The 113,215-nt window shown below is 66.5% G+C and carries 103 protein-coding genes, 2 tRNA genes and 2 pseudogenes (1 of these 107 cut by a window edge); 52 read left to right on the forward strand and 55 right to left on the reverse strand.

The features are described 5' to 3' along the window. Positions 1–452 precede the first annotated feature (452 nt). From PVT71_RS17680 to PVT71_RS17700, 5 genes and pseudogenes are all read left to right on the forward strand, one after another. Positions 453–1,641 (forward strand): annotated as a pseudogene (locus PVT71_RS17680) (IS3 family transposase). A gap of 297 nt (positions 1,642–1,938) precedes the next feature. Then, on the forward strand, positions 1,939–3,027 hold the full coding sequence (locus tag PVT71_RS17685; RefSeq protein ID WP_353475380.1) for an extracellular solute-binding protein: 1,089 nt from the start codon (positions 1,939–1,941) through the stop codon (positions 3,025–3,027). A gap of 21 nt (positions 3,028–3,048) precedes the next feature. Further along, the gene (locus PVT71_RS17690) at positions 3,049–3,903 is read left to right on the forward strand and encodes an ABC transporter permease (RefSeq protein WP_353475381.1); all 855 of its coding nucleotides are present in this window, start codon (positions 3,049–3,051) and stop codon (positions 3,901–3,903) included. A 3-nt stretch (positions 3,904–3,906) separates the two neighbouring features. Next, positions 3,907–4,749 carry an ABC transporter permease gene (locus PVT71_RS17695; RefSeq protein ID WP_353475382.1) on the forward strand — a complete coding sequence of 281 codons (843 nt, stop codon included), beginning with the start codon at positions 3,907–3,909 and terminating at the stop codon, positions 4,747–4,749. 12 nt (positions 4,750–4,761) lie between these two features. Beyond that, positions 4,762–5,802 (forward strand): ABC transporter ATP-binding protein, encoded by a 1,041-nt coding sequence (locus PVT71_RS17700; protein WP_353475383.1) that lies wholly within the window; start codon positions 4,762–4,764, stop codon positions 5,800–5,802. 86 nt (positions 5,803–5,888) lie between these two features. Here PVT71_RS17700 and speB read toward each other — a convergent pair whose 3' ends face one another. Beyond that, positions 5,889–6,962 (reverse strand): agmatinase, encoded by a 1,074-nt coding sequence (gene speB / locus PVT71_RS17705; RefSeq protein WP_353475384.1) that lies wholly within the window; start codon positions 6,960–6,962, stop codon positions 5,889–5,891. Between the two features lie 109 nt (positions 6,963–7,071). Between speB and PVT71_RS17710 the strand changes: the two genes are divergently transcribed. Then, entirely contained in the window at positions 7,072–7,989 is a 918-nt protein-coding gene (locus PVT71_RS17710) for a LysR family transcriptional regulator (RefSeq protein WP_353475385.1), read from the forward strand. Positions 7,990–8,869: 880 nt separating this feature from the next. Here the strand turns inward: PVT71_RS17710 and PVT71_RS17715 are convergent. Together PVT71_RS17715 and PVT71_RS17720 are read right to left on the reverse strand one after the other, a co-directional pair. Next, complete coding sequence (locus PVT71_RS17715; RefSeq protein WP_353475386.1) at positions 8,870–10,306, reverse strand: DUF6880 family protein; 1,437 nt, start codon at positions 10,304–10,306, stop codon at positions 8,870–8,872. Positions 10,307–10,471: 165 nt separating this feature from the next. Further along, on the reverse strand, positions 10,472–10,783 hold the full coding sequence (locus tag PVT71_RS17720; RefSeq protein ID WP_353475387.1) for an ETC complex I subunit: 312 nt from the start codon (positions 10,781–10,783) through the stop codon (positions 10,472–10,474). Positions 10,784–11,015: 232 nt separating this feature from the next. Here PVT71_RS17720 and uvrB point away from each other — a divergent pair, with 232 nt between their 5' ends. Beyond that, positions 11,016–13,214, forward strand: coding sequence for an excinuclease ABC subunit UvrB (uvrB, locus tag PVT71_RS17725; protein ID WP_353475388.1), 2,199 nt, complete (start codon positions 11,016–11,018; stop codon positions 13,212–13,214). A 75-nt stretch (positions 13,215–13,289) separates the two neighbouring features. Here the strand turns inward: uvrB and PVT71_RS17730 are convergent, their stop codons facing one another. Both PVT71_RS17730 and PVT71_RS17735 read right to left on the reverse strand, forming a co-directional pair. Then, complete coding sequence (locus PVT71_RS17730) at positions 13,290–13,583, reverse strand: hypothetical protein (RefSeq protein WP_353475389.1); 294 nt, start codon at positions 13,581–13,583, stop codon at positions 13,290–13,292. Between the two features lie 140 nt (positions 13,584–13,723). Continuing rightward, positions 13,724–13,990, reverse strand: a complete 267-nt coding sequence (locus PVT71_RS17735) for an I78 family peptidase inhibitor (protein WP_353475390.1) — start codon at positions 13,988–13,990, stop codon at positions 13,724–13,726. 119 nt (positions 13,991–14,109) lie between these two features. Between PVT71_RS17735 and PVT71_RS17740 the strand changes: the two genes are divergently transcribed. Continuing rightward, entirely contained in the window at positions 14,110–14,520 is a 411-nt protein-coding gene (locus PVT71_RS17740) for an excinuclease ABC subunit B (RefSeq protein WP_353475392.1), read from the forward strand. A 34-nt stretch (positions 14,521–14,554) separates the two neighbouring features. Here the strand turns inward: PVT71_RS17740 and PVT71_RS17745 are convergent, their stop codons facing one another. The 3 genes from PVT71_RS17745 to PVT71_RS17755 form a co-directional block, all read right to left on the reverse strand. Next, positions 14,555–15,091, reverse strand: a complete 537-nt coding sequence (locus PVT71_RS17745) for a DUF308 domain-containing protein (RefSeq protein ID WP_353475393.1) — start codon at positions 15,089–15,091, stop codon at positions 14,555–14,557. Positions 15,092–15,179: 88 nt separating this feature from the next. Further along, positions 15,180–16,271 (reverse strand): AI-2E family transporter, encoded by a 1,092-nt coding sequence (locus PVT71_RS17750; protein ID WP_353475559.1) that lies wholly within the window; start codon positions 16,269–16,271, stop codon positions 15,180–15,182. 75 nt (positions 16,272–16,346) lie between these two features. Next, positions 16,347–17,873, reverse strand: coding sequence for a phospholipase D family protein (locus PVT71_RS17755; RefSeq protein WP_353475394.1), 1,527 nt, complete (start codon positions 17,871–17,873; stop codon positions 16,347–16,349). 407 nt (positions 17,874–18,280) lie between these two features. Here PVT71_RS17755 and PVT71_RS17760 point away from each other — a divergent pair. Continuing rightward, positions 18,281–18,358 (forward strand) — tRNA-Arg (locus tag PVT71_RS17760). 79 nt (positions 18,359–18,437) lie between these two features. On the opposite strand, the gene PVT71_RS17765 is transcribed toward PVT71_RS17760, so the two are convergent. After that, positions 18,438–19,178, reverse strand: coding sequence for a GntR family transcriptional regulator (locus PVT71_RS17765; protein ID WP_353475395.1), 741 nt, complete (start codon positions 19,176–19,178; stop codon positions 18,438–18,440). A gap of 181 nt (positions 19,179–19,359) precedes the next feature. Here PVT71_RS17765 and PVT71_RS17770 point away from each other — a divergent pair, with 181 nt between their 5' ends. The 5 genes from PVT71_RS17770 (at position 19,360) to PVT71_RS17790 (ending at position 25,973) form a co-directional block, all read left to right on the forward strand. Continuing rightward, the gene (locus PVT71_RS17770) at positions 19,360–20,604 is read left to right on the forward strand and encodes an ABC transporter substrate-binding protein (RefSeq protein WP_353475396.1); all 1,245 of its coding nucleotides are present in this window, start codon (positions 19,360–19,362) and stop codon (positions 20,602–20,604) included. Between the two features lie 71 nt (positions 20,605–20,675). Beyond that, positions 20,676–21,551, forward strand: a complete 876-nt coding sequence (locus tag PVT71_RS17775; protein WP_353475397.1) for a branched-chain amino acid ABC transporter permease — start codon at positions 20,676–20,678, stop codon at positions 21,549–21,551. 14 nt (positions 21,552–21,565) lie between these two features. Further along, a complete protein-coding gene (locus PVT71_RS17780) occupies positions 21,566–24,082 on the forward strand; it encodes a branched-chain amino acid ABC transporter ATP-binding protein/permease (RefSeq protein WP_353475399.1) in 2,517 nt (838 codons plus the stop codon). A gap of 13 nt (positions 24,083–24,095) precedes the next feature. Next, positions 24,096–25,028 carry a 3-hydroxyacyl-CoA dehydrogenase gene (locus PVT71_RS17785; protein WP_353475400.1) on the forward strand — a complete coding sequence of 311 codons (933 nt, stop codon included), beginning with the start codon at positions 24,096–24,098 and terminating at the stop codon, positions 25,026–25,028. Positions 25,029–25,043: 15 nt separating this feature from the next. Then, positions 25,044–25,973, forward strand: coding sequence for a 3-keto-5-aminohexanoate cleavage protein (locus tag PVT71_RS17790; protein ID WP_353475401.1), 930 nt, complete (start codon positions 25,044–25,046; stop codon positions 25,971–25,973). 25 nt (positions 25,974–25,998) lie between these two features. Here PVT71_RS17790 and chrA read toward each other — a convergent pair whose 3' ends face one another. After that, complete coding sequence (gene chrA, locus PVT71_RS17795) at positions 25,999–27,393, reverse strand: chromate efflux transporter (protein WP_353475402.1); 1,395 nt, start codon at positions 27,391–27,393, stop codon at positions 25,999–26,001. After that, positions 27,390–28,226, reverse strand: coding sequence for a sulfurtransferase/chromate resistance protein (locus tag PVT71_RS17800; RefSeq protein WP_353475403.1), 837 nt, complete (start codon positions 28,224–28,226; stop codon positions 27,390–27,392). The genes chrA and PVT71_RS17800 overlap by 4 nt, the downstream gene beginning before the upstream one ends. Positions 28,227–28,429: 203 nt before the next feature. Here PVT71_RS17800 and PVT71_RS17805 point away from each other — a divergent pair, with 203 nt between their 5' ends. Next, positions 28,430–29,404: a calcium/sodium antiporter gene (locus tag PVT71_RS17805; RefSeq protein WP_353475404.1), complete on the forward strand. Its 975-nt coding sequence runs from the start codon at positions 28,430–28,432 to the stop codon at positions 29,402–29,404. Positions 29,405–29,412: 8 nt separating this feature from the next. Here the strand turns inward: PVT71_RS17805 and PVT71_RS17810 are convergent, their stop codons facing one another. From PVT71_RS17810 to PVT71_RS17830, 5 genes are all read right to left on the reverse strand, one after another. Next, a complete protein-coding gene (locus PVT71_RS17810) occupies positions 29,413–31,191 on the reverse strand; it encodes an SLC13 family permease (RefSeq protein WP_353475405.1) in 1,779 nt (592 codons plus the stop codon). Between the two features lie 194 nt (positions 31,192–31,385). Continuing rightward, positions 31,386–32,306, reverse strand: coding sequence for an ABC transporter permease (locus PVT71_RS17815; RefSeq protein ID WP_353475406.1), 921 nt, complete (start codon positions 32,304–32,306; stop codon positions 31,386–31,388). Beyond that, positions 32,303–33,364, reverse strand: a complete 1,062-nt coding sequence (locus tag PVT71_RS17820; RefSeq protein WP_353475407.1) for a hypothetical protein — start codon at positions 33,362–33,364, stop codon at positions 32,303–32,305. The genes PVT71_RS17815 and PVT71_RS17820 overlap by 4 nt, the downstream gene beginning before the upstream one ends. Next, on the reverse strand, positions 33,357–34,916 hold the full coding sequence (locus PVT71_RS17825) for an ATP-binding cassette domain-containing protein (RefSeq protein WP_353475408.1): 1,560 nt from the start codon (positions 34,914–34,916) through the stop codon (positions 33,357–33,359). The genes PVT71_RS17820 and PVT71_RS17825 overlap by 8 nt, the downstream gene beginning before the upstream one ends. Further along, on the reverse strand, positions 34,913–36,004 hold the full coding sequence (locus PVT71_RS17830) for a BMP family ABC transporter substrate-binding protein (RefSeq protein WP_353475409.1): 1,092 nt from the start codon (positions 36,002–36,004) through the stop codon (positions 34,913–34,915). Before PVT71_RS17830 ends, PVT71_RS17825 begins: the two co-directional genes overlap by 4 nt. 190 nt (positions 36,005–36,194) lie before the next feature. On the opposite strand from PVT71_RS17830, the gene PVT71_RS17835 reads away from it, so the two are divergent. From PVT71_RS17835 to PVT71_RS17850, 4 genes are all read left to right on the forward strand, one after another. Further along, entirely contained in the window at positions 36,195–37,154 is a 960-nt protein-coding gene (locus tag PVT71_RS17835; RefSeq protein WP_353475411.1) for a LysR substrate-binding domain-containing protein, read from the forward strand. Continuing rightward, positions 37,151–38,203: a 2-oxoglutarate and iron-dependent oxygenase domain-containing protein gene (locus PVT71_RS17840; RefSeq protein ID WP_353475412.1), complete on the forward strand. Its 1,053-nt coding sequence runs from the start codon at positions 37,151–37,153 to the stop codon at positions 38,201–38,203. The genes PVT71_RS17835 and PVT71_RS17840 overlap by 4 nt, the downstream gene beginning before the upstream one ends. A 219-nt stretch (positions 38,204–38,422) precedes the next feature. Beyond that, a complete protein-coding gene (locus PVT71_RS17845) occupies positions 38,423–39,184 on the forward strand; it encodes a glycosyltransferase family 25 protein (protein WP_353475413.1) in 762 nt (253 codons plus the stop codon). Next, the gene (locus PVT71_RS17850) at positions 39,184–39,987 is read left to right on the forward strand and encodes a hypothetical protein (protein WP_353475414.1); all 804 of its coding nucleotides are present in this window, start codon (positions 39,184–39,186) and stop codon (positions 39,985–39,987) included. The genes PVT71_RS17845 and PVT71_RS17850 overlap by 1 nt, the downstream gene beginning before the upstream one ends. A 9-nt stretch (positions 39,988–39,996) precedes the next feature. On the opposite strand, the gene PVT71_RS17855 is transcribed toward PVT71_RS17850, so the two are convergent. The 10 genes from PVT71_RS17855 to PVT71_RS17900 all read right to left on the reverse strand — a co-directional run bounded on the left by PVT71_RS17855 (position 39,997) and on the right by PVT71_RS17900 (position 48,482). Beyond that, positions 39,997–40,797 (reverse strand): SDR family NAD(P)-dependent oxidoreductase, encoded by an 801-nt coding sequence (locus PVT71_RS17855; RefSeq protein ID WP_353475415.1) that lies wholly within the window; start codon positions 40,795–40,797, stop codon positions 39,997–39,999. Continuing rightward, positions 40,794–41,672: an amidohydrolase family protein gene (locus PVT71_RS17860; RefSeq protein WP_353475416.1), complete on the reverse strand. Its 879-nt coding sequence runs from the start codon at positions 41,670–41,672 to the stop codon at positions 40,794–40,796. The genes PVT71_RS17855 and PVT71_RS17860 overlap by 4 nt, the downstream gene beginning before the upstream one ends. Next, a complete protein-coding gene (locus PVT71_RS17865) occupies positions 41,669–42,232 on the reverse strand; it encodes a carboxymuconolactone decarboxylase family protein (RefSeq protein WP_353475417.1) in 564 nt (187 codons plus the stop codon). Before PVT71_RS17865 ends, PVT71_RS17860 begins: the two co-directional genes overlap by 4 nt. Then, positions 42,229–42,885, reverse strand: a complete 657-nt coding sequence (locus PVT71_RS17870; RefSeq protein ID WP_353475418.1) for a glutathione S-transferase N-terminal domain-containing protein — start codon at positions 42,883–42,885, stop codon at positions 42,229–42,231. Before PVT71_RS17870 ends, PVT71_RS17865 begins: the two co-directional genes overlap by 4 nt. Beyond that, complete coding sequence (locus PVT71_RS17875; RefSeq protein WP_353475419.1) at positions 42,882–44,192, reverse strand: TRAP transporter large permease; 1,311 nt, start codon at positions 44,190–44,192, stop codon at positions 42,882–42,884. Before PVT71_RS17875 ends, PVT71_RS17870 begins: the two co-directional genes overlap by 4 nt. Further along, a complete protein-coding gene (locus PVT71_RS17880) occupies positions 44,189–44,710 on the reverse strand; it encodes a TRAP transporter small permease subunit (RefSeq protein WP_353475420.1) in 522 nt (173 codons plus the stop codon). The genes PVT71_RS17875 and PVT71_RS17880 overlap by 4 nt, the downstream gene beginning before the upstream one ends. A gap of 70 nt (positions 44,711–44,780) precedes the next feature. Beyond that, positions 44,781–45,812, reverse strand: a complete 1,032-nt coding sequence (locus PVT71_RS17885) for a C4-dicarboxylate TRAP transporter substrate-binding protein (RefSeq protein ID WP_353475421.1) — start codon at positions 45,810–45,812, stop codon at positions 44,781–44,783. Positions 45,813–45,926: 114 nt separating this feature from the next. Further along, positions 45,927–46,868: a LysR family transcriptional regulator gene (locus PVT71_RS17890; protein WP_353475422.1), complete on the reverse strand. Its 942-nt coding sequence runs from the start codon at positions 46,866–46,868 to the stop codon at positions 45,927–45,929. Positions 46,869–46,885: 17 nt separating this feature from the next. After that, a complete protein-coding gene (locus tag PVT71_RS17895; RefSeq protein WP_353475423.1) occupies positions 46,886–47,131 on the reverse strand; it encodes a hypothetical protein in 246 nt (81 codons plus the stop codon). A 79-nt stretch (positions 47,132–47,210) separates the two neighbouring features. Then, entirely contained in the window at positions 47,211–48,482 is a 1,272-nt protein-coding gene (locus tag PVT71_RS17900) for an FAD-dependent oxidoreductase (protein ID WP_353475424.1), read from the reverse strand. 256 nt (positions 48,483–48,738) lie between these two features. Between PVT71_RS17900 and PVT71_RS17905 the strand changes: the two genes are divergently transcribed. The 10 genes from PVT71_RS17905 (at position 48,739) to argE (ending at position 61,494) form a co-directional block, all read left to right on the forward strand. Further along, on the forward strand, positions 48,739–50,007 hold the full coding sequence (locus PVT71_RS17905; protein WP_353475425.1) for an NAD(P)/FAD-dependent oxidoreductase: 1,269 nt from the start codon (positions 48,739–48,741) through the stop codon (positions 50,005–50,007). A 107-nt stretch (positions 50,008–50,114) separates the two neighbouring features. Then, the gene (locus PVT71_RS17910) at positions 50,115–51,596 is read left to right on the forward strand and encodes an aldehyde dehydrogenase (RefSeq protein WP_353475426.1); all 1,482 of its coding nucleotides are present in this window, start codon (positions 50,115–50,117) and stop codon (positions 51,594–51,596) included. A gap of 66 nt (positions 51,597–51,662) precedes the next feature. Next, positions 51,663–52,604, forward strand: a complete 942-nt coding sequence (locus PVT71_RS17915) for a LysR family transcriptional regulator (RefSeq protein WP_353475427.1) — start codon at positions 51,663–51,665, stop codon at positions 52,602–52,604. A gap of 172 nt (positions 52,605–52,776) precedes the next feature. Beyond that, entirely contained in the window at positions 52,777–54,840 is a 2,064-nt protein-coding gene (locus tag PVT71_RS17920) for an FAD-dependent oxidoreductase (RefSeq protein ID WP_353475428.1), read from the forward strand. Positions 54,841–54,899: 59 nt separating this feature from the next. After that, positions 54,900–55,973, forward strand: a complete 1,074-nt coding sequence (locus PVT71_RS17925; protein ID WP_353475429.1) for an ABC transporter ATP-binding protein — start codon at positions 54,900–54,902, stop codon at positions 55,971–55,973. After that, the gene (locus PVT71_RS17930) at positions 55,970–56,833 is read left to right on the forward strand and encodes an ABC transporter permease (RefSeq protein ID WP_353475430.1); all 864 of its coding nucleotides are present in this window, start codon (positions 55,970–55,972) and stop codon (positions 56,831–56,833) included. Before PVT71_RS17925 ends, PVT71_RS17930 begins: the two co-directional genes overlap by 4 nt. Further along, positions 56,830–57,630, forward strand: a complete 801-nt coding sequence (locus PVT71_RS17935; RefSeq protein WP_353475431.1) for an ABC transporter permease — start codon at positions 56,830–56,832, stop codon at positions 57,628–57,630. The genes PVT71_RS17930 and PVT71_RS17935 overlap by 4 nt, the downstream gene beginning before the upstream one ends. Before the next feature lie 28 nt (positions 57,631–57,658). Continuing rightward, a complete protein-coding gene (locus PVT71_RS17940; protein WP_353475433.1) occupies positions 57,659–58,678 on the forward strand; it encodes an extracellular solute-binding protein in 1,020 nt (339 codons plus the stop codon). Between the two features lie 66 nt (positions 58,679–58,744). Then, a complete protein-coding gene (locus PVT71_RS17945; protein ID WP_353475434.1) occupies positions 58,745–60,391 on the forward strand; it encodes an amidohydrolase in 1,647 nt (548 codons plus the stop codon). After that, positions 60,391–61,494, forward strand: coding sequence for an acetylornithine deacetylase (argE, locus tag PVT71_RS17950; protein ID WP_353475435.1), 1,104 nt, complete (start codon positions 60,391–60,393; stop codon positions 61,492–61,494). Before PVT71_RS17945 ends, argE begins: the two co-directional genes overlap by 1 nt. A gap of 63 nt (positions 61,495–61,557) precedes the next feature. On the opposite strand, the gene PVT71_RS17955 is transcribed toward argE, so the two are convergent. From PVT71_RS17955 to PVT71_RS17980, 6 genes are all read right to left on the reverse strand, one after another. After that, positions 61,558–62,223 carry a glutathione S-transferase family protein gene (locus tag PVT71_RS17955; protein ID WP_353475436.1) on the reverse strand — a complete coding sequence of 222 codons (666 nt, stop codon included), beginning with the start codon at positions 62,221–62,223 and terminating at the stop codon, positions 61,558–61,560. 199 nt (positions 62,224–62,422) lie between these two features. Beyond that, positions 62,423–63,487, reverse strand: a complete 1,065-nt coding sequence (locus tag PVT71_RS17960; protein WP_353475437.1) for a linear amide C-N hydrolase — start codon at positions 63,485–63,487, stop codon at positions 62,423–62,425. A gap of 136 nt (positions 63,488–63,623) precedes the next feature. Then, positions 63,624–64,373: a monofunctional biosynthetic peptidoglycan transglycosylase gene (gene mtgA, locus PVT71_RS17965; protein WP_353475438.1), complete on the reverse strand. Its 750-nt coding sequence runs from the start codon at positions 64,371–64,373 to the stop codon at positions 63,624–63,626. Positions 64,374–64,487: 114 nt separating this feature from the next. Next, a complete protein-coding gene (gltB, locus tag PVT71_RS17970) occupies positions 64,488–69,029 on the reverse strand; it encodes a glutamate synthase large subunit (RefSeq protein ID WP_353475439.1) in 4,542 nt (1,513 codons plus the stop codon). Between the two features lie 136 nt (positions 69,030–69,165). After that, entirely contained in the window at positions 69,166–69,603 is a 438-nt protein-coding gene (locus PVT71_RS17975; RefSeq protein ID WP_353475440.1) for a GFA family protein, read from the reverse strand. Positions 69,604–69,722: 119 nt separating this feature from the next. After that, entirely contained in the window at positions 69,723–71,162 is a 1,440-nt protein-coding gene (locus tag PVT71_RS17980) for an NAD(P)-dependent oxidoreductase (RefSeq protein ID WP_353475441.1), read from the reverse strand. 226 nt (positions 71,163–71,388) lie between these two features. Here PVT71_RS17980 and PVT71_RS17985 point away from each other — a divergent pair, with 226 nt between their 5' ends. After that, the gene (locus PVT71_RS17985) at positions 71,389–72,210 is read left to right on the forward strand and encodes an undecaprenyl-diphosphate phosphatase (RefSeq protein ID WP_353475442.1); all 822 of its coding nucleotides are present in this window, start codon (positions 71,389–71,391) and stop codon (positions 72,208–72,210) included. Positions 72,211–72,460: 250 nt separating this feature from the next. On the opposite strand, the gene rlmH is transcribed toward PVT71_RS17985, so the two are convergent. Then, a complete protein-coding gene (rlmH, locus tag PVT71_RS17990) occupies positions 72,461–72,931 on the reverse strand; it encodes a 23S rRNA (pseudouridine(1915)-N(3))-methyltransferase RlmH (protein ID WP_353475443.1) in 471 nt (156 codons plus the stop codon). A gap of 13 nt (positions 72,932–72,944) precedes the next feature. Next, positions 72,945–73,316, reverse strand: a complete 372-nt coding sequence (gene rsfS / locus PVT71_RS17995; RefSeq protein ID WP_353475444.1) for a ribosome silencing factor — start codon at positions 73,314–73,316, stop codon at positions 72,945–72,947. 421 nt (positions 73,317–73,737) lie between these two features. Here rsfS and PVT71_RS18000 point away from each other — a divergent pair, with 421 nt between their 5' ends. Beyond that, positions 73,738–74,082: an antibiotic biosynthesis monooxygenase gene (locus PVT71_RS18000; protein ID WP_353475445.1), complete on the forward strand. Its 345-nt coding sequence runs from the start codon at positions 73,738–73,740 to the stop codon at positions 74,080–74,082. A gap of 52 nt (positions 74,083–74,134) precedes the next feature. Here the strand turns inward: PVT71_RS18000 and PVT71_RS18005 are convergent, their stop codons facing one another. The 3 genes from PVT71_RS18005 to smpB all read right to left on the reverse strand — a co-directional run bounded on the left by PVT71_RS18005 (position 74,135) and on the right by smpB (position 76,752). Then, on the reverse strand, positions 74,135–75,319 hold the full coding sequence (locus tag PVT71_RS18005) for an amino acid aminotransferase (protein WP_353475447.1): 1,185 nt from the start codon (positions 75,317–75,319) through the stop codon (positions 74,135–74,137). Further along, positions 75,319–76,176 (reverse strand): 3-mercaptopyruvate sulfurtransferase, encoded by an 858-nt coding sequence (sseA, locus tag PVT71_RS18010; RefSeq protein WP_353475448.1) that lies wholly within the window; start codon positions 76,174–76,176, stop codon positions 75,319–75,321. The genes PVT71_RS18005 and sseA overlap by 1 nt, the downstream gene beginning before the upstream one ends. 102 nt (positions 76,177–76,278) lie before the next feature. Next, a complete protein-coding gene (gene smpB / locus PVT71_RS18015; protein ID WP_353475449.1) occupies positions 76,279–76,752 on the reverse strand; it encodes an SsrA-binding protein SmpB in 474 nt (157 codons plus the stop codon). 332 nt (positions 76,753–77,084) lie between these two features. Between smpB and puuE the strand changes: the two genes are divergently transcribed. The 4 genes from puuE (at position 77,085) to PVT71_RS18035 (ending at position 81,293) form a co-directional block, all read left to right on the forward strand. Continuing rightward, positions 77,085–78,497: an allantoinase PuuE gene (gene puuE, locus PVT71_RS18020; protein WP_353475560.1), complete on the forward strand. Its 1,413-nt coding sequence runs from the start codon at positions 77,085–77,087 to the stop codon at positions 78,495–78,497. A gap of 5 nt (positions 78,498–78,502) precedes the next feature. Continuing rightward, complete coding sequence (locus PVT71_RS18025) at positions 78,503–79,345, forward strand: bifunctional allantoicase/(S)-ureidoglycine aminohydrolase (protein WP_353475450.1); 843 nt, start codon at positions 78,503–78,505, stop codon at positions 79,343–79,345. Then, a complete protein-coding gene (locus PVT71_RS18030; RefSeq protein ID WP_353475452.1) occupies positions 79,342–79,839 on the forward strand; it encodes an ureidoglycolate lyase in 498 nt (165 codons plus the stop codon). The genes PVT71_RS18025 and PVT71_RS18030 overlap by 4 nt, the downstream gene beginning before the upstream one ends. Before the next feature lie 86 nt (positions 79,840–79,925). Further along, positions 79,926–81,293 (forward strand): nucleobase:cation symporter-2 family protein, encoded by a 1,368-nt coding sequence (locus tag PVT71_RS18035; RefSeq protein WP_353475453.1) that lies wholly within the window; start codon positions 79,926–79,928, stop codon positions 81,291–81,293. 25 nt (positions 81,294–81,318) lie between these two features. Here PVT71_RS18035 and PVT71_RS18040 read toward each other — a convergent pair whose 3' ends face one another. Further along, complete coding sequence (locus PVT71_RS18040; protein ID WP_353475454.1) at positions 81,319–81,930, reverse strand: hypothetical protein; 612 nt, start codon at positions 81,928–81,930, stop codon at positions 81,319–81,321. A gap of 171 nt (positions 81,931–82,101) precedes the next feature. Between PVT71_RS18040 and PVT71_RS18045 the strand changes: the two genes are divergently transcribed. The 3 genes from PVT71_RS18045 (at position 82,102) to PVT71_RS18055 (ending at position 83,927) form a co-directional block, all read left to right on the forward strand. Continuing rightward, complete coding sequence (locus PVT71_RS18045) at positions 82,102–82,392, forward strand: hypothetical protein (RefSeq protein WP_353475456.1); 291 nt, start codon at positions 82,102–82,104, stop codon at positions 82,390–82,392. Beyond that, positions 82,364–83,065 carry a hypothetical protein gene (locus tag PVT71_RS18050; protein ID WP_353475458.1) on the forward strand — a complete coding sequence of 234 codons (702 nt, stop codon included), beginning with the start codon at positions 82,364–82,366 and terminating at the stop codon, positions 83,063–83,065. The genes PVT71_RS18045 and PVT71_RS18050 overlap by 29 nt, the downstream gene beginning before the upstream one ends. Before the next feature lie 367 nt (positions 83,066–83,432). Continuing rightward, positions 83,433–83,927, forward strand: a complete 495-nt coding sequence (locus PVT71_RS18055; protein WP_353475459.1) for a hypothetical protein — start codon at positions 83,433–83,435, stop codon at positions 83,925–83,927. A 27-nt stretch (positions 83,928–83,954) separates the two neighbouring features. On the opposite strand, the gene PVT71_RS18060 is transcribed toward PVT71_RS18055, so the two are convergent. From PVT71_RS18060 to PVT71_RS18105, 10 genes and pseudogenes are all read right to left on the reverse strand, one after another. Continuing rightward, complete coding sequence (locus PVT71_RS18060) at positions 83,955–85,190, reverse strand: lytic murein transglycosylase (RefSeq protein WP_353475460.1); 1,236 nt, start codon at positions 85,188–85,190, stop codon at positions 83,955–83,957. A 106-nt stretch (positions 85,191–85,296) separates the two neighbouring features. Beyond that, the gene (locus PVT71_RS18065) at positions 85,297–85,899 is read right to left on the reverse strand and encodes an SCO family protein (protein WP_353475461.1); all 603 of its coding nucleotides are present in this window, start codon (positions 85,897–85,899) and stop codon (positions 85,297–85,299) included. An 11-nt stretch (positions 85,900–85,910) separates the two neighbouring features. After that, complete coding sequence (locus PVT71_RS18070) at positions 85,911–86,465, reverse strand: copper chaperone PCu(A)C (protein ID WP_353475462.1); 555 nt, start codon at positions 86,463–86,465, stop codon at positions 85,911–85,913. A gap of 114 nt (positions 86,466–86,579) precedes the next feature. Next, positions 86,580–86,933 carry a hypothetical protein gene (locus PVT71_RS18075; RefSeq protein WP_353475463.1) on the reverse strand — a complete coding sequence of 118 codons (354 nt, stop codon included), beginning with the start codon at positions 86,931–86,933 and terminating at the stop codon, positions 86,580–86,582. A gap of 80 nt (positions 86,934–87,013) precedes the next feature. Next, entirely contained in the window at positions 87,014–87,802 is a 789-nt protein-coding gene (locus tag PVT71_RS18080; RefSeq protein ID WP_353475464.1) for an aldolase, read from the reverse strand. A gap of 84 nt (positions 87,803–87,886) precedes the next feature. Continuing rightward, positions 87,887–88,654: a pyrimidine utilization protein D gene (rutD, locus tag PVT71_RS18085; RefSeq protein WP_353475465.1), complete on the reverse strand. Its 768-nt coding sequence runs from the start codon at positions 88,652–88,654 to the stop codon at positions 87,887–87,889. Next, positions 88,654–89,037: a pyrimidine utilization protein C gene (gene rutC, locus PVT71_RS18090; RefSeq protein ID WP_353475467.1), complete on the reverse strand. Its 384-nt coding sequence runs from the start codon at positions 89,035–89,037 to the stop codon at positions 88,654–88,656. Before rutC ends, rutD begins: the two co-directional genes overlap by 1 nt. Beyond that, positions 89,030–89,725 carry an isochorismatase family protein gene (locus tag PVT71_RS18095; protein ID WP_353475469.1) on the reverse strand — a complete coding sequence of 232 codons (696 nt, stop codon included), beginning with the start codon at positions 89,723–89,725 and terminating at the stop codon, positions 89,030–89,032. The genes rutC and PVT71_RS18095 overlap by 8 nt, the downstream gene beginning before the upstream one ends. Before the next feature lie 8 nt (positions 89,726–89,733). After that, positions 89,734–90,819, reverse strand: a complete 1,086-nt coding sequence (gene rutA / locus PVT71_RS18100) for a pyrimidine utilization protein A (protein ID WP_353475470.1) — start codon at positions 90,817–90,819, stop codon at positions 89,734–89,736. Between the two features lie 604 nt (positions 90,820–91,423). After that, a pseudogene (locus tag PVT71_RS18105) lies at positions 91,424–91,696 on the reverse strand (transposase); the annotation flags it as partial. Between PVT71_RS18105 and PVT71_RS18110 the strand changes: the two are divergent. From PVT71_RS18110 to PVT71_RS18130, 5 genes are all read left to right on the forward strand, one after another. Beyond that, positions 91,646–91,897, forward strand: coding sequence for a hypothetical protein (locus PVT71_RS18110; protein ID WP_353475574.1), 252 nt, complete (start codon positions 91,646–91,648; stop codon positions 91,895–91,897). The pseudogene PVT71_RS18105 and the gene PVT71_RS18110 sit on opposite strands and share 51 nt — an antisense overlap. Positions 91,898–92,291: 394 nt before the next feature. Then, positions 92,292–93,893, forward strand: coding sequence for an ATP-binding protein (locus PVT71_RS18115; protein WP_353475471.1), 1,602 nt, complete (start codon positions 92,292–92,294; stop codon positions 93,891–93,893). Continuing rightward, positions 93,890–96,640, forward strand: coding sequence for a Z1 domain-containing protein (locus tag PVT71_RS18120; RefSeq protein ID WP_353475473.1), 2,751 nt, complete (start codon positions 93,890–93,892; stop codon positions 96,638–96,640). Before PVT71_RS18115 ends, PVT71_RS18120 begins: the two co-directional genes overlap by 4 nt. Continuing rightward, positions 96,612–97,589 (forward strand): PD-(D/E)XK motif protein, encoded by a 978-nt coding sequence (locus PVT71_RS18125; protein WP_353475474.1) that lies wholly within the window; start codon positions 96,612–96,614, stop codon positions 97,587–97,589. The genes PVT71_RS18120 and PVT71_RS18125 overlap by 29 nt, the downstream gene beginning before the upstream one ends. Next, on the forward strand, positions 97,582–99,687 hold the full coding sequence (locus PVT71_RS18130) for an AIPR family protein (RefSeq protein ID WP_353475476.1): 2,106 nt from the start codon (positions 97,582–97,584) through the stop codon (positions 99,685–99,687). Before PVT71_RS18125 ends, PVT71_RS18130 begins: the two co-directional genes overlap by 8 nt. A 2-nt stretch (positions 99,688–99,689) precedes the next feature. Here the strand turns inward: PVT71_RS18130 and PVT71_RS18135 are convergent, their stop codons facing one another. Further along, on the reverse strand, positions 99,690–101,090 hold the full coding sequence (locus tag PVT71_RS18135) for a DNA cytosine methyltransferase (RefSeq protein ID WP_353475477.1): 1,401 nt from the start codon (positions 101,088–101,090) through the stop codon (positions 99,690–99,692). A 179-nt stretch (positions 101,091–101,269) separates the two neighbouring features. On the opposite strand from PVT71_RS18135, the gene vsr reads away from it, so the two are divergent. Beyond that, positions 101,270–101,848, forward strand: a complete 579-nt coding sequence (gene vsr / locus PVT71_RS18140) for a DNA mismatch endonuclease Vsr (RefSeq protein ID WP_353475478.1) — start codon at positions 101,270–101,272, stop codon at positions 101,846–101,848. On the opposite strand, the gene PVT71_RS18145 is transcribed toward vsr, so the two are convergent. Continuing rightward, entirely contained in the window at positions 101,830–102,177 is a 348-nt protein-coding gene (locus tag PVT71_RS18145; RefSeq protein WP_353475480.1) for a hypothetical protein, read from the reverse strand. The genes vsr and PVT71_RS18145 overlap by 19 nt on opposite strands. On the opposite strand from PVT71_RS18145, the gene PVT71_RS18150 reads away from it, so the two are divergent. Then, positions 102,176–103,396, forward strand: a complete 1,221-nt coding sequence (locus PVT71_RS18150) for a MobA/MobL family protein (protein WP_353475481.1) — start codon at positions 102,176–102,178, stop codon at positions 103,394–103,396. The genes PVT71_RS18145 and PVT71_RS18150 overlap by 2 nt on opposite strands. A 468-nt stretch (positions 103,397–103,864) precedes the next feature. On the opposite strand, the gene PVT71_RS18155 is transcribed toward PVT71_RS18150, so the two are convergent. After that, positions 103,865–104,440: a hypothetical protein gene (locus tag PVT71_RS18155; RefSeq protein ID WP_353475483.1), complete on the reverse strand. Its 576-nt coding sequence runs from the start codon at positions 104,438–104,440 to the stop codon at positions 103,865–103,867. A 182-nt stretch (positions 104,441–104,622) separates the two neighbouring features. Continuing rightward, a complete protein-coding gene (locus PVT71_RS18160; protein WP_353475484.1) occupies positions 104,623–104,937 on the reverse strand; it encodes a hypothetical protein in 315 nt (104 codons plus the stop codon). A gap of 538 nt (positions 104,938–105,475) precedes the next feature. Between PVT71_RS18160 and PVT71_RS18165 the strand changes: the two genes are divergently transcribed. The 4 genes from PVT71_RS18165 to PVT71_RS18180 all read left to right on the forward strand — a co-directional run bounded on the left by PVT71_RS18165 (position 105,476) and on the right by PVT71_RS18180 (position 108,817). Further along, positions 105,476–106,786 (forward strand): hypothetical protein, encoded by a 1,311-nt coding sequence (locus PVT71_RS18165; protein ID WP_353475486.1) that lies wholly within the window; start codon positions 105,476–105,478, stop codon positions 106,784–106,786. A gap of 73 nt (positions 106,787–106,859) precedes the next feature. Further along, entirely contained in the window at positions 106,860–107,405 is a 546-nt protein-coding gene (locus PVT71_RS18170; RefSeq protein ID WP_353475487.1) for a hypothetical protein, read from the forward strand. Further along, complete coding sequence (locus PVT71_RS18175) at positions 107,402–107,836, forward strand: hypothetical protein (protein ID WP_353475488.1); 435 nt, start codon at positions 107,402–107,404, stop codon at positions 107,834–107,836. Before PVT71_RS18170 ends, PVT71_RS18175 begins: the two co-directional genes overlap by 4 nt. Positions 107,837–108,286: 450 nt before the next feature. Beyond that, positions 108,287–108,817: a hypothetical protein gene (locus PVT71_RS18180; RefSeq protein ID WP_353475489.1), complete on the forward strand. Its 531-nt coding sequence runs from the start codon at positions 108,287–108,289 to the stop codon at positions 108,815–108,817. Here the strand turns inward: PVT71_RS18180 and PVT71_RS18185 are convergent. Then, a protein-coding gene (locus tag PVT71_RS18185; RefSeq protein WP_353475490.1) for an IS3 family transposase occupies positions 108,756–109,864 on the reverse strand; the annotation gives its coding sequence in 2 pieces (ribosomal slippage) (positions 108,756–109,615 and positions 109,615–109,864; 1,110 coding nt in all). The two genes, PVT71_RS18180 and PVT71_RS18185, sit on opposite strands and share 62 nt — an antisense overlap. A gap of 103 nt (positions 109,865–109,967) precedes the next feature. On the opposite strand from PVT71_RS18185, the gene PVT71_RS18190 reads away from it, so the two are divergent. Together PVT71_RS18190 and PVT71_RS18195 are read left to right on the forward strand one after the other, a co-directional pair. Then, a complete protein-coding gene (locus PVT71_RS18190) occupies positions 109,968–110,663 on the forward strand; it encodes a tyrosine-type recombinase/integrase (RefSeq protein ID WP_353475491.1) in 696 nt (231 codons plus the stop codon). Beyond that, complete coding sequence (locus PVT71_RS18195; RefSeq protein ID WP_353475492.1) at positions 110,660–111,004, forward strand: hypothetical protein; 345 nt, start codon at positions 110,660–110,662, stop codon at positions 111,002–111,004. The genes PVT71_RS18190 and PVT71_RS18195 overlap by 4 nt, the downstream gene beginning before the upstream one ends. 181 nt (positions 111,005–111,185) lie before the next feature. On the opposite strand, the gene PVT71_RS18200 is transcribed toward PVT71_RS18195, so the two are convergent. Then, positions 111,186–111,259, reverse strand: a tRNA-Cys gene (locus PVT71_RS18200). A gap of 547 nt (positions 111,260–111,806) precedes the next feature. Between PVT71_RS18200 and PVT71_RS18205 the strand changes: the two genes are divergently transcribed. After that, complete coding sequence (locus PVT71_RS18205) at positions 111,807–112,220, forward strand: hypothetical protein (RefSeq protein WP_353475493.1); 414 nt, start codon at positions 111,807–111,809, stop codon at positions 112,218–112,220. Positions 112,221–112,779: 559 nt separating this feature from the next. On the opposite strand, the gene PVT71_RS18210 is transcribed toward PVT71_RS18205, so the two are convergent. Then, positions 112,780–113,215, reverse strand: partial view of an SUMF1/EgtB/PvdO family nonheme iron enzyme gene (locus PVT71_RS18210; protein WP_353475494.1) — the final stretch only. Its footprint extends 1,691 nt past the window's final position; the window shows 436 of its 2,127 coding nt (coding positions 1,692–2,127); the start codon falls outside the window, past its right edge; the stop codon is at positions 112,780–112,782.

Raw genomic sequence — 113,215 nt, forward strand, 5'->3', positions numbered from 1 at the left:
TAGAAGTGGAAGGCGCGGACATGGCGGCCAAGCGCCGGTGATCCGCTCGGAGGGCGGCCAACTCTCCCGGCTGCGACGAGCGCTTCCATTCGGAGGGCGGCCCTCCAAGGAACTGGACGCCGAAAATGCGAAGGGCGCCCAGTGGGCGCCCTTCGTGTAGATCGCGGGAAAAACTCAGGTGTCTCTTACACCCTCTGTAGAACTACTTTGAGTTTTTCCCAAGTCGAGAAATCTGCCAGAAAATCCACGCAATATCAAAAGCCTGAAAGTTTTCCTGAAAAGCGGCAAGCTGAGATTTTCCCGTGTGAAGGCTAAGTTCTTCCCGAAAATGCGCGTTTCCAGGGTCTGCACATGAAAAAAGGGCCCGCGAAGCGGACCCTTGATGACTGACCTGCTCCCCTGAAAAGTCCGCGGTTTGAGGTTAGCCTGTTCTCGAAACGAGGAGACAGACGATGCGGAAAAGCCGTTTCAGAAAAGAGCAGATCATTGGCATCCTGAAGGAGCACCAAGCCGGGATAGGCGCCAAGGAGCTCTGCCGGAAGCACGGCGTCAGCGATGGCACGTTCTACAAGTGGCGCTCGAAGTATGGGGGCATGGAAGTGTCGGAGGCCAAACGGCTGAAGGCGCTTGAGGCCGAGAACGCGAAGCTGAAGAGTTGGAGGGATCAGCAAAGGCCCCAGTGGGGCGTTTGCCCCGAACAACGCTCGCGGAGCAGATGCTCGATGTCGCCACGCTCAAGGAGATGCTGGGAAAAAACTTCTGAAGCCCGGTGCAAGGCGGCGAGCTGTGGACTGGGCCATGCAAGAGAAGAACTACAACCAGCGGCGGGCTTGTGCATTGGCCGGGATCGACCCGCGTGTCTATCGGCGTGGATCAACCAGGCCTGCAGACATCAAGTTGCGAGAGAGGTTGAAGGAGCTGTCCGGCGAACGGCGTCGCTTCGGCTATCGAAGGCTGCACCTGCTTCTTGGCCGCGAAGGCTGGCAGGTGAACTGGAAGAAGCTCTATCGGATCTACCGTGAAGAAGGCCTGACAGTGCGCAAGCGCGGCGGTCGCAAGCGCGCGATCGGAACGAGGGCGCCGATGGCGATCCCGCAGGGGCCGAACCAGCGATGGTCCCTGGACTTCGTCTCGGACAGCCTGTCGGATGGGCGCCGGTTCCGTGTGCTGTGCGTCATCGACGACTACAGCCGGGAATGCCTGGCAACGGTCGTGGACACCTCGCTGTCTGGGCTGCGCGTTGGCCGTGAGCTCGACAGCATCGCTCGGGTGCGCGGCTATCCATGCATGGTGGTCAGCGAGCGAGCCTTGTCCGCCATTGGTCCGAGGACAATGGCGAGCGGCACGGAGCTGACCTCGAACGCCATCCTCAAATGGCGGGAGGAGCGCCGGGTCGAATGGCACTACAACGCTCCGGGAAAACCGATGCAGAACGGCTTCGTCGAGAGCTTCAATGGACGGCTGGGTGACGAATGCCTCAATGAGCACCTGTTCGCCAATCTGCGCCACGCCCGCGACCCGATCGACGCGTGGCGCGACGACCACAACCATCACCGCCCCCACACGAGCCTCGACGCGCTCACTCCGTGGGAGTATCACCAACGGTCAGTAGAGGACCAAACCCTGAACAGAGCGAACTAAAGAACGCGGACTCTATGGGGAGCAGGTCATATGCAAAGCGCGCAAACCATGGCGCCCTCAAGGTGCCTGACGGATACAGGTACGAGAGCTTTCGACCTGCCACGAAGACACATCGATGTTGCCGAAGGAGCGCCCCCACCGCATAGGGGCTCTCAGCGGAAAGCGGCTTTTTCAGCCGACTATTAACATGCAGAAAAATGCAACTAATCTTCCTCTCTTTGCCATTTATCGCACGATCAATTTGCGGAGGAGTGGGCGCAATAAGCCACTAGGCAAAACCAACCGGGAGTTCTGGACGTGACCTACGCATTGACGAGACGCAGCCTTCTGAAGACCAGCGCCGGGGCCGCCGCAGCCCTAGCCGCGCCTTCGATCCTGTCGGCCGGAGATATGAAATTTGCGGGCAAGGAAGTGCGGCTGCTCACCTGGTCCGACAATACCGGCCTCGCGGTGCTTGAAAACATCGCCAAACCGTTCGAGGAGTTGACCGGGGCGAAGGTGATCGCAGATCGAACCGGCTCCACCTCCGAGATGGTCGCGAAGCTGCGCGCCGCGGGCGACAAACCGCAATATGACATCATCACCCTTGCTGGTGTCGGTGCGGTTGAACTGGCCGGCGACGGGCTCTTGTCGCAGCCCGATCTGGATCAACTGCCGAACCTTGCCGATGTCGATCCGCGCTTCCGCACCGGGGCGGATGGCCACGGCATCGGGTATCTCTTGTGGACCGGCGGGCTGATCTACAACACCAAGACCTTCAAGGAGCCGCCGAAGTCCTACGCAGAGATGTGGGAGGCCGCGCATTCCGGCCGCCTGTTCCTGCCGCCGGCGACATGGACGGACGCGCTGGACACCATCTTTGCGACTGGCAAGCTGCTTGGCGGTGACGGCTCCAATGCTGAGGCTGCCTTTGCCAAGCTCGCGGATTTGCGCCAGAACCTGCTGACCTTTGGCGAGAACCCGGCGCAACTCTCCGAACTGTTCCGCTCTGATGCACTGGACATCGGTGGTGTCTACGCTCCGGCCTTCTTCGCCGACGAGCTGGCCAATCCGGAGAAATCCAACATGGGCGCGACCTATGATGTGGAGGAAGGCTTCTTTGCCGATCTGATGTACACGATCATGCCGAAGGCCAAGCCCGGTGCGGATGATGTGGTCCATGCCTTCATGAACTTCACGCTCGACCCCAAAGTGCAGGGCGTGATGGCGGAGGCCGTGCTGAACGGGCCGATCAACCAAAAAGCCGAAATGAGCGAGGCCGCCAAGGCGAGCCCCTTCATCGTGAAGCCCGAACAGCTCAACGAAAAGGCGATCGTGCACGACAAGACCTTCATCGCGGACGTGCGAGAGCAGTGGATCACCCAATATCAGCAAACGCTGTCCTGATCCCGAAGGCAGAGACCTGACGTGTCCTCCACAACACTAACCCAAAAGCAGGCGCTGGCATTCGCGGTGCCTGCTTTTATCGCCTTGCTGCCCTTCCTGGTGGCTTGCCTCTACATCTTGCGCTTTTCGCTTTCTGCCGAGAAAGGTGTCATCGAGGGCTTCTCGTTGCAGGCGTACGGCGACCTGATGACGCCATTTTTTGGTCGCTCCGTCTGGCTCACGCTCAGGCTCGCCCTGGTCGCCAGCGTCGTCGTGATGATCCTCGCCGTGCCGCTGGCCTTTCTCTTGACCAGCCTTCGCAGCACCGTTGCGCGGCGGGTTCTGACGGTGACCATACTGCTGCCGATGATCCTGAACCTTCTGGTGCAGGCCTATGGCTGGATCTTGCTGTTGGGCCCATCCGGCGCGCTCAATACGGTACTGAAGTCGCTGGGGCTGATCGACCGACCGCTGTTTCTGCTGTTCAACGAAACTGGGGTACTGCTGGGCCTGATCCAGACCTCGCTGCCCTTGGCCGTGTTCCCGATTGTCGGCGCGGTGCGCGCCGTGTCGCCCGAATACCTGGAGGCAGCCAGCTCGCTCGGGGCCAACCATTGGCGCATCCTGCGCGATGTGACGCTGCCGCTGCTGCGACCTGCGCTGGTTGGGGCTGCCTCCATAGTCTTTGCCTTCAATGCCAGCGCCTTTGCCATTCCGCTGCTCCTGGGCGGGCGACGGGTGCAGATGATGGGGGTGGCGATCCGCGACATGATCTCGCCGCTGTTCAACTGGTCCGGAGCCGCGGCGGCCGGAACCATCCTGATCTTGCTTACCGTTCTGGTGCTGCTCGTTTCGGCCTGGCTGGTGCGGATCACCTCACAGAAAGCCAGAGGCTAGACCATGCGTGTCGCTCTTTTGCCCACCGAAGCCGGGGGCAGCTACCGTTTGACCATCCTCGCCCTTGCGACCATCGGCCTGCTGGTCTCTGCCCTGCCGGTGCTGGTGGTGGCGACCATGTCCTTTTCCGCCTCCGACACCTCGGGTTTTCCGCCGGAGAGCTATTCCCTGCGTTGGTACGGGGACGTGGTGCGCATGTTCCTCGAAGAGGACACTTCCAGCGCTCAGTCAGTCGTGGATTCGACCCTGACCAGCCTGCTCATCGCGCTGATCGTGATGGTGATCTCCACCGTCGTGAGCGTTCCCCTCGCCTATGCCTTGGCTCGGGGCGAACGCCGTGTGCGCGCTGGCATGGAACTGCTGTTCACCCTGCCTCTGGTCTTTCCCCTGGTGATGCTCGGCATTGCCTTTCTGCTGATTGCCGAGAGCCTCTCGCTCGATCTTGGCCTCTGGCGCATCGCCATCCCGCATGTCGTGCTGGTCTTGCCCTTTGTGCTACGCAACTGCCTCAGCGCGATGAATGGCATCAGCGTCGAGATTGAAGAGGCCGCCATTTCGCTTGGCGCCCCGCCGCTGCGGGCGATCTGGGATGTGGTGGTGCCGTTGATGCGGGCAGGCATCCTCGCCGGGCTGATCTTCGCACTCATCATCAGCTTCAACGAATTCACAATCACCTTCTTCATGTACACGATCGACGTCAGCACGCTGCCGATCTGGATGTACAGCCGCACCGTGTCTTCGCTGGATCCTTCCACCCTGGCCCTGTCGGTCTTCATCATTGTCGCCGATGTGCTGCTGATCGTGCTTGTGGACAAGCTGATCGCGGGCAAAGGCAATCTCTTCTGAAGGAGCGTCGTCATGAGCGATACCCACCTCCACATCGAAAGCGTCTCCAAGTCCTTCGGCACGGTCGAGGCGCTGAAAGACGTGCACCTGAAGGTGCAGCGCGGCGCCTTTGTCTGCCTTCTGGGGCCTTCGGGCTGCGGCAAGACCACGCTCCTGCGCATCATCGCCGGGTTTGAACGGCCCAGCAGTGGCCGCCTGCTGCTGGACGGCAGCGACATCACCCAACTGGCCCCGCATCGGCGCGGGTTCGGCATGGTGTTCCAGTCGCTTGCACTCTTCCCGCAAATGTCCGTCGCCGAGAACATCGCCTACGGTCTCAAGCTGCGCAAAGCCTCGCGCAGCGAGCAAAAGGACCGGGTCGAAGAGCTGCTGAACGTGATCGAACTGCCGCATATCGCCGACCGTCCGGTCTCGGCCCTTTCCGGTGGGCAGCGCCAGCGGGTGGCGATTGCTCGGGCGCTGGCGATCCGGCCGAAACTGTTCCTGCTCGACGAACCCCTGTCGGCGCTGGATGCGAAACTGCGCGACAACATGCAGATCGAGCTTCGCCGCCTCCAACAGCGCTTTGGCGTGACCACCGTGCTGGTGACCCACGACCAGACCGAAGCGATGATGCTCGCCGACGAGCTCGTGGTGCTGAGCCACGGCGTCGTGCAACAAGCTGCCAGCCCCTCCGAGGTGTACCGCCACCCCGCAACGCCGTTTGTTGCGGATTTCATCGGGTCCGCCAACCTGCTTCCCGCGACCGTCACCCAGAGCCACACGCTGGCCTTGCTGGGTATTGATACCGGCCTCTCGATGTCGAACCGGTCCGGCGGTGCATTGCGCGCCGCCGTGCGATCCGAGGCAATCTCGCTCACGCGGGTATCTGGCGATGCCGGCACCGGCACCGTGACCTTTGCCCGCGATCTCGGCCCTGTGACCGAATGGCTCGTTCAGGCGCAAGGCCATGAAATCCGGGTGCGCGGAACCTCGCATGCGGCGGCACCGCAAACCGGCGACCAGGTGGCGCTGCAGTTTGATCCCGAACGGATTTCGGTCTTCGCAGAGTGATCCCTGGCAGATATGTCGGGCCGCCTCCCGGCAGCCCGACATTGCGCGCGCGGTACGGATCCCTCCGTCCGCGCGCCTATTTCGCCTCAGGCCTGCTCAAGCGCTGTCACGTCGCATCCTACCGATGGCAGGGCGGGCGAGAATTGCATAAGGCTCAGGATCTCGAAGAGCATCTGGGCGCCATTCTGCGCCGTGTTGGTCGTCGGATCATAGGCCGGGGCAACTTCTACCACATCCCCCCCGATGAAGTTCACGCCTTTGAAGCCCCGGATCAGCTTCATCGCCTCGCGGGTGCTGAGCCCGCCAACCTCCGGCGTGCCGGTGCCGGGGGCGAAGGCCGGATCAAGGCTGTCGATGTCGAAGGACAGATAGGTCGGGCCCGTCCCTACGATGTCGCGGGCGGTGGCGATGATCTCGGGCAGGCGCTCCTCAGTGATGTCTCGCGCTTCGATCACTGTCATCCCCGACAAGGTCGAGAATTCCCAGATGTACCCAGCCGCGCCGCGGATGCCGATCTGGATGCACCGGTCGGGGTCCAGCACCCCATCCAGAACCGCGTTGCGAAACGGACCGCCATGGTGGAACTTCTCGCCCTCGTATGCGCCGCCCGTGTCACAATGGGCGTCGATATGGATCATGCCGACTGGCCGATCCCGCCCGAGAACCCGCAGGATGGGATGAGTGATCGAATGGTCACCCCCCACCGCCAGCGGAATCACGTTCTGGGTCACGATCTGTGTCACGAAGGCTTCGATGTCCGCATGGCTCTGGCTCAGGTCAAATCGACTGCGAAAGGGCACATCGCCGATATCGGCCACGGCCATCTGATGGAGCGGTGCGGTCTCCAGCGCGTCGTTATACGGGCCAACGCGTTCGATGGACCGCAAGGCCCGCGGGCCAAAGCGCGATCCGTTGCGATTGGTGACGCCGAGATCCATCGGCACGCCAAACAGAGCCACCTGCGTGTCGGCCAGATCGTAGGCCTGTCGCTGCGGCGCATCCAGCAGGGTCGGAACGCCGGAATAGGGCGCCGGACGCCGCCCGCCTTCTGAGAAGATCAGATCCGCAATCCGTTGATATTTCTCGGTAAAAATCGTTCCGCCATCCGCCGCACCAAATTGCGCGCGCAGGCGCTCCAGTTTTTCTACTCGGTTTGTCACAGCTGCACTCCTTGCCTAAAACACAACTTTTCCGCGCCGTCGTTTGTTCGTAAAAGGAGATAAGTAAACAACTTAACTTGCGGAAATCTGCAAGGAACGGGAGCATCTCATGGCTCGCAGGAAGAGCGTCTTTTCCGGCAATGTGACCGAAGCCGATCTTAAACTGATGCGGGTGTTCAAGACGGTGATCGCCTGTTCCGGCCTTTCGGCGGCGCAAGCGGAGTTGGGGGTCGGCGCGTCCACGGTTTCCCGGCAGATCTCCGACCTCGAAACCCGCTTGGGCGTACGCCTGTGCCACCGGGGCCGTGGTGGTTTCTCCCTGACCCAACAGGGCCGCATTGCCGAGGCGCATATCGATCGCCTGCTGTCGGCCGCAGAGGAGTTCGCCACCAATATCGCTGAGCTCAACAAGAGCCTGACCGGTCAAATCAACATCGGCATGATCGACTATACCGTGATCGACCCGCGCAACCCGCTTGTCGCGGCGATCCGCGACTTTCGCCAGATCGCCCCCGCCGTCAATGTCAGCTTGATGACCGGGACCCCGGCCGAGGTCGAGCGCGGCGTTATCGACGGCAGCCTGCACATCGGCATCGTGCCGGACTATCAACGCCACCCGAGCCTGACCTACGAAAACCTCTATAGCGAAGAGGTCGGTCTATATTGTGGCGGTAATCACCCCATATCCCTGCGCTTGCGGAACGGCGACGGTGTGTCCCGCGCGGATGTGGTGAAACACTCTCTCGTACACCGAGGCTATTTCGAGAGTGATCGATTGCGGCAACTGAAGAAGCCCTTCCCGGTGGGCACGATTGCCTATCAAACCGAAGCGGTGATGGCGCTGGTGGGTTTCGGGCTCTATCTCGGGTTCTTCCCCTCCCATTGCACCCAGACCACACAGTTCGAGTTCCAAGAGGTGCTGCCGGAGGAGTTCGGCTTCTCGACGCCCATCATGGCAATCTGGCGATCCGACAGGCACCAATCCCAGATCCTGCAGGAGTTCCTTGACCTCATCGTATCGGGCTAGGGTCTAGACGCCACTTCTGCGCGCTTGCGGTAGGGAAAACAGAGGCCCAATCAAGCGCAACCACGCTCTCGAGCAGGTGCCGGAAGAGATCGATGTCAAAGGACCCACCTCCGATCACTTGTGGGAAGCTGCAAGCAGGGTCGGACGCATAGCTTTTCCCCGTCACGTGAGGTCTCTGACAAGCCGGTCGCTGATCCAAGCTGAGAATAATCCGGTAGAGGTCCACCGCCGGATCGGGAACGGCCGTGGTGTTTCTTGTTCCTAATGCTTCGAACAACCGAAATATCCGCAGCGCTGACCTCCGCCCCCGCCGAGGCTCGCAACCGCAGCGAACGGCAGCTTCGAATGGCAGCGCTGCAGCATGCTGAGATGGTGCCGAAGGTCGGGTCAGGGCCGGAAGTGCCGGACATGCTAGTAGTGACGCCCCCAGGCGGAACGACAACTACCTGCGGATAATTTTGAAAAGGTTTCTGGTCGGGCGAGACCAAGCATATCAGCAGAACAACCTCCTGCGAAGCCCCTCCTGAGCAAATGTGGTTTGCCAAGGGGCGGTCTGCGGGAACAATATTCCAAGATTTCGAGCCACTTTTTGGTTCGCAGAGTTTTTCAACACAATCTGCGCAAAGGTTTCATTCTAGGAATACTTCTTTAGGGTCGAACAAGGCTCTGGTCAGTGGGGTGTCGGCCTCGAGCAACTGGCAGTCTTGAACTCAGTGCCGTCGCGCATCGCCGCGGCGATAGCGCTGGATGCCCGGCAAGCCTTAAAGCCGCGGACAGTCGATCCTAGCCAGGAGCGCTCGAAATGGCAGCTCTCCGCACGCAGATCGAATACTCAGGCATGACTAGGAGCTGCTGTCGACCACGTCATGACCCGCGGGGGTTACCCTTCCCGCAGACGCTCCCAGAAGGCCGATTTCCTCGCATGGGCTTTGCGCAGCGCTTCAAGATAGTCCGCGTGCGACAGATGCATGCCATAATCGAGGATCTCGGCATCCGCGGCAGCACAGTCCATCAAGTGCCGGGCGGCGTGGCCGTAGCGTCCGGAGCGGGCTTTACCCAGCGCGAAGTCGATCATCGCGCCCCACAGCAGCACGGCGGCGAGCGGATGAGTCTGGGCGAGGGCGTCGGCGAGCGGGGTGAGAGTCTCATACACGTCGCCGTCGATCTCCTCGCTGTGGGCCTCGATCAATTCAGCCGCTAGCGGCAGGTCGGGGGCCTGCAGGCAGTAGGCCAGCGCCTTCTCGACGGGTTTGTAGGCGAGGACGATCCGGCGCGCCGCGTCCTCGGCCTCGATGTCCTCGAAGTCGGGCAGCAGCTTGAGGTGGCGGCGCAGCGCCTCGGGGCAGAGGCGGCGCTCGAAGCGGTGCCAGAGCGCGGCCCGCAGGTCGTCCTTGCGGTCGAGCGCCTCGAGGCAGGCGAAATGCGCCTCGTCCAGTTCGGGCGTGTCGAACCACGGATCACCGCTTTCTCCGCGCAGGGCGGCCTCGATCAGGCGCAGCGCGTCCTCGGGGCGGCCCGCCGCCAGCAGCCGGGTCGCGGCGGAGGGGGCGATCGTCGAGTAGGTCAGCTGCTCGGCGGTGTATTGCGCGAGCCAGCTGTCAACGTCGCCCTCGGCATCGGCCACGTCCTGCAAGATCATCTCCGCCGTACGGTTGCGACCGGCGAGGGCGCGCTCGGTGCAGGCATCGCGGTCGGAAATGAAGTCGTAGCGGGCGAGGTCGGCGCCCGTCAGCGGCGCTTCGCAGGCCGCTTCGGCCAGCGCCTTGAGGCGGGACAGGCCGGTGCCACCGAGCGCCTCGGCCAGTGCAGGTACGGCGTGGTCGAAGGCTCCATAGCCTTCGCCCGAGATCGCCTCGAACACGGTATCGGCAAGCGCCACAGGATCCTTGTCCAGCCTCGGCGCAAGCCGTGCGATCGCCGCCATCACCTCGCGCATGACATCGCCGATGGTGCCCCAGCTGTCGTCGGTACGCTCGTGGATGCCGGCGGCGAGCTGCAGTTGCGCCCAGAGAAGGTCGAAGGCCGCGTCTGGGGCATCTGGCGCAATGTGGGTCTCGATTTGCGTCGTCAGCTCCGCCAGTTCCTGCGCCATCTTCTTCTGCGCCTTGCGGGAAATGTAGCTGCGACCGCGGCGGATCGAGGCGAAGCGTTTGCGCACGTCGGCGGTGATCGCTTCTGGCCCCAGATCGGCGGAAAGCGCCATGCGCACCCGCCGCTGGCGTGCCGCGTCACCCTTCACCGCCTCGAGCAGCAGGTCGGCCAGCGTATCGGCGCCCAGTTCAAGGAGGTTCTTCTTGTTCAGCGCCTTGCCTGCCATCGGGAACCTCCTCGTATGCAATAGCCTTGCGCCGGATCATGCGCCCAGCCACGCGCTTTGCAAGCATGCGCTAGATATGGAAAGGGCGCCCAGTGGGCGCCCTACATGTAGTTCCCGGGAAAAACTTAGCCTTCCATGGAAAAAACTCAGGTGTCTCTTACACCCTCAGTGGGTCCACGCCCCGCGCCGGTCCACTGCGAAGTTTTCGGCGTAGCCGCGGGCGCGCAGGTTGGGCTTGCGCTTGTTGGGCTCGTTCACCTGCGCCTCGATGCCGTTCTCGGCGGCATAGGCCAGCGCGGCCTCCTTGCTGTCGAAGGTCAGGCGCACCTGGCTCTGCGTGTCCGACGACGAGGTCCAGCCCATCAGCGGGTCAACCTCGCGCGGCGAGGCGAGGAAGAACTCGAGGATCCAGTTCCTCGTTTTCGCTTGTCCCGAAGACATGGCCGTCTTGGCCGGCTGGTAAATCCGTGCGCGCATGGAATCCCTCCTGACGTTCTCTGGCGTTATCTTGAATTTATGATGGCGGGGCAAGAGATCGCGGTGCGGCAGTGTGGCAAATCTTCGCGAACCCTTGCGTCTTGCTCATAGAAGAGGAACATTCCGTGAAAATGCCACGCCTCCCGACCCGAGTCCCGATCCGCCCGGCACCCGGATCCCCTTGAAAACGCCCTGCCGCGCGACACGTCTTCCAGGCGCCCGGAGATCACCCATGCCCTATGCCCATTCCGACAAATCGACCCCGATGATGCACGCCCCTGCCCCGGATGTCCGGACGCGGGAAAAGCTCGAGGGCGGCATCAGCTTCCGCATGCAGACCGAGTTCTCGCCCGCGGGCGACCAGCCGACGGCGATTGCCGAGCTGGCGCAGGGGGTGCGGGACGGCGAGCGCAGCCAGGTGCTGCTGGGCGCCACCGGCACCGGCAAGACCTTCACCATGGCCAAGATCATCGAGGAGACGCAGCGCCCGGCGATCATCCTCGCGCCCAACAAGACGCTGGCGGCGCAGCTCTACGGCGAGTTCAAGGGCTTCTTCCCGGACAACGCGGTCGAGTATTTCGTGTCCTACTACGACTATTACCAGCCCGAGGCCTACGTGCCGCGCTCGGACACCTATATCGAGAAGGAATCCCAGATCAACGAGCAGATCGACCGGATGCGCCACTCGGCCACCCGCGCGCTGCTCGAGCGCGACGACGTGATCATCGTCGCCTCGGTCTCCTGCATCTACGGCATCGGCTCGGTCGAGACCTACGGCGCGATGACCCAGGATCTGCATGTCGGCAGCGAGTACGACCAGCGCAAGATCATTGCCGACCTCGTGGCGCAGCAGTACCGGCGCAACGATGCTGGCTTCTCGCGCGGGGCGTTCCGGGTGCGGGGGGACAGTCTCGAGGTCTGGCCCGCGCACCTCGAGGACCGGGCGTGGAAGCTGTCGTTCTTCGGCGAGGAACTGGAGAGCATCACCGAGTTCGACCCGCTCACCGGCGAGAAGACCGGCAGCTTCGAGCGGATCCGCGTCTATGCCAACTCGCACTACGTGACGCCCAAGCCGACGATGCAGCAGGCGGTCATCCAGATAAAGAAGGAGCTGCGCCAGCGGCTCGACCAGCTCGTCGCCGAGGGCAAGCTGCTGGAGGCGCAGCGGCTCGAGCAGCGCACCAATTTCGACATCGAGATGCTGGAGGCCACCGGGGTCTGCAACGGCATCGAGAACTACTCGCGCTACCTCACGGGGCGCGCACCGGGCGAGCCGCCGCCCACGCTGTTCGAGTTCATCCCCGACCACGCCATCGTCTTCGCCGACGAGAGCCACGTCTCGGTCCCGCAGATCGGCGCCATGTACAAGGGCGACTACCGGCGCAAGTTCACCCTCGCCGAGCACGGCTTCCGCCTGCCCTCCTGCATGGACAACCGCCCGCTCAAGTTCGAGGAATGGGACGCGATGCGCCCGCAGTCGGTCTTCGTCTCCGCGACCCCGGCGAACTGGGAGCTGGAGCAGGCGGGCGGCGTCTTTGCCGAGCAGGTGATCCGCCCGACCGGCCTGCTGGACCCGATGGTCGAGATCCGCCCGGTGAAGACGCAGGTGGACGATCTTCTCGACGAGATCCGCAAGGTCGCCGCGAACGGCTACCGCACGCTCTGCACCGTGCTGACCAAGCGCATGGCAGAGGACCTGACCGAGTACCTGCACGAGCAGGGCATCAAGGTGCGCTACATGCACTCAGACATCGATACCATCGAACGGATCGAGATCCTGCGCGACCTGCGGCTCGGCGCCTTCGACGTGCTGGTGGGCATCAACCTGCTGCGCGAGGGGCTCGACATTCCCGAATGCGGGCTGGTGGCCATCCTCGACGCTGACAAGGAAGGCTTCCTGCGCTCCGAGACCTCGCTGATCCAGACCATCGGCCGCGCCGCGCGCAACGCCGACGGGCGGGTGATCATGTATGCCGACCGGGTCACCGGCTCGATGGAGCGGGCGCTGGCCGAGACCGAGCGGCGGCGCGAGAAGCAGATGGCCTACAACGTTGAGCACGGCATCACCCCGGCGACGGTGAAGAAGAACGTCGACGACATCCTTGCCGGGCTCTACCAGGGCGACGTGGACATGAACCGCGTGACCGCCACGATCGACCCCAAGCACCAGGGCTCGAACCTCGCGGCGGTGCTGGACGGGCTGCGCACCGACATGCGCAAGGCGGCCGAGAACCTCGAGTTCGAGGAGGCGGCCCGACTGCGCGACGAGATCAAGCGGCTCGAGGCGGTCGACCTCGCGATCCACGACGACCCGCTGGCGCGGCAGTCGGCGGTCGAGGCGGCGTCTGAGGCGGCGGTCAAGACCCGCGGCCGCTCCACCGCGGGACGCCCCGGCCAGCACGGCGGCAACGTGAAGCGGCGCAAGCGCTGAGCCCAAACCTCCGGACATGAAAAAGCCCCTCTCCACGGCCGGTGGAGAGGGGCTTTCCGTTTGGGGCGTCAGCGATCAGCTGTCGTTCTTCTCGTCCGGCGGGGTCACCTTGATGTCGGGCAGGGTGACCTCGGCCTCCTTGGTGTCGACCTCGACGTCGACGTCGGGAACGGTCACGCTTTCGGTCTTGGTGCCGACCTCGACCGAGCCGACCTCGGCATCGACCTCGGGCAGTTCGCCCCCGTCGACCGAGACGTCCACGTCGGGCAGGCGGCCCTCCTTGGTGACGTCGAAATCGATCATGTAGGCCCCGACGCCGATCACGACGGCAGCGGCGGCGACGAGGGCAACGATGGATCCGGTACGCATGTTCAGTTCCCTTCCGTTCTTGTTTCGGCGCGGGTGCGCCGTGATGTTCGGTAAAGGAACCGTGAGACCGGCTTGATGGTTCCGGAAATATTCTCCGGAACCAGCGTGTTAGATTGCGCGTTCAGGCCCCGCGCCAGCGGTCATCCGCAGAACACCCGGAGGATCTGCCCGGCGCTGTCGGTCTCGATGTTCATCCGGTCGGGGCGGAAGTCCATGGTCATCGGCTGGTTCGGCCCGAGGATGCGCAGCTTCTCCCCGGCGGTCAGGCCGAGCTCTCCGACCGGCTGGCCGATGCGGGTCTGGTAGGCGGCGGCGCCGCAGGTGTCGTCCTCGACCTTGGTCTCGGCCTCGCTGCACGCGGCCAGCCCGGCGCAGAGGCCGAGGATCATCGCGATCCGTTGCATCATCGTCCCGTCTCCTTCGCTCGTTGTGTCAGACAGATAGGTCACGCTAACGTGCGTTCCAATGTCCGGCCGCGCCGAATCTCGTGCTCGACCGGTGACTTGTTCGGAGGTAGCCTTTCCCCATGCGCCGTCTGCTCCTCATCTCCCTTCTTGGCCTCGCGGCCTGCGGAACGCCCTACGAGCGTTGCAACAGGGATGCGGCCAATCTCTACAGCAAGGCGATGCAGGAACGGACCGAGATCGCCAAGGATCTGGCGCGCGGCTTCACCTACAGCACCGACTGGGAAACCCGGATGCGCTGGGACGTCTGCGGCTCGCACCACGGCTACCTGCACTATTGCTGGCGCCGCGACACCGAGCCCGTCACTCGTCGCGTTCCGGTCAACCCCGAGGAACTTCACCGCCGCGACGCCGAGCTCGAGGCGCAGCTGCCGCAGTTGCGCCGCGACGCCGCCGCGGGACAGGCCGAGTGCCGCCGCCGCTATCCCGCCGAGGTCGAGGCGGCGGTGCCGCCGCCCGCCTCCGCGGGCTGAGCGGGACCCCCGGGCGGGGTCCCTGCCCTGTCCCTCAGGTGTTCACCTTGCGCAGCTCGGGATGCTGCTTCAGCACCAGTCCGAAGGCGACCATCGCCGCGCCGGTCGACAGCAGCTCGACCGCGAGCAGGACCCCCAGCACCACCGCCGCCGAGGACGGGAAGTTGGTGAAGATCATGATCGCCAGGATCACCGAGATCGCGCCGCTGATGAGCATCAGGAGCTTGTAGCGGCTGTCGGCCACCGAGAAGGCGTAGATCACCTTGGCGACGCCGCTGACCAGGAACATGATCGCCGCGACCATGGTCAGCGAGACCAGGCCCTCGAGCGGATTGGCAAGGAAGCTGATGCCGAGCCAGAGGTAGATGATGGTCATCAGGATCGCGAGCAGCCGCTCCTTCATGCTGGTCACGCGGAAGATGCTGATCGCCTGGATGACGCCGATGATCAGGAAGAACCAGGCGACGATGGTCTGCGCGGCGATCGAGGCGGCGAAGGGGTTGAAGAGCGCGATCACCCCGCCAAGGATGCTCGCGATACCGAGGATAATCCACAAGAGCCAATGCTGCATTTCCAAATTCCCTGAATGTCATCCGACATAGTGTGCCGGTGCCCTGACGGTGCGCCCGGCCCCTCGTTCTGTCAACTATTGGTTAACGCTAGGGAAGTTTGCGCGGCAGCGCCGCGGCCGGGGCGGGCCGCCCCGGCGCGTCGACCCGCTCGGCCAGCAGCAGCGCCAGCCAGCGGGTCTTGTCGAAGCTCGCCAGCACGATCGCGAGGATCGAGGTCAGCGGCACCGCGAGGATCGCGCCCGGGATCCCCCAGAGCGTCGTCCAGAGCGCGAGGGCCAGCAGCACGACGAAGGGGCTGAGGTTGAGCTGCCGCCCGATCAGCCGCGGCTCGATGATGTTGCCGAGCGCGATCTGCACCACGGTCAGCGCCGCGCCGAGCCCGAGCGTCATGCCGATCGAGGCGAACTGCGCCAGCGACAGCGCGACCGGAAAGGCCACCGCCAGCAGCGAGCCGACGTAGGGAATGTAGTTCAGCACCCCGATGACCACCGCCCAGAACAGCGCGAAATCGACGCCGAAGGCCCAGAGGATGCCGTAGGAAATCGTGCCGAGCACCACGTTGATCAGCGTCTTGAAGGCAAGGTAGCGGCTGATCTTCTCGTTGATCGCGCCGACCACCGCCAGCACCCGGGCGCTCTGCTCGGGCGAGCGCAGCCCGGCGGTGAGACGGCGCTGGAAGGAGCGGCGCTCGGCGGTGATGAAGGCGGCGTAGATGATCACCATCAGCACCACCGAGCCGAGGTTGGTGAACCCGCCCAGCACCGCCAGCGAAAAGCGCCTCAGGTTGATCTGGCCGACCGTCTCGTCCGAGATCCGGTCCCAGAGCGCGTCATTCTCGAAGTGGAAGTAGCCCGCGATGCCCTCGACCATGCCGCGCAGGTTTTCCTCGTAGGTGGGGGCCACCGCCATGATCTCGCGCACCGTCGAGGAGACGACCGCGGCCAGAACGAAGACCACCGCCGCGGCGAAGACCAGCAGCAGCAGGCGCAGGACGCCGAGCGGCAGGTGGCCGAGCACCGGCAGGCGGCGCAGCGCGCCCGCCACCGATTCAAGCAGGTAGACGAGGATCGTCGCGGTGACGATGGGAAGCAGGATCGAGCGCCCGAGCACCAGCAGCGTGCCGAAGGCCAGCACGAAGACCGTCGACAGCACCAGCGTCTGGAACGGCGTATCCCTCATCTGCACCTTGTCTCTCCTCCGGCCGGGTCCTGCCGGAGTGGGGACGATGCGGCCGGGGATGTCAACGCGGCAGGCTCAGAGCTGCCCCCCGATCGGCAGGAGCCCGGTCAGCCATGCCGTCGTCGCACGCATGGTGGACAGGATCGGCTCCGAGCGGAACAGCCGCCAGCGGTCGCCGGTGTCGTGCTCGAGCCATTGCATCCTTCCGTCCTCGCCCAGCCGCAGGTGGAAGGCCGCGTCCGGCAGCAGCCCCTTGATCGTGTCGGCCGCGGCCTTGGCGAGTTCCGGGGATTCCACGAGGATGCCCATCTCGGAATTGATCCGCACCGAGCGCGGATCCCAGTTGAACGAGCCGATGAAGAGCAGCTTCTCGTCGAGCACGAAGGCCTTGGCATGCAGCGCCGAGCGCGAGAGGCCAAGCCCCGAGAGCGTCCGGTCGGGGCGCTCCTTCTCGGCCCGCAGCTCCCACAGGTCGACCCCCGCCTCGAGCAGGTCGCGCCGGGAATGGGCGTAATGGGCATAGACCGCCGGCACGTCCGTGGCATCGAGCGAATTGGTCAGAACCGTCACGTTGACGCCCCGCTCCTCGAGCGATTTCAGCAGCGCGGTGCCGGTGTCGCGCGGCACGAAATAGGCCGAGATCACCAGGAACTCGTGCTGCAGGCTGGTCACGTAGGGCAGCATCGAGGCGGCGAAGGTCTCGGAGGCGGGCAGATCGCCCGCCGCCTTTTCCGGCGGGTCGGCCAGCAGCGTGGCGCGGGCGGCGGTCAGCGGCGGACGCTCCCGCTTGAGCTTGGCGACATGCGCGGCAAGCGCTGCGCCATAGGGTGTGGCGAGCGTCTCTTCCCGCAGCTCGGCAAGCCGCGCACGCACGGCGGCAAGGTCCGGTCCATCCTCCTTGGGCGTGATCACCGACGAGGCGGGGATGGCGTAGCGGCTGTTCCAGTAGCGGTCGAAGGTGCTGCTCACCTCGTGCACCACCGGCCCCGCGGCGAGCAGGTCGAGATCGTCGTAATTCGAATCCTCGCGGGCCGAGAAATACTCGTCGCCGATGTTGCGCCCGCCGACGATGGTCACCCGCCCGTCGAAGGTCATCGACTTGTTGTGCATGCGCCGGTTGATGCGCCGGAACTCCAGCAGCGCCGAGAGCGCCTTGCCATGCGCGCGCGAGAAGGGGTTGAACAGCCGCACCTCGATGTTGGGGTGCGTCTCGAGCGCGTGGGTCGCCTCGTCGTAGCCGCGGGTGTCCATGTCGTCGAGCAGCAGCCGCACCCGCACGCCGCGATCCGCCGCGCGCAGCAGCGCGTCGGCAAAGAGCTGGCCCGAGACGTCGTTGTGCAGAAGGTAGTACTGCGCGTCGATGCTGGTCACGGCCACATCCGCGAGCGCCAGCCGCAGCCCGAGCGCATCGATGCCATTGCCGATGATGTAGACCCCGGAGCGCCCGTCGGGGCGCTGCTCCCACTCGCGGGTGCCGCGCGTGAGCGGCGCGGACTCCCCGGCGTTCATCGCCGCCGTGACGGTCCAGGGTCCCTGTGGCGGGGCGCTGGCGCAACCGGCCATCGCGGCAATGGCGAGAAGGGCGCAAAGGAACCGGAACATGGCGGCCTCGCATCATGGGCTCGGGGGTTCAGGCTCGCCGAGGCGGGCCTCGCGAGCAAGCGCCGCGTGACACGAGGGTGTCCGAACGCGGCATTTGCGCCGCAGCCTCGGCGTCGCCACTCCCCGTCCGCGACGTCAGGAAAGCCGCGGGCGCCCCGGGTCCGCGGGCCCTGCGGCAAGCGCGAAGCCGGGCGCCGGTGCAGGCGCGCATGCCGGCCAAGCTCCACAGGTCACAGCAAAAATGCCCCCTGCCCGCTTGCCGTGCGCGCGCGCCCTCAAGCGCAAGTCCCGCGCGATCGGCAGCACGACCAGCGGCTCCCGCGCCCACTGGAGACGGTTCGGCGGACAGTCGGCATTCTGCAAATTGACATCGCTGCCGCGATCGTGAAATACACCCCCAGAAGTACGGGCCGTTAGCTCAGCTGGATTAGAGCAGGGAACTTCTAATTCTCAGGTCGGGGGTTCGAGTCCTCCACGGCTCGCCATACTTCCCCGCTCGCGCCAAACTCCACGGACAAGACGCAAGTTGCGCCCCGTCCCCGCAGCAGGCGCTTTCCAGATCCATCAGATCAGGATGCGCCGCCGCCCCTCATCCATCTCGTCCGCCGCATGGGCGCGGATCAGCTCCGAGGCCACGCGGATGTCCTCGGCGATGGCATGGGCAGCGGCCGCGCCGTCACGCGCCCGGAGAGCCTCGCAAAGGATCCGGTGATGCTCGCGCGAGTGGTGGGTGCGCGAGCGGAGGGTCTCCTCCTCGGCGGGCACCCCGGCCTTTACCCCGATGTCGTAGTTGATGATCGGCCCGGCCTTCAGCCAGAGCATGGTGATCACGTCCATCAGCGCCTGCGATCCCGAGGCGCGGTAGACCGCGAAATGCAGGTCCTTGTTCGCCGCCACCGCTTCGGCGCTGCCGTAGGCGCTGTCGAGCACCCGTTCGAAGCGCTCGGCGAGCACCTGCACCCCGACGATCTCGTCGCGGGTGGCGCGCTCTGCCGCGAGCCGCGCGGCCTCGCCCTCGTTCAGCATGCGCACGGCGGTGAGATCGGCGAATTCGGCCGAGGTCATCAGCGGCACCTGCACCGCGCGCTTGGGCGAGACATGCAGCGCGCCGCTGGCCGCGAGGCGACTCACCGCCTCGCGCACCGGCATCATCGAGACGTCGAGCCGCTCGGCCAGCTCGCGCAGCGAGAGCCTGTCGCGGGGCTTCAGAGCCCCCGAGAGCAGAAGCTCGCAAAGCGTCTCATGTACCCGGTCCGAAAGGGTTTCTCGCCGCACCGGCCGCATTCGATCAAGGCTCTCGCTCATACCTTGGGTTAACTCCTGTTGACAGGCAGAAGCCCCGTCTGCAACTGTGATCTAAGATCACAGATTTCGGGGCATGTCCGCAACCATTGTTCCTACGGCTCGGGAGGAAAGTCAGCCGTGAAGGAGCGCCGGCGCCGGCCACCGCTGTGATCCTATCAAACTGGTCTCAGGGAGGAGTACCATGACGAAGAGTCTGACGACCCGCAGAGGATTTCTGCGGACGGGAGCGGCTGGCCTGACGCTGGGCCTTGCGTCTCCCGCCTATCTGCGCGCCCAGGGTGCACCGCTGAAGATCGGCCACCTCACCCCCACCACCGGCTTCCTCGGCCCGCTCGGCGAATATGCCCAGATGGGCATCAAGCTGGCGGTCGAGCACATCAACGCGAACGGCGGCGCCGGCGGGCGACAGGTCGAGCTCATCATGGAGGACAGCGTCAACCCGCAGACCGCCTCGACCAAGGCCGAGCGCATGTTCGAGCGCGACGGCGTCGACATGATCATCGGCGAGATCTCCTCGGCCTCCTGCCTGACGATCAGCCAGGTCGCCGCGCGCTACAAGAAGTGCTTCGTCAACACCGGCGGCAACTCCGACAGCCTGCGCGGCCAGGACTGCAACCGCTACATGTTCCACGTCGAGACGCAGAACTCGATGTACGTGAACGCCGAGGGCCAGTACTTCGCCGGCGAGGGCATGGTCGACGGCAAGAACTGGTACACGCTGAGCGCCGACTACGCCTTCGGCCACGACCTGCTGGCGGCGGCCAAGGCCTTCCTCGGGGCAAATGGCGGCAACCTCGTCGGCGATGATCTGGTGCCGACCGACGCCACCGACTTCTCGTCCTACCTGCTGAAGATCCGCCAGGCCGAGCCTGATGTCGTCGCGCTCAACCTCGCGGGCACGCAGATCACCAACTTCTTCAAGCAGTACGGCGAGTTCGGGCTCGACTTCACGCTCGGCGGCTTCGGCTTCGACACCGTGTCGGCCTGGGCGACCGGGGCGCAGAACTTCCGCGGCACCTGGCCCAACGTCTGGAACCACCTCGTGCAGAACGACGCGAGCCTCGCCTTCGTCGAGGCCTTCACCGCGGCCTACGGCAAGCCGCCCGAGAACCAGGCCTGGGGCGACTACAACGCCGGGCTCATCATGGCCAAAGCGGTGGCAGAGGCGGGCGACGCCTCGGGCGACGCGCTGGTCGGCTACCTCGAAAGCGGGGAGGCCAAGTTCGACCTGATGAAGAGCCGCCCCGGCTACTTCCGCCCCTCGGATCACCAGCTGATCCAGGAGATCTACGCGATCACCGCGCTGCCGGCCTCGGAAGCCAAGAACGAGTGGGACATCTTCACCACCTCGGACCCCGTCCCGGGCCCGGACGAGCCGCTCGAGTCGCTGGCCGCCGCCGTCACCGGCGGCACCTGCTCGATGTGACCCGCGAGGGGCAGAGGCCAGGCGGCCCCTGCCCCGCCACCCCCCGATACCCAAGGAAGGAGAGCGCCGCGATGCTGGGGCTATTCATCGCGCAGGTGCTGAACGGCCTGCTGGACGGCACCTATTACCTGCTCATCGCGCTGGGGCTGTCGCTGATCTTCTCGCTTGGCGGGATCATCAACCTTGCCCACGGTGCCTTCTTCGCCATCGGCGCCTATCTCGCGATCCTGATCACCCCCTACGTGGGCTATTTCGGCGCGCTGATCCTCGTGCCGCTGATCGTGGCGGGGCTGGGCATGGCGACCGAGCGCACGCTCTTCACCCGCTTCTACCGGGCCGATCCGCTTTATTCGCTGCTGCTGACCTTCGGGCTTGCCATGGTGATCGAGCAGGGGCTGCGCTGGATTTTCGGCGCCTCGCCGCAGAACTACAACATGCCCGAACTGCTGCGCGGGCAGGTGTTCCTCGGCGATTTCATCTACTCGCGCTACCGGATCTTCCTGATCGCCGTCGCAGTGGTCGCCGTGGGCGGGCTCTGGCTGCTGCTCAACAGGACCGCCTTCGGCCGCATCGTCCGCGCCGGAGTGCAGAACCCCGAGATCGTCGGCGCGCTCGGCATCTCGCTGCGGCCCTACCTGTCGGTCGTCGCGGGCATCGGCATCGGCCTCGCGGGGCTCGCCGGCGTGCTGCTCTCGCCGATCTACACCATCCACCCGGCGATGGGCGCCGAGATCATCACGCTGGCCTTCGTGGTCGTGGTGATCGGCGGGCTCGGCTCGTTCTGGGGGGTGATCATCGCGGCCATCCTCGTCGGCCTGACCAAGGGCGTGCTGGTCGCCGTCGGCCTCTCGTCCTGGTCCACCGCCGCCATCTACCTGCTGATGTTCCTCGTGCTTCTGGTGCGCCCGCGCGGCCTGCTGGGCGAGCGCATCCTCCGCTTCGAATGAGTAGACCCCCGAGCATGACCCGCATCCACCCGCTTCTCGTCGCGGCAGCCGCGCTGATCGTGCTGCCCTTCGTCATCCTCGCCGCCGGGCTGACCTACACCTCGGCGACCGAGGTGGTGATCTTCGCCCTTGCCTGCATGGGGCTCAACATCCTTGCCGGGCGCACCGGGCTGATCAGCTTCGGCCACGGCGCCTGGTTCGGGCTCGGCGCCTACCTCGCCGGGCTTTCCGCCCGGGCCATGGGCGCGGAGGGGCATTTCTTCCTGCCGCTGCTGCTGGCCGTGATCTGCACCGCGCTCATCGCGCTGGTCTTCGGCGCGCTGATCCTGCGTCGGCGCGGCGTCTACTTCTCGCTGATGACGCTGGCGCTCTCGGCGCTCGGCTTCACCATCGCCTTCCGCTGGACCGAGGTGACCGGCGGCGAGAACGGCCTTGGCGGGATCGCGCGGCCCGAGTTCTTCGGCCTCAGCTTCGAGATGTCCGAACCCTATTACTGGCTGGTCGCGGTGATCGCCTTCGCGGTGCTCTGCCTGCTCTGGCGCGTCTACAACTCGCCGCTCGGCACGGTGCTGCTGGCGATCCGCGAGAACGAGCAGCGCGCGCGCTTCCTCGGCTACAAGGTCGACCGCTACAAGCTTGCCGCCTTCGTGCTCTCGGCGTCGATCACCGCGCTTGCGGGGGTGCTGCTGCTCTACAAGAACCGCATGACCTCGGCCGAGCCGATGTCGGTGGTGTTCTCGGGCGAGCTTCTGGCCATGGTGGTGATCGGCGGCATGCGCTCGTTCATGGGCCCGGCGATCGGCGCGCTCTTCTACATCCTCTTCCGCGAGTACCTGTCGATCTATTCCGAGAACTGGCTCTTCTGGTTCGGCCTGGTGTTCATGGGCTTCGTGCTCTTCGCCCGCGACGGGCTGATCGGCATCCCCGGCCAGATCCGCCGCCACCTGAACCCGCCGCCCGAGACCGGCGCGGCCATGGCCGGGCGCAAGGCCGAGGTGCACCCCCTGCCCGGGTTCCTGCGGCCCGAAGGCCACGTCGACGGCGCGCTCCTTCAAGCGCGCGGCATCTCCAAGCATTTCGGCGGGCTGAAGGCGGTGGACGAGGTCGACATCGCGGTGCGCGACCGCACGCTGCACGCCCTGATCGGGCCCAACGGCGCGGGCAAGACCACGGCCTTCAACCTGCTCTCGGGGCTCTACCGGCCCGACAGCGGCGAGGTCACCCTGACCGGAGTGCCGCTCTCGGGGCGCAGGCCCGAGGAGATCTCGGAGGCCGGGATCGGGCGCAGCTTCCAGATCACCAACCTCTTCCCCTCGCTCACCGTGCAGGAAAACATCCGCCTCGCGGTGCAGGCGGGCGACCCGAGGCGCATGAACCCGGTGATCCGCGCCCGCGACCTCGCGCAGGTCAACGAGCGCACCGCCGAGATCATGCGCTACGCCGGGCTGAACGGCATGGAAGAGGCCGAGGCAGGCTCGCTCTCCTACGGCGGGCAGCGGCTGCTCGACCTCGGGCTGGCGCTTGGCAACCACCCCCGAATCCTGCTGGCCGACGAGCCGCTGGCGGGCCTCTCGGTCGCCGAGCGCCAGCGCATCGGCCTGCTGCTGAAAGCGCTCTCGCGCGACATCCCGGTGCTGCTGGTCGAGCACGACATCGACCGGGTGTTCGAGCTGGCGGACCATGTCACCGTGATGAACGAGGGGCAGGTGCTGCTCGACGGTACAGTCGATGAGGCGCGCAACGATGCGCGGGTGCAGGAGGTCTACATCGGCTCGGGCACCTCGGCGGTGGCGGCCAAGCCGCGCACGAGCGCCGTGCAGGACAGCACCATCCTGTCGCTCGACAAGGTCAATGTCAGTTACGGCAAGAGCCACATCCTCAACGACGTCAGTTTCGACCTGCGGCAGGGCGAGATCCTCGCGCTGCTGGGGCGGAACGGCGCGGGCAAGTCGACGCTGCTGAAATCGCTGATCGGCATCGCCCCGGTGGGCAGCGGCGAGATCACCCTCGAGGGCAAGACGATCTCGGGCCTGCCCTCGGCCGCCATGGCGCGCGCCGGCATCTCCTACGTGCCGCAGGGGCGCGGGCTCTTCGCCGGCATGTCGGTGAAGGACAACCTCGAGCTCGGCCGCATCCAGCGCCAGACCGGGCATGGCGTGCACTGGGACGAGGAGCGCATCTTCTCCTACTTCCCGCGCCTCAAGGAGCGCATCGACACGCCCGCCGACTACCTCTCGGGCGGCGAGCAGCAGATGGCGGCAGTGGCGCGCGCGCTTTCGGGCGACACCCGCGTGCTGCTGCTCGACGAGCCCTTCGAGGGGCTCTCCCCCGCCGTGGTCGAGCAGCTTTTCGAGACCTTCGACCGGCTGCGGCAGGAGGTGTCGATCATCCTCGTCGACCACAACCTCGACCTTGCCCTGACGCTCTCGGACCGCACCGTCGCGCTCGAGCGGGGCAGCATCATCCACAACGGGCCCTCCGCCGCGCTGGCGCATGACATCGACCTGCGCCGCAAGGTGCTCTGGCTCTGAGAAAGGACCATCCATGACCGAAAAGGTTGCCATCATCGGAGCCGGGTTGATCGGCCGCTCGTGGAGCGCGCTCTTTGCCCGCGCCGGTTACGAGGTGCAGGTCTGGGACGCCGATCCCGGCGTGCTGGCGCGCTTCCCGGCCGACATCGCCGCGCTCTGCGACACGCTGGTCACCGAGCGGCTGCTGGACGACAAGCCCGGAACGCTGGCCCGCATCCGCACCTGCCCGACGCTGGAAGAGGCGGTGGCGGGCGTTTCCTTCGTGCAGGAGAACGGCCCCGAGAAGATCGAGGTGAAGACCGAGCTCTTCGCCCGGCTCGACGCCGCCACGCCGCCGCAGGCGGTGATCGCCTCGTCGACCTCGGCGATCGTCGCCTCGCGCTTCACCGAGGGTCTCGCGCACCGCGAACGCTGCCTCGTCGGCCACCCGGTGAACCCGCCGCACCTCGTGCCGGTGGTCGAGCTCTGCCCCGCGCCCTGGACCAATGCCGCCGCGATGGACCGGGCCGAGGCGATTTACGCCGCCATCGGCCAGGTGCCGGTGAAGATGACCCGCGAGCGTGACGGCTTCGTGCTCAACCGCCTGCAGGGCGCGCTGCTGGGCGAGGCGCTGCGGCTTCTCGGCGAGGGCACGGTCTCGGTCGAGGGGCTCGACGCCACGATCAAGCACGGGCTCGGCCTGCGCTGGACGCTGATCGGCCCGATCGAGACGATCGACCTCAACGCGCCGGGCGGCATCACCGATTACGCCGCGCGCTACGGCGGCTTCTACGCGCGGCTCGCGGCCGAGCCCGCCGGGCCCGAGGTCTTCTCGGTCGAGCAGGCCGAGAAGATCGCCGCCAGCTGGCCGCAGGACCGCAGCCCCGAGAAAATCCGCGAACGGCAGGACCGCCGCGACAGGCGCCTTGCGGCGCTGCGCCGCCACCTCGCCGCCGAGCAGTTCTGAACAGAGGAAACCCCAATGGCCAAGACCCGCAAGGTGATCATCACCTGCGCCGTGACCGGCGCGATCCACACACCCTCGATGTCGCAGTACCTGCCGGTGAGCGCCTCCGAGATCGCCGAGGCCGCCATCGGTGCCGCCGAGGCCGGGGCCGCCGTCGTGCACCTGCACGCCCGCGATCCGAAGGACGGCCGCCCGGACCAGACGCCCGAGGCCTTCGCCCCCTTCCTCGGCGTGATCAAGCAAGCCTCGGACGTGGTGGTCAACATCACCACCGGCGGCGCGCCGACCATGACCATCGAGGAGCGCATCCGCCCGGCGCAGACGCACCGGCCCGAGATCGCCTCGCTCAACATGGGCTCGATGAACTTCGGCCTCTTCCCGATGCTGCAGCGCTTCCCGAACCTCGAGCACCAGTGGGAGCGCGACTACGTCGGCAACAAGAACATCATCTTCAACAACAGCTTCGGCCAGATCGAGCACATCGTGACCACGCTCGGCGCGCTCGGCACGCGCTTCGAGTTCGAGTGCTACGACACGGCGCATCTCTACAACCTGAAGTATTTCCTCGATCAGGGCCTCGTGAAGGGTCCGCTGTTCATCCAGACCGTGTTCGGCCTGATGGGCGGGATCGGCGCGCATCCCGATGATGTCATGCACATGAAGCGCACCGCCGACCGGCTCTTCGGCGACCAGTACCGCTGGTCGGTGCTCGGCGCGGGCAGGAACCAGCTGCCGATCGCCGCCATGGCCGCCGCGATGGGCGGGCACGTGCGGGTCGGTCTCGAGGACTCGCTCTGGGCCGGGCCCGGCCAGCTGGCGCGCAGCAATGCCGAGCAGGTCGGCAAGGCGCGGCAGATCATCGAGGGGCTGGGGCTGGAGCTCGCCACCCCCGACGAGGCCCGCGAGATCCTCGACACCAAGGGCGCGGACGCGGTCGGCTTCTAGGCCCCGCCTGACGACCTGGCCACGTTCACGCGATCCCCCAGAGGCTGAGCAGCACCCCTGCAAGCGCCGCGCCGCCAAGCACCGACGCGACGCCCAGCTTCAGCCGGAAGACCGCAAGGACGGCGGCCGCGGAGAGCAGCGCGGCGGCCCAGTTGATCTCGACAAGGCGCGGCAGCTGCATCCTGAGCGGGCCCGCCTCCAGCAGGAAGACATCGGTCCAGATCAGGTGGATGGCGAACCATATCGCAAGGTTCAGGATCACGCCCACCACCGCCGCGGTGACCGCCGTCAGGGCCGAGGCGAGGCCCTGGTTTCGGCGCAGCCGCTCCATCCACGGCGCGCCGAGCAGGATCCACGCAAAGCAGGGCGCGAAGGTGACCCAGGTCGCCAGCAGGCCACCGAGGGTTGCCGCCCAGATCCCGCCCGCCTCGCGGTAGGCGCCGAGGAAACCGACGAACTGCAGCACCATGATGAGCGGGCCGGGCGTCGTCTCGGCCATGCCGAGCCCGTCGAGCATCTCGCCCGCCGAGAGCCAGCCATAGGTGCCGACCGCCTCCTGCGCGACATAGGCCAGAACGGCATAGGCGCCGCCGAAGGTCACCACGGCCATCTTCGAGAAGAAGAGCGCGATGCCCGAAAAGACGTTGCCGGGGCCGAGCAGCAGCACCAGCGCCGCCACCGGCAGCAGCCAGAGCGCGAGCGCGGCAAGCCCTGCGATCAGGGCGCTGCGCCGCGCCGCGGCGGGCATCTCGAGGCTCTCGTCCCCGAGCAGCGTCTCGGCATCCGCGACCTGCGGTCCCGCGTGGCTGCCGTGCCCGCCTCCGGGCGCGAAGGCCGGAAGCCCTGCACGCGCGCCGAGGAAGCCGATCAGCGCCGCACCGGCGACGATCAGCGGGAAGGGCACGGCAAAGGCGAAGATCGCGATGAAGGACAGGGCGGCGATGGCGCGCATCGCGCCGTTCTTCAGCGCCCGCTGCCCGATGCGCAGGAGCGCCTGCAGCACGATGGCGAAGATCGCCGCCTTCAGCCCGAAGAAGAGCCCCGAGACGAGCGCGCTCTCGCCCCAGAGGACGTAGATCCAGCTCAGCGCCATGATCGACAGCAGGCCGGGCAGGATGAAGAGGCCTCCGGCGATCAGCGCGCCGCGCGTGCCGTGCATGAGCCAGCCGATGTAGGTGGCGAGCTGCTGCGCCTCGGGGCCGGGCAGCAGCATGCAGAAGTTGAGCGCATGCAGGAACCGCGCATCGCCGAGCCAGCGCTCCTCCTCGACGGTGATCCGGTGCATGACGGCGATCTGCCCGGCGGGGCCGCCGAAGGACAGCGCCGCGACCCGCGCCCAGACCGCGGTCGCCTTGGCAAGGTTCGGCCAGGCGTACACCTGCCGCTCGGGTTCGACGGGCCGGAATGCCGCATCGGTCATCGCGCCCCTCCCGGCCGGTTGGTCGGCCAGTTGTGGGTTTCCTCGGTCGCATCCCGGCACCAGCGGTAGAAGGCATCGTAGAGCGCCATCCCGGCCTCGAGCTGCTCGAGGTCATCCGAGTACATCCGCGACAGGCCCAGCGAGGCGGCCAGCAGCCCCGGCGCCTCGGGCGCAAGGTCGGGCCGCGCGGTATCGGCGTCGCGCACGATGCGCGCGAGCCGGGCAAGCGCGGGGGTCGAGAGGCCGAATTCCTCGAGCATCGTGTCGAAGCTGCAAAGCTCGCCGCGGTGGCTCCAGAACACGTCCTCGATGTCGAAGGGCATGGCGCCGAAGGTCTTGGCAACCGAGGCCACCTCGGCGGGCGCGACATAGAGGAAGACCGCGCGCGGATCGACGAAGCGCCGGATCAGCCAAGGGCAGGCGATGCGGTCGATCTTGGGCCGCGAGCGGGTGACCCAGAGGCTGCGGCCCGCGGCGTCGCGGCGGGTGATGGCATGGGCGTTGACCAGCGGCAGCCCCGCCGCGCGCCAGCCATCGTGGCCCTGTTCGAGATATTCCGCCGCGATGCCGCGGCTGCGCAGCAGCGCCGCCAGCCCCTGGCTGCGGCCATGGCCCTCGGCGCAGGTGACCACGATCGGCCCGGAGAGCTCGCCGATGAGGGCATCAAGCGTTTCGGGCGCCATGTCGGCATCGGTCAACGCCCGCGCGCCCGGAACGAGGCGCGGGTCCTCGGCGCGGATCGGGTCGCGCCGGACGTCGAGAATTGTGGGGCACTTCGGTGTGCCGATCAGCTTCGAAAGCTTGTCATTGGTAATCGCATCAGGCGCAGGCATGAGCGTTCCTCCAGAGGTCCGGATGTGAATGGAACGCGAGCTTCGGCTGTCGCCTCGTGGGGAGATCGCAAGTCCCCATTCGGAGATCGTCCGCCAAAGCGTGCGACTTGTCAATTCGCGGCGCAAGTCCCTCCCCTTGAAGGTCTTCCCACCGATCGCCACCTGCTTCGCGACAGGCCGGGTTGCCGGCATTGGAGTTGAACATGGTCGAGACTTGGCTTCCGCTCGTCGCGGGGCTCGTGCTGCTGGTTGCCGGCGGCGAATTCCTGGTGCGCGGGGCGGTCCAGGTGGCGGAACGGCTCGGCGTCTCGCCGCTCGTCATCGGGCTGACGCTGGTCGGTTTCGGGACCTCGATGCCCGAGCTGGTGACCTCCGTGCAGGCCGGACTCTCGGGCTCGCCCGGCATCGCCTATGGCAACGTGGTGGGCTCGAACATCGCAAACATCCTGCTGATCGGCGGGATTTCCGCGCTGATCTGCCCGGTGATCGTCGCCGAGTCGGCGCTGCGGCGCGACGCGGCGCTGATGCTCGCGGTGGCGGCGCTCTTCGCGGCGCTGGCCTTCGTGCTGCCGATGGACCGGCTTCTGGGCGCGCTTTTCGTCGCCGCGCTGGTCACCTACATCGGAATCGTCATCCGGCAGGAGCGCACCACGGGCGAACACGGCGCGGTGCATGACAAGAGCGCCGCCCTGCTGCAGGCGGACCCCGGCCTCGGCCGACCCTCGCGCCGGCGCGGCATGATCGTCCCGCTGGGGCTCGCCCTTGCCGGGCTGGCCCTCGTGGTCTTCGGCGGGGCGCTGCTGGTGCAGGGCGCGGTCGCCCTCGCCCGAACTTACGGCATCGAAGAAACGGTGATCGGCCTGACCATCGTCGCGGTCGGCACCTCGATGCCGGAGCTTGTGACCTCGGTGATCGCCGCGCTGAAGCGGCAGGGCGACGTCGCCTTCGGCAACATCGTGGGGTCGAACATCTACAACATCCTCGGCATCGGCGGCACCACGGCGCTCATCGCCCCGAGCGCGGTGCCCGGCGAGATCGTGCGCTTCGACGCGCCGCTGATGGTCGGCGTCTCCGCCCTGCTGGTGCTCTTCGCCGCCACCGGGCGCCGCATCGACCGGCGCGAGGGGATGGCGCTGCTCGCGGGCTACGCCGGCTATGTCTACATGCTCTGGCCCTGATCCCGCCGCTAGGGTTGCAGCGGCCAGAACACCGGCGCCAGCAGCACCGTCACCACGCCGGCGAGGATGTTCATCGGCAGGCCGAGGCGCAGGAAGTCGGTGAAGCGGTAGCCGCCGGCGTTGTAGACCATCGTGTTGGTCTGGTAGCCGATCGGCGTCGCGAAGCTGGCGCTGGCGCCGAACATCACGACCACGACGAAGGCGCGCGGATCCAGCCCCAGCGCGGTGGCGACCCCGACGGCTATGGGTGTCATGATGACCGCGACCGCGTTGTTGGTGACCACCTCGGTCAGCACCGAGGTCACCGCGTAGATGAGCGCCAGCGCGAGGATCGGGCTGAGCTTGGCCAGCGGCACCGAGAGCCCGTCGACGATCAGCGCCATGGCCCCGCTGCGCTCCATCGCGGTGCCCAGCACCAGCATGCTGACGATCAGCAGCAGCAGGCGACCGTCGATCGCGCCGATCCCCTCGTCGGGCTCGACGCAGCGCGCCAGCAGCACGATGGCCGCCCCGATGATCGCCAGCGGCAGGATCGGCGCGAGCTCGAGCGCCGCGCCCAGCACCACCATGGCCAGCACGCCGATCGCGATCGGCGCCTTGTCGCGCCGGTAGGCGCGGGCCTGGAGCGGGGCAAGCAGGATGAGGTCCTCGTCCCGCGCCAGCCGTGCGATGTCCTCGGCCGGACCGTCGAGAAGCACAGTGTCCCCCGGGCGCAGGTGCAGCTTCTCGTCCAGCATGTCGAGCGCGCTGCCGTGCCGGTGCACGGCGATCGGGTAGACGCCATGGCTGCGCCGCCATCCGAGCTCGGCGAAGACGCCCTTGCGGTCCTTCACCAGCGCCTCGATCACCTGGTGGCGCCGGGCGTTGGCGGGTTCGAGACCGGGGATGGCAAGCCCGCGCGAGCTTTCGCCCCTGTAGCCCGCCACCTCGGCATCCGAGGCATGCAGCACGACCCGGTCGCCCGGCTGCAGGACTTCCCGCGACAGGCTGCGCCGCAGCGAGACGTCGTCGCGGATCAGGTCCACGAGCCGCGTGGCGCTGCGCCTGAAATCGGGCACGTCGCCGACGCTGCGGCCGACCAGCGGCGAGGTCGCGGGCACGAAGAGCTCGACCCGCCACGACCGTCCGCTGCGCGGCGCCTGCACCTCGGCCAGCGCCATGCGCTCGGGCAGCAGGCGCGGCGCGGCGACCGCGAGGAAGAGGCTGCCGATCACCGCCAGCGCGACACCGAGCGGGGCGATCTCGAAGAGCGAGAAGGCCGGCATGCCGAGGTCGCGGGCGACACCGTCCACGAGGATGTTGGTCGATGTGCCGATGAGCGTGCAGGTGCCGCCCATGATCACCACGAAGCTGAGCGGCATGAGGAAGCGCGAGGCGCCGGTCCCGAGCTGGCGGGCAAGTCCGAAGACCACCGGGATCAGGATCATCACCACCGGCGTGTTGTTCATGAAGGCCGAGGCGACCCCGGCCATCGCGAAGAAGAGCAGGATCGTCAGCTTCGGGCGCAGCGCCATGCCACGGCCGAGCGCCTCGGCCACCGCCTCGAGTACGCCGGTGCGCACCAGCGCGGCGCTCAGCACGAACATCGCGCCGATCGTGGCGGGGGCGGAGTTGCTGAGCGCCTTGAGGACGTCGTCGGTGCTGACGAGCCCCAGCGCAAGCGCGACCGCCACGCCGCCAAGCGCCGTGACCTCGGCGGCGAAACGCTCGCTCAGGAAGATGGCGAAGACGGCGGCAACCAGAAGAAGGGCGCCCTGGGGCGCGTAGGAGCCGAGATCGAGAAGCATGTGGGAGGCACCCGGAACAACGCCGCGCTGGATCCGCGCCGACGGCAAGGCGCTGGCCGCGCGCGGGCGATGCCACCCGCCGCAACCTTTCATTAACTATTTACCATGCCACCGATCGGGCGGGGGGAGAATAGGCTGCTGACACTGCGCGGTCTCCCGCTTGTCGGCCCATCTCGATACGCTCCGCAGGCGGGTCAGTGCTTGTCCTGCCGCAGGTAGCTGAGCCCCAGCGCCGCCGGCGCGCCGCTGCGCGCACCGCGGCGCATCGAGGCCAGCGCCAGCACGCCCAGCGTCAGCACGTAGGGCAGCATCGCCCCGAGATAGACCGGGAAATCGACGCCGAGCGCCTGCAATCGCGGCATGACCGCCTCGGTCCCGCCGAAGAGGATCGCGGCGCCAAGGCAGCGCAGCGGGCGCCAGCGCGCGAAGATGACCAGCGCGATCACCACCCAGCCGCGGCCCGCCACCATGCCCTCGACCCAGACATGCGCCGAGGCGACCGACAGGAAGGCCCCCGCGAGCCCGCCGAAGGCGCCGCTCGCCAGCACCGCGCCCAGCTGCACCAGCTGCACGTCGACCCCGGCGACATCCGCCGCCGCCGGATCCTCGCCCACCGCCCGCAGGCGCAGCCCCGCCGCGCTGCGCGACAGGAACCACGCGACCGCCGCCAGATGCAGCAGCGCCAGCGGCACCAGCAGCGTCTGCTGACCCAGCAGCCGCGGCAGGTCCGCCCCCCACGCGGTCTCGGACAGGCGCGGCAGGCCCGGGAAGGGCTTCTGCACCGAGGCGCGGCCGACGACGCCGGTGATGCCGAGCCCGAGCGCCACGGTGGCCAGTCCGGCCAATGTCTGCTCGACGCGGAACACCACCACGGCAAGGCCGAAGACGGCCGAAAGGCCGATCCCCGCCGCCGTGCCGCCGAGGATGCCGAGCCACGGCCCCTGCCCCGCGAGGCAGAGCAGCGCCCCGGTCATCGCGCCCACCGCCATGAAGCCCTCGGGGCAGAGGTTCAGCACCCCGGCCCGCTCCGACAGCACCACGCCGAGGCTGGCCAGCAGCAGCGGCACCACGTAGCCCGGCAGCACGGTAAGCCATGCAAGGAGGAAATCGCTCATGCCGGCCTCCGTGCGACGACGCGGTACTCGGCGAAAAGCTGCGCCGCCAGAACCGAGAGCAGCACCACCCCCTGCACCAGCAGCACCATCGCCTCGGATATGCCGTAGAACACCTTCAGCACGCCGCCCGCGGTGGTGAGCCCGCCCAGCAGGAAGCCGACCACCAGCACCGCCAGCGGGTTCGACCGCGCGAGATAGGCGATGACGATGCCGCTGAAGAGGTAGCCCGCGCCGATCGACTGGCTGAGACGGAACTCGGTGCCGGTGACGATCACCGCGCCCGCGAGCCCGCAGAGCGCGCCAGAGCCCAGCACGAAGACCGCGACGGTCAGCAGTACCGGCAGCCCCGCCGCCCGAGCCGCGCGCCGGTTGGCACCGACCGCGCGGGCGTAAAACCCGAGCCGGGTCACCCCGATCACCAGTGCGGCAAGCGCCACGGCGGCAAGCGCCAGCCAGAGCCCCGCGTGCACCTGCCCCCAGCCGAGCAGCGGCAGCCGCTCGGCGGCGTCCAGCGTCGGTGAGGTGGGAAAGCCCGTGGTGCCGTCGCGCCAGGCGCCGAAGAGCTGGTGCTGCACCCAGAAGAAGGCGATCGAGCCGAGGAGCAGCGTCGAGATCACCTCGCTCACGCCCCACATCAGCTTCAGCGCCAGCGGCATCGCGATCCAGAGCGCGCCCGCCAGCATCGACAGCGCCAGCATGAGCGGCAGGCGGAGCGGCTCGGGCCCGGCATCGTGGATCGACACCCAGGTCGCCGCCATCGCGCCGAGCCAGAGCTGGCCCTCGATGCCGATGTTCCAGAACTGCACCCGCAGCGCCAGCGCCGTTCCGAGGCCGACCAGCACCAGCGGGATCATCGCGGTGACCGTCTGGCCGAGGCCCTGCGAGGTGAGGAAGGTCTGCACGACGAACTCCTGCCAGAGCGCGGAGGCGGGCACGCCCAGCTGCACGAGGAGCAGCGCCGCCAGCGCCAGCCCGAAGACGAGGCCGCCGAGGTAGCTCGCCGCGCTCAGCCGCAGCGGCACCCTCTGGCGGCGGATCAGCAGCGCGCCGTCAAGCATGGCCCACCAGGAGCTTGCCGAGCCGGTCCGAGGTGACCTCGCCCGCCGGCATTGGAGCACTGAGCCGGCCGTTGTTGATGACGCAAACGCGGGTGGAGAGGGACATGATCTCTTCGAGGTCCTCGCTGATCAGCAGGCAGGCCATTCCGCGCGCGACACCCTCGGCGATGGCGCCATGCCCCGCCCGGGTCGCGCGCAGGTCGAGCCCGCGCGAAGGGGAATGGGCCACCAGCAGCCGCGCGCCATCCGAGACCTCACGCGCCAGCAGCAGCTTCTGGGCATTGCCGCCCGAGAGCAGCGAGGCAGGGGTGGCGGGACCGCCGCCACGCACCTCATGTTCCGCGATCAGCCGCTCCGCCTCGCGGCGCATCTTGCGGCGGTCGACCAGCCAGCGCCCGCCGAAGCGGTCGGAGCCGACGCCGGTCAGGGCAAGGTTCTCGGCAAGCGTGAGCCCGGGCGCCATGGCGCTGTCGAAACGGTCGGCGGGCACCACGCGAAGCCCCGCGGCGCGGCGCGCGGCGGGCGAGGCGGCAAGCAGGTCGGTCCCGCCAAGGCCGATCGTCCCGGCCTCGGGACGGCGCAGGCCCGACAGCAGGTCGACGAGTTCCGACTGGCCGTTGCCGCCGACCCCGGCGATGCCAAGCACCTCGCCCTCGGCAAGCTCGAGCGACAGCGCGTCGAGCGCGCGGCTGCCGTCGCCGCGGCGCGCCGTCAGCCCCGCGACCGAAAGCAGCGGCGCGCCCGGCCTCGCGGCGGCGCGCGGCGGGACGGCAGGCATCTCGCCCACGGCGAGCCGCGCCACCTCGTCCATCGCCAGCCCCTCCGCCGGGGCGGCGTCGAGCACCGTGCGGCCCTGCCGCATCACGGTGATCCGGTCGGAATAGGCGGCGACCTCGCGCAGCTTGTGGGTGATCAGCACGACCGCCCTGCCCTCGCCTGCAAGGCGGCGGACCAGCGTCAGCAGCGCCTGCGCCTCGTCGGCGGTGAGCACGGCGGTGGGCTCGTCGAGGATCAGGATCCCCGCTCCCAGCAGCAGCACCTTCAGGATCTCGGCCCGCTGGCGCTCGGCGATCGACAGCTCATCCACCCGCGCGGCGGGATCGAGCCGGAATCCAAGCTCGGCGGCGCGCGCCGCCAGCAGCCGCGCGGCCTCGGCGACGCTCACCTTCTGCCCCGCCCCGCGCAGCGACAGCGCGACGTTCTCGGCCACGGTGAAGCTGCCGACCAGCCGGAAATGCTGGTGCACCATGCCGAGCCCCGCGGCCATCGCGTCGGCGGGACCGCGCAGCGGCACGTCGCGGCCATCGACGATCACCTCGCCCGCATCGGCGGCATAGACCGCCGTCGCCACGTTCATGATCGTCGACTTGCCGGCGCCGTTCTCACCCACCAGCGCGTGCACCTCGCCCCATTCGAGGCGGAAGCCCGCCCCGTCGAGCGCGCGGTGCCCGTCGAAGGACTTGTCGATCCCGCGCAGCAAGAGCGCGGGCGCGCGCCCCGGACCGTCATGCGGCCCGGGATGCGCGATGGGCATGTCTTCCGAAGGCGTCATTCGCTGGCCGGCATGGTCCCGGTGATGCCTTGGACGAAGAAGTCCATGGTCCAGAGCGCGTCGTCGGGCAGCACCTCGCCCGCGGCCACCACCTCGCCGCCGTCGCGCGACATCAGCGGTCCGGCAAAGGGCTGAAGCTCGCCCGAAATGATCTGCGCCTTGGCCTCGGCAACCTTCGCCTTGGTTTCCTCGCTGACCGAAGGCCCGAAGGGCGCAAGGTCGACAACGCCCGACTCGAGCCCCTCGAACCAGCCCCATTCCTCGGGATCCCAGCTGCCGTCGATCACCGCCTTGATGCGCGGGGTGAGATAGGCGTCCCAGTTGAACACCACCGAGGTCAGGATGTGCTCGGGCGCCGCCGCCGTCATGTCGATCTGGTAGCCGATCGCCCCCGCGCCGCGCTCTTCGGCCGCGTTGAGGGCCGAGGCAGCGGAGAGGTCGGTGGCGATGACATCGGCGCCCTGGTCGAGGATCGCCTCCGAGACCTGGCCTTCCTTCACCGGATCCCACCAGCTGTTGGTGTAGACGACCGTGGTGTCGATCCCCGGCTTCACCGACTGCGCGCCGCGGGCGAAGCCGTTGACGTCCCAGTTGACCACGCCCACCGGGAAGCCCGCCAGCATGCCGATCTTGCCGCTTTCCGAAGCCTCGGCCGCGGCGATCCCGGCGAGGTACCAGGCCTCGTAGGTGCGGGCGTAGAAACTTTCCATGTTCTCGCCGTTGTGCACGCCCGAGGCGTTGAAGAAGGCGACGTCGGGATAGGCCTGCGCCGCCTCGTACATCGCCTCGCTGTAGCCGTAGGTGGTGCCGACGATGATGTTGTAGCCGCGCTGCACGTAGAGGTCGATCGCCGCGCGCAGGCGGGTGGCCTCCTCGGGGATGTTCTCGGCCACGGCGATGTCGAGGCCCAGCTCCTCGGCGACCGCGGCGCGGCCCTTGTCGATCGCCTCGTTCCAGCCGCCGTCCTGTACGGTCGAGGCATAGATGAAGGCAACCTTCGGCTCGGATTTGAGCTCGAAGGCGGCGGCTGCCATGGGCAGCGAGACGGTCAGAAGGCCGGTCGCGAGCGCGCTGCGCAGTTTGGTCATGAGACGATCCTTTCCCTGTTGGCGCCCGGCGGCCGGGCTGTACGCTTTTTGTGCGTTTTCCTCGGACCACCCGTGATTCCGGCAAGTCCCGACGCGCATTTGCTTGCCCGATCTCAAGCCATATGTTCAGAAAAATGGACAGCAAATCCGGTTTCTCCGGGTTCGAATCCAAGAATATGGACGATTACTGATGAATTTTCAGGCGCTGAGCACCTTCATCAAGGTCGCCGAGACCGGCTCGGTCTCGGTTGCGGCGCGCCTGCACGGGTTGCCGAAATCCTCGGTCAGCCTCAAGCTGAAGCAGCTCGAGGAGGAGGTCGGGGCCGAGCTCTTCGCCCGCCGCGGCCGCGCGCTCGAGCTGACCGACGCCGGGCGGGTGCTGCTGGAGCGCGGCCAGCACATCCTGTCGCTCTGCGACGACACCGCCGCCGCCGTGGCCTCGATGCAGGACGACGCGGCGGGCGTGCTGCGGGTCGGCGCCTCGGGCGAGTTCGGCACGGCGCTCAACGCGCAGATGCTGCAGGCCTTCCGCGCCGCGCATCCGAAGATCCAGCTCGACCTCGTGTTCTTCGCGCCCTCGGTCTTCCTCGACCTGAGCCGGCAGAAGGTCTTCGACGCGGTGCTCGCCTTCGACGACACCTCCGGCCCCGGCGCCGAGGTGCTGGCGACGCTGCGCTACGGGCTCTACGCCAGCCCCCGCTACCTTGCCGGGCACGGCACGCCCGGGTCGGTCGCCGACCTCGCCCGCCACAAGGGCGTCATCTACCGCGACGCCGAGGGGGTGCAGCCGTGGCGGCTGAGCGACGGACGCGACAGCGCCGAGATCCTGCCCCCCGCCGACATCGTCACCAACGACTATTGGACGACGAAATACTTTGCCGTCGCCGGCGCGGGCCTTGCCCTCCTGCCCGCCTTCTTCACCGAGCTCGAGGTCCGCGAGGGCCATCTCGCGCCGGTGCTGCCCGAGTGGCAGACCGAGGAGCGCCGCATCACCCTGCGCGTGCCCGACCCGCGCTACGTGGCCCCCAAGACCCGCGCCTTCCTTGCCTTCTGCAAGGACTATTTCCAGCCCGGCTTCGACTTCGCCGGGCCCCGCTACTTCGTGGAGGCGCTGTGCTTCCCCGACACGTCCAAAGGAGAGACCGAATGACCTCACTCACCACCGGCAACGGCCCGCGCCTGCTCAAGGACACCGGCCTCGACGCCGAGCGCGTGCCCTTCGAAGAACTGCCCGTGATCGACCTTGCGCCGATCTTCACCGAGGACGAGGACGCCAAGCGCGAACTGGCGCTGGCGCTGCGCCGCGCCTGCTCGGAGATCGGCTTCTTCTACGTGAAGAACCACGGCGTGCCGCAGGCGGTGATCGACGGCGCCTTCGCCACCGCGCGGCGCTACTTCGCCCTGCCCGACGCCGAGAAGCTGAAGATCCACGTCGCCAAGTCGCGCAACAACCGCGGCTACGCGGCGCTGCTGGAGGAAAACACCGACCCCACCGCGCGCGGCGACCTGCATGAAAGCTGGGACATGGCGCTGGAGGTCCCGGCGGACGATCCCGACGTGCTGGCCGGCAAGGTGCTCTACGGCCCGAACCAGTGGCCCGAGGGCGACGCCGCCTTCCGCGCCGATGTGACCGCCTATTACGACGAGATGCTGCGCCTGTCGCACGCGCTGCTGCACGCCTTCGCCCTGTCGCTGGAACTCGAGGAGGCGCATTTCGACGCGCTGGTCGAGCGGCCCCTCGCGACGCTGCGCCTGCTGCATTACCCGCCGCAGGAGGGCGAGGTGGACGAGCGCCAGATCGGCATCGGCGCGCATTCCGACTACGAGTGCTTCACCATCCTCGCGCAGGACGACCCCCGCATCCGCGCGCTGCAGGTGCTTAACTCCGACGGCGACTGGATCAGCGCGCCGCCGCTGCCGGGCCATTTCGTGGTGAACATCGGCGACCAGATGGCGCGCTGGACCAATGACCTCTTCGCCTCGACCGTGCACCGGGCGATCAACCGCTCGGGCGTCGAGCGCTACTCGATCCCGTTCTTCTTCGGCCCGAGCTACGACTCGGTGATCCAGCCGCTCGACAGCTGCGTCGACGCGGGCCACCCGGCGAAATACGAGCCGATCACCTCGGGCGCCTACATCAACGGCCGCTTCGCCGAGACGCTGGCGCATTACGACCCGAACAAGGAACTGGCGGACTGAGACCACCCCGGGGCGGCGGACCAGCGCCGCCCCGATCCCCTGCCGCGCTCGGGACGGCACCCGGAGGGGACGATAAGGCGCGGAATTAAACCCGCCGGTTTAGTTTCGCGATCGGGTATCGCCGAATGGCCACAGCCGACCTGCCGCAATTAAAGAACCGGCTTGCGAACTACGCCGCGCGCCGTGTAGCTGACAAGAGTGTCACGGGAGGAGCCACTCTTGCAGAATTTGCACGTGCAAGTCATTAATCTCGATCGAAGCAAAGACCGGCTGAATCGTATTACCAAAGATTTGAGCGACCAGAATATTGTATTCACCCGGCTTGTTGCGACGGACGGCCGCGCTCTCACGAAATCCGACCTGAATTATTACGCCTCGCTCCGCTGCCTTCTGTTTTACGGACGCCATCTTTCAAATGGAGAGATCGGCTGTTTCCGCTCTCATCAGCGCGCCGCGAAGCTCTTCCTGCAATCGGGGCAAGAGATGGGGCTTGTGCTGGAGGATGATGCCGAGATTCCCGCCGATCTTTGGAGAACGTTGGGGCAGCTTATCGGGCAGATCCGCAAAAGCGCCGATCCGCGCTGGGAGCTGGTGAATCTCGGGAATGCGCCGAAGAATGCGAAACATTGCGTGCCGCTTTCCGAGGTGACACCGGGCTGCGCGCTTGTCAGGGCCAAGGTTTTCCCCAAGCGGACGACGTCATTGCTCTGGTCGCGGCGCGGCGCGCGGCGGTTTCTCGAGGAAACGCGCCATATCTGCGCCCCGGTCGACCAGCATCTGCACTCGGTGCTGAGCCTGCGCGAATCCGGGCTGGCGACCATTCCGCCGCTCATTCCCCACGCCTCGCTGCCGAGCGAGATCAACAACGAGCCGGACGCCGCGATTGTGCGCCAGGTCGCCAATCCCTCGGCCTGGTACCGCTTCCGCCGGATGATGCGAAAGCGGGCCGCGCGCCGCGACAGATCACCTGTAGGGTCCTGATGTTCTTCAAGTCCAATCCGTCCATCCCGCCGCACTGGGCCTCCCTCTACAAGGCGCTGGCGGATGACATTCGCGCGCGAGCGAGGGGCCGGAAAATTCTCCTCGTCTCCCACAAGGGGAATTGGGGCGACGCGCTGATCGTCCAGGGCGCGCGAAACTTCCTGCGCTGGCACGGGTTCGGCTTCATCGAGCTTCGCGGCAGCCGCGCGATTGGCCGGGACATGGCGAAGACCCGCGCCCAATATCCCCCGGACCAATTCTACCCGGTTTTCACCGCGGGCGGGTCCATTTCCCCGCTCTATGGACATTCCGCCAAATTGGCACAGGCGTCGCAGGCATATGAGGGAGGCACCATTCTTCCCGCGACCTGCGGCCTTCCGGCCCAGTCCATCGGGCTGCACCCGGAGTGCACGCTCTGGGTCCGCGAGCGCGGCGAGAGCGCGGCAAATCACCCCTCCGGCCGTTTCTGTCACGATATGGCCTTCTTCAGCCCGGCATATCGCTTTCCGAAACTCCGCGGCGAGGGGATATTCATGCGCCGCGACAGGGAGCGCCCCGCGGGCGCGCGCGACGAGGGAATCGACCTTTCCGAGTTCGGCAGTGACCGAAGCCCGGTCTGGCCCTTCTTCGCGATTGTCGGATCGCACCGGAAAATCCGGACGAACCGCCTCCACGTGGCGATCGCGTCGGCCATCTGCGGCGTGTCCTGCGAGCTTTCGCAGGGCGCAACCAGCAAGATCTCCGACGTCCATGCCGCCTCGCTGGCGGAGTACGGCCAGACCGTCACGCTGATGCGGGACTAGCGCCGCGGCTCAGTCGCAGCGCACCGACATGCCGCCGTCGACGACGATCTCGGTGCCGGTGACGAAGCGCGCCTCGTCCGAGGCGAGGAAGAGCGCGGCGTTCGCCGTGTCGCGCCCGTCGCCCATCCAGCCCATCGGGATGCGCGCGAGCCGCTGCGCCAGCAGGGCATCGACGTCGCCGCCGGCGCGCTGGCCCGCGAGCCGCGCCTCGACCATCGGCGTGTGCAGCTGCCCCGGCACCACGGTGTTCACCCGAACGCCCTTCGGCGCATATTCCACCGCCGTCACCTTGCCGAACTGGATCACCGCCGCCTTCGACGCGGCATAGGCCACCTGTGCCGCGCCGGTCCAGCGCATCCCCGAGGTCGAGGAGGTGTTGACGATGGCGCCCGCGCCCTGCGCCTCCATCTGCGGCAACACCGAGCGGCAGGTGAGGTAGACGGACTTGAGGTTGAAGTCCATCTGCCGGTCCCAATCCTCTTCGGAAAGCTGCGCCGCCCCGCCCTTGGCCGAGCCGCCGACGTTGTTGACGAGGATGTCGACCCGGCCGAAGCGCGCGATGCAGGCTTGCGTCATGGCCTCGACGCTGGTGAGATCGGTGACGTCGCAGAGGTGCGGCTCGACCTCGCCGCCCGCGTCGCGGGTGCGGCTCAGCGTCTCGTCCATCGTCTCGGCGCGCAGGTCGACCGCAAAGATCTTCGCGCCCTCCTCTGCGAAGCGCACGCAGGCGGCGCGACCGTTGCCCCAGCCGGGGCCGACGCAGCCCGCGCCGGTGATGATGGCGACCTTGCCTTGCAGCCGTCCGGTCATGTCCTGTCTCCGAAATCGTAAAGCCGCGCGGGATTGTCCACGAGCAGCCGGTGCAGCGCCGCCTCGGTGGGGGCGATCACCTTCAGCGTGTCGACCAGCACGCCGTCATCCGGCGGCGCGGCGCGGAAATTGGGGTGTGGCCAGTCGGTGCCCCAGATCGTCCGCTCGGGGTAGAGCTCCACCAGCTTCGCGGCGAAGGGCGTCGCGTCGGCATAGGGAGGCGCCTCGACCGAGCAGCGCTCGGAGCCCGAGACCTTGAGCCAGACGTGATCCTTCTCGCCCAGCCGGATCAGTTCCTCGAAGGGCGCCTGATCCATGCCGAGGCTGGCGTCTATCCGGCCCATGTGGTCGATCACCACCGGGCAGGGCAGCGCGGCCAGCACCGGCGCCAGATCGGCAATGAGTTTCGCCTCCATGTGGATCAGCAGCTGCCATCCGTGCTCGGCCAGCCGGGGGGCAAGCGCGCGCAGCTGGTCGTGGGTGGCGCCGGGGGCGAGGTGGGACATGTAGTTGAAGCGCACGCCCCGAAAGCCCTGCGCGTGCAGCTTCTTGATCTGCGGGTCGGTGATATCCGGCGAGGCCAGCGCGATACCGAGGTAGCGGCCCGGCCGCGCCGCCATGGCGTCGGCGACCACCGAATTGTCGAAGCCGTGGCAGCCGGACTGGACGATCACGCAGCGCTCGATGCCCAGCATGTCATGCAGCGCGAAGAGCTCTTCCTTGGGCGCGTCGCCGGGCTTGAAGCCGCTCTCGGGCGCGTAGGGGAAGCGCGAGACCGGGCCGAAGACATGCACGTGGCAGTCGGTCGCGCCCTTGGGCAGCGCCAGCGTCGGGGCGCTGCGGTCCGGGTTCCAGGTGATGGGGGCGTCGTTCATGTCAGCTCCTTGGGCGCGCCGTCGGGCGGCGAGATGCGGAACACGTTGAGCGTGGCGGAGATCAGCGTGTAGTAGCCGATGACCCCGACCAGATCGACGAGCCGCTGGGTGCCGAGCAGCTCCACCGCCTCGGCGTAGAGCGCGTCGGGCACGGCGTTGGTGGTCAGCACCGAGACGGCGACGCGGTGGGTCACCCGCTCCTCGTCATCGGCATAAGGCGGCTCGGTGCCGGTGCGCAGCGCCTCGACCAGCTCGGGCGAGAGCCCGGCCTTCAGCGCCGGGGGCTTGTGCGCGAACCATTCGTATTCGGCGCTCCAGTGCCGGGCCATGGTGAGGATGGCAAGCTCGCTCAGCCGCGGCTCGAGCGCTGTGTCGTAGCGGCAGTAGCGGCCGAGTTCCTGCGCCTTCGCGGCCAGCTCGGGGCGGTGCAGCCAGACCGCGAGCGGGCCGCGCACCCCGCCGCGCGGACCCGAGGCGATGGCCTCGTGGATCTCGCGCTGGCGCTCGCTGTAGGTCTCGGGATCGGGCGCGGCGAGGCGTTGTTCGGGCCAGTCGGTCATCGCGGCGCCTCCGTGGCGTTGAAGGCGGGCTCGGCGGCGGCGAAGCGGTGCAGCCAGTCCACCAGCTCGGGCCAGCGGTCGCGCCAGCTGACCGGCGCGCGCCAGTCGAGGTAGCCGAGCGCGCAGGCGAGCGAGACCCCTGCCGCATCGGTGCGGGTGGGATCCGGCGGCAGGGCGGCGAGCGCCGAAAGCCCCCGCTCGACCTTGCCGCGCTGGTGCGCCAGCCATTCGTCCGAGATCTTCTCGGCGCCGCGGAAGCGCCCCTCGTAGACCATCAGCAGCGCGGCGTCGGTCACCCCGTCGGCAAGGCAGGCGCGGGTCAGGCAGTGGAATCTCTCGCGCCCCTCGCGCGGGAAGAGGCCACGCCCCTCGGCCAGCGTGTCGAGGAACTCGAGGATCACCCGGCTGTCGTAGAGCGTCTCGCCGTCGGTCATCAGGCAGGGCATCTTGCCGAGCGGGTTCTGCAGGCGCAGGTCGTCCGAAGGATCGCGGGTGTCGGCGGGGACCATCTCGATCCGGTCCCAGAGCCCCAGCACCTGCGCCGCCATGCGGACCTTGCGCCCGTAGGGCGAGGTGAGGGTGGTCCGCAGGACGGCCCGGCCGCCCTGCCCCGCGCCGCAAAGCGCGAGGGGTCTGTCGAGGGTCATGCTCATAGCATCGTCTCCGGCAGGAAGAGGGCGATCTGCGGGATCAGGCAGAGCAGGATCAGCATGGCGAAGCCCGCCAGCACGAAGGGCAGCAGCCCCTTGAACACCTGCTCGAGCGTGACCCGCCCGTTCGAGGCCGACTGCACGACGAAGCAGTTGATCCCCACCGGCGGCGTCACCGCGCCGATCTCGACCAGCAGCACCACGTAGATGCCGAACCAGATCGGATCGAAGCCGAGCTTCATCATCACCGGGTGGGTGATCGGCAGGGTGATCGCCAGCAGCGCCGGCGCGTCCATCATCATCCCGAGCGCGAGGTAGATCAGCGAGACCAGCAGCACGATCACCCAGCGGTTCACGTCGAGCCCGGTCAGGTAGCCGCCGACCGCGTTGGCCACGCCCGAGAGCGCCAGGAACTTCGAGAAGACCAGCGCGCAGATCAGGATGCCGAAGATCATCGCCGTGGTCTGGATGGTCTCGAGCAGGGTCTTCTTCAGCTCGACGCCGCCAAGGCCGCGGTGCCGCAGGATCGCCAGCAGCAGCGTCGCGAAGGCGCCGATCCCGCCCGCCTCGGTCGGGGTGAAGATGCCGAGGTAGAGCCCCACGACGATCAGCAGGATGATCAGCACCAGCGGCCCGGCCAGACGCAGCGAGGCGATCTTCTCGCGCAGGGTGAAGCTGTAGCTCTCCTGCGGCGCCAGCGAGGGATTGCGCAGCACGGTCAGCCAGATGGCGAGGCAGAGTACGAGGGCAAAGACGATGCCGGGGATGAAGCCGGCGATCAGCAGCGCGCCGATCGAGCTGTCGGTGAGGATGCCGTAGACCACCACCAGCGCCGAGGGCGGGATCATCACCGCCAATGTGCCGGCGATGGCGATCGAGGCCGAGGCGAGGCTTTTGTCATAGCCCCGGTCGAGCATCTGCGGCAGCGCCAGCTTGGTGAAGACCGTCGCCGTGCCCACCGACGAGCCCGAGGCCGCGCCGAAGGCCGCCGCGCCCAGCGTCGTCGAGATGGCGAGCCCGCCGCGCAGGTTGCCGAGCCACTTGGTGGTCGCCTCGAAAAGGTCCTCGCCGAGCCCGGCGCGCATGGCGAAGAAGCCCATGAGCAGGAAGAGCGGGATGACCGAGAAGTGGAAGCTGTGGGTGGTGTCGAAGAACACCGTGCCGAGGATCGCCGTTGCGGCCTTGAAGCCGACCAGCGAGGCAAGGCCGAAGGCGCCCACGAGGCCCAGCACCACCATCACGTTGATGCCGATCAGGATGCCGCCGAACAGCGCCGCGACGCCGATTGCGCCAATCAGGAGCGAACTCATTCCATCACCTCCTCGGTTTCGTCGAGCGTGCCGCCGAGCGCGACCCAGAGCCCGTCGAGCAGGTACTGCACCGCCAGCAGCGCGAGGCCGAAGAAGATCGCGAACTTGATCGGCCAGATCGGGAAGCGGACCGCACCGCGCTCGAGCTCGCCGATGGCAAGGCTCTTGGCCGCCATCAGCCAGCCCGCGTAGGCCGCCCAGGCGAAAAGCAGGCAGCCCGCCAGCATCGCCAGCACCCGTGCCGCGCGGGCGAGGCCCTCGGGCAGGCGCTGGGTCAGCAGCACCACCTTGATGTGCCCGCCGTGCAGCTGGGTGAGTGCCAGCGACAGGAAGATGATCAGCGGCAGCGCACTCTCGGTCAGCTCGAGCGTGCCGGCGACCGGCTGGTTGAAGACGTAGCGCATGACCACGTTGGCCACGACCAGCAGCATCACCGCGAAGATCAGCACGCCGGCGGCCATGCCGCACAGCGACAGGAATGCGCCGTAGTGCCGGCGCAGGGTTTCAAGCGTTTGCATCAGAGGGACTCTCGCGAGGGGAAGGTCCCGCGCCGGGGTCAGGCCCGGGCGCGGGACCGGTCACGTCCGGTCAGGACGGGGTGTCGAACTCGAAGTGCTTGACGATCTCGTCCGCCGGCACGCCAAGCGCGGTGGCCTTGTCGATCCACTCCTGCCGGACGTCCTTGACGCCGGCATCGTCCAGCGCTCCGAGCAGTTCCTCCTGCGGGAAGGGGATCACCTCGACGGCCAGATCGCCCTTCCAGAGCTCGCGCACGCGGGCGGCGTCCTCGTCCACCACGCGGGCGTATTCCACGAGGTAGTCCTTGCCGAGCTGGTCCACCACGGCGCGGGTCTCGTCATCCATGCCGTTGTAACTGTCGAGGTTCATCGCCAGCAGGTGCCCGAACGAGGCGCCAAGCGGCACCTCGATGTAGTACTTGGCGACCTCGTCGTATTTCCAGCCGCGCGCCAGCGCCGGTCCGATCGGCGTGCAGTCGATGATCGAGCGCTGCAGCGCCTCGTAGGCCTCCGCCGTGGCGATCGACACCGGCGAGGCACCAAGCGCCTCGATCAGCTTCGGGTAGGCAAAGCCGTAGGAGCGGATGCGCAGGCCCTTCATGTCGGCGGCGCTCTTCACCGGCTTGGTGCAGAGCAGGCCGTAGTCCTCGAGCGGGCGGAAGCCGAAGGCGTGGATGTTCTGGCTTTCCAGCTCCTCGCGGAACTGCGGGTAAGTGGCGTGCATCTCCTCCATGAACTGCCCGACCTCGAGCGTGTTCATCGGCTGCGGGATGAAGAAGCCGACCGCGTTGTTGAGCGGCATCTGGTCGGGGAAGTAGGGGGTGATGATGTCGCCGAAATCGCCCACGCCGGCGGCCAGCGCCTCGGGGATCTCGCCGGTCTTGGCGACTGAGCCGCCCCAGAACACCTCGATGCTGTGCTTGCCGCCGGTGCGCTTGGCGAACTCGTCCACGAGCCACTGCGTGGTGATCGCCTGCGCGTCCCCGGCGCCCTGCGGCTTGAAGGTGATCCACTTGTAGGTGTCCGCCTGCGCCGATGCGGCAAGGCCGGTGGCAGCCGCGAGCGCAAGCGCCGACGACCGCAGAATTGCGTTCAGAGACATGGTTCCTCCCAAGGTTGCGGGCCTCCTCCGGACCCGTCCGAGGCGATCCTCGGCGATTGCCAGCGATGATTCAAATACTGTTAAATCATCGTTGCGATACCTTTGCGGCATGGCTCAACGCCAGATGCCCGCCTCCACGAGCCCGCCGACGATGTCGCGCACCAGCGCCTCGACCACCTGGATCGCCTTCTTGCGGCGCTGGTCGGCCTTGGTGGCGGTGCAGAGCGTCCAGGCGATCTGCGGCTTCACGATCGGGCGCGCCTCGAGCGTGCCGTTCTGCACCTCCGACAGCACGCCGCCATAGGTCAGGATGGTGAAGCCGTGGCCGTGGCGGACCAAGGATTTCAGGTGCCACACGCCGTCGACCCGCTGCACGATGTTGAGCTCGGCACCGATCTCGTCGGCGTGCTTGTCGACGAGGATGCGCAGGAAGTTCGGCCGGCTCGGCATGATCAGCGGCATCGCCGCCGCCTCGGCCAGCGTGTAGCTCTCCTTGTCGAACGCCCCGCAGGGGCCGATGACGTTGAGATGCTCGACCAGCAGCTCGGTCGCGACGATGTCCTCCCGCACCGGCGCGTCATGCATCACCGCAAGGCCGATCTCGCCCTGCGAGAGCTTGTGCTCGAGCGCGTTCGAGAAGCCCTCGACGAAGCGCAGTTCGATCTCGGGGTATTCGGCCTTGACCCGCGAGAGCAGCGGCGGAGTGATGAACTCTCCCGGCGTCGGCGGCATGCCGACCACCACCACGCCCTGCGGCCGCTCGGCATGGGCGGTGACGTCGTGATGCGCCTGCGCGATCTGCGCCATGATCGCATAGGCCCGGCGCTGCAGGATCTCGCCCGCCTCGGTCAGCTCCATGCCGCGCGCGGTGCGGTTGAAGACCTTGAGCCCGAGGTCGCTCTCGAGCCGGGCGATCTGCCGGCTGAGCGCGGGCTGCGCGATGCGCAGCCGCTCCGAGGCGCGGGTCATGTTCTTTTCCTCCGCCACGCAGAGGAAGTAGCGCAAGGTGCGCAGCTCGGGCTGCCAGTCGCGCAGCGTGGTTCCGGTGTCGACCAACTCTCCCCCTCCCCGGCTCAGTCGCCGGGCCGGGCCGGCTCGGTCACCGAAAGCGTGACGCACTCCAGCGTGGCGGGGCTCTCGGCCAAGAAAGGCGCGTCCGTCTCGATGCTGGTGCCAAGCGTGAGCCCGGCCTTATGGAACGCGTCCCCCACCGAATGCCTGAGCCCGTCCGAGGTAAGGCAGATCATGTGCGGGCTGTTGCCGATCGCGTTGAACGGGTCGAAGCGCAGGATCTCCGGGCGCGTGTCGCCGTAATGCATGGTCCCTCCTCGGAATTGTCTCTGCCTTTCTAGGGGGAAGCGCGCCGGGATGGCCACCGGTTTCGGGCGGTCCTCGCCCTCAGCGGTCCAGCCGGTCGCGCAGGCGGTAGAAGCGGATCGCCGCGCCGCCGTAGACCCGGTGCAGCCCGTGCAGCGGCAGCGTGCGGATCCGTGGCTCCGGCGGGATCGGCAGGGGAACGCCGCGGGCGAGGTACTCGGCCATCGCCTTGCCCAGCGCCACCGACAGCGCCACGCCCCGGCCGTTGAACCCGGTGGCGGCCAGCATCCCCGGCGCGGGCTCGCCAAGCCGGATGCGGTGGTCGGGCGTCATCCCGACGCGGCCGAACCAGCGGTGCGCGATCCTGAAGCCGGTGCCGAAGAGCGCCGTGAACTCGGCCTCGAGCCCGGCGAAATCCGCCGCCGCGCGGGGCTCGCGGAAGCTGCCCCGCCCGCCGATCATCAGCCGGTTCTGCGGGCCGAGGCGGAAATAGGTCCCGACCCGGCGGATTTCCGAAACGCAGACGCCGCCCGGCAGGACACGCGCCAGCGCCTCCTCCGAAAGTGGCTCGGTGGCGATCTGGAAGCTGTGCGCCGGCACCACGGCGCGCGAGAGGTCGCGGTCGAGCGCCCCCGGCGTGTAGGCATTGGTGGCAAGGATCACCCGCTCGGCCCGGACCTCGATCCCGCCCGCCAGCCGGGCGCGCCAGCCGGTGCCGTCGCGCTCCAGCGCCGCGACCGGCGAGCGGGAATGCAGCCGCGCCCCGGCCTGCTGCGCCGCGCGGGCGAGCCCGTGGGCCAGCTTCAGCGGGTGCAGCTTTCCCGCCCGCCGGTCGCGCCAGCCGCCGTGAAAGCCCCGCGCCCCGGTCGCGTGCGCGATCTCGCCCGCGTCGAGCCAGTCCACGTCCGCCCCCCGCGCCTGCCACTGCGCCATGCGCGCCCGCAACCCCGCAAGGTGCACCGTCTTGTTGCCCGCCTGGATCCAGCCGCCGCGCTCCGCCTCGCAGTCGATGCCGAGCCGGTCCACCAACGCAAAGAGCGTGTCCGCCGTCGCGCCGGCGAAGGCCGTGGCCTCCGGCCCCCAGAGCGCGTCGAGCACGTCGGGATCATCCTTCAGCCCCGGGATCACCTGCCCGCCGTTGCGCCCCGAGGCACCGAAGCCCGGCTCCTCTGCCTCGAGCAGCAGCGTATCGACCCCGGCCTCGGCAAGGTGCAGCGCGCCCGAGAGGCCCTGGAACCCGCCACCGATCACCAGCACGTCCGCCCGGCATGACTCGCCGAGCGGCAGCAGATCCGGCGCGGGCCCCGTGGTGGCGGCCCAGATCGAGTGGAGCGGGATCGGTGGGGTCGTCATCTTGAACTCCGTCACAAGCGGGACATCACGCCCGGGGCGCGGATTTGCGCTTGGTCAACAGAAGCTTGCCGGGCCTTCGCCGGTCAAGGGGGTGCTGCGGCGCGGGCCTGCCCGCACGCTGCCGCGCCGCGCCGACGGGCGCATGGCTTAGGCTAAAACTACCTCATGCTGTTGAAGGAGTTTCTTTTCACTTACCAAACTCTGCGTCACCTTCCTGCACAGAGACGCCCCCTGACCCGCATGGAAGGACGCAACGATGCCCGTAGAAAGAACCGAGGCGCTGGTGATCGGCGCCGGCCAGGCCGGGATCGCGGCAAGCGAGCACCTGAGCGCGAACGGCATTCCACATATCGTTCTCGAGCGCAGCCGCATCGCCGAGCGTTGGCGCTCCGAGCGCTGGGACTCGCTGGTCGCCAATGGCCCCGCCTGGCATGACCGTTTCCCCGGGCTCGAGTTTCCCGGCGACCCCGACGGCTTCGTGCCGAAGGAGCAGGTCGCCGACTATTTCGAGGCCTATGCGAGGCAGATCAATGCCCCCGTCCGCTGCGGTGTCACGGTCACCCGGGTGACCCGGCTTCGGGGCCGCCCGGGCTTCCTCGTCGAGACCTCCCAAGGCGCGATCGAGGCGCGGCAGGTGATCTCGGCCACCGGCGCCTTCCAGCATCCCGCGATCCCGCCGCTCGTGCCGCAGACCGCCGGGATCGCCCAGATGCATTCGAGCCAGTACCGCAACCCCGCCCAGCTGGCCGAGGGCGCGGTGCTGGTGGTCGGCGCGGGCTCCTCGGGCGTGCAGATCGCGGACGAGCTGCTGGCGGCCGGGCGCAAGGTCTACCTGTCGGTCGGCCCGCACGACCGCCCGCCGCGCGCCTACCGTGGCCGCGACTTCGTCTGGTGGCTGGGCGTCCTGAACAAGTGGGACGCCGAGGCGACCCCCTCTTCCGAGCACACCACCATCGCGGTCAGTGGCGCCCATGGCGGGCACACGGTCGACTTCCGCAAGCTCGCCGCCCGCGGTATGGTGCTGCTCGGCCGGACCGAGAGCTTCGCCGGGGGCCGCTTCAGCTTCGCGCCGGATCTGGCGCGCAACATCGAGGCGGGGGATGCCAATTACCTGTCGCTGCTCGACGAGGCCGACGCCTATGTCGCGGCCAACGGGCTGGACCTGCCCGAGGAGCCCGAGGCGCGCCGGATCGGCCCCGCCCCCGCCTGCATGACCGATCCGATCCTGTCGCTGGACCTCGCCGGGGCCGGGATCACCACGATCCTCTGGGCGACGGGTTTCACCAGCGATTACGGCTGGCTGCAGGTGGATGCGCTCGACGCGGCGGGCAAGCCCCGTCACCAGCGCGGCGTCTCGCCGGTGCCCGGGCTCTATTACCTCGGCCTGCCCTGGCAGACCCGGCGCGGCTCGTCCTTCATCTGGGGGGTCTGGCACGACGCGAAATACGTCGCCGACCACATCGCCAAGCAGCGCGGCTATCTCGCCTATACGCCGGCGGTCCAGCCCGAGCCCGAGATGGCCTGACCCCACCCCACCGACACGGCCCGCGCCCGGAAGCTTCCGCCTTCCGGGCGCAGCGCCGTCTGACAGACCCCGCGCCACGCGGCGCGCAAGACCGACCCGGAGCCCTCATGCAGACCCTCTCTCACTACACCTCCCGCGCCGCCGCGCTGACCTTCCGCACCCAGGCTTGGATCGACGGGCGTTATGTGCCCTCCGCCTCGGGCGCGCGGTTCGAGACCGTGAACCCCGCCACCGCCGAGGTGCTGACCGACGTCGCGCGCGGCGGCGCGGAGGACATCGACCGCGCCGTAGCCGCCGCCCGCCGCGCCTTCGACGACCGCCGCTGGGCCGGCAAGACGCCGGGCGAGCGCAAGGAAGTGCTGCTGCGGCTCGCGGCCCTCCTGCGCGAGAACCTCGAGGAATTCGCCCTTTTGGACACGCTCGACATGGGCAAGCCGATCTGGGAGACGGTCAACGTCGACGCCCCCGGCTCGGCGCATTTCTTCCAGTGGCACGCCGAGGCGATCGACAAGCTCTACGACGAGGTCGCCCCGACCGGCGGGCGCGATCTCGCGCTGATCCGCCGCGTGCCGCTTGGCGTCGTCGGCGCGGTGGTGCCGTGGAACTTCCCCCTCGACATGGCGACGTGGAAGCTGGCCCCGGCCCTGGCGGCGGGCAATTCGGTGGTGCTGAAACCCGCCGAGCAGTCGCCGCTCTCGGCGCTGCGCCTTGCGGAACTGGCCGCCGAGGCGGGGCTGCCCGATGGCGTGCTCAACGTGGTGCCGGGCTTCGGCGAGGATGCCGGGCAGGCGCTTGGCCGTCATCCGGACGTCGACTGCCTCGTCTTCACCGGCTCGACCGAGGTCGGCAAGATGTTCCAGCGCTACGCGGGCGAGAGCAACATGAAGCAGGTCTGGCTGGAGACCGGCGGCAAGAGCCCGAACCTCATCTTCGCCGATGCCGATCTCGACGCCGCCGCCGACAAGGCCGCCTTCGGCATCTTCTTCAACCAGGGCGAGGTCTGCTCGGCCAACTCGCGGATGCTGGTGCACGAGAGCATCGCGGCCGAGATGATCGACCGCATGAAGACCCGCGCCGAGGCCATCGTGCCGGGCAACCCGCTCGACCCCGAGACGAAGATGGGCGCCATGGTCGATGCCCGCCACGCCGCGCGGGTCGCGGAGTACCTCGCCTCGGGCAAGCAGCAGTGCCGCCTGATCGCGGGCGGCGCGCGGCTGACCCTCTGCGGCTCGGACGCCTTCATCCAGCCGACGGTCTTTGCCGACGTGCCGCGCGACGCGCGCATCGCCCGGGAAGAGATCTTCGGCCCGGTGCTGGCGATCCAGACCTTCCGCGACGAGGCCGAGGCCATCGCCATGGCCAATGACAGCATCTACGGCCTTGCCGCCTCGGTCTGGACGAAGGACCTGGGCCGCGCCATGGCGGTCTCGGACGCGCTGGTCGCGGGCACGGTCTCGGTCAACACGGTGGACGCGCTCTCGGCGATGACGCCCTTCGGCGGGATGAAGCAGTCGGGCTTCGGGCGGGACCTGTCGCTTCATTCCTTCGACAAGTACTCGGCGCTCAAGACCGTCTGGATCAGCTACTGAGAAAACTGGCGCAGCGGCTCCGCGTGTATTAGGGACACCCTAACACGCCCGGAGCCGGAGGAAGACGTGCCCTTACGTTTCACGCTGCGCCAGATGGAGTATTTCGTCGCCGTGGGCGAGTGCGGCTCGATCGCGCTCGCCGCCGAGAAGGTGAACGTCTCCTCGCCCTCGATCTCCGCCGCGATCTCCCAGCTCGAGGCCGAGTTCGGCCTGCAGCTCTTCATCCGCCGCCACGCGCACGGGCTGGCGCTGACGCAGGGCGGCGCGCGCTTCATGACCGTGGCGAAGGAGCTCCTGGACAAGGCCGCCTCGCTCGGCGATCTGGCCAACGACATCTCGGGGCAGGTGCGCGGCCCGCTCAACGTCGGCTGCCTGCTGACCTTCGCGCAGATCGTCCTGCCGCAGCTGCGCCGCAGCTTCGTCGACACATGGCCCGAGGTCGAGTTCCGCCAGTTCGAGCGCGACCAGCAGGAGCTTTTCGACGGGCTGCGCTCGGCCCGCATCGACGTGGCGCTGACTTACGACCTGAACGTGCCCGCCGACCTCGAGTTCATCCCGCTGATCGAGCTGCCGCCCTTCGCGATCGTGCACGAGACCCACCCCCTTGCCGCGCTCGAGAGCGTCACCCCGGCCGAGCTGTCGGACTACCCGATGGTGCTGCTCGACCTGCCGATGAGCGGCGACTATTTCCTGTCCTTCTTCACCAAGCTCGGGATCACCCCGATGATCGCCGAGCGCACCCGCGACATCGCGGTGATGCGCTCGCTGGTGGCCAACGGCTTCGGCTACGGCATGGGCAACACCCACCCGGTCACCGAGCTTGCCCCGGACGGACGCCGCCTGCGCTTCATCCCGATGACCGGCCCGGCGCGCAGCCTGAACCTCGGCCTCATGATGAGCGAGGGCGCCCGCGGCTCGCGCACCGTCCGCGCCTTCATCGAGCACGCGCAGTCCGAGATTACCGAGACCCGCGCGCCCGGCCTGCAGGTCCGGCCAAGGGGCGCATGACGCACCCGGGCGGCCATTTTGCAAATCGCGCATTGTCGCGGCATAAAGCCACTTTAATTAGCGATTAGGATTGGCCTAATTCAGGCTTCCAGAAGGTGTAATTTACTCGAAGACCGCTCCGACCGATCAACTCTCCCAGCCCGGCAACCAAATAAGCCGCAAGGAGAAGACGGTGCGAAACCCCAGCTACGATATTCTGTTCGAACCCGCCAAGATCGGTCCGCTCACCGCGAAGAACCGGTTCTACCAGGTGCCGCATTGCAATGGCGGCGGCTATCGCGATCCGTCGGCCGTGGCGGCGATGCGCGGCATCAAGGCCGAGGGCGGCTGGGGCGTGATCTTCACCGAGCAGACCGAGATGCACCACACCTCGGAGATCACCCCGTTCATCGAGCTGCGGCTCTGGGACGACGCCGACATCCCCGCCCTGCGCCGCATGTCCGACGCGATGAAGACCCGGGGCGCGCTCGCGGGCATCCAGCTCGCCTACTCGGGTATCAACGGGCCGAACCTCTACACCAAGGAAGTGCCCCTCGCCCCGTCCGCGCTGCCGATCCGCACCTTCACCAACGACCCGGTGCAGGCCCGCGCGATGGACAAGACCGACATCCGCAACCTGCGGCGCTGGTTCGTCAACGCAGCCAAGCGCTCGAAGCTGGCGGGGTTCGACCTGATCTGCCTCTACGGCGCGCATGGTTTCGGCATCTTCCAGCACTTCCTGTCGCGCGCCACCAACCAGCGCAGCGATGAATACGGCGGCTCGCTGGAGAACCGCGCGCGCTTCGTCAACGAGGTGATCGCCGACATGCGCGACGCCGTGGGTGACACCATGGGCCTGACGCTGCGGGTCAGCCTCGACGAGACCATCGGCAAGCTCGGCTTCTCCAACGCCGAGCTGCGCGAGTTCATCGAGATGAACGCCGACCTGCCCGACCTCTGGGATCTGGCGCAGGGCACCTGGGAGGATTGCTCGGGCCCGTCGCGCTTCAAGGAAGAGGCGGCACAGGAGGTGCTGGTGAGCGGCATCCGCGCGCTGACCTCGAAGCCGGTGGTCGGCGTCGGCCGCTTCACCTCGCCCGACGTGATGGCGCGCCTCGTCAAGCAGGGCGTGCTCGACTTCATCGGCTGCGCCCGCCCGTCGATCGCTGATCCCTTCCTGCCCAAGAAGATCGAGGAAGGCCGGATCGAGGACATCCGCGAATGCATCGGCTGCAACATCTGCATCACCGGCGACATGACCATGTCAATCAGCCGCTGCACGCAGAACCCCACCTTCATGGAAGAGTGGCGCAAGGGCTGGCACCCCGAGAAGATGAATACCAAGGGCGAGAGCTCGAACGTGCTCATCGTCGGCGCCGGTCCCGCCGGGCTCGAGGCAGCGCGCGCGCTCAGCCTGCGCGGCTATGACGTGGCGCTGGCCGAGGCGGGCACCGAGCTTGGCGGCCGCGTCGCCCGCGAGCGGCTGCTGCCGGGCCTGTCCGCCTGGGGCCGGGTGGTGGACTACCGCACCTACCAGCTCTCGCAGCGCCCGAACGCCGAGACCTATTTCGACAGCCGCCTCTCGGCGCAGGAGATCCTAGAGTTCGGCTTCGAGAACGTCTGCATCGCCACCGGCGCCCGCTGGCGTGCCGATGGCGTCTCGCGCCAGCACGTGGTGCCGATGCCCGCCGATCCCGCGATGCCGGTCTTCACCCCCGATGACATCATGGCGGGCAAGCTGCCGAAGGGCGAGGTCGTGCTCTTCGACGACGATCACTACTACATGGGCGGCGTCATCGCCGAGCTGCTGGCCAAGGCGGGCTGCACCGTGACCTTCGTCACCCCCTCGGCCTATGTCTCGGACTGGACGCTCAACACGCTCGAGCAGGCGGCGATCCACCGCCGGCTGGTCGAGGCCGGCGTGAAGATCGTGCTCAACACCGGCATCGCCGCGCTGAAGGCCGGCGAGGTGGTGACCGAATGCACCTACACCGGCCAGACCTCGGCACTTGGCTGCGACGCGGTGGTGATGGTCGCCTCGCGGATCTCGGACGATGCGCTCTACCACGAGCTGATGTCGCGCGAGGCCGAGTGGGCCGACGCGGGGATCAGGTCGGTCAAGCTGATCGGCGACGCCGCCGCGCCGGGCCCCATCGCCTGGGCGACCTACGCCGGCCACCGCTACGCCCGCGAGCTCGACATGCCCGACATCGGCGATGCGCTGCCGTTCCGACGCGAGGTCGCGCAGCTCGCCTAACCCCCGCCCGGCGCCGGAGGGGAGGCCGGTGCCGGGCCCCAGACACAGGGAACCCTCACATGACACGCGGAAAGGCCGTAGAAGTCTTCAACGTCTCGAAACGCTTCGGCGACTACCAGGCGCTCGACCACGTCGATTTCACCATTCACGAGAACGAGTTCTTCACGCTGCTCGGGCCCTCGGGCTGCGGCAAGACCACCTTGCTGCGGATGATCGCCGGCTTCGAGACCCCGACCGAGGGCGCCATCGTGCTCTTCGGGCAGGAGATCGACCGCCTGCCCGCGCACAAGCGCCACGTGAACACCGTGTTCCAGAGCTACGCGCTCTTTCCGCACATGTCGCTCGAACAGAACATCGCCTTCGGCCTCGAGAACCTTGGCTGGGACAAGGCGCGGCGGCAGGCCCGCGTCGCCGAGATGCTCGAGCTGGTGCACATGACAGCCTTCGCCAGCCGCCGCCCCGACCAGCTCTCGGGCGGCCAGCGCCAGCGCATCGCGCTCGCCCGCGCGCTTGCCCCCGAGCCCAAGGTGCTGCTGCTCGACGAGCCGCTCTCGGCGCTCGACCTGAAGCTGCGGCAGGCGATGCGCGACGAGCTGCGCGCGCTGCAACGCAAGACCGGCATCACCTTCATCTTCGTCACCCACGACCAGGAAGAGGCGCTCGACATGTCCGACCGCATCTGCGTGCTGGGACAGGGCCGGGTGCAGCAGATCGGCACCCCCGCCGAGATCTACGAGGAGCCCGAGAACCGCTTCGTCGCCGACTTCATCGGCGAGACCAACTTCCTCGACGCCGAGGTGATCTCGCTCGACGGTGCCCGCGCCCGCATCCGCACGCCGCTGGGGCTGGAGTTCGACGCGGCGCAGAAGGGGCTCACCGGCACCGGGCCCGCCACCCTGTCGCTGCGCCCCGAGAAGATCGGGCTGCAGGACCAGGCCGTCGGCAACGTGATGACCGGCACCATCCGGGCGCGAAACTACATGGGCGGCTACACGCATTTCGTCGTCGAGACCGGCGGCGCGAGCCTGCGCGTCTCACGCCGCAACGCGGTCAGCCAGGCGGAGACGCTCGCCGTCGGCAGCGAGGTCCGGCTCGGCTTCCGCGACGAGGCGGTGCGGGTGCTGGCGCGATGAGCGGCTTCCGCGTCTGGGGGCTCGTCCCCGCCTGGGTGCTGATGCTGGCGACGCTGATGGTGCCGCTGCTGATCGTCGCCGCCGTCTCGGTGGCCGAGCGCGGCGCCTACGGCGGCTTTGCCTGGGACTTCAACCCGCTCTCCTACCGCGAGATCCTGTTCAGCGAGGACTGGGACGGCAACCTTGCCTTCGATGCCAAGTACCTCGCGATCATCGGACGCACGCTGCTGCTCGCCGGCGCCACGACGCTGATCTGCATGGCGCTGTCGCTGCCGGTGGCCTACGTGATCGCCACCCGCCCGCCGAAGACCAAGGCGCTGCTGATCTACCTCGTCACCCTGCCCTTCTGGGTGTCGATGATCGTGCGCGTCTACGCCTGGCTGATCATCCTCGGCAACGAGGGCTTCGTCGGCCGCTTCTGGCAGTGGATCGGCGGCGAGGGCACGCTGCTCTTCACCCCCGGCGCGATGCTGGTGGGCATGGTCTACAGCTACATCCCGCTGATGGTGCTGCCGGTCTTCGCCGCGATCGAGAAGCTCGACCCGGCGCTGCTGGAAGCGGGCGCCGACCTCTACGCCAGCCGCTGGACCACGGCGCGCCGGGTGATCCTGCCGCTGACCTGGCCCGGCCTCGCAGCCGGGGCGGTGCTGGTCTTCGTGCCGGCGCTCGGCACGGTGCTCGAGCCGATGCTGCTCGGCGGCGGCAAGCAGATGACCATGGGCACGCTGATCCAGACCCAGTTCGGCGGCGCGCGCAACTGGCCCTTCGGGGCGGCGGTGGCGCTGGTGCTCATGGCGATGGTGGTGCTCGTGCTGATGGTCAACGCCCGCCGCGCGATGCGCCGGGAGGCCCGGACATGAGCGCGCCGCACAACGTCCGCCACTACCCCGGCGCGGGGCTGGTCACCTGGGTGTTCTTCCTCTGGCTCTACGCCCCGATCGTGGTGGTGGTCTGGTTCTCGTTCAACGAGAACCGCCTCGTCTCGGTCTGGACCGGCTTCTCGACCCGCTGGTACGAGGCCGCGCTCAGCAACAAGGCCCTGCTCGAGGCGCTGCGTGTCTCTCTGGTCGTGGCGGTCACCGCCACGCTGGTTGCGACGCTGGTGGCGCTCTCCGCCGCCATGGTGCTCAGCCGCAACGAGACCATGCGCTTCCGCCGCCTGTCCGAGACGGTGGTGAACCTGCCGCTGCTGCTGCCCGAGATCGTCGTCGCCGTGGCCTCGCTGATCCTCTTCTCGCAGCTCGGGTTCTCGAACGGCATGGCGCGGCTCATCGTGGCGCATTCCGCCTTCTGCACGCCCTTCGCCTTCCTGCCGATCCGCGCCCGCCTGCAGGGCATGAGCCGCGATTACGAGGAGGCCGCCAAGGACCTCTACGCCGCGCCCTTCACCGCCTTCCGGCGGGTGACGCTGCCGCTGATCCTGCCCGGCGTCTTCGCCGGGGCGATGCTGGCCTTCGTCATCTCGATGGACGATTTCATCACCTCGAACCTGCTCGCCACCGGCGGCACCACGACGCTGCCGGTCTACATCTTCGGCCTGATCAAGCAGGGCACCACGCCCGAGCTCAACGCGATCTCGACCCTGCTGATCCTCGCCTCGCTCATCATCGCGACCTTTGCGCTGGTCCTCTCGGCCCGGTCGATGCGGCGCGGCTGATCCCAAGAAAACCAACAGGAGAGACCACATGAAACCCAAGACCCTCCTCGGCGCGGCCACCGCCGTCGCCCTTGCCCTGCCCGCCTACGCGGACGGCACGCTCAACCTCTACACCTGGTCGGATTCCATCTCGCCCGAGCTGATCGAGAAGTTCGAGGCGCAGACCGGCATCACCGTCAACACCGACGGCTTCAACTCGAACGAGGACGCGCTGACCAAGCTGCAGGCGGGTTCGTCGGGCTATGACATCGTCACCCCCTCGCAGCACTTCGTGAAGATCATGATCGACGAGGGCCTGCTCGAGGACATCGGCGCCAAGGATCTCGCCGCCTACGCGCAGGTGGACGACAAGTGGAAGGGCCAGTGGTGGGACCCCGAGAACGCCTACTCGATCCCCCTCGCCTACGGCACCGCCGGTTTCGCGGTGAACCGCGACGTCTACGAGGGCCCCGTCGACAGCTGGGCGGTCTACTTCACCCCGCCCGCCGACCTGAAGGGCAAGGTCGCCTCGCTCTCCTACCCGGACGAGGTGGTGGGCGCGGCGCAGCTCTTCCTCGGCGTGCCCTTCTGCTCGGAGGACAAGGCCGAGATGAAGAAGGTCTATGACCTGCTGATGGCGCAGAAGCCCGACGTCGCCGCCTACAGCTCGGACAATATCGAGAACCGCCTCGGCACCGCCGAGGTCGGCGCGCATTTCTGGTGGGACGGCAACGTGCTGAAGACCCGCAACGACGGCGCGAACATCGTCTACGCCGAGCCCAAGGAAGGCCTCGTCGGCTGGCTCGACAGCTTCGTCGTGCCGAAGGGCGCGGCCAACGTCGAGGGGGCCAAGCAGTTCATCGACTTCATGTCCGAGGAAGAGAACGCGACGATCCAGTACAACTACTACGCCCATTCCTCGCCGGTGAAGCTCGACCTGACCAAGGCGAAGTACACGCCCGAGAACGCGCCCGAGCTCTTCCCGACGGTGCCGGTCGAATTCTCCAAGGCCTGCTCGCCCGCCGCGCAGGACCTCGTGACCAAGGTCTGGACCGACCTGCTGAAGTAAGCGCATCCCGCCCGGCCGGAGCCGTTCCGGCCGGGCCTCCTCCCTTTCACGGAAAGACCCGACGAGATGCCCCAGATCATCGAGATCCACGACGCCCGCGACATCCACAGCGCCGAGCCGGTCTCGCTGCGCCTCGAGGATGGCCGCATCGCATGGATCGGCACGCCCGGCACCCTGCCCGAGGGCCCGGCCCCCGACCGGCGCATCGAGGCGGACGGGCTCTGGGTCTCGCCCGGCTTCTGCGACAGCCACCTGCACCTCTTCCAGGGCGGCGTGACGCTGGGCCAGCTCAACCTCTTCGGCATCTCGACCCGCGACGACTTCGCCGCCGCGCTGGCCAGCTACCGCGTCGGCCGCGAGGCGTCGCCGCTGCTCTGCGCCATCTCGGCCAATTACGAGATCCTCGGCCCCGGCACCCGCCCCGACCGCCACGCGCTCGACGCGCTGCTGCCGGACCAGCCGCTGATGGTCTACGCCGTAGACCTGCACACCGCCTGGGCCAACACCGCCGCGCTGACCGCCGCCGGGCTGATGGACAGGGTGCCCGAGGTGAAGAACGCCGAGATCGTGCTCGGGGCAGACGGCAAGCCCAGCGGCGAGCTGCGCGAGGGCAATGCCATGCGCCTCGTCGGCCGGCTCTCGGCCCATGGCGGGCGCGACAATGCCGCCATGGCGGGCGACGAGCCCGGAGAGGTGACCGAAGCCGACCGCGCCGCCGACAAGGCCGCCATCGCCGCCGCCCTCGCCGCCTGCGCCGGCCACGGCATCACCACCGCGGTCAACATGGACGGCAACCTCTACCAGGCCGAGCTGCTGTCGGAGATGGAGCGCGACGGCGCGCTGCCGATCCGCGTTTCGCTGGCGATGCGCCTCTCGCCCGCGCATGACGAGGCGCGCATCGCCGAACTGATCGAGGCGGCGACGCGCGAGGGCAGCGACAAGCTCTCCTTCGGGCGGATCAAGATGTTCCTCGACGGCGTCTTCGACACCTGGACCGCCTACCGCACCGACGACTACCCGGACCGGCAGGGCTTCCGCAGCGAGCCGCTCTTCGCGCCGGAACGCTTCACCGCGCTCTGCGAGACGGCGGACGCGAAGGGGCTGCAGATCCAGGTGCATTGCGTCGGCGACGCCGCCGTGCGCACCGCGCTCGACGGCTACGAGGCCGCGCGCAGGGCCAACGGCCTCCGCGACTCGCGCCACCGCGTCGAGCATATCGACATGCTTCACCCGGACGACCTCGCCCGCTTCGCGGCGCTCGACGTTGTCGCCTCGATGCAGCCGGTGCACCCGCCGGGCTCCAGCGGCCTGCCGCTCGAACCCACCGTCTCGATCATGGGCCGGGGCCGCTGGCAGGACACCTTCCCGTGGAAGACCCTTCAGGACGCCGGGGCCACGCTCGCCTTCGGCACCGACTGGCCGACCGCGCCGCTCTCGCCCTTCAACGCCATCCACTCGGCCCTCGCGCGCCAGCCCTGGGCCGAGGACCTGCCCGACCAGCGCCTGCCCTTCGAGGCGGTGATCGACGCCTACACCAAGGGCGGCGCCCACGCGCTCTTTGCCGAAGGGACGCGCGGCGCGCTGCAGCCGGGCATGGCGGCGGACATTGTCCTGCTCGAGGGCGATCCGCGCGCGCTGCTCGGCCGCACGGACGCCTGCCGCGCCCGCCTCACCATCTGCGACGGCGCCATCGTGCACGAGGCGGCCGCGTGATGCTGGCGCGCATCGAGGAACTGCTGGCAACGCTCGTGGCCTTCCCGACCGTCTCGGCGGAGTCGAACCTCGCGCTGATCGACTGGGCCGAGGCGCATCTTTCGGACGCGGGCTTCGCCGTCACCCGCATCGCGGCGCAAGACGCGCCCAAGGCCGGGCTGCTGGCGAAATTCGGTGACGGCGACGGCGGCACGCTGCTTTCGGCCCATACCGATGTCGTGCCCGTCGCCGGGCAGCACTGGAGCCTCGATCCCTTCACCCTGACCCGGCGCGGCGAGCGCCTGCACGGGCGCGGCACCACCGACATGAAGGGCTTCGTCGCCTGCATCCTCGCGCTCGCCGAGACGCTGCGCGCCGCGCCCCCCGCCCGCCCGGTGAGCATCGCGCTCAGCTGGGACGAGGAGGTCGGCTGCCGCGGCATCCAGCAGATGATCGACCAGGTGCTCCCGGTGCTGGGCCGGCCAGACCTCTGCGTGGTCGGCGAGCCGACGCTGATGCGCCTCGGCACCGGCCACAAGGGCAAGGCGAGCTACCTTGCCACCTGCCGCGGCGAGCCCGGCCATTCCGCCATGGCGCCGCGCTTCACCAACGCGCTGCACCTCGCCGCCGACCTGATCGCCGCGCTGCGCACCGAACAGTCCCGGCTCGCGGCCGAGGGCGCGCAGGACGAAGGCTACGACATTCCCTGCTCGACGGTCCATGCCGGCAAGATGCAGGGCGGCGTCGCGCTCAACATCGTGCCCGACCATGCCGAGGTCGCCTTCGAGATCCGCCACCTCGCGGCGGAGCGGACCGGGGATATCCTGGGAAACATCCGCTCTGGCCTGCCGGGCGGCATCGAGATCATTGAGACCGGCGCCTATCCCGGGCTCGACGCCGATCCGGCGCTGCCCGCGCTCCGTCGCCTCGCGGCGCTGCTGCCCGCCCCCGAACCGGTCAAGGTCTCCTACGGCACCGAGGCGGGGTTCTTCGCGGCACTCGGCATTCCCACCGTGGTCTGCGGCCCGGGCACCATGGACGACGGGCACCAGCCGGACGAATCCGTGGCGCGGGACCAGCTCGCGCTCTGCGCGGATGTGCTGCGCGGCCTGATCGACGGCTGACCGCCGCGCTTTCTAGGCAAGGATCTCGCCGCGAGCCGGGCGGGGGCTATGCCCCCTGCCCCCTCAGAAGTCGAGGTCGGCGTAATGCGCCGGCTGCGGGAATCCGGGGATCTGGTCGGCGAGGATCGAGCGGAAGGCCGGGCGCGACTTGATCTTGGCGTACCAGTCCTTGACCACCGCCGAGCGGTTCCAGTCCACGTCCGAGATGTAGTCGAGCGACGACAGGTGCGCCGCCGCGGCGAAATCCGCCAGCGTCATCACGTCGCCCGCCAGCCAGCGCCGGTGGTCGAGCAGCCAGGCCATGTAGTCGAGGTGATACTTGATCGCCTTGGCGCCGGCCTTGACGTTGCTCGAGTCGGGAAAGCCCGCCTTCATGATCTTCTTGTTCACCCGCTCGTAGAGCAGCTTCGAAGTGACCTCGTGGTGGAACTTGTCGTCGAACCACGACACCAGACGGCGCACCTCGTAGCGCGAGTCGGCCGAACGCGGCATCAGCGACGGCTCGGGGTATTTCTCCTCGAGCCATTCGCAGATCGCGGCGCTTTCCGACATGGTCTTGTTGTCGATCTTCAGCACCGGGACCTTGCCCGCGGGGTTGCGGCGCAGGAAGTCGGCATCCTGCTCCCAGTAGCGCTCCTCGACCAACTCGCATTCGATCTTCTTCTCGGCGAGGCTCAGGCGAACCTTGCGGCAAAAGGGCGAGAGCGGCACGTGGTAAAGCTTTGCCATTCGGGGAGGCGGCTCCGGGTCTTGAGGGAATTGTCCTGCCTGTTTGCCGTGAAAATCGCGCCGATTCAACAGGGCATGCGGACACGGGCGGGTGATGGCCGGGACGGCGCGGAAAGAGGGGGGCTCCGCCCCCGCGGCGCCGCTGCGCGGCGCGCTCCCCCGGCGTAATTCGAAAGAGAAGAAGGGCGCGCCGCCGCGGTCAGAGGCCGAGGAAGCGGAAGGGCTCGGTCTCGGAGAAGCTGTCGTTGGCGAGGCCCGAGTAGGTGTGGCTCTGCTGCGGGCCGAGGTCGAGGCGCAGCACCTTGCCGGTGCCGGGCGCGAGGTCGAACCGCGCGAGGTCGACCCAGAAGGTGTTCGGGGTCAGCGCGGATTCGAAGAAGTAGCGCAGCCGCTTGTGGTCGGCGACGGTGCGCCAGCGCGTCGAGGAGATGTTGGGCTCGTCCGGCGTGGTGATGCCGTAGGGCACCGAGGCGTTGCGGATCACCCCGAAGACGCTGGCGAGGGTCTCGACCGGGTCTTCGGTCTTGGGGATGGCGTTCACGTAGAAGGAGGCGCGCGCGAAGCGGTCCGAGGCGCGGTTGGTGCCGGGCAGCATCACCGTGCCGCCGATCTGCCGCCAGTAGCTTTCCAGCGCCAGCTGCTGCTCGAAGATCGGCGAGTTGGTCATCACCTGGTAGTCGCGGCTGTGGTGGATCACCTGCCGGCCGCCGATATACTCGATGATGGCGCTGTCGCCGCTGCTGTCCGAGATCGACAGGTGCAGCGTCGCCAGCCGGTCCTCGCCGGGCACGGTGTCGGTGACGAGGGTGAAGGGCTCGGTCTCGAGCACGGCCACCGCCTCGGCGACGGTGGCGAAATTGTCGAGCACGTATTGCGTCCAGGCGGCGATGCTGAGCCCGGTCTGGCTGCCGTCGAAGGCGGGATACTCGGATTCCACCAGCCAGAGCAGGTTCGCCACCAGCCCCGCCTCGTTCATCCCGTCGGTGGTGGCGATGTCATAGGCCGAGGCGATGACGCTGCCGTATTTCGAGGTCCAGGTGATCGCGTTCGGCCCGGCCTCGCCGTTGCGCTCCATGCCGCGCGGGAAGACCCAGAGATTGGTGCCGATGTCGCTGCGCCAGTCCATCGAGCGGGCGGTGACGATCTGATCGGCGGCGCCGTGGTAGACCAGCCGGGTGCAGGCGTCGGCGATGCCGGCAAGGCCGAGACCGGCGGCCAGCGTGGCGGCGACGAGCGGTTTGAGAGGGGGGAGCATGCGGGGCATATCAATCTCTTCTTCTGTCAAATGCAGGGGGCACCGGCGCGCGGGCCGGCGGAACGTCTTCAACCAATGCGGGAAGTATGGCGGCGCCGCCGCGGGATGACAACCGCGGCGCGCCAACGCCAGGCGGCGCCGGGCGCTACTCGAAGCAGCGCGCGCGGCCGTCGCGGGCGATGGTGGCGGCGCCGTCGCGGATCTGCCCGGCGCGGCGCTGCACGAAATTCGACGGCTTCGAGGCCGAGCGGCTCTTGGGATCGGGCAGGATGGCGGCGAGCCGCGCCGCCTGCGTCGAGCTGAGCTCCGAGGGCGCGACGCCGAAGTAATGCTCCGAGGCCGCCTTGATGCCGAAGACGCCCTCGTCGAACTCGGCGATGTTCATATAGACCTCGAGGATGCGCCGCTTCGGCCAGAGCGCCTCCATCAGCGGGGTCAGCGCCGCCTCGAGCGCCTTGCGCGGCCAGCTGCGCCCCTGCCAGAGGAAGGCGTTCTTCACCACCTGCTGGCTGATCGTCGAGGCGCCGCGGTTGCCGCCCTCGGCGATCGCCGCGCGGATCGCCCGCATGTCGAAGCCCCAGTGGGTGCAGAAGTTCGCATCCTCGGCGGCGACCAGCGCGCGCAGCGCCACCGGCGCCACGTCCTCGGCATCGACCCATTCGTAGTCCACCGGGGCGCCGAGCCTGCGCCCCTCGCTCCACATGTAGAGGCTGCCGGGCGGGTTCACGAAGCGGTAGGCGATGACAGCGAGGCAGAGCAGCAGCGCCAGCGCCAGCGCCGCCTGCACCGCGCGCGCCGCGAGGCCGCGCAGCGGCTTCCGCCGCCGTCCCGTCCTGCCTGCGCCCCTTGCGGCGGTCTTCGATGTGCCCTTGGTGGTCTTTGCTGCTCGCGCCATGCGACAGATTTACACGGGAGCGGGGGCGCGGGAAAGCACCCTGCGCGCGCGGCGTAACGGAAAACGCCCGGACATTCGTCCGGGCGCGTTCACGTTTCGCTCAGGGCTGGCGGATCACTCCGCCGGCACCGCGAGGTCGGCCTCGATGCCCAGCGGATGCGGCAGCTTGTTCAGCATCTCGCTCGGGCAGACCTGCACGAAGCGGGCCTTCTCGGACTCCCAGTTCTGCAGGATGTCCAGCGCCTTGCGGCTGCCGGTCTCGGTCGCGTGGCGCTCGACGAGGCCCTTCAGCTCGGCCTCCCAATGCGCTTCACCCACCGCGCAGGTCACCAGGCTCTCCATGTTCATCAGGTCGGGGGTCAGCCCTTCCGGATCGTAGAGATAGGCCATGCCGCCGGTCATGCCCGCGCCGAAGTTGGCGCCGATCGGGCCGAGGATCACCGCGACGCCGCCGGTCATGTACTCGCAGCCGTTCGAGCCGCAGCCCTCGACCACCACCTTGGCGCCGGAGTTCCGCACCGCGAAGCGCTCGCCCGCCTTGCCCGCGGCAAAGAGGTAGCCGTCGGTCGCGCCGTAGAGCACGGTGTTGCCGATGATGGTGTTCTCGGACGCGGTCAGCGGCGAGTTCATCGGCGGACGCACGACGATGGTGCCGCCCGACAGGCCCTTGCCCACGTAGTCGTTGGCATCGCCCGACACTTCCAGCTTGAGCCCCGGGGCCGCGAAGGCGCCCAGCGACTGGCCGGCGGAGCCGGTGAGCTTCACGTGCAGGTGGTCGGGCTGCAGCGCGTTGCGCATGCCGAACTTGCTGACGATGTGGCTCGAGGTGCGCGTGCCCACGGTCCGGTGCGTGTTCTGCACCGCGTAGGAGAGCTGCATCTTCTCGCCGTCCTGCAGGAAGCGGCTGCCGTCGCGCACGATCTCGGCGTCGAGCGTGTCGGGCACCACGTTCCGGTCCTTGGAACGGTTGTAGACGATGTCGTCGGCCCCATCCACGCGGATCAGCAGCGGGTTGAGGTCGAGGTCATCGAGATGCTCGGCACCCCGGCTGACCTGGCTCAGGAGGTCGGCACGGCCGATCACGTCGTTCAGCGAGCGCGCGCCGATCGAGGCGAGGATCTCGCGCACCTCGGTGGCGTAGAAGGTGATCAGGTTCACCACCTTCTCGGCGTTGCCGGTGAACTTGGCGCGCAGGCTCTCGTCCTGCGTGCAGACGCCCACCGGGCAGGTGTTCGACTGGCACTGGCGGACCATGATGCAGCCCATGGCGATCAGCGCGGCGGTGCCGATGCCGAACTCCTCGGCGCCGAGCATCGCGGCCATGACGATGTCACGCCCGGTGCGCAGCCCGCCATCGGTGCGCAGCGTCACCCGGTCGCGCAGCTTGTTCATCGCCAGCACCTGGTGCGCCTCGGTGAGGCCCATCTCCCACGGCAGGCCCGCGTATTTGATCGAGGTCGCCGGCGAGGCGCCGGTGCCGCCGTTGTGGCCCGAGATCAGGATGATGTCGGCCTTCGCCTTGGCGACGCCCGCGGCGATGGTGCCGACGCCCGACGAGGCCACCAGCTTCACCGTCACCTTGCAGCGCGGGTTGATCTGCTTGAGATCGTAGATCAGCTGCGCGAGGTCCTCGATCGAGTAGATGTCGTGGTGCGGCGGCGGCGAGATCAGCGTCACGCCCTCGGTCGAATGGCGCAGACGGGCGATCAGCTTGGTCACCTTCATGCCGGGCAGCTGGCCACCCTCGCCGGGCTTGGCGCCCTGCGCGACCTTGATCTCGAGCTCCTCGCAGTGGTTCAGGTACTCGGCGGTGACGCCGAAGCGGCCGGATGCCACCTGCTTGATCTTCGCAGACGGGTTGTCGCCGTTCGGCTCGGGCACGAAGTGCGCCGGATCCTCGCCGCCCTCACCGCTGTCCGACTTGGCGCCGATGCGGTTCATCGCGACGTTCAGCGTCTTGTGCGCCTCGGGCGAGAGTGCCCCCAGCGACATGCCCGGCGTCACGAAACGCTTGCGGATCGAGGTGATGGATTCCACCTCCTCCAGCGGCACGGCATCGCCCAGCGGCTTGATGTCCAGCAGGTCGCGCAGGTGGATCGGCGGGTTGGCCCGCATCGCCTTGGAATAGGTCTTCCACAGCTCGTAGCTGGCCTTGTTGCAGGCCGCCTGCAGCAGGTGCATGTTCTGCGCGCCCCAGGCATGGGTCTCGCCGGACTTGCGGGCCTTGTAGAAGCCGCCGATCGGCAGCACGTCGCGGCCCCCCTTGAAGCCGAGCGCGTGGACCTCTTCCGCCTTCTGCTGGATGCCGTGCACGCCGATGCCCGAGATCCGCGACAGCATGCCGGGGAAATACTCGGCGCACATGGCGCGCGACAGGCCCACGGCCTCGAAGTTGAGACCGCCGCGATAGGACGAGATCACCGAGATGCCCATCTTGGACATGATCTTCAGCAGGCCCTGGTCGATGGCCTCGCGGTAGCGCGCCACGGCCTCGGTCAGGCTGCCGTCGATCAGGCCGCGCGCGATGCGGTCGGCGATGCTGTCCTCGGCGAGGTAGGGGTTCACGATGGTCGCGCCGCAGCCGACCAGCACCGCGAAGTAATGCGGGTCGATGCATTCCGCCGAGCGCACGCCCAGCGAGCAGAACGTCCGCAGGCCCTTCTTGGTCAGCCAGCTGTGCACCGCCGAGGTGGCGAGGATCATCGGCATGGCGACCTTGCCCTCGCCCTGGTGATGATCGGTCAGCACGATGTGGCCGCCGCCCGAGCGCACGGCATCCTCGGCCTCGGCCCGGATGCGGGCGAGCCCGTCACGCAGCGCGCCCTCGCCGGCATCGGCGGGGAAGGTGCAGTCGATCTCGACGAGGCCGACGGCGAAGTGCTTGGTCAGCTCCTCGAACTGCGCGTTGGCGACGAAGGGCGTGTCCAGCACGAGGATCTCGGTCTGCGCCGAGCTCTCGTCGAGCACGTTCTTGAGGTTGCCGAAGCGGGTCTTCAGCGACATCACGCGATACTCGCGCAGCGAGTCGATCGGCGGGTTGGTCACCTGGCTGAAGTTCTGGCGGAAGAAGTGGCTCAGCGGCCGGTACTTCTTGGACAGAACGGCAGACGGCGTGTCGTCGCCCATCGAGGCGAGCATTTCCTTGCCGTCCTCGGCCATGGCCGAGAGCGACTGCTCGAGCTCCTCGATGCTGTAGCCCGCGGCGATCTGGCGCTTGCGCAGCTCCGCACCCGAGAAGAGCGGCTTCTCGGTGACCTTGGCGAGGCTCTCGTCAAGCTCGGTGATCTTGCCGACCCATTCGCCGAAGGGCTGCGAGGCCGCCAGACGGTCCTTGATCTCGGTGTCGCGGTAGAGCTTGCCCTCTTCCATGTCGACGGCAATGAGCTGGCCCGGGCCAAGCGCGCCCTTCTCGCGGACGGTCGACTCGTCGACCGGCACCATGCCCGCCTCGGACCCGGCGATCAGCAGCCCGTCGCCGGTGACGACGTAGCGCATCGGGCGCAGGCCGTTGCGGTCGAGGCCGCCGCAGACCCAGCGACCGTCGGTCATCGCCAGCGCCGCCGGGCCGTCCCAGGGCTCCATCACCGAGTTCACGTAGGAATACATGTCGAGCCAGGCCTGCGGCAGCTCCACCGCCTGCTTCGACCAGGCCTCGGGGATCAGCATGGTCTTGGCCATCGGCGCGTTGCGCCCGGCGCGGACCAGCACCTCGAACACCGCGTCGAGCGCGGCGGAGTCCGACGCCCCCTGCGCGATGATCGGCTTGATGTCCTCGGCCATCTCTCCGAAGGTCGCCGAGGCCATGCGGATCTCGTGCGACTTCATCCAGTTGGTGTTGCCCTTGATGGTGTTGATCTCGCCGTTGTGGGCAAGCATCCGGAAGGGCTGCGCGAGCCACCACTGCGGGAAGGTGTTGGTCGAATAGCGCTGGTGGTAGATCGCGAAGGCGGACTCGAAGCGCTCGTCCTGCAGGTCCGGGTAGAACACGGCGACCTGCTCGGCCAGCATCATGCCCTTGTAGATGATCGACCGGCAGGACAGCGAGGCGATGTAGAGCCCGCCCACGCCCGCGGCAGCCGCGGCCTTCTCGATCCGGCGGCGGATGACGTAGAGCTCGCGCTCGAAGGTCTCTTCATCGACGCCCTTGGCGTTCGAGATGAGGATCTGCTCGATCTCGGGACGGGTCGCGTTGGCCTTCTCGCCAAGGCAGTCGACGCTGACCGGCACGTGGCGCCAGCCGTAGATGTAATAGCCAAGGCGCAGCACCTCGGTCTCGACGATGGTCCGGCAGGTCTCCTGCGCGGCGAAGTCGGTGCGCGGCAGGAAGACCTGGCCGACGGCCATCAGCTCGTCCTTGCGCGGCGCGTGGCCGGTGCGCTCGATCTGGTCGTAGAAGAACGAGACGGGGATCTGCACATGGATGCCCGCGCCGTCGCCGGTCTTGCCGTCGGCGTCCACGGCACCGCGGTGCCAGATCGCCTTCAGCGCGGTGATGCCTGCCTCGACAACCCTGCGCGACGGTCTCCCGTCGATGGAGACGACGAGGCCGACGCCGCAGGAAGAGTGCTCATGCTCTTCGCGGAACAGGCCGTTCTCCTCCATCCACTTGCGCTTGGCTTCCTCTGCGGCAACCCAGTTGGCGTCGAAAGTGGTCATGGCTATGCACCTCCATGGAGGGCCGCTTGCGCGGCCGGGATACGTGGCTGGCGCGCAGGTCGCGCCGAATGAGATGGCGCAGGGTCGCGCCGGAATAAGGTTCGCGGCTCGGGCGCCGCTTGGTCTGTCCTGCGGCTCAGGCGCCGCTGACGTCCGCGCCGAACTTCTTCAGCGTCTCGGCGCGGGTGTATTTCGGGTGGTCCCCGGTGAGCCCCCAGCTGTCCGGCTTCTCGTCCGAGAAGATCTCGCTCTTCATCTCGAACCCGTTGCCGTCATCCAGAAGCCCGAGGCAGACCTCGTAGCCCCCTGCCCCGTCGACGCCCTTGTCGTAGCGGTACCAGAGCACCGAGCCGCAGGTGCCGCAGAAGTGGCGCGAGGCCCAGCTCGAGCTGCGGAAGCTGCGGATCGCCTCGGCCCCCTCGATCTGCATCGCCGCCTCGTCGACGTTCACCGCGAAAAGCGCCGATCCCGCCCAGCGGCGGCACTGCTCGCAGTGGCACACGCCGAAACTGCCGAACCCGGTCACGGTGAAGCGCACCGCGCCGCAAAGGCATTGTCCGGTCTTCTGCGTCATGCACCGCTCCTTTCTCGGCGAGGGTCAGCGCTGCTGACCTGCCCTCGGGGCCTTGTTTCGGGGGATGCACGCCCCATGCGCATATCCTGTGCATGGGATGTGCATGATATCTGCCGGGCTCACTCGGCGGCGATCGCCGCCAGCTTGTCGAGGTCCTTCAGCACGTGCTCGGCGCAGTCGCGGCCGTCGCGGATCGCCCAGACCACCAGCGACGCACCGCGCACGATGTCGCCCACGGCATAGACGCCCGGCAGCGCGGTCCGGCCCGAGGTGAACTCGGCCTTCACCGTGCCCCAGCGGGTGACTTCCAGCTCCGGCGCGCCCCAGAGCGTCTGCAGCTCCTCGGGCTCGAAGCCGAGCGCCTTGATCACCAGGTCGGCGGGCTCGTCGTAGTCCGAGCCGTCGATCAGCTCGGGCGACTGGCGGCCGGTGGAGTCGGGCAGGCCGAGGCGCATCTTCTGGACGATGACGGCCTCGACCGCCGCGTCGCCCTTGAAGCCCTTCGGCGCGGTCAGCCACTCGAACTGCACGCCCTCTTCCTCGGCGTTCGCGGTCTCGCGCTGCGAGCCGGGCATGTTGGCGCGGTCGCGGCGATAGAGGCACTTCACGCTCTCGGCGCCCTGGCGGATCGCGGTGCGCAGGCAGTCCATGGCGGTGTCGCCGCCGCCGATGACCACGACGCGCTTGCCCTTGGCGTTGAGCTCGCCGCTCTCGTACTCGGGCACGCTGTCGCCGAAGTTGGCGGTGCGGTTCGAGGCGGTGAGGTAGTCGATCGCCTTGACGATGCCCTTGGCATCGGCGCCCGGGCCGCGCAGGTCGCGCGACTTGTAGACGCCGGTGGCGATGATCACCGCGTCATGCTTGTCGCGGATCTCGTCGAAGGAGATGTCCTGGCCGACGTTGCAGTTGAAGACGAAGCGCACGCCGCCGTCCTCGAGCTGCTTGATGCGGCGCATCACCACGTCCTTCTCGAGCTTGAAGCCCGGGATGCCGTAGGTCAGCAACCCGCCGCCACGGTCGTAGCGGTCATAGACGACAACCTGCACGCCGGCGCGGCGCAGCATGTCGGCCGCGGCAAGCCCGCCCGGGCCCGCGCCGATGATGCCGGCGCTCTCGGCGCGCTCGACCACCGGGGCGGCGGGCTTCACCCAGCCCTGCTCCCAGGCGGTGTCGGTGATGTATTTTTCGACAGAGCCGATGGTCACAGTGCCGTGACCGGACTGCTCGATCACGCAGTTGCCCTCGCACAGACGGTCCTGCGGGCAGATGCGGCCGCAGATCTCAGGGAAGGTGTTGGTCGCCTGGCTGATCTCGTAGGCTTCCTGCAGACGGCCGGTCGCGGTGAGGTTCAGCCAGTCGGGGATGTTGTTGTGCAGCGGGCAATGGGACTGGCAGTAGGGCACGCCGCACTGGCTGCAGCGGCTCGCCTGCTCCTCGGCCTTGGCCTTTGCAAACTCAGCATAAATTTCGTCGAAGTCGTGGCTGCGTACACTCGCCTCCCGCTTCTCGGGCATGTCGCGCTCGATCTTCACGAATTTCAGCATGGGTTGCTTTGCCATGATGCCTTGTCTCCAAGCAAATCAATCGGTCGCGTCTCCTTACTTAAAGTCGAAACCGAATAAAAGTCACACATGCTGACCTATATTGAGAAAAATTCGGCCGGAAGCCGCGCGCGACCCTCAAGTTGATCAAAAAATAGGTCCGAAACCGGACCAATTTCGCGCTTTCCCCCTGAAAACCAAGGGCCTATAGCGAGAGGGGCCATTATACCGGAGACCAGCATAAATGCCCCTGTCTCAACTGATTATTCTCGCTCTCATCCAGGGTATCACCGAGTTTCTGCCGATTTCCTCATCAGGTCACCTGATTCTCCTGCCCAGCCTGACCGGCATGCAGGACCAGGGCCAGGTGATCGACGTGGCGGTGCACGTCGGCACGCTCTTCGCGGTCGTGCTCTACTTCTGGTCGGACGTGCGCGACGGCATCGCCGGCATCCCGCGCATGCTGACCGGCCGGATCGACACCCCCGGCTCCAGGCTCGCCTTCCTGCTCGCCGTCGCCACGGTGCCGGTGATCCTCGTCGGGCTCATCCTCAACCTCACCGGCCTTTCGGACATGATGCGCTCGCCCGCGGTGATCGGCTGGACCATGCTGGTCTTCGGCATCGTGCTCTGGTGGGCCGACCAGAAGGGCCCGCAGGAGAAGACCGAGGCCGACTGGAACCTGCCCGACGCGATCAAGCTCGGCCTCTGGCAGGCGGTGGCGCTGATTCCCGGCACCTCGCGCTCGGGCATCACCATCACCGGCGCGCGGCAGATGGGCTACAGGCGCCATGACGCGGCAAAGATCTCGATGCTCATGTCGATCCCGACCATCCTCGCCTCGGGCATCCTGCTCGGCGCCGAGGTGATCGGCAGCGCCGACGCGCAGGCCGCCAGGGACGGCGCCATCGCCGCCGGATTCGCCTTCGTCTCGGCACTGCTCGCGCTGACGCTGATGATGCGCCTGCTGCGCTCGGTGAGCTTCACCCCCTACGTGATCTACCGGGTGATCCTCGGGCTTTTCCTGCTCTTCTACGTCTACGTGCTCGGCGCGCCGGCCGCCTGACGGCCGCCGGACATGGAAAGGCCCCGGAGTTCGGGGAAACTCCGGGGCCGTTGATCTGCCCGGGACCGGCGGGGGAGCCGGCAGGGACAGTAATGGGGCAGTCAACCTCGCTCGTCTTCACAGCTGCGCGACGGTGCGATAAGTGCAGCTAAATCAGGGATTTCGGGCTTTGCAACGCGGGGTTTGCATTCGCGCGGATTCCCGCCGTAGGCGAGTCGCCCGACCGGCAAGAAACTGCCGATACGTAAAGTCAGACCCGGTGGTAGGGACTGCCCGAAAGAATTGACGCGGCGCGGTAGAGCTGCTCCGAGAGCATGACCCGCACCAGCATGTGCGGCCAGACCATCTGTCCGAAGGAAAGTGCAAGGTCCGCCTCGGCGCGCAGGCCGGGATCGATTCCATCCGCGCCGCCGATCACGAAGGCCAGGTCCCCCAGCCCGCCGTCGCGCAGATCGCCAAGCTGGCGCGCGAAATCCGGCGAGCTCGTCACCCGGCCGCGCTCGTCGAGGATGCAGAGCCGGGCCCCCGCGGGAATCGCCTTGCGCAGCAGCGCGGCCTCGGCGGCCATGCCGCCGCCCTTGCGGTCCTCGACCTCGGTCACCGTCACCGGACCCAGCCCCAGCGCCCGACCTGTCCGGTCGAAGCGCTTGAGATAATCGTCAATCAGGTCGCGCTCGGGGCCAGACCGCAGCCGGCCCACGACGCAGAGATGCACGCGCATGAGCGCTCCCTAGTCAGGTCGCGCTCTGGGTCACCTTGCCCAGCGGCATCCACATCTTCTCGAGCTGGTAGAACTCGCGCACTTCCGGGCGGAACACGTGGACGATCACGTCGCCCGCGTCGATCAGCACCCAGTCGCCGGTCTCCTCGCCCTCGGTCTTCGAGGGAATGCCCAGCTCGTGTTTCAGATCCTCGGCGAGCTTCTGCGCGATCGAGGCCACCTGCCGCGAGGAACGTCCCGAGCAGATCACCATATGATCGCAGACGGAGGTCTTGCCGCGCAGGTCGATCTGCACGGTTTCTTCCGCCTTGTTGTCGTCGAGAGACTTGAGGACCGCAGCAAGGACATCCTCGCTCGTGACCCCGGTGTGGGTGAGCCCCGTCATGGGCATCCCCGCATCTGCGGCGCCGGCCGCATCGGCAGTAAGTGACAGGACATTGTCCTCCTTGATTGCACGCGCCGAATGTGACCCCGGCGCCGGGCCCTTTAAAGATAGCATCGCAGAGGGGTTTTCTCAACGTTGCGGCGAAAGATCGCCCTTTATCCGGGACAGCCGCCTGATTCAACGGTCAAAACACAGGGGCCCTCGGCGCCGACTCGGCCCCGCCCCGCCGCCGCGCTGCCAGCACGGTCGCGCCATGCGTACTTTTGAAGAGAAGAAGCAGGGGCCCTGCCCTTCTTCTCTTTCCAAATACGCGGCGCGGCGCCTCCGCGGGCGGGGCGGCCCGGCAGGCGCGCGGCGCCGGAACGGGCTTGCCAAGCGCCGCGCCCGCTGCGCAACCTGCCGCGCAACAAGGAGTTTTGCCATGATCGCCATCATCTTCGAGGTCGTCCCCGCGGAGGGCCGCAAGCAGGACTACCTCGACATCGCCGCCGCCATGCGCCCGATGGTCGAGGAGGTCGAGGGCTTCCTCTCGGTCGAGCGCTTCCAGAGCCTCACCAACCCCGACAAGCTGCTCTCGATCAGCTTCTTCGAGGACGAGGCGGCGGTGCAGCGCTGGCGGACCCTCGCCGCGCATCGCGGCGCGCAGAAGGCCGGGCGCGAGGGAATCTTCGCGGGCTACCGGCTCAAGGTCTGCCAGGTGCTGCGCGACTACGGCATGGACGACCGCGCCGAGGCGCCGCGGGACAGCCTCGCCGAGCACGGCTGAAACGCAAGACGCGGGCCCGAAGGCCCGCGTTTCCAACCCGGGACGCCGGGGCTCAGATGCCCGACTTGATGATCGCTTCCGCGAGGATCGGCACGGTGGTCCTGTTCAGCCCCGCGATGTTCAGGCGCGAGTCGCCCACCATGTAGATGCCGTGGTCGCGGCGCAGCGTCTCGACCTGGTCGGGGCTGGCCCCGAGGCGCGAGAACATGCCGCGGTGCTGGGCGATGAAGCCGAAGCGGTCCGAGCCCGCGAGGCGCTGCAGCTCCGAGGCCAGCTGCTCGCGCAGCCCCAGCATCGACAGGCGCACCTCTTCCAGCTCGGCGGCCCAGTCGGCGCGCAGCTCGGGATCGGTCAGCACCATGGTCACCAGCCGCGCGCCGTGATCCGGCGGGAAGGAGTAGTTCTGGCGGTTGAGGTAGTTCAGCGTGCCCTGGTTCAGCGTCTTGGCCGAGGCGTCGTTGCTGACCGCCATCAGGAGGCCGGTGCGCTCACGGTAGATGCCGAAGTTCTTCGAGCAGGAGGCGGCGATCAGGCACTCGGGCACCGAGGAGGCGACAAGGCGCACGCCCGCCGCGTCTTCCTCGAGACCGTCACCGAAGCCCTGGTAGGCGATGTCGATCATCGGCGTGCCCTGCTTCTCGAGCAGCAGGTCGACCACGGCCTTCCACTGCGAGATGTTCAGGTTCGCGCCGGTCGGGTTGTGGCAGCAGCCGTGCAGCAGCACCACGTCGCCCGGCAGCACCTGCTGCAGGTCGGCGATCATGCCCACGAAGTCCACGCCGCGGGTCTCGGCGTCGAAGTAGCGGTAGGAGACGACCTCGAGCCCCATGTGCTTGAGGATCGACAGGTGGTTCGGCCAGGTCGGATCCGAGACGAAGACGCGCGCCCTGGGGTTGGCCATCTTGATCATGTCGAAGGCCTGGCGCACCGCGCCGGTGCCGCCCGGGGTCGCGGCCGCCGCCACGTTCTCGAACGGAACCGCGTCGCCCAGCACCAGCTTGCCCAGCGCCTCGGCAAAGGCCGGATCGCCGGCGAGGCCGGTATAGGACTTGGTGGTCTCACTCTCCCAGAGCTGCTTTTCCGCCGCCTTGATGGCGCGCATGACCGGCGTGTTGCCGCTGGCGTCCTTGTAGACGCCGACCCCGAGGTCGATCTTCTGCGTGCGCGGGTCTTCCTTGTAGGCCTGCATCAGCATGAGGATCTTGTCGGCGGGTTGCTCTTTGAGAGTCTCGAACATCAGTTCTCTCCGGTGGCGACGGGCAGCGTGGGGAATTGCCCCCACTCGCTCCAGGACCCGTCATAAAGGGCGTGGTCGGTCTTGCCGAGGCGGGTCAGGGCAAGGCTCAGGATGGCGGCGGTGACACCCGATCCGCAGCTGGTGATCGCGGGCTTGCCGAGGTCGACCCCGGCGGCCTCGAAGGCGGCGCGCAGCGCCTCGGGCGATTTCATCGTCTGGTCGGGGTTGAGCAGCGTGCCGAAGGGCACGTTCTTCGAGCCGGGGATGTGGCCCGAGCGCAGGCCCGGGCGCGGCTCGGCCACCTCGCCGCGGAAGCGGGCGGGGGCACGGGCGTCGAGGATCTCGTGGTCGCGCAGCTTCGAGGCGGCGGAGACCTGCGTCACGTCCTTCACCAGGTGGTTCTGGCGGCGCACCATCATGTGGCGGTCGCGGATCACGGGGGGCAGGTCCTCGACCTCGCGCCCCTCGGACTGCCACTTGGGAAGCCCGCCGTCGAGCACGGCGATGTCGTCATGGCCCATCAGCTTGAACAGCCACCAGACGCGCGCGGAGGAAAACAGGCCGGTGCCGTCGTAGACGACGATCTGGTGCCCGTCGCCGACCCCCATGGCGCGCATCCGGGACATGAACTTGTCCACCGGCGGCACCATGTGCGGCAGGCTCGAGCGCAGGTCGGAGATCTCGTCGATGTCGAAGAAGCGGGCGCCGGGGATATGCGCGGCCTCGTACTCGGCCTTCGGATCGCGGCTGGATCCGGGCATGTACCAGCTCGCGTCGAGCAGGCGCAGGTCGGGATCTTTCAGGTGGCGTGCCAGCCAGTCGGTGGACACCAGCGTCTTGGGATCGTCACTTGCCATCACCTCTCCCCGGGGCTGTCAGCATCGCCTCGTCTCTACGGTGCCGGACCCGGACTCGCAAGGGTGCGATGCCCCGCAGAAGCCGGGACGGCGGGAGGGAGGTCAGCCGCGCTCCTTGAGCAGGCGCTGCTTCTGGCGGTTCCAGTCGCGCTGCGCCTCGGTCTCGCGCTTGTCGTGGTTCTGCTTGCCGCGCGCGATGCCGATCTTCAGCTTCACCACGCCCTTGTGGTTGAAGTACATGACCAGCGGCACGATCGTCATGCCCTTGCGCTGGGTCTCGTTCCACAGCCGCGAGAGCTCCTTCTTGGAGACCAGCAGCTTGCGGCGGCGGCGCTCCTCGTGCGGGAACATGGCGCGATTGTAGGGGGCGATGTAGGAGTTCACCAGCCACAGCTCGCTGTCCTCGACCGCCGCGTAGCTCTCGGCGATGTTCGAGCTGTTCTCGCGCAGGCTCTTCACTTCGGACCCGGTCAGGATGATACCGCATTCGATATCGTCCTCGATCGCGTAGTCGAAGCGCGCGCGCCGGTTCTCGGCGATGATCTTGTAGTTGGGGTCGGACTTCTGCTTGGCCATGATGGCTGCACATAGGGGCTGGGGGGCGATCTGTCCATATGGCACGGGGGAGCTCGTGGCAGGGAGAGGGCGCCGCCCACCGGGGAGAGCCGGTCCACATGAAGGTCCGGACCGTCCTTCCACATGGTCCAAATATCCCCGCCGGAGGCATCCGGCCCCTCGACCCGCGCGGCGCCGGGCGGGCGCGGCGCCTGCGCCACTTGTTCTTGCTCCTTTTTTCAGCGGTGCTAACAGGGAAGGCAAGGCGCGCGTCCCGGTGCGGGGCTTTGCGGTTCCGCCCGGCCCGGTGCGCCAGTATCGACAGGAGACGACCCATGCCAGAGGACCGGCAGATGCAGCGCTACCCCCGCAACATGATCGGGCACGGGCCCGACCGCCCCGACGCGCAATGGCCCGGCGGCGCGAAGATCGCCGTGCAGTTCGTGCTCAACTACGAGGAGGGCGGCGAGAACAGCATCCTGCACGGGGACGCGGCCTCCGAGGCCTTCCTGTCGGACATCGCGGGCGCGGCACAATGGCCCGGGCAGCGGCACTGGAACATGGAGTCGATCTACGAATACGGCGCCCGCGCCGGGTTCTGGCGGCTGCACCGGCTCTTCACCGGCTACGAGATCCCGCTCACCATCTACGGCGTCGCCACCGCCCTCGCACGCTCGCCCGAGCAGGTCGAGGCGATGAAGGACGCCGGCTGGGAGATCGCCTCGCACGGGCTGAAGTGGGTCGAGCACAAGGACATGCCCGAGGCCGAGGAGCGCGCCGCCATCGCCGAGGCGATCCGCCTGCACACCGAGGTCGTGGGCGCGCCGCCGCGCGGCTGGTACACCGGGCGTTGCAGCGCCAACACCGTCCGCCTCGTCGCCGAGACCGGGGCGATGGACTACATCTCCGACACCTACGACGACGACCTGCCCTACTGGCTCGAGGTGGACGGCCGCGACCAGCTGATCATCCCCTACACGCTCGAGGCCAACGACATGCGCTTCGCCACCTCGCCCGGCTGGATCGAGGGCGAGATGTTCTACACCTACCTCAAGGACGCGTTCGATGCGCTGATCGTCGAGGGAGAGGCGGGCAAGCCGGCGATGATGTCGGTCGGCTTGCACTGCCGCCTCATCGGCCGGCCGGGCAAGATGATGGGGCTCAAGCGCTTCCTCGACTACATCGGCGGCTTCGACGGGGTCTGGACCCCGACCCGGCTGGAGATCGCAGAGCATTGGGCGAAGGTGCATCCGCCGAAGACCGGCCCGCGCCCCTCGACCATGGACCGCGAGACCTTCGTCGGCACCTTCGGCGGCATCGTCGAGCATTCGCCCTGGGTCGCCGAGCGCGCCTTCGCGCTGGAGCTGGGCGCGGCGCATGACCGGCCCGCGGGGCTGGCCAACGCGCTCGCCCGCGTGCTGCGCACCGCGAGCCGCGAGGAACGGCTCGGCGTGCTGCAGGCGCACCCGGATCTTGCCGGCAAGCTGGCGCAGGCGAAGCGCCTCACCGACGAGAGCAGCGCCGAGCAGGCCAGCGCCGGGCTCGACGCGCTGACCGACGCCGAGCGCGCGCGCTTCACCGAGCTCAACGCCGCCTATGTCGGCAAGCACGGCTTCCCCTTCATCATCGCGGTGCGCGACCACGACAAGGCCGGCATCCTTGCCGCCTTCGAGCGACGCATCGCACAGGGCACCGAGACCGAGTTCGCCGAGGCCTGCCGCCAGGTCGAACGCATCGCCCGCCTGCGCCTGGAGGCAATCCTTTGAGCATCATGGACACCCCCCGTAGCTACGCCTTCCCGCCCGCCGGCATGCCGCCGCGCGAGGACAACCCGCAGGGCGCCGCAGTCTTCACCACCGCCTATGCCTTCCTGCCCGCCGGCACGATGCGCGACATCGTCACCTCGCTCCTGCCGGGCTGGACGCAGACCCGCGCCTGGATCATCGCCAAGCCGCTCTCGGGCTTTGCCGAGAGCTTCGCGCAATACGCAGTTGAACTGGCCCCGGGCGGCGGCAGCGACGGGCCCGAGCCCGATGCGCAGGCGCAGGCGGCGCTGCTGGTCACCGAGGGCACGGCGCGGCTGACCGTCGGCGGCACGGTGCACGACCTGCGTGCCGGTCACGTCGTCTACCTGCCGCCAAGCTCCGGCTGGACGATCTGGAACAGCGGCGGGACGCCCTGCAGGTTCCACTGGATCCGCAAGCGCTGGGAGGCGGCGCCGGGGGTCTCGGTGCCTCCGGTGATCGTCACCCATGACGACGAGGTCCCGGTGAACTGGATGGCCGGCTGCGAGGAGCTCTGGGGCACCCAGCGCTTCTTCGACCCCGCCGACATCCGCCACGACTTCCACGCCAATATCGTCACCTTCGGCAAGGGCGGGCGCATCCCCTTTGCCGAGACGCACGTGATGGAGCACGGGCTCTACGTGCTCGAGGGCCGCGCGAAGTACCTGCTCAACCAGGACTGGGTCGACGTCGGGCCCGGCGATTTCATGTGGCTGCGCGCCTTCTGCCCGCAGGCCTGCATCGTCGACGACAGCGCGCGCTTCCGCTACCTGCTCTACAAGGACGTGAACCGCCACGTCTCGCTGGCGCCGGTGGGGGCGGCGCGATGAGGGAGATCGCCGCGCGCCCGCTCACCGCCGAGGGTTTCGCGCCCTATGGCGAGGTGCTCGAGGTGAAAGGCGCCCCCGACAAGATCATCAACCAGGGGCTCTGCGGGCGGCACCACGACCGCGCCGGGATGGATTTCGGACCGGAGGGGCGGGCGGGCATCAGCCTCTTCGACGCCGAGCCGCGCGCCCTGCCCTACACCCTCGAACTGGTCGAGCGGCACCCCGAGGGCTCCCAGGCCTTCCTGCCGATGCACCAGAACGAGTGGCTGGTGATCGTGGCCGAGCCCGGCGAGGGGGAAAACGACGCGCCGGGCGCCATCCATGCCTTTGTCGCGGCGCCCGGACAGGGGATCAACCTGCGCCGCGGCACATGGCACGGGGTGCTGACGCCGTTGCACGCGCCGGGGCTCTTTGCCGTGGTCGACCGCATCGGGCATACGCCGAACCTCGAGGAACACTGGCTGGAGGAGCCGCTGCTGATCACCCGGGGCTGACCGGCCCCGTACCCCGCGCAGGCGCCCGGCAGAGGCGGCGGGTCATCTCATTTTCACGACGTGACAACGACGAGGGAGACGATGGAATGACTGACGCAACCGCCCCCAAGGGCCACCCGATCGGCACGCCGGAAGAGCTGATCAACCCCGACTACATGCCGCCGCTCGGCAAGGCGGTGCCGCTCGGGCTGCAGCACGTGCTGGCGATGTTCGCCTCGAACGTCACCCCGGCGATCATCATCGCCGGGGCGGCGGGCTTCGGCTACGGCTCGAACAGCCCCGACTTCCCCAACATGATCTACATGATCCAGATGGTGATGCTCTTCGCCGGGGTCGCCACGCTGTTCCAGACCATCGGCTTCGGCCGGGTAGGCGCGCGGCTGCCGATCGTGCAGGGCACGTCCTTTGCCTTCCTGCCGGTGATGATCCCGGCGGTGGCCGGACAGGGGGTCGCGGGCATGGCCGGGCTGATGACCGGCGTCGCGATCGGCGGGATGTTCCACTTCTGCCTCGGCTTCGTCGTCACCCGGATCCGCCACGCGCTGCCGCCGCTGGTCACCGGGCTCATCGTGCTTATGATCGGCCTCGCGCTGCTGAAGGTCGGCATCCAGTACGCCGCTGGCGGCGTGCCGAAGCTGGGCACGCCCGAGTTCGGCAGCCTCGCCATGTGGCTTCCGGCGCTTGTCGTCATCCTCGTGACGCTGGGGGTGAAGTTCTTCACCCGCGGGCTGCTGGCACTCTCGGCGGTGCTGGTCGGGCTGCTGGCGGGCTATCTCGTGGCGCTCGCCATGGGGCAGGTCAGCTTCGGCAACGTCGCCAATGCGCCGCTCTTCGAGCTGCCGATGCCGTTCCGCTGGGGCTTCGAGATCAACCCCGCGATCATCCTCGGCATGTGCTTCATGGCGGTTATCTCGGCGATCGAGACCGTGGGGGACGTGTCGGGCATCACCAAGGGTGGTGCCGGGCGCGAGGCCACCGACAGGGAGGTTGGCGGCGCCACTTTCGCCGACGGGCTGGGAACAGCCGTGGCCGGGGTCTTCGGCGGGCTGCCCAACACCTCGTTCAGCCAGAACGTCGGGCTTATCTCGATGACCGGGGTGATGAGCCGCCACGTCGTGACCATCGGCGCGCTCTTCCTGATCGTCTGCGGACTGGTGCCGAAGGTCGGCGCGGCGGTCTCGACCGTGCCGATCAACGTGCTCGGCGGCGGGGTCATCGTGATGTTCGGCATGGTCTGCGCGGCGGGGGTCAACATGCTCTCCGAGGTGGTCTGGAATCGCCGCAACATGGTGATCTTCGCGATCTCGCTCTCGGTCGGCTTCGGGCTCCAGCTCGAACCGAGCGCGCTGCAGCACCTGCCCCAGACGGCACAGGTGCTGCTGACATCCGGCCTGCTGCCGGCCGCGGGCCTGTCGATCCTGCTCAACCTCGTGCTGCCCGAGGAGCTGCACTGAGCAGGACCTGACCCGGTCGGCGCGGTCAGTCGCGCCGGCCGTTGTGCTTCCAGTCGTAACGCCAGTCGCCGTGGCGGCCGTCGTGCCGCTCGTCATGGCCGTCGTGGCCGTGCCCCTTGCCGCCCCGCGCGATCCGCCAGCCGGCCTTCTCGAGGCACTGCGCCGAGAACACGTGTTCCTTATCCTTGCCGAGGCGCATGTTCTTGGCGCAGCGGTCCGGCAGCGCCTTGGTGTTCACCGCGGCGCTGCGCAGGCAGGACCGCAGCAGCACCTGGCCGCGCTCGCCGCGCACGTCGCGCAGGCAGGCCCCCGGCAGCACGCCCCGCGTCTGTGCCTGCGAGGAATGCGCGAAGAGCTCGTGGCGCGAGTCCGACGCGGGCTGGAAGCTGTAGGGGCGCGGCAGGTAGGGGGCGGGATCGGGATCGTGGAACCAGGCCTGCTGCTTGGCCTCCTTCTTGTCCTTCTCGCGGTCCTCCGCGCGGGCCTCGCTGACCGCCTTGCCGATCATGTAGACGAGGGCGGCGCCGCCAAGGACCTTCGCCACGTCCTGCGCGTCGGCGGCGCGGACGGGGGCTGAGGTGAAACCGGTGACGACGACCGAGGCGGCGAGCACGGCGGCGATGAACTTCCTGGACATGACTGTCTCCTTCGGGGTGGAACCTGTGGCTACCACGGCACGCGCCGCGATCCAGCCGAGCTTCGGGCCGCCCCGGCAAAACAGGCAATATCCCTCCGATGTTATCGGATATCCGCCGCCTATCCGTCTGGCGCTATTGAATTGCGGCGCAACCGCGCTCAGTCTTCCCCCATGAACACCCCGCTTCTCGCCCTCTCGCTTCTGCTCGCCCTTGGCGCCACTGCGGCGCAGGCCGACTGCTACGCGGAGTACAAGGCCAAACAGGACGATCCGCTGCGCCTGCAATACGGCATCGCCCTCCTGCCGACGGAAACCTGCCCGTCGAAGAACACCGCGGCCGCGCAGCTGGAAATCCGGCTCGACCGCAACGGCTGGACACTGCTAAGCGTCGTCGCGCTGTCCGAAAAGCCGCCCTCGGAAGAAAAGAAGAAGAATGCCGGCGAGTTCTATCTCCGCTACTGAAGCCCGCCGCACCGGCGGGCGCATCGTCACCTTCGGCATCGCCGCGATCGTCGCCCTGCTGGTCGTGGCGGGCGGGGTGCTCATGTTCAGCCTGCCCGACGGCAACGCCTTCAACGCGCGGGTCGAGCGGATCTTCGTCGACCACGACCTGACCGCGCAGGCCGAGGTGAAGCTGCTGGAGATCCTCGCGCTCTCCGGCACCGCCTTCGCCGACACGCTGGCGAGCTACCGGATGGTGATCTTCGTGCTGCTGGTCTTCGCCGCCGCCATGCTGGTCGCGGCGCTGGTCTTCCTCGTGATGCTCGCCGGGATGAACCGGCGCATGGCGCAGATCGAGCGCTCGGGCATCCAGGTCAGCTCGCTGATCATCAGCCGCGAGGAGAACATGGTCTATCTCAACACCATGGGCTTCAAGCTGACCGCCGCGATGATCGAGACCCTGTCGGTGCTGGCCGAGGCACGGATGGACGACGAGATGCTCACCGGCGCCGAGATCGAGGCGGTGATCTCGGGGCGCGACGCCTCGGATTGCGAGGAGGCCGCCGGCGCCACCCGCATCAAGCGCCTGCGCGACGGGCTCGGCAACCAGATGGTGAGCGAGCTCCTGGTGCGCAACATCGCCCGCAAGGGCTACCACCTCGCCATCGACAAGGACGTCATCGAGGTGATCTGACCGCGCCGCGTCCCTCCGGGGTGCGGTTCGCCCTGCCGGGCGACGCGCGGCCGATCGGCGGAAAACCGACCATTGGGCATATCAGGACGCCGGGAGCCCTCCGCGCGCTGGATCACTCGCGGGGGTTGAGCTAGGCTCCGGGCGTTGCGGTTCGGGACCACAAGGCACCGGACGCACGCCACCGGACCCGGCCACGAGATTGAGGCCGGACCCACCTATTTCAGACGACGGCAGGCTCTCACCATTTCTCGCCTGCACCCCCGCCCCGGACTTTTCCCGCGGGCAGACCACGCGCCGGACGATCACCCACCGGCGTCTTTCCGGACGATTGTGACCGACATTTCAAAACGACTGAGCGGAGGCTCCCATGGCACTTAAGGAAAAATTCACCGAAGCCGACTGGCCGATGGTTCTCGAGGCCCCGATGCTGGCCGGGCTGGCGATCACCGCCGCCGATCCCGGCGGGCTGATCGGCGCGGTTCAGGAAAGCGCGGCGATGGCCGGCTCGCTGAAGGATGCCTCCGCCGGCACGCTCGCCGCCGAGGTGGCCGAGGCCTACAAGACCTCCGAGGGCCGCTCGGCCGCGATGGACGGGGTGAAGGCGCTGGTGAAGGGCAAGAAGCCGCCCGAGATCACCGACGCGGCCATCGCCCGGCTGTCGGAGATCCTCGGCGTGGTGAAGACCACCGCGCCGGAGGAGGCCGGGGCCTTCTCCGAGTTCCTGATCGACACCGCGACGCGCACCGCCGAAGCCGCCAAGGAAGGCGGTTTCCTCGGGTTCGGCGGCGAGGCCGTCTCGGAGGCCGAGAAGAAGACGCTCGCCGACCTGCAGACCGCGCTTGGCGGCACCGCCGGGGTGTGACCGGACCGCGGCGGAAAGGCGCGGCGCTCAGCCGCGCCGCAATTGCGCCAGCAGACCCTGCGACGGCTCGCCGGTGACCGGCAGCCCGACCCGCGCCTGGTAGCCCTCGATGGCCGTGGTGGACTTCTTGCCCAGCACGCCGTCGGGGGTGCCGGCATCGAAACCGGCGGAGTTCAGGCGGCCCTGCAGCTCGCGCCGGTCCTCGATGGTCAGCCCGTAGCGGTCCGGCGGGAAGCTGCCGCGCAGCGGGCCCGCGCCCAGCAGCCGGTCCGACAGGTGCCCGACGCCGATCGCGTAGTTCTGCGCGTTGTTGTAGCGCAGGATCACGTTGAAGTTCGGATAGATCAGGAAGGCGGGACCCGAGGCGCCCTCGGGCAGCAGCAGCTTGCCCGTGCCGGAGGGCAGCGCTCCGCCGGACGCCGCGCGTACCCCGGCCGAGGCCCAGCCCGCGCCGCTGCGCGAGCCGCCGGCCATTCCCGCGCCGCCCGCGGGCAGCAGCACCTCGACGCCCCAGGGCTCGCCGCGCCGCCAGCCGCTGCGCGCAACGTAGTTGGCGGTCGAGGCAAGGCCGTCGGTCGGATCGTCGGACCAGATGTCGCGCCGCCCGTCGCCGCGGAAGTCCACCGCGTAGCTCTGGAAGGTGGTCGGGATGAACTGCGTGTGCCCCATCGCCCCGGCCCAGCTGCCGGTGAGATGCGCCGGCGCGACGTCGCCGCGCTCGAGGATGCGCAGCGCGGCCAGCGTCTGGGATTCGAAGAAGCTGCCGCGCCGCCCGTCATAGGCCAGCGTCGAGCAGGCCGAGATCACCGGGATGTCGCCGCGGCGGGTGCCGTAGCTGCTTTCCATGCCCCAGAAGGCGCAGACCACGTGCGGCGGCACGCCGTAGCGCGCCTCGATCTCGCGCAGCACGCCCATGTTCCGGCCAAGTTCCACGCGCCCCTGCGAGACCTTCTGCTCGTTCGCGGTGATCGCGAGATAGTCCTCGAGCGTGCGGCTGAACTCGGTCTGGCTGCGGTCGCGCTCGACCACCCCGGGCAGGAAGCCGGCGGAGCGGAAGGCGGCATCATAGGTGCCCGAGGAAATCCCATGCGACAGCGCGCGGCCGCGGAACGAGGCCACCCAGGCGTCCCAGCCGGGATTCGGCTGCGGCCGCAGCATGGGATCGTCGATGGCTGCGGGGCTCTCGGAATAGCCGCCGCCGCAACCCGCAAGCAGAGCCATCGCCCCGCCCGCCATGAGGAAAGTCCGTCTAGTGCTGCCCATTTGCCCGCTCCGCCTCTTTTGCGTTTTGAGAGCAGAGTGGCGCGCGCGCAGGGGCTCGGCAAGGGCCTGCCAACGGGTCGGCAAGCCCTTGCCGGTAGGAAAGATTTCAGGAGGCCCCGACCAGCGTCCGCAGCTTGCCGAGCGCGCGGTCATACTCTTCCTGGTAGTTGATCAGCCCGGAGAAATCGCCGCGCGCGTCGAAGAGCAGCACCATGGCCGAGTGGTCCATCGTGTAGTCTCCGCCCTCGACCGGCACGCGGCTGGCGTAGATGCGGAAGGAGCGGATCGCCTTGTCCATCTCCTCGCGCGTGCCCGAGACGCCGATCACGCCCGGCACCCACGACACGTATTGGCCGAGCGCCTCGGCCGTGTCGCGCTCCGGATCGACGGTGACGAAGAAGACGCGAAGCTGCTTGCCCGCCTCGCCGAGCCCCTCCTGCCAGGTGGCAATGTCGCCGAGCGTCGTCGGGCAGACCTCGGGGCAATGGGTGAAGCCGAAGAACACCGCCGAGGGCGCGCCCTTCAGGCTGTCCTCGGTGAAGGCGGTGCCGTCGGTGGCGGTCAGGTGATAGTCGCCGCGCCCGAGCGAGCCGGCGATGTCCTCCTGCAGCGTCGGCGAGAGGACGCGGAACCACAGCACGGCAAGGAGCGCCAGCAGGACCAGCCCCCAGAGCGCGAAACGGATCGCGGTGATGCCCTTTTTCGTCATGCCACCGCTCCTCAGTTGCCGTGGGTCATGTGACCCTGCCCGCCGTCCTTGGCATTGGGCGCGCCGATGGCCAGCGGAATCTCGATCGTGCCGGCCTTCTCGAAGGTCAGCCAGACGGTGACGGTCTCGCCCTCGACCAGCGGCTGCTTCAGCCCCATCATCATCAGGTGATAGCCGCCGGGCTTCAGCTCGACCGTCGCGCCCGCCGGGATCGGCAGCCCGTCGGCAAGCTGGCGCATCTTCATCACCTGCCCGTCCATGGACATCTCGTGGATCTCGGTGCGGTCCGCCTGCTCGGGCGAGGTGCCCGCGGCGATCAGCCGGTCATCCCCGGTGCCGGTGTTGGTGACAGTGAAGAAGCCGCCGCCGACCGGCTGGTTGGGCAGGCTGGCGCGCGCGAACGGGGTCTCGATGCGCAGGGCGCCGATCTCGTAGCTTGCCGCGGCATGGGCAGCCATGTGCTCGGCGTGCTCCATCTTGGGGTCGGCGTGCTCGTGGTCGGCAAGCGCGGCCGCGGCCGGAAGCAGGGCAAGCCCGAGGGCGGCGATCAGGGTGGTGGTCTTCATCTTTCTCTCCTCCGACGCGCGCGCGGACGCACCGCTGCCTGCGCGGGACATGTGCCGGGACGGATCGTCCGGCCTGCTGTTGCGGAAAAGCGGCGCCGGCGCCGCGGGTCCGGGTCAGGCCAGCGCCGGGGGCGCGCGCGGAGAAATCCGGGGATTGCCACGCTGCGGCGGCAGGTCGAGGTCGCTAAGCGTGCCGACATGGAAGCGGCGATCCATCCGCAGCGCGGCGGCGAGCGGCGCAACCTCGGGCACCTCCGGCAGCAGGTTGCAGACCGGGCAGTGATGGGCGTGGTGCGGCGCCTCGTCGGCGCAGAGATCCGCCAGCGAGCCGCCCATGGCGAGGTAGCTGCGCAGGCTCTCGCCCTGCGGGCCCTCGGGCGCCATGCGCGCCGCGAAGACGACGCTGGCCAGCGCCAGTGCAAGCACGGCGACGAGGAGGGACATGCGATGGGCGCGCGCGCGGATCATGCGCAATCTGTAGCGGCAATCCGGGGCGCTTGGGAAGGGACGTCCCGTCGCATGGGCCGCGGCGCGGGCCTGTGTGCCGCTCAGTCGCGGAAGCCCGGCGACACGACGTCGAGCTGGCGCTTGATGCTTTCGAGGTGCATCCGCGCGCTTTCCGGGTCGCCCTCGCGCATCAGCTTCGCCGTTTTCTCGGCCAGGTCCTTGGAGACCGGGATCAGCGGGCGGCCCGAGCTCATCGCCTTCAGCTGCACCTCGGCGGCGCGCTCGAGGTAATAAAGATCGTCCCAGGCCTCGGCGATGTTGGGGGCGCAGACCATGACACCGTGGTTGCGCATGAAGACAATATCCGCGTCCCCCATCGCCTCGGCGATGCGGTCGCCCTCATCATTGTCGAGCGCGAGCCCGTTGTAGGCCTCGTCCACCACGGTACGGCCGTAGAACTTCAGCGCGGTCTGCCCGGCCCAGACCAGCGGCGCGCCCTCGATCATGGTGAGCGCGGTGGCATTGGGCATGTGGGTGTGGAAGGCCGCGCCGACGCGCGGGTGACGCTTGTGCAGCCGCGCATGGATGTAGAAGGCGGTGGCCTCGGGCTCGCCCTCGCCCGCCAGCACGTGGCCGTCGAAATCGCAGATCAGCAGGCTCGAGGCCGTCGCCTCGGCAAAGGCATCGCCCAGCCGGTTGACGAGGAAGAGGTCGGGATGGCCCGGCACCACGGCGGAGAAATGGTTGCAGATGCCCTCCTCGAGCCCGTAGCGCGCCGCCATCCGCAGGCTGGCGGCCAGGTCGACGCGCGCCTGACGGATCGCGTCGGTCTCCAGATCGACATTGCGCAGCGGCGCGGGGGCGGCGGGTTTCTGCATCTCGTGGGCCATGGCCGGTCCTTTCCCTTTGGTCAGGCGGAGCGTGGAAAACCCCGCCGGATTTGTCCAGCGGGGTTTCGTCGCGACGCGAAAGGGTCAGGCCGCCGACAGGAAGGGCAGCACCTCGGCTTCGAAGGCCTCGCGCATGGTCAGGTTCAGCGCGTGGCCGCCCTGGTCGAAGATCACCAGCTTCGCGCCGGGGATCCGCGCCGCCAGCCGCTCGGACTGCGCGACGTCGACCAGCGCGTCGTCCTTGCTGGCGAGCAGCAGGATCTCCGAGCCGTCGGCGATCTCGGGCAGGCGGAAATCGCGCAGCGCCCCTATGCGGTGGGTGATGATCTCGGCGCCCTGGAAATGCGCCACGGCATGGGCTTCCTCGGCGGCGATCTTCTCGGGGAAGGCGGCGATCCAGAACGGCGGGTAGAGGAAGTTCATCTGCAGCGCGGCGAAGGCCGGCAACCCCTGCCCCGCCAGCGTCGCGAGGCGGATGTCGAAGCAACGCGAGGTATGCGCGTCGATCTCGGGCCATGCGTTGATTGCCACCACCCGCCCGACCCGGCGATCGGCGCGCGCGGCCAGCTCGAAGCCCACCAGCCCGCCGAGCGCATGGCCGATCAGGTCGAACCGCTCCACCCCGGCCGCGTCGCAGATCTCGAGCACGTCGCCCGCCATCTCGGCGATCGAGGTCGGCCCGAGGTCGCAGGCATTCTCGCCGGTGCCGCGCTGGTCGTAGAGGATCAGGTCGAACCCGGGCCGCAGCGCCTCGAGATGCGGGGCCCAGTAGCCCTGCGCACCGCCGAGACCGGAGCAGAGCACAAGCGTGCGGGCGCCCTCGCGCCCGCACTTGAGATGGGTGAACCGCATTACTTGATGACCGCGACCGTGGCGATCTCGACCAGCGCGTCGGGCTTCACGAGGCCGCACTGGATGCAGTAGCGCGCCGGCTTGTCGCCCGGGAAATAGGAGGCATAGACCTCGTTCACCGCGCCGTAGTTGGCCCAGTCGGTGACGAAGATGTGGTTCATCACCACGTCGTCCATCGTGCCGCCGGCTTTCTCGATCACCGACTTGATGGTCTCGAGCACATGCGCGGTCTGCGCCTTGGCGTCGCCCACGTGCACGACGTTGTTCTCCTTGTCGAATGGCAACGTGCCCGACACGTACACAACCCCGTCGGCCAGCACGCCGGGCAGGTAGGGCGCGAGCGGCTTGCCGGTGCCTTCGGGGATCACGGGAGTCTTAGGCATTCGAAAGTTCCTTTGCTTCCTTGGAGATGAGCGCGGCGCAGAAGTCGTCGGTCTTGGCGACCCAGCCGAAGAAGGTGGCGACGTTGAACACCGTCGCCTTCTGGATGTAGTCGGGGCCGACGGCGTTGGTCGCGTCCTCGAGCATCAGGCAGTGGTATTCGAGGTGGAAGGCGTCGCGCAGCGAGCTCTCCACGCAGACGTTGGTGGCGATGCCGGTGAAGACCAGCGTGCGAATGCCGCGCGAGCGCAGGGCGCTGTCGAGGTAGGAGTTGAAGAAGCCCGAGTAGCGCGGCTTCGGGATCAGCAGGTCACCCTCCTGCGGCACCAGCTCGTCAATGAGGTCGTAATCCCAGCCGCCCTTCGCCAGCAACTGCCCCCAGAGCTCGGGGCGCTTCTTCATCGTCTTGATGGCGTTCGACTTCTTCACGTTCGGAGAGTCCGGCCCGCCCGCCTCGACATAGGCCGCGTCCCAGCCGTTCTGCAGGAAGGTGACAAGAACGCCCGCGTCGCGGCAGGCCTGCGTCACCTTGGCGATGTTCTCGATGCAGGAGCGCGCGCCGGAGATGTCGAAACCGGCAAGGTCGATGTAGCCCCCCTTGCTGGCATAGGCGTTCTGCATGTCCACGACGATCAGCGCGGTGGTCTCGGGGTCGAAGGCAAAGGCTTCGGGTTGTGCGGCAAGTTCCATCTCGGTCCTCATGCGGGTTCGGCGACCTGAACCGCTCTGCGGCAGGCCATAAGCGGTTGAATCCTGGAGCCGAAATCCTCGACCCCCACCACGAAATCGTCGAAGGTCAGCAGAACGCCCCCCGTGCCGGGGACTTCTGCCACTTCGTCGAGCATCCGCGCGACGGTTGCGTAGGAGCCCACCAGCGTGCCCATGTTGATGTTCACCGCCGAGACCGGGTCGGACATCTGCCGCACGTTGGTGTCAGAGCCCGAGGTCTTGTCGGCCGCGCTCTGCAGCCCGAGCCACGACAGCGCCTCCTGGTCGGCGCCCTCCTTGTAGAGTTCCCACTTGGCGCGGGCCTTCTCGTCGGTCTCGTCCGCGATGATCATGAAAAGCGCGTAGGTCGAGACGTCCCGCCCGGTCTTCGCGGTGGCCTCCATCAGCCGCTCGGCGTTGGGCGCGAAGGCCTTGGGCGTGTTCACCCCCTTGCCGAAGCAGAAATTGTAGTCGGCATACTGGGCCGAGAACTCCATGCCCGCATCCGAAGAGCCGGCGCAGATCACCTTCATGTCGGCCTGCGGGCGCGGGCTGAGGCGACAGTCCTCCATCTGGAAGAACTCGCCCTTGAGATCGCTCCTGCCGGTCTCCCAGAGGTCGCGCAGCACCTGCGCATACTCGCCAAGGTACTTGTAGCGCGTGCCGAAGAACTCATCCCCCGGCCACATTCCCATCTGCGTGTACTCCGGCTTCTGCCAGCCGGTGACGAGGTTCACCCCGAAGCGGCCGTTCGAGATGGAATCGATGGTCGAGGCCATGCGCGCGACGATCGCGGGCGGCATCACCAGCGAGGCAGCGGTGGCATAGAGGCGGATCTTGCTGGTGCAGGCAGCGAGCCCTGCCATCAGCGTGAAGCTCTCGAGATTGTGGTCCCAGAACTCGGTCTTGCCGCCGAAGCCGCGCAGCTTGATCATGGTGAGCACGAAGTCGAGCCCGTGCTTCTCGGCGCTCATCGTGATCTGCTTGTTGAGCTCGAAGCTCGGCCGGTACTGCGGCGCGGTCTCGGAGATGAGCCAGCCGTTGTTGCCGATGGGAAGGAATACCCCGATTTCCATGCGTGACCTCCTGTGCGGACTGATGCGGTGCGGCGCGACGGCCGTCTGTGCCCATCAGGAGGTTTTTGACCAAACGGTAAAATAAACTTCTGCGTTTTTCATGCGCCCGAACACGAGGCTGCTGAAGTTGCAGGCGCTCCGGCTGCTCAGCGCCGGAAAGCGGTCAGAATATGTATGGAAAAGGCGGGTTTCGCCTGTGCCGCGCGCGGCGAGACTCGCGTACGAAACGCCAAACATCCCCGATGCGCGCCGACCCGAGGGTCGCCCGTGGGCGTGGTGACATGTCTGAATGGGGGAAATTTGGAGGCGAGTAGGGGAATCGAACCCCTGTGCACGGATTTGCAATCCGTGAGCATTGTTGATTTTATTGGTTTTATTTGTAAACCATACTGTTGGGTGATCACGCAATTTCAATCGGTTAACCGGACGCCAGTAAACCATCTCTTTGAGGCGAGACCTTGGGTGGACGAAGCTGTGCGAAAGAGCGTTGCGCCTTGCTAACGTGACCTGATGTGCCATTCCCTCGAATTGACGCAGATCGATGATGTCCCGAGAGTTGTTGTAGCTCCCCGCACGCCTCGCGCTTTCAAGCGGGCCGAGCTGGTCAGTCGCTATGCGCCGCAGGCACGCTGACATTGAGATCATCGCGGACAGGCGCGAGCGTTTCCAGCGTCATGTATCTGGCGCGCTGGACGGTCCATTCCTCGGTCTGCTCCATCAGGGTCGCGCCGACGAGGCATCGGATCGATGCCTCGTTCTGAAAGATTCCGAAGACGTCCGTGCGTCGCTTGATCTCGCCATTTAGCCGCTCGATCGGATTGGTGCTGTGCAACTTGGTGCGGTGCTGGGCCGGGTAGGTCATATAGGCCAGGACTTCGCCAAGAAATGCCTCTTCGAGGCGGCACACGCGATCTACTGCCGGAATCTGGGTGGCGGCCGCCTGCGCGACTGGGCCAAGGCAATCGCAGAACGCACCGGACCGCGGAAGGCAAAGGACGCATTGGCCAATGAACTGGCCGTCACGCTGCACGCCATGTGGCGCACCGGCACACCCTTCCGGGAGGATGCCGTCATCTGAACACACCAGCTCCAGAACGCTGACTTCGCCACTCCCGAATGCGTCGAGCCGGGACGCGCGGCGAGGGTAAGATCGCTCTCAGGAAAGCGGCATTGACCGCGCACATCACTTCGATCTGCCCGACCCTGGACGCAAACATGCGGCGCCCATCGCGGTGATCGCGGAGAGAACCCAAGAGCCCGGCACGCAGAAGTACCAGCAATAAGATCAGCACTTGACCAAGGCGAGTAGAGAACGCCCTGGGACGTCGCCGAAAACTCGCGAACGCGGCCAAGCAGAATGTCGATGGCACCCTGACTTTGAGAAGCTGGAACATTTCGACGAGAGGGCAACTCGGCGCGGCCAGCGCATCCGCAATGCAACACCCTGACCAAGACAAGATTGCTTCAACTTGATGCCATTATGTGTTTGCATCGATTTCAAGCATGTTGGCGACGGTCGACAAGAACTTGCCGCAAAGGCGGAATGCACGTGGAATCTGTACATTGTGAAAATTGATAAAAGTGAAACAATGCTCGGCAAAAGGCAAGCTGATGCGACCCCTCATGCTGCCTCACTGATCGAAGGTATGAGGGATTTCGGCTATACTCTCGAAACCGCGATGGCCGATATCATCGACAACTCCATCACTGCCGGTGCGTCGAAAGTGGAAATACTGGCCGAGACGACTGGTGACGCACCATGGATCGCCGTCTTGGATGACGGCTCCGGAATGAGAGAAGCAGAACTGATAGAGGCGATGCGCCCGGGGTCCCGGAACCCGCTGGAAGATCGCGAAGGTCACGACTTGGGGCGGTTTGGTCTGGGCTTGAAGAGCGCAAGTTTCTCGCAGTGCCGCCAACTAACCGTCATTACCAGGAAGGCCGGCGTGACGTCCGCGGCGACGTGGGATCTCGATAGGGTGGCGAAGACAAACGTATGGGCCGTTGATCTCGAAGATGATCTGTCGAGCATTCCAGCGACGAACCGTTTGGTGGAGTCCGGGACCATTGTCCTCTGGCGCAAGCTGGACAGGCTTTCTACCGGGTATCGGCACGACGCAACGAAGAGGGCAGCCGAGATCAACAAGGCATTGTCCGGGGCGGAAAGGCATCTCAGGCTCTGCTTCCATCGATACATGGAGGGGGCGCGCCCCAAGATCCGTTTATTCCTCAATGACCGGAGACTGGCGCCGATCGACCCGTTTGCACAGGATCACAAGGCTACGCAGGTGGATCCGGTGGAGGTCCTGCCGTTGACCACGGGAACCGTGGAGACCCAGTGTTACACCCTTCCACATCACAAGATGATGTCGCGCTCCGCTTGGGATGATCTCGGCGGGCCGGAAGGGCATCTTCGCTCTCAGGGGTTCTACATCTACCGTGAGAAGCGATTGATCATTGCCGGTAGCTGGCTCGGCTTGGCGCGCCAGACGGAATTGACCAAGCTCTCCCGTGTGCGAGTGGATATTCCCAATACAATGGATGCTGATTGGAAAATCGACGTCCGAAAAGCGAATGCGCAAATGCCGCCGATCGTTCGAGAGCGGTTGCGAAAAATTGTCGAACGCCTCCAGGGTACCTCAAAGCGGACTTACAAACGGCGGGGACAGAAGCTTGTGGACGACAGGAAATTGCCATTCTGGAATCGTGTCCAGCAGGATGGTCGGGTCATCTATAAGCCAAATGTCGATCATCCATCAATCAGTGGTTTCGAGGAAAGCCTTCCGGAGGAATTCCGGAACGGCTTTCGCACCTGCTTGAAACTGATTGGTTCCGGCCTTCCCATAGAGTCGCTGCACGCCGACATGCTGGGTGGGGCCGAGGACGTATTTGCGGAGGAGGCGGATTTCGCTTCGCTTTCGGAGGGCGCAGAGACCGCCATTCGGACGCTCCGGGGAATGGGGATGACACTTTCTGACATCCTCGCAAATCTATGCTCGAACGAGCCGCTGCGCAGCCACAAGGACGCGGTGCGCAGATTGGCGGAAGACATTGAACTGGGGGAATCCAATTGAGTGCCCAAATCGAACACCTCGACGGCATCGTGTCGCAATCTCTCGCGAACGAGCGGAGGACGGGAGACGAGCTGAGAACGCTTATCACGACACTGAACGGTGCCCTGAATCTTGGGGTGGAACTGGACGACCAGGAACAGCTTGCGCGCGATATCGAGGAGAGGTTCGGCATCAGCATGGGCCTCGGAGCCATGGTCGATGATGAGGACTTCCGGCCCTGGCTGCCGGAGGCCAAGGCATCGATCGACCCCTTCTACTGGGGGCGCTACCGGAAGCTGATGCTGAAGAATGGCCTTCCGCAAGATGTCGTGACATCTACAGATACCGTAACCGACGAGATCCTCGGGCGCTTGGGGAACCCGAACCTCCAAGAGGAATGGGACCGCCGGGGCATGGTCGTGGGGCATGTCCAGAGCGGGAAGACCGGCAATTACACGGGGCTCATCTGCAAAGCGGCGGATGCCGGATACCGGCTTATCGTGGTGATCGCCGGCATCCACAACAACCTGCGCAATCAGACCCAGGAGCGGATCGACGAGGGCTTCATCGGCCGCGATACGGGCAGGCTGGCCATGAAAGGCAAGAGGGACGGTAGCAAGGCGATAGGCGTCGGGCTGTTCGATGATCGGCGAACGCCCGTCAGTCTGACCAACACGCTCTCCGATTTCCGGAAGAACACGGCCACCAGCAACACGAGCGAGATCGACTCCTACAAGGTGCCGGTCGTGCTGGTCATCAAGAAGAACCACGCGACCCTCAAGAACCTGCTCGACTGGCTGCGCGAGAACAGCGCCAAGGGTGATGCCCAGATGATCAGCCAACCCATGCTGCTGATCGATGACGAGGCGGACAATGCCTCCATCAATACCAAATATTCGAAGGAGGAGATCACCAAGATCAACGGTCAGATCCGTGACCTGCTGGGGATGTTCCACCGCAGTTGCTATGTCGGATACACGGCCACTCCCTTCGCGAACATCTTCGTGGACCCGGACTCGTATGATGAAGCAAAGAAGGAGGATCTCTTCCCCAGACACTTCATCGTGGGACTCGATGCCCCGACGAACTATTTCGGGCCGAAGAAGATCTTCATTGACGGGCTTCCGGAGGAAGGTGAGCCAACTTGGCTGCGCTACATTTCGGACAACGAGGACATCCTTCCGATCAAGCACAGGATCGACCAGAGCTTCGACGAACTTCCCGACAGTCTTCTCAAAGCTCTGCGCACGTTCCTGATTGCACGAACAATACGAAATCTGCGTGGCCAGGCCCGGTCACATTGCTCGATGCTGGTCAATGCCAGCCGCTTCACCAATGTGCAGGAAAAGATCCGCAACCGACTTCACGAGCGACTGGATGCAATACTGGATTCGCTTCGCGTCAACGGCGCGCGTGGTTCGGAAGGGTTGGGTGACCCCGAGATTGCTGCGCTTCGTCAGGTTTGGGTCGAAGAATATTCGGACATCGAGTTCGATTGGCCGCAGATCCAGGCCGCCATGCTCGAAGCTGTCGCCGCAGCCAAGGTCGTCGAGGTGAACAGTCGGGCCAACGGTCTTGATTATTCGGACAATGGCAGCATCGGACAGACACTCATCGCGGTCGGCGGCTTCTCCCTGTCACGAGGACTGACGCTCGAGGGGCTCACCGTGACGTGGTTTCTACGGAATACCATGATGTATGACACCCTCATGCAGATGGGCCGCTGGTTCGGCTACCGGGGCGGTTACGAGGATGTCTGCCGCGTTTGGATGCCTGTCGATGCGATCGACTGGTATGCACACATCGCTGAAGCCACCGATGAGCTGCATCAAGAGCTGAAGAAGATGCAGAAAGCCAAGGCCACCCCGGCCGACTTCGGCCTCGCCGTGCGGAGCCATCCAGCTTCGCTGATGGTCACAGCGCGGAATAAAATGGGGTCGGGCCAGAAGCACGTCATGATCGGCTTGTCCAACGCTTTCGTGGAAACGGCAAGGATCAGCGCGCGCGCAGAAGACTTGAATAAGAACCAGGATGCCGCGATTCGGTTCCTCCGGGCCCTTGAAGATGGCGGGAATAGTCAGGAAAATTCTGCAAAGGAGAATGGTGGCTACCTGCTGCGAGATGTCGACGCGTTCGAAGCTATCGACGACTTCCTTCTCGCGTGGCGCAACCATGACCAGGCCTTTCTTTCACAAACAGGCCCAATTCGAAGCTACATTCGTGATAGAAAGTTCGACGAACTCAAGTACTGGGATGTGCTTATTGCGAGCGTTAGAGGCAAGGCGCCTGACATTGACCTTGCCAGCTGGACGATTGGACCGCAATTACGCTCAATTGGATATGCGGATCTCTCTGAGCACTTGATTTCAATTGGCGGGAGGCGAGCCAGGCTTTCCACTCGCGGAATCGAGAAGATTGGCGTAGCCCGCGAAAGAGCGGAGGCTGTCGAGGAAGAGTATCAGAAGACTCGGCCTGCACCTGCTGGGAAGCGCCCCTCATACCCAGACTACCTCTACAGGGCCGAACGCGAAAAGCCGCTCTTCGTTCTGCATGTCGTCCAAGTTGAAGATCCCAAGGGCGATGATGCGAACCGGCCCCATCTCGATCGCATTCCCGATCGGCCGATCATAGGCTGGTCCATCAGCTTCCCACAGTCGGCTCGACCGGATCAGCGGGTGGAATACGTGATCAACACGGTGAAGTTCCGCGAGCTGTATGGTGTGGATGACGAGGAACCGGATGACGGGGCGCTCGAAGATGACTACTGAATCCCCTTGGGAGCGCATCGAACCCGGCATCGCCCATCGTGTGGACAGGAACGGGCGGCACGATTTCTTCTGGAGCAGGATGCCCGATCGGTCCCCGGCGCTGGTTCTGCGATTGAACGACACCATCCAACCCGTCCAACCTCTCCCCAAGCTGCGCCATGTCGGGGCTTTCTACCGGGTCGTCGAGAGGCAGAACAGCTATTGCCTCACGCTGAATGAGCGCAGCCATCTCGATCTGTTCGAGACACTCTGCCGAGATGTTGTGGGGGCCGCCGAGGCGGCGGAAGATCTGCAATCGGCGCTGCAGCGGGCCGTGCGCCGCACGATGCGTTGGCACCATCTGCTACGTGGTGGTGGACGAGGGCTGAGCATCGAGGAACAACGCGGCCTAGTCGGCGAACTGGCCCTGCTGCGGGAACTTGTTGCCGAGGTCGGTCCGATGGCCGCTGCAGAGGCCTGGCGCGGTCCCGAGGAGAGCGCCAAGGACTTCGAACTGCCAGGCCTCTACATAGAATGTAAGGCACGGAGAAGCGCCGCGCATCCCAAGGTCCGGATCTCATCAGAAGCACAGCTGATGGACATTCCCGGCGCCAGACTGTTCCTGTGCGTCCAGGATGTGGACACGGCGCTGGATGGCGACGGCGGAAATCTGAACCAACACGTCGAACAGACAGGCAAGCTGTTCGATGATGACTTCATCGCGCATGATGTTTGGGAACAGCGCCTCTTCGGAACCGGCTACGATCCGGAATTGGTCGAGGCCAACAGGACTTGGCATCCAGGGGCAGTGCGGATGTTCGAAGTGCGCGAGGGTTTCCCTCGACTCGTGCCGCCTCTGCCGACCGGCGTCGAAGCCGTGGAGTATGCCATTCGCCTGGGTGACTGCGCCGACTTCCAGGTCAGCAGCAATCTGAAGCAGCTTCTTTTCGAGAGTACGTGTAATGTCTGATCTGGAAGAATTCCACCACAGCCTGATCGCCGAGATCCAAGGCGATGCCGATGCGCTTGGCCTCTACACACAGGAAGCCTTTTTCGAGAAGGTCGGTGAGATCCTGACCGAGGCCGGTGAGATCGATCAGGCCGACTACTGTCATTTCGAGGGACAGCGACAGGCAGTGCGAGAAGGCAAGAAGCGTCGGGTGGCACTTGCAGTTTCGGGACATGGCGGTGATCCAGCCGACGCTGGAGACGTGCTTTCGCTGATCCTGTGCGACTTTCAGGTGAACGCAGAGGTGCGCAGGACTGATGGAAAGTTTCTGAAAGCCCAATTCAATCGGCTTGTGGAATTCCTCCGACACGCCAGAACCTCGGATTTTTCGGACGAACTCGAGGAGACCAGCCACGCAGCACAGTTGTCGGACTTGGTACAGACCCGCTGGAAGAGCATCGAAAAGATCAAGCTGATCTACGTCACGAACTCGGACAATCGCGCCGTTGTCGATGCGCGCCCCGCAGGCAGTATCGGGGAAAAGCCGGTTACTTACAGCGTCTGGGATCTGAAGCGTTTGCAGGCATTTGTCGAGCAGGGCAAGGCGCGAGCTGACATGACCGTGCGATTTGCCGAGGATTTCGGCGGCGGAGTTCCCGTCCTGAAGGCCTCGGGCAGCGACACTTCCTTCGAGAGCTACATCGCCGTCATCCCGGGAGCGCAACTGGCCGAAATTTATGATCGCTGGGGGGCGCGGCTTCTCGAGTCGAACGTGCGATCCTTCCTCCAGGCCAAAGGCAATGTGAACAAGGGGATCCGCAAGACCATCATGGAGGAGCCCCAGATGTTTCTCGCCTACAACAATGGTCTCGCCGCCACGGCAGAAGGCGTGGAGCTTGAGCGGACCGAGGATGGCCTGCTCCTCGTGAGTGCCGAAAACCTCCAGATCGTCAACGGCGGACAGACAACTGCATCACTTCACGCCGCCAGGAAGAAGGCTGGCGACGGCATGAAGGACATTTATGTCCAGATGAAACTCAACGTCATTCCGACCATCTCCGCGGATACCGTGGTGCCGCGGATATCGGAATTTGCCAACAGTCAGAACAAGATCGCCGCGGCAGACTTCTTTGCCAACCACCCCTTCCATATCCGGATCGAGGAGCTTTCCCGGAAGATTCTCGCCCCCGCCGGGGAGGCAGGCTATCGCGAAACCAAGTGGTTCTACGAACGGGCGCGTGGTCAATATGCGGACGAGCGAAGCCGCAAGACAGATGCTGAGAAGAAAAAATGGGATGCAGAGTTCCCGAAGAGCCAGTTCTTCACCAAGACCGATCTGGCCAAATTCGAGAATTCATGGTCGGGGCGTCCGGAATGGGTGTCGAAAGGTGCACAGAAGAACTTTGCCGAGTTCGCAAAGACGATCGAGAAGGTCTGGGGGCGCAGTGGTGCGAAGATCAACGAGGTCTGGTACCGTAAACTAATCGCCAAGGCGATCATCTTCCGCCGCTTGGAGAAGCTCGTTTCGGCCCAGGACTGGTATGAAGGTGGATACCGGGCCAACATAGTCACATATGCCATCGCGAAGGTCGCCCACGATGCTCGAGAGAACGAGAAAGTCGTCGATCTCTCCCGAATCTGGCGTTCGCAGGCAGTTCCGAGCGCCTTGGAAGAAGCGTTGCTTGTAGCAGCTGCGGAAGCTCAGGAGATCATCACCAACCCGCCGGATGGCGTCCGTAACATGTCGGAGTGGGCCAAGACCCAAGCCTGCTGGAAAGCGTTCTCGGAGAGATCGCTCTATTATGGAGCTGATTTCCAAGACGTGTTGGTAGAGGAGGACGACGCAAAGGCCGAGGAGCACGAGGTCACGGAAGAGGAAAGCCTGACAAGGAGCGTTGCGGCTCAAACCCGTGTATTCGAACTCGGCGCGGCTTTCTGGGCCGAGGCCAAGGCGTGGGGCCGCAGCAAGCGGCTGTTGTCTCCGTCGGAATACAACACGCTTGAGATCTGTGCGAAGATCCCGTCTCGGCTACCAACCGAGCGTCAGACCGAATTCGCTCTGGAGATTCTCGCAAAGCTTGAAGCCGAAGGCTTCGGGACGGCCGAAGCCGCTGAATGACCTCAGCCGATCAGGCGGCGCACCGCCTTCGCGATTTGGTAGGCCAGATATGGCGGCACGGCGTTGCCGACCTGATGATATTGCTTCGTGCGAGGGCCGCAGAAAAAGTAATTGTCCGGGAAGGTCTGCAGCCGGGCAGCCTCGCGGACAGTCAGCGAGCGACACTGAGCAGGATCAGGGTGAATGAAATAGTGGCCGTCTTTCGAGATGTGACTGGTTACGGTTGTCGACGGTCGAGTTGCCACTTGGGTTCGGAAGCGATCGGCGAAATCGCCTGAGAGTCGGTTACGATGCCGGGGCTGCAGGAATTCCGGGAACTCCGAGAGCTTCGGGGCGCGGTCGTGAACTTGTGCATAAGCGGCGGAGAAAAGGTAGCGCCCAAGGTCGTCGGGGATGTGACCACGCGTCTCATGCTGGAGAGCTGACGAGAGGCGGTCATCGGCGAACCAACTCTTCAGGTGGAGAGGCAGGTCGTCCGAGTTGAGTAACCTGCGCGACCTGCGTTCGCAGGGCAAGGCTTCTTTGCTGGCAACATGACGAGCGATATCCCGGACTGCTCGGTCAATTTTTTCATTGCTCGCGATCGCCTCTGCCTGAGCCTTGACTGCCCTATGCCATGCGCTCGTTTCGTCCTGCCTGCTGAGACCGCTTCTCAACTTCCAAAGGTCGTTGATCACCTCCGCGACGCTGACGGGTTCTGCGGGGGCTCCCAGCAGGGGGCGAGTTATGTCGGGGACTCGAATGTCCTTGCGAATACCGAGAACGATCACCCGATGCCGTGCTTGTGGGACACCGTGCTGTTCTGCCCTGATCAGGAAGTCCCTGCCATCCGCTCTTTGCCCTGCCGCCGGTGGCACAGCGGCCAGCGGCAGCAGCTGGTAGCCGACCCCGCCAGCATTCTCGAGGTCCTCGAGAACTCGAGCGAAGATTCCGCCGCCATCCACCTTGGAGGAGAGCATGCCCTTCACATTCTCCATGACGAAGGCGGCCGGCGCCAACCGATCCAGAATGCGCACGTATTCGCGGTAAAGGTAATGCCGGTCATCCTCTTCCGCGACATATCCCTTCTTGCCCTTGTTTCGTGAACGGCCGGCCAGCGAGTAGGCCTGACACGGAGGGCCACCGATCAGGATCGTGTCGCCGTGGTTTGCCTCTCGCGCCTGGTCCAGTTCCTCGGCGATCTCCTCGAAGACGCCAGGTGCTCCAAGAACTCTCTGGCGCACTTCGGACTGCGCCAGTTTCCAGTTTGATGGGTAGAGCTCCGACCACGTAGGGAGGGCAGCTCCGGAGTTGATTGCCTCGTAGTATTCAGCAGGGAAGCTGTCGAAACTGCGAAGAAAAGAACGGAGCCTCAGTGTCTGCACCGCATGGTCATCCATCTCTACGGAAAGATGGATTTTCATGGGGGTTGCCAGTTCGCGACCGGCCCGTGAAAATCCTTCGCCAAGCCCCCCGGGGCCGGCGAAGAGGTCGATGATAGCGAAATTCCTTGGCAAAGCACACCTCCGGGATCGGTGCCTTCTACCAGGTCTGTGAAATCCCGCCAGGTCGAAAAGGCGGTTCGGGTGATTATATTTGATACATGGCAGATATTGTTGATCAGAAGACGCGTTCGCGCATGATGTCCCGGATCCGCGGCTCCAACACAAAGCCAGAGATTCGTCTTCGGAAGGCACTTCATGCAGAGGGATTTCGCTTCCGTCTCAATGTACGACGCCTCCCAGGTACACCAGATATCGTCTTGCCGAAATGGAACACGGCCATTCTGGTCCATGGCTGCTTCTGGCATAGGCACCCTGATTGCTCGAAGGCGACCACTCCCTCGTCAAATACGATGTTCTGGCAGGACAAGTTCGCCGCCAATGTCGAGCGAGACAGATGTGCTCTTCTGAAGCTCGATGAACTCGGCTGGCGAACCTTGACGATCTGGGAGTGCTCGATCGGAAGAGTGGTCCAGGTTGACTTGATAGATGAAATTGCCGCTTTCTTGCACGGTCGGGACCGAACTGATGCATCCAGTGGTAAATCGGTCGTGCATGGTGAAATGTTCAGCCGTGGCACGGATCCGGGCTCATTTTCCGTGGGGAGGAACCGCCTTACTGATCTACAGTGTCGATCGGATTACCTGCCAGCAAGTGAAGGTCATGAATTTCCGGAGTGAAAGGGCAAGGTTCCCGTCGGGTCTTTCTCGTCCCCTCGAGAGGGTTGCTCAACTGCGGCTTCCGCAATTTGCCGGAGTACTTCCCTGAGCGGAAAGGCATCGCGCTCGCGTTGCGTGAGCCGGCCGTGCACGAGGCTCGCAATCCGTTTGCGCTCAGTCGAAGAGAGGGTGGTCAGCCAGTCGAGGAAGGCATAGCCGAACAGGATCTTGCGACGGGTGTCGCGCTTGCGGCTCTGGGCGGCTGCCTTGGCCTTCGCATCTGCCAGTTTCTGGCGTTCCCGCGCGATCTTCGCCACCAACGTGGCGATCTGTTTCTCAGTGTGTGTCATGGTCATCTCCATTCGATTCATTGTCACCGAACGGGAAATGCGGCCCCGGTACCTGTGCCGCTCCTCGAAAAATTCCCGTGCGCCTGATGGCGGCGAAAAGGCACCCCCCACCGAGCCTGAAAAGGCGAAGGGCGCGGTTACGCAACTCCGGGGGAGTTGCCGCGCGCCTGCGGCGGGCTTTTTTTTCCGAGCGAGGCCTGGCAGGGGGCGCCATCTCCTCGGCATGAGACATAAAGCCTCCCGCCTTGAAGTGAAGATTCGCAACCGCGCCAACACCGCTTCCATCGTGGCGGCGGCGGCCTATTGTGCGGGCGGGCGCTACCGCTGCGACCGCACCGAGCGAGTGAAGAACTATTCCCGCCGGCGCGATGTTGTCTCGATCGAGTCGATCAAGATGCCGCATGATCCCGAGCGGATCTGGAACCTTGCGAGCGACGCAGAGAAACACCCCCGCGCCCGGCTCGCGCGTGAAATTCTGGTGTCGCTGCCGCACGAGCTACCGCTCGAGACGCAGCGCGTTCTGATCCGCGGCTTTTGCCTCTGGCTGCACGACCGCTACGGAATTTCCTCGATGGCGGCCATCCATCACCCGCTTGCCCATGGCATTGATGATGAAGTCGTCGCCGACATGATCCCGCAGACCGAGGGCCGGAAAAAGCCAGTCAAGCCGCGCAAGGACGAGCGGGGCAACGCGCTTAACCAGCATGTACATATCCTGTGCCCGACCCGGGTCTGGGACGAGGAAACGCAGAGATTCGGCAGGAAAATCCGCGACCTCGATGACGTTAAGACCGGACCAGAATGCGTCCGCCAGATCCGCGAGGAATGGCAGCGGCGCGTCAACCGCCACCTGGAAAAGGCCGGGGTGGCGGCCCGTGTCGACCTGCGCAGTTACGAGGCGGCAGCGGCGGCTGGCGACGCGCCAGAGGGTCTGACCGCGCAGCCGAAGCTCGGGCCGCGCAACGCCGCACGCGGCCGGCGACGGGAGCAGGAGACGGGGCGCGACGACACGTTCCTCGGGCAGGCCCGCGCGAGAACACGTGCCGCGAACGATGAACTCTGGAAGAGCTGGCTGATCCTGCGGGATGCCGAGCGCGAGAAGGCGCGACTGGAGAAATCGCAACGGATCACCCGGGAAACCGAGGCGGCGCGTCGAGCGGAGGCAGCCGAGGCTGAGGCGAAAGTCGACACTGCCAGAACCGCCACCGCCCGGGCCTAGGCCATCGAGGCCGCCCCTCACCTCGATGCGCTCGACCCGCAGCAGGCCGCTATCGCCTGGGCAGAGGGGCGGCTCAAGGTCGAGATCGACCCAGAAGGCGAAAAGATCCTCGATCCCGAAACGGAAACGGCGGCCACCCCAGAAACTGAGCAGCCGCCGAAATTCGTGATGGATGCGAGGGAGAAGCAACGCGCCCGGCCGCCGCGCCAGCGACAGAGGGTGAGGGGCGGCGATGGCTGAGAGCGAGTTCCAGCAGTAGAATGACCGCCGTGGTCGGAAAGAGTCGATATCAGGCTGCGGGTTTTTCCTTTGAAGCTTCTGGCGCCGGGTTTGAGTCCGAAGGTCTACCTTCTACGGGCTGATCACAACGGGCCTTCGACCGGAACTGCGCCGGGCTTGATTCAAGCGCAGGTCGAAGAGGAGCCGGCAGAACCGCACGAGACGGATCTGCCTTTCGAAGCTATTGCCTTAGATGGCGCGCAGCGCGTCGTCCGCGTTGACGCCCTCGCTCTGAATGATCCGCAGGTTGCGTCGGATTTCGTCCGGGCCCATCGGATAGGCGGTGTATTCGCTGCCTTGGTGCTCGCTGAAAGCCTTCGCCAAGGTCGCGCACTCGGCGGGCGTCCCCCAAGCCGCGATCGGCTCGAGGAAATCGTCGCATTTGAGGGTGTGCCAGCGCTCGCCGTCCTCAGCATCGATGTCCTCGGCCCAGAGGTTGAGAAGAGCCGGAGCGTCCTCACCTTGAAGTGCGGCCGCCAAGATGGACATGCCGCGCGGGGTCAGCTCCTCGTTGGAGAGGTACCGCTCGCGCCGCTCTCCGGTTTCGTCGTCCTCTGAGACGATCGTATAGCAAGTCATAAGGTCGGCCGCTTTGGACCAGTCCGACCAGGAACCGCCGTGGTTCTCCACATTGTTTTGGGCATAGTCGAGCAGCCAAGCAGTGGCGGCGTGGGCCGCGAGTTCGGTGCGGTCCGAGAAGGCATAGCGGCCGTCTGCGTTATCGTTGAGGATGGAGGCCCGGGGGCCGTCAATGATGGTGAACATGATGTTTTCTCCATTGCTCTGTGGTGTCGAATGCACCGGGTTGAAGGATCAGGATTTGATCCGCCGCCTATTCGGCGGATTGGCAGGATGGTGAGGATGCCCTGATGCTGGGTTCACGCTGAAATCCGTGAAAAGGCAGAGACTGCGGCGGACTGCCTCGGACACGTTGCGCGCGGCGCTGGTCAGTCCCGGTGCCAAGGCGCGCGGGCAACCGTGTCGACGAGGCGGCGCTGCCGAGTGTCCAGCCGCTGCCAGGCATCGCGGAAATCGGCGTAGTCGCTGGGCAGCAGGTCCAGCCGGCCGAAGGCGAGCGCGACCGTGATGGTCTCGCTGGACGAAAGCGGGCCGATCTCCTCGTCCACCTCGGCGCCGTTCAGGATCCGCCTACAGGCGCCGGTATCGCCGCCCGCGGTACCGGAGATGACCTCGGCTAGGGCGGCCTCGTGCGCGGCTTTCTCCGCCTTGGCGCGACGGAGCATGTCGAGTGCGTCGTTCATGGGAGTCTTCCTTTCGTGAAGCGAAGCAGCCGGGGATCGGATGCTTGTGGAGGATTTGGGAACGTCCGCGATCGTTCGGAAAAGATCGGCGGCGTAATCTTGCATTTGGAGCCGCACCGAACGTGCATCTGGGATCCTTTCCGGTGCTGAGCGGCGATCAGGGATCAACCGCCTGAACAGGAAGTCGGACGCTCCAGGGCCGCGCGGAAACGATTGACGTGATGACCTAACGTCAATTTTGGGCACCCTCCGCCCGGGCGTAGGTCCTTGCCATGGATCTCTCGCAGCACCACAGCTTCAGCGACGCTCGTCCCGCCGCCGCCCGGATGCCGGCGGAGGACTATCTGCGCCTGCTGCATCCGATGGGCGCGCAAGGCTCGGCCACGCTGATGCTGCTCGAAGGTGATACACGCTGCGCCCGCACATATCGCCCGATGCGCTTCCTTTTGCAGCCCTCAATTGGCTGGATAGGTCGTCCTACGTCACCCTGCATCGTTTCCGCGGCCCCCGTGCCGGCCGGAAGCTGGCGGCGCTCAACGTGCTGGCGCTGGACCTTGATTATCGGACAATGCCGCAATGGCGCGGGGCCGCGCCGGAGAAGGTCGCTCAGGCTGTGCAGACGGCGGCGCAGGGCCTTGGCCTGCCGCTTCCGTCGGTGGTTACTGACACCGGTAGGGGCCTCGCGGTCCTCTGGCTCATCCACGAGTTGCCCGCCGCCGCCGAACCGCGCTGGCGGCCGGCGCAGGGCTGCCTGATCAGCCTTTTTTCCGCCTTCGGAGCCGACAAGTCTTGCGGCGACGCCGCCCGCATCTTCCGCCTCCCCGAAGCGGTGAACGCGAAATGCGGCCGCACTGTCACCGTCATCGACGGCAGCCTGCTGCGCCACGATTTCGACGTGCTGGCGGACGCGATCTACACCGCTGCCGGCCGGCCCACCCGGGCTGAGCTTGGAGTAAAAAAGACGCCGAAGCGGCAGAAAAAATCGACCAAGGGCCCGCGCGGCCTCGCCCCCGCCGCTCGTTTCGCGCAGATACGCTCTGACCTCATGGCGCTGGCTCGCCACTGGGGCGGGCAGGTTCCCGAGGGGCTGCGCAACACCTGGCTGCACCTCCTCGCCACCTGCTTCACGCACCAACATGGGAACGTCGATCTCACTGCCGAAATCGAAACCGCCGCCCGCCACTGCGCAGGCCTGTCACCCACCGAGGTGGCCGCCGTGATCCGCGCGGCGGAGCGCCGGCACGCTGGCGAGCAGGAGCGGTATTTCTATCGCGGCGAGCGGATAGCCGAGATGCTGGGCGTCTCCGATTACCTCGCCTGCCGTCTGAAGCTGAAACAGATCTGTTCCGAAGCGGAGAGGGGCCGACGGCGGCTGGAGAGGGAGGCCAGCCGCCGCCGCGCGAAGGGTATGGAAACCCGCGAGGAGTATCTCGCTGCCCACGCTACCTCGCGCGAGAAACCATGGGAGGCGCACGGCTATTCCCGCGCCACCTGGTATCGCCGGGGCTGCCCGCCGGCGCCTACTGCGAAAACCGTCGAAGCGTCCTCCCAAGTCACTTGCGCCCCGCATGAGACAGGTCTGCCGCCGCTACAGGGGGGCTTGCCACGCCGCAGGCCCCGGCCCGCCCTCTCTGCGGTGCGCCAGCCCTTCAACCCACCCCCCGAAGCCTCCCGAAACCGCCGCCTGACCCATGCGCAACCGACCCCGACAGGGCCTGACCCCGGCCGAAGACCGCCCGAGCGGCTGCCGGACCTGCCCCCGACACCGGAAGAGATCACTCTGGCCGAGGAGACCTCCCCGGGGACAAAACCGGCCCCCTACCCCTTTGCCGCCGCACGCGCCGCGTGACGCGCAGCGGCAAGGGGTCTTGGGGCCTTTGAAGGACAAGCTGCCGTCGCTTTTCTTCACGACAGGAGCTTACATGTTCGACCAAACCCAACTCCACGACTGGCGGCAGGATCTCGTGCTCGGCGACGTGGTCCTCTTCCGTTTTCCCACTACCGAGGACCTTCCGGAAGGCGAGGCGCCGAAGAGGCGGCCCTGCCTTGTCCTCGACACTCCCCAGCTCGGAGACCGGCGCTTTGCGAAGCTTGCTTACGGCAGCTCCGCATATGGTAGCGCGAACCGGGGTTACGAGATTCTCGTCCGGCAGGCGCCCTCCATCAACATGGCCGGTCTCAACCGGCCCTCGCGTTTCACGCTCAAACGGGTGCTGCTCGTCAGTCTCGATAATCCGGGCTTCGAGGCCGAGAAATACGGCGACTCGCGCATAGGCCGCCTCGACGAAAGTCTCATGGAGCGACTGCATGCGCTGCGCGCGAGGATGCAGGCCGAGGCGGACATCGCCGCCGATCATCTTAGGGCAAAGCGGGAGGAACGTCGCCGTTGGAAGGCTGAGGGTCTGGAGGCGGCGAAGCGAAACCGCGATCTCCTACAAGGCCGTGCGTCGGTGGGAGGCGTACGATGAGCGGCCTCGAGACCTCCTCGACGGTCGAGAACCTCGCCGCCGAGGCGCTCTCCGTCGCCCGCGTCGCCGCGACGGCGATCCGCGAAGATGTGCTCCACCGGCTGGCGCCCCGGGAGCGGACCGGGCCAGAGCGGCTGCTACGGATGCTGGAGGCGCGGAAGATCTTCGAGGTCACGACCCTTGATCATCTCAACGCCTTGGAGTCGAAGCTCGCTGCGCGGATCATCGAGGGCACTTTAATGGTCGAAAGGTTCGAAGGCGGCGAAGGCAATGTCTCCCCGATCTCGTCGCGCGAGCCCAGGCTGACCGAGGAGGCGGACGGCTTATCGAACGCCCTCTCAATCATCCTCGAACTGATTTTTCTGCTCGAAATCACCCATGACAGACTTGCGGCCGAGGCTGCTGTCGAAGCCCTCCATCAATCCCTCTGAAGCTCGAAACATGCAGTGAATACAGCTGCATGACGGCGCGCCGGCACACCTTCTGCTGCTCCCGGCCGGCGCGCCGTAGATGAGATATCGAACCCTGATCAAAGTCCCGACCGGCTAATCCGGAACGACCGCACCTCCTGCGTACAACGACACGCAAAGGACAAAAAATGCATGACGCTCTTCCTTCCAACCCGTGGCTTCCGCCCCTGATCACGGGCGCGGAGCTCGCGGCCATGATGCGTTACTCGGGCGTCACCTCCGCCTTTCGAGGCTGGCTGAAGACCCTTGGCATCAAGTCGGTACCGGGTCGTAATGACCTCTATGATCCGTACCATGTTCGGCACCGCCTCGACATTGCCCAAGGCATGGCGCCACAAGCGGTCGCAAGGTCAGACGCGCCGAAAACGAAGCCCACATCCATGAGCCTTACCGAAGAACGGAGGCGGCGTCGTGGCAAGTAACCCGCAAGAGCACCGTATCGCGAAAGTTCACCGCGTGACGAAGAAGCGCAAGGATGGCTCACGGCGCAGATATCACTATGCCTTCACGGGAGGGCCGAAATTCTGGGACAGCACCATGGCCTTCGGCGCAACCGATGATCGCTACGTTTCGGCCTACGAGGCGGTGATGAGGGACTTGCGCAACGAGCGCGCGCCCAAAGTGGACGGCAAGTCCACGGCCTTCGCCCTGCAACGCTACCGCGACTCCGCCGAATTCAACGACCTGGCCCCTCGGACGCGGAGCGACTACGAGAAGTATCTTACCTCATTCGAGGCGGAATTTGGTGAAGACCCACTCGCCATGTTCGAGGAGCGTGCGGTCATCGGTGAAATCCGCGAATGGCGAACGAAATGGAAGGATTCCCCCAAGCAATATGATTATGCCGGCACTGACCTGCTCCCCGTGGAGTCCGCGGTTATTAGTTCGCTCTGTTCAGGGTTTGGTCCTTTACTGACCGTTGGTGATACTCCCACGGGGTGAGCCCGTCGAGGCTCGTGTGGGGGCGGTGGTGATTGTAGTCGTCGCGCCAGGCCGAGATCAGCTCCCGGGCGTGGCGCAGGTTTGCGAACAGGTGCTCGTTGAGGCACTCGTCTCGCAGGCGGCCGTTGAAGCTCTCGACGAAGCCGTTCTGCATGGGCTTCCCAGGCGCGATGTAGTGCCACTCGACCTTCCGGTCTTCCTGCCAACTCAGAATGGCATTAGAGGTCAGCTCCGTGCCGTTGTCGCTGACCACCATGCATGGATAGCCGCGCACCCGAGCGATGCTGTCGAGCTCACGGCCAACGCGCAGCCCAGACAGCGAGGTGTCCACGACCGTTGCCAGGCATTCCCGGCTGTAGTCGTCGATGACGCACAGCACACGGAACCGGCGCCCATCCGACAGGCTGTCCGAGACGAAGTCCAGGGACCATCGCTGGTTCGGCCCCTGCGGGATCGCCATCGGCGCCCTCGTTCCGATCGCGCGCTTGCGACCGCCGCGCTTGCGCACTGTCAGGCCTTCTTCACGGTAGATCCGATAGAGCTTCTTCCAGTTCACCTGCCAGCCTTCTCGGCCCAGCAGGAGGTGCAGTCGCCGATAGCCGAAGCGCCGCCGTTCGCCGGACAGCTCCTTCAACCTCTCTCGCAACTTGATGTCTGCAGGCCTGGTTGATCCACGCCGATAGACACGCGGGTCGATCCCGGCCAATGCACAAGCCCGCCGCTGGTTGTAGTTCTTCTCTTTCATGGCCCAGTCCACAGCTCGCCGCCTTGCACCGGGCTTCAGAAGTTTTTTCCCAGCATCTCCTTGAGCGTGGCGACATCGAGCATCTGCTCCGCCAGCATCTTCTTCAGCTTCGCGTTCTCGGCCTCAAGCGCCTTCAGCCGTCTGGCCTCCGACACTTCCATGCCCCCATACTTCGAGCGCCACTTGTAAAATGTGCCATCGCTGACGCCGTGCTTCCGGCACAGCTCCTTGGCTCCCATGCCGGCTTGGTGCTCCTTCAGGATGCCAATGATCTGCTCTTCGCTGAAACGGCTTTTCCGCATCGTCTGTCTCCTCGTGTGGAGAACAGGCTAACCTCAAACCGCGGACTTTTCAGGGGAGCAGGCCAGCACCGTTGTGACCAGATTCCTGAATTGGTGTGTCGACATGGATCACACGCTCGAGGTCCACCATCACAAGGGTCAGAAGAAGCTTTACTCGTCCAACCGCGCACAGATCGTCTGGCTGCCGGAAGAGATCGACATGCTGCTGGAGGAGGCGAGCCCAGAAGAAAAGGCGGTGGTCATCGCTTTTAGTGAGGGCGGCTTATCCCCACAAGATGTCGGTCTACTTCGGCGTCGACATGTGCAGACCACGCCCAAGGGGCGACGCCTATTCTTCGCCCGGAAAAAGACCGACAACCCTGTCAGTCTGCCAGTGACCAAAGCGCTGGGAGAGGTGATTGACAGCCTGCCGGAAGGACAGGATCTGCTGGTGACCTCTTTGACTGGCAAGCCACTAACCGCGCTGCGCGCGTCCCAAATCATCCGCGACCTCAAGATCCGGCACAACAAGAAGGTCGACGACGGTTTGCTGAAAGTGCGGATTCGCGACGAGCTACGCCCCTACGACATGCGCGGCACCGCAGCGACGGCACTTCTGCGCGCCGGCTGCTCGCTCAACGAGATTGCCGTGACAATGGGCTGGGGCCTGCGGCACGCTTCGAACGTGATCGAGCGCTACGCCGCGCTGGTCCCCGAAGTCTCTGACGAGGTGCACCGCAAGCTGCGCAAGGCCAAGAAAAAACAAGCGAAGGCGGCGCGCAAGGCGGAAGACAGGGTGAAGAAGGATGGTTCGCCGTGATTGCACTGAATGAGGTCCGGGCCGACCTCAAACTGGCGGCCGCGTGGTGCGACGTCGTCGGTGCGTCCGCGCGGGGGACAGACTTCTACGGCCAGGTGTTTCTGCTCAACTCAGGACGCGTGACGGTCGCCCCCATGGTGGCGCTTGCCGGGCGTCACAAGTACTCCACCACGGCCAACAAAATCGCTCGAGAGTGTCTCGAGCTCGTTGGCTACCCGCCCGTGACCTACGCCACGTATCCGCCGAGGACCAAATCGACGTGGGTCAGTATAGGACCACGATCCCATCATGATCACGCCTTGGCGATTCGATATTTCAAGGCGTTCGGCATGACGCCTTGAGGCCGGTTCTCCGCATCAGAAAACAGTAGCCGCGAGGAGCATTCCTCGCGGCCTTTTCGTCGGCGCAGATCGTGGTTTCGAGCTGGAAATCGAGGGCGTGCTGTAAACCACCCTGTAAACCGCCAATTCTCAAGGCCCTTCGAAAAGGGTCGAGAACGTAGAACGGTATAAGAAAGTAAGGTGGAGGCGAGTAGGGGAATCGAACCCCTGTGCACGGATTTGCAATCCGCTGCGTCACCACTCCGCCAACTCGCCGTATACCGTGTGGTGCATGGCGTTTAGCCGAGGCCACGCGGAAGCGCAAGCCCTCTTGCCACACAGTCTACCGCACATTCACGTTTCGTCTTCGTTCTGTTCTGCATCGCCCGGCGATGCTGGCACGGAACCACAGGAACTTGAGACTTTGAGTGCCTTTGAGCCCCGCAACCTACCTCGACACTCATTCGGTTGCGCTCACCCAAAGTTCATCTCCAGCGAACACTCCCCCATATGGGACCGACAGTTTGGGGACGCGTAGGAACACAGCAGCAACCCGAAGCGCCGCTGGCTCAAAGGCGATCCCACCCCAATTCATGATCTCGCGCATTCAGTGCCCCCCACCGGAAAAGCGACGTGCGCGACCGTCGCCCAGAACCATGCCGCGCTATTATGTGAACAACGCGTTGAGTCACCATGCTATTGATGCTTCGACCACCACACTCTTCTTGAATAACCTCTTCGCCCAGCCTCGTCAGATTCACACAACTTCCTCGCATGGCGCAAAATGGCAACACCCAGAACTCATTCGAGAAATCATGGACTTATGGGATGGATGAACCCCCTGGAATTACTTACGCCGCTTCATAAATGCAGCAGTGAGTTTATAATGCTAGAAAAATACGTGCTCCCCCTCCTTAAACGGCTGAAGATCAAAATCTTTAAGCAGAGGAGCGACGAAGAAATCACCTCTCTAGGCACCGGAATCTCGTCGTCGGCCACAATTTTCGGAACAGTCCTATTTTTCTGGGACTACGCGCACGACCATCCAGAGGGGTTCCCCTGGCTTGGAATTGCTTTGGTGACGGCGAGTTTAGCCTCGTTCATCTTGGAGGGCATGGTACGTCTTGAAAAGGTCAACCATGGCGACAAGACAGGTACTTGGGTTGCCTTCCTTACAGCTGCGTCTCTATTAGCGGGACTCTTAGGTGCCGCTTTGCTGATAATGGCAGCATTTTGACTCTATAGGCTTCAAGGCCTCTCAGCGACAAGGCCGCCTCGCTAGGCACGAGACCGTGCGGAACCAGCAAGCGCTTCGATGTGAACAAAACGTGGCGTCGCCAAGCTATTGATGTTCCGCCCAAGATGCTCTTCTTAAATAACCTTTTCGCCCACATATCCAAGGATTTCCGGTTCACGCAGGTTCAGTGAACCGGAATGCACTTCGTAGCCTCCCGGCTTCAAGGCAGCAGCATGATCACTAGGCATGCTTAGAAGAGCCGAAAAGCCGTTCGCGAATTTGGGGCGACCTTACGTCACCTGTTGTGGAGGTGACAGCGAAGGAAACAGACAGGCGCACGCTGCGCATCTTTCGATGGCGAGGGGGATGTATCGAGAGCTTGCACTTGCCTCGCGTACTCGAGTTTCTGGTGTTGAGGCGGCGGGGACTCGGACATCCCATCTCTGCTATCGGTTGGCGGTAGAGGGCGCGGCTCAGCTGCATGCTCCGATCCGGGCAAAAACCATGCGCCCTGATACTCAGGACGTCTCGGGCGGCTCTGGCGCCTTTTCCTGCCCTTTCAGAGTCCCGGGGCCTGACCTCGGGCAGGACGGAAGCCGATGCGGTTGTACCGGATGCCGGGCGCGTTTCTGTTGCGGTACGCGGAACGGCAGTTCCCGGCGTTGCCGTTCCAGGAGCCGCCGCGGAGCACACGGTCCGTCTCGCCGGGGCTGCTTTGAAAAGCAGCCTGTATCCGGCCCGAACGGTAGTCATCCGCCCAAATGTCGGCACACCATTCCCACACGTTTCCAAGCATGTCGTATAGACCCCAAGGGTTGGACGGATAGGCAGCTACTGAGGTGGGGTGACCGATCGCGCTTTCGGTATTTGCCTGAACCGGATCAAAGGCGTCGCCCCAATAGCGGGCGGTTTCGGTCTCTGCCCGGCAGGCATATTCCCATTCTGCCTCTGACGGCAGACGATAGACCGCACCGGTCTGCGCGCTCAACCAGTCG

This window comes from Salipiger sp. H15 (assembly GCF_040409955.1).
Classification (GTDB): Bacteria; Pseudomonadota; Alphaproteobacteria; order Rhodobacterales; family Rhodobacteraceae; genus Salipiger.

Bases quoted from the DNA above. Each gene is read 5' to 3' on its own strand.
- PVT71_RS18190 (WP_353475491.1), top strand. From the start codon at position 109,968: ATGGATCACACGCTCGAGGTCCACCATCACAAGGGTCAGAAGAAGCTT.
- PVT71_RS17905 (WP_353475425.1), top strand. From the start codon at position 48,739: ATGCCCGTAGAAAGAACCGAGGCGCTGGTGATCGGCGCCGGCCAGGCC.
- PVT71_RS17925 (WP_353475429.1), top strand. From the start codon at position 54,900: ATGACACGCGGAAAGGCCGTAGAAGTCTTCAACGTCTCGAAACGCTTC.
- PVT71_RS18095 (WP_353475469.1), bottom strand. From the start codon at position 89,725: ATGGAACTTGCCGCACAACCCGAAGCCTTTGCCTTCGACCCCGAGACC.
- PVT71_RS17820 (WP_353475407.1), bottom strand. From the start codon at position 33,364: ATGCTTGACGGCGCGCTGCTGATCCGCCGCCAGAGGGTGCCGCTGCGG.
- PVT71_RS18075 (WP_353475463.1), bottom strand. From the start codon at position 86,933: ATGATCCGCGCGCGCGCCCATCGCATGTCCCTCCTCGTCGCCGTGCTT.
- PVT71_RS17885 (WP_353475421.1), bottom strand. From the start codon at position 45,812: ATGTCTCTGAACGCAATTCTGCGGTCGTCGGCGCTTGCGCTCGCGGCT.
- PVT71_RS17825 (WP_353475408.1), bottom strand. From the start codon at position 34,916: ATGACGCCTTCGGAAGACATGCCCATCGCGCATCCCGGGCCGCATGAC.
- rutD (WP_353475465.1), bottom strand. From the start codon at position 88,654: ATGCGGTTCACCCATCTCAAGTGCGGGCGCGAGGGCGCCCGCACGCTT.
- gltB (WP_353475439.1), bottom strand. From the start codon at position 69,029: ATGACCACTTTCGACGCCAACTGGGTTGCCGCAGAGGAAGCCAAGCGC.
- PVT71_RS17860 (WP_353475416.1), bottom strand. From the start codon at position 41,672: ATGAACGACGCCCCCATCACCTGGAACCCGGACCGCAGCGCCCCGACG.
- PVT71_RS17975 (WP_353475440.1), bottom strand. From the start codon at position 69,603: ATGACGCAGAAGACCGGACAATGCCTTTGCGGCGCGGTGCGCTTCACC.
- PVT71_RS18170 (WP_353475487.1), top strand. From the start codon at position 106,860: ATGTTCGACCAAACCCAACTCCACGACTGGCGGCAGGATCTCGTGCTC.
- PVT71_RS17840 (WP_353475412.1), top strand. From the start codon at position 37,151: ATGACCTCACTCACCACCGGCAACGGCCCGCGCCTGCTCAAGGACACC.
- PVT71_RS18000 (WP_353475445.1), top strand. From the start codon at position 73,738: ATGATCGCCATCATCTTCGAGGTCGTCCCCGCGGAGGGCCGCAAGCAG.
- PVT71_RS18175 (WP_353475488.1), top strand. From the start codon at position 107,402: ATGAGCGGCCTCGAGACCTCCTCGACGGTCGAGAACCTCGCCGCCGAG.
- PVT71_RS17770 (WP_353475396.1), top strand. From the start codon at position 19,360: ATGACGAAGAGTCTGACGACCCGCAGAGGATTTCTGCGGACGGGAGCG.
- PVT71_RS17900 (WP_353475424.1), bottom strand. From the start codon at position 48,482: ATGACGACCCCACCGATCCCGCTCCACTCGATCTGGGCCGCCACCACG.
- PVT71_RS17700 (WP_353475383.1), top strand. From the start codon at position 4,762: ATGAGCGATACCCACCTCCACATCGAAAGCGTCTCCAAGTCCTTCGGC.
- PVT71_RS17710 (WP_353475385.1), top strand. From the start codon at position 7,072: ATGGCTCGCAGGAAGAGCGTCTTTTCCGGCAATGTGACCGAAGCCGAT.
- PVT71_RS17745 (WP_353475393.1), bottom strand. From the start codon at position 15,091: ATGCAGCATTGGCTCTTGTGGATTATCCTCGGTATCGCGAGCATCCTT.
- vsr (WP_353475478.1), top strand. From the start codon at position 101,270: ATGGCAGATATTGTTGATCAGAAGACGCGTTCGCGCATGATGTCCCGG.
- PVT71_RS17875 (WP_353475419.1), bottom strand. From the start codon at position 44,192: ATGAGTTCGCTCCTGATTGGCGCAATCGGCGTCGCGGCGCTGTTCGGC.
- PVT71_RS17765 (WP_353475395.1), bottom strand. From the start codon at position 19,178: ATGAGCGAGAGCCTTGATCGAATGCGGCCGGTGCGGCGAGAAACCCTT.
- PVT71_RS17775 (WP_353475397.1), top strand. From the start codon at position 20,676: ATGCTGGGGCTATTCATCGCGCAGGTGCTGAACGGCCTGCTGGACGGC.
- PVT71_RS17695 (WP_353475382.1), top strand. From the start codon at position 3,907: ATGCGTGTCGCTCTTTTGCCCACCGAAGCCGGGGGCAGCTACCGTTTG.
- PVT71_RS18030 (WP_353475452.1), top strand. From the start codon at position 79,342: ATGAGGGAGATCGCCGCGCGCCCGCTCACCGCCGAGGGTTTCGCGCCC.
- uvrB (WP_353475388.1), top strand. From the start codon at position 11,016: ATGCCCTATGCCCATTCCGACAAATCGACCCCGATGATGCACGCCCCT.
- PVT71_RS17830 (WP_353475409.1), bottom strand. From the start codon at position 36,004: ATGACCAAACTGCGCAGCGCGCTCGCGACCGGCCTTCTGACCGTCTCG.
- PVT71_RS17780 (WP_353475399.1), top strand. From the start codon at position 21,566: ATGACCCGCATCCACCCGCTTCTCGTCGCGGCAGCCGCGCTGATCGTG.
- mtgA (WP_353475438.1), bottom strand. From the start codon at position 64,373: ATGGCGCGAGCAGCAAAGACCACCAAGGGCACATCGAAGACCGCCGCA.
- rsfS (WP_353475444.1), bottom strand. From the start codon at position 73,316: ATGACGGGGCTCACCCACACCGGGGTCACGAGCGAGGATGTCCTTGCT.
- PVT71_RS17835 (WP_353475411.1), top strand. From the start codon at position 36,195: ATGAATTTTCAGGCGCTGAGCACCTTCATCAAGGTCGCCGAGACCGGC.
- PVT71_RS17955 (WP_353475436.1), bottom strand. From the start codon at position 62,223: ATGGCAAAGCTTTACCACGTGCCGCTCTCGCCCTTTTGCCGCAAGGTT.
- PVT71_RS17800 (WP_353475403.1), bottom strand. From the start codon at position 28,226: ATGCCTGCGCCTGATGCGATTACCAATGACAAGCTTTCGAAGCTGATC.
- PVT71_RS17870 (WP_353475418.1), bottom strand. From the start codon at position 42,885: ATGAGCATGACCCTCGACAGACCCCTCGCGCTTTGCGGCGCGGGGCAG.
- PVT71_RS17855 (WP_353475415.1), bottom strand. From the start codon at position 40,797: ATGACCGGACGGCTGCAAGGCAAGGTCGCCATCATCACCGGCGCGGGC.
- PVT71_RS17790 (WP_353475401.1), top strand. From the start codon at position 25,044: ATGGCCAAGACCCGCAAGGTGATCATCACCTGCGCCGTGACCGGCGCG.
- PVT71_RS18050 (WP_353475458.1), top strand. From the start codon at position 82,364: ATGCCGGCGAGTTCTATCTCCGCTACTGAAGCCCGCCGCACCGGCGGG.
- PVT71_RS17940 (WP_353475433.1), top strand. From the start codon at position 57,659: ATGAAACCCAAGACCCTCCTCGGCGCGGCCACCGCCGTCGCCCTTGCC.
- PVT71_RS17895 (WP_353475423.1), bottom strand. From the start codon at position 47,131: ATGCATTACGGCGACACGCGCCCGGAGATCCTGCGCTTCGACCCGTTC.
- PVT71_RS17930 (WP_353475430.1), top strand. From the start codon at position 55,970: ATGAGCGGCTTCCGCGTCTGGGGGCTCGTCCCCGCCTGGGTGCTGATG.
- PVT71_RS18025 (WP_353475450.1), top strand. From the start codon at position 78,503: ATGGACACCCCCCGTAGCTACGCCTTCCCGCCCGCCGGCATGCCGCCG.
- PVT71_RS17945 (WP_353475434.1), top strand. From the start codon at position 58,745: ATGCCCCAGATCATCGAGATCCACGACGCCCGCGACATCCACAGCGCC.
- PVT71_RS18045 (WP_353475456.1), top strand. From the start codon at position 82,102: ATGAACACCCCGCTTCTCGCCCTCTCGCTTCTGCTCGCCCTTGGCGCC.
- PVT71_RS18055 (WP_353475459.1), top strand. From the start codon at position 83,433: ATGGCACTTAAGGAAAAATTCACCGAAGCCGACTGGCCGATGGTTCTC.
- PVT71_RS18145 (WP_353475480.1), bottom strand. From the start codon at position 102,177: ATGACACACACTGAGAAACAGATCGCCACGTTGGTGGCGAAGATCGCG.
- PVT71_RS17785 (WP_353475400.1), top strand. From the start codon at position 24,096: ATGACCGAAAAGGTTGCCATCATCGGAGCCGGGTTGATCGGCCGCTCG.
- rutA (WP_353475470.1), bottom strand. From the start codon at position 90,819: ATGGAAATCGGGGTATTCCTTCCCATCGGCAACAACGGCTGGCTCATC.
- PVT71_RS17730 (WP_353475389.1), bottom strand. From the start codon at position 13,583: ATGCGTACCGGATCCATCGTTGCCCTCGTCGCCGCCGCTGCCGTCGTG.
- chrA (WP_353475402.1), bottom strand. From the start codon at position 27,393: ATGACCGATGCGGCATTCCGGCCCGTCGAACCCGAGCGGCAGGTGTAC.
- PVT71_RS18060 (WP_353475460.1), bottom strand. From the start codon at position 85,190: ATGGGCAGCACTAGACGGACTTTCCTCATGGCGGGCGGGGCGATGGCT.
- PVT71_RS18150 (WP_353475481.1), top strand. From the start codon at position 102,176: ATGGTCATCTCCATTCGATTCATTGTCACCGAACGGGAAATGCGGCCC.
- PVT71_RS17980 (WP_353475441.1), bottom strand. From the start codon at position 71,162: ATGGCAAAGCAACCCATGCTGAAATTCGTGAAGATCGAGCGCGACATG.
- smpB (WP_353475449.1), bottom strand. From the start codon at position 76,752: ATGGCCAAGCAGAAGTCCGACCCCAACTACAAGATCATCGCCGAGAAC.
- PVT71_RS18205 (WP_353475493.1), top strand. From the start codon at position 111,807: ATGGGATGGATGAACCCCCTGGAATTACTTACGCCGCTTCATAAATGC.
- sseA (WP_353475448.1), bottom strand. From the start codon at position 76,176: ATGGCAAGTGACGATCCCAAGACGCTGGTGTCCACCGACTGGCTGGCA.
- PVT71_RS17865 (WP_353475417.1), bottom strand. From the start codon at position 42,232: ATGACCGACTGGCCCGAACAACGCCTCGCCGCGCCCGATCCCGAGACC.
- PVT71_RS18035 (WP_353475453.1), top strand. From the start codon at position 79,926: ATGACTGACGCAACCGCCCCCAAGGGCCACCCGATCGGCACGCCGGAA.
- PVT71_RS18160 (WP_353475484.1), bottom strand. From the start codon at position 104,937: ATGAACGACGCACTCGACATGCTCCGTCGCGCCAAGGCGGAGAAAGCC.
- PVT71_RS18115 (WP_353475471.1), top strand. From the start codon at position 92,292: ATGCCATTATGTGTTTGCATCGATTTCAAGCATGTTGGCGACGGTCGA.
- PVT71_RS17935 (WP_353475431.1), top strand. From the start codon at position 56,830: ATGAGCGCGCCGCACAACGTCCGCCACTACCCCGGCGCGGGGCTGGTC.
- PVT71_RS18125 (WP_353475474.1), top strand. From the start codon at position 96,612: ATGACGGGGCGCTCGAAGATGACTACTGAATCCCCTTGGGAGCGCATC.
- PVT71_RS17720 (WP_353475387.1), bottom strand. From the start codon at position 10,783: ATGCGCGCACGGATTTACCAGCCGGCCAAGACGGCCATGTCTTCGGGA.
- PVT71_RS17850 (WP_353475414.1), top strand. From the start codon at position 39,184: ATGTTCTTCAAGTCCAATCCGTCCATCCCGCCGCACTGGGCCTCCCTC.
- PVT71_RS18135 (WP_353475477.1), bottom strand. From the start codon at position 101,090: ATGAAAATCCATCTTTCCGTAGAGATGGATGACCATGCGGTGCAGACA.
- PVT71_RS17910 (WP_353475426.1), top strand. From the start codon at position 50,115: ATGCAGACCCTCTCTCACTACACCTCCCGCGCCGCCGCGCTGACCTTC.
- PVT71_RS17960 (WP_353475437.1), bottom strand. From the start codon at position 63,487: ATGCCCCGCATGCTCCCCCCTCTCAAACCGCTCGTCGCCGCCACGCTG.
- PVT71_RS17880 (WP_353475420.1), bottom strand. From the start codon at position 44,710: ATGCAAACGCTTGAAACCCTGCGCCGGCACTACGGCGCATTCCTGTCG.
- PVT71_RS18005 (WP_353475447.1), bottom strand. From the start codon at position 75,319: ATGTTCGAGACTCTCAAAGAGCAACCCGCCGACAAGATCCTCATGCTG.
- puuE (WP_353475560.1), top strand. From the start codon at position 77,085: ATGCAGCGCTACCCCCGCAACATGATCGGGCACGGGCCCGACCGCCCC.
- PVT71_RS17740 (WP_353475392.1), top strand. From the start codon at position 14,110: ATGCGCCGTCTGCTCCTCATCTCCCTTCTTGGCCTCGCGGCCTGCGGA.
- PVT71_RS18155 (WP_353475483.1), bottom strand. From the start codon at position 104,440: ATGTTCACCATCATTGACGGCCCCCGGGCCTCCATCCTCAACGATAAC.
- rutC (WP_353475467.1), bottom strand. From the start codon at position 89,037: ATGCCTAAGACTCCCGTGATCCCCGAAGGCACCGGCAAGCCGCTCGCG.
- PVT71_RS18130 (WP_353475476.1), top strand. From the start codon at position 97,582: ATGTCTGATCTGGAAGAATTCCACCACAGCCTGATCGCCGAGATCCAA.
- PVT71_RS17810 (WP_353475405.1), bottom strand. From the start codon at position 31,191: ATGCTTCTCGATCTCGGCTCCTACGCGCCCCAGGGCGCCCTTCTTCTG.
- PVT71_RS17750 (WP_353475559.1), bottom strand. From the start codon at position 16,271: ATGAGGGATACGCCGTTCCAGACGCTGGTGCTGTCGACGGTCTTCGTG.
- PVT71_RS17715 (WP_353475386.1), bottom strand. From the start codon at position 10,306: ATGGCAGGCAAGGCGCTGAACAAGAAGAACCTCCTTGAACTGGGCGCC.
- PVT71_RS17735 (WP_353475390.1), bottom strand. From the start codon at position 13,990: ATGATGCAACGGATCGCGATGATCCTCGGCCTCTGCGCCGGGCTGGCC.
- PVT71_RS18065 (WP_353475461.1), bottom strand. From the start codon at position 85,899: ATGACGAAAAAGGGCATCACCGCGATCCGTTTCGCGCTCTGGGGGCTG.
- PVT71_RS18040 (WP_353475454.1), bottom strand. From the start codon at position 81,930: ATGTCCAGGAAGTTCATCGCCGCCGTGCTCGCCGCCTCGGTCGTCGTC.
- PVT71_RS18070 (WP_353475462.1), bottom strand. From the start codon at position 86,465: ATGAAGACCACCACCCTGATCGCCGCCCTCGGGCTTGCCCTGCTTCCG.
- PVT71_RS18080 (WP_353475464.1), bottom strand. From the start codon at position 87,802: ATGGCCCACGAGATGCAGAAACCCGCCGCCCCCGCGCCGCTGCGCAAT.
- PVT71_RS17815 (WP_353475406.1), bottom strand. From the start codon at position 32,306: ATGAGCGATTTCCTCCTTGCATGGCTTACCGTGCTGCCGGGCTACGTG.
- PVT71_RS17805 (WP_353475404.1), top strand. From the start codon at position 28,430: ATGGTCGAGACTTGGCTTCCGCTCGTCGCGGGGCTCGTGCTGCTGGTT.
- argE (WP_353475435.1), top strand. From the start codon at position 60,391: ATGCTGGCGCGCATCGAGGAACTGCTGGCAACGCTCGTGGCCTTCCCG.
- PVT71_RS17755 (WP_353475394.1), bottom strand. From the start codon at position 17,873: ATGTTCCGGTTCCTTTGCGCCCTTCTCGCCATTGCCGCGATGGCCGGT.
- PVT71_RS17985 (WP_353475442.1), top strand. From the start codon at position 71,389: ATGCCCCTGTCTCAACTGATTATTCTCGCTCTCATCCAGGGTATCACC.
- rlmH (WP_353475443.1), bottom strand. From the start codon at position 72,931: ATGCGCGTGCATCTCTGCGTCGTGGGCCGGCTGCGGTCTGGCCCCGAG.